Source organism: Methylovulum psychrotolerans (assembly GCF_002209385.1).
Classification (GTDB): Bacteria; Pseudomonadota; Gammaproteobacteria; order Methylococcales; family Methylomonadaceae; genus Methylovulum; species Methylovulum psychrotolerans.
The window spans coordinates 1036153-1151495 of record NZ_CP022129.1; the positions used below are offsets into that span (position 1 = coordinate 1036153).

At 50.3% G+C, this 115343-nt stretch carries 114 protein-coding genes, 1 tRNA gene and 1 other RNA gene (2 of these 116 only partly in view); 58 read left to right on the top strand and 58 right to left on the bottom strand.

Annotation, left to right across the window (positions count from 1 at the left end; genetic code table 11):
* The 9 genes from kdpA to ccmB form a co-directional block, all read left to right on the top strand.
* Positions 1-761, top strand: the 3' end of a protein-coding gene (gene kdpA / locus CEK71_RS04525) for a potassium-transporting ATPase subunit KdpA (RefSeq protein WP_088618269.1). Its footprint begins 1057 nt before the window's first position; only the last 761 of its 1818 coding nucleotides appear in the window; its start codon lies off the left edge, out of view; it ends in the stop codon at positions 759-761.
* Between the two features lie 58 nt (positions 762-819).
* Positions 820-2892: a potassium-transporting ATPase subunit KdpB gene (gene kdpB / locus CEK71_RS04530; RefSeq protein ID WP_088618270.1), complete on the top strand. Its 2073-nt coding sequence runs from the start codon at positions 820-822 to the stop codon at positions 2890-2892.
* 10 nt (positions 2893-2902) lie between these two features.
* The gene (gene kdpC / locus CEK71_RS04535) at positions 2903-3478 is read left to right on the top strand and encodes a potassium-transporting ATPase subunit KdpC (protein WP_088618271.1); all 576 of its coding nucleotides are present in this window, start codon (positions 2903-2905) and stop codon (positions 3476-3478) included.
* Positions 3479-3489: 11 nt separating this feature from the next.
* Positions 3490-3783 (top strand): hypothetical protein, encoded by a 294-nt coding sequence (locus CEK71_RS04540; protein ID WP_088618272.1) that lies wholly within the window; start codon positions 3490-3492, stop codon positions 3781-3783.
* A gap of 103 nt (positions 3784-3886) precedes the next feature.
* Positions 3887-6637, top strand: coding sequence for a sensor histidine kinase (locus tag CEK71_RS04545; protein ID WP_088621505.1), 2751 nt, complete (start codon positions 3887-3889; stop codon positions 6635-6637).
* 2 nt (positions 6638-6639) lie between these two features.
* The gene (locus CEK71_RS04550) at positions 6640-7335 is read left to right on the top strand and encodes a response regulator (protein WP_088618273.1); all 696 of its coding nucleotides are present in this window, start codon (positions 6640-6642) and stop codon (positions 7333-7335) included.
* Positions 7336-8178: 843 nt separating this feature from the next.
* Positions 8179-8922, top strand: coding sequence for a 23S rRNA (guanosine(2251)-2'-O)-methyltransferase RlmB (rlmB, locus tag CEK71_RS04555; protein WP_088618274.1), 744 nt, complete (start codon positions 8179-8181; stop codon positions 8920-8922).
* Entirely contained in the window at positions 8919-9542 is a 624-nt protein-coding gene (ccmA, locus tag CEK71_RS04560) for a cytochrome c biogenesis heme-transporting ATPase CcmA (RefSeq protein ID WP_088618275.1), read from the top strand. Before rlmB ends, ccmA begins: the two co-directional genes overlap by 4 nt.
* Positions 9542-10216: a heme exporter protein CcmB gene (gene ccmB / locus CEK71_RS04565; RefSeq protein ID WP_088618276.1), complete on the top strand. Its 675-nt coding sequence runs from the start codon at positions 9542-9544 to the stop codon at positions 10214-10216. Before ccmA ends, ccmB begins: the two co-directional genes overlap by 1 nt.
* 46 nt (positions 10217-10262) lie before the next feature.
* On the opposite strand, the gene CEK71_RS04570 is transcribed toward ccmB, so the two are convergent.
* On the bottom strand, positions 10263-11012 hold the full coding sequence (locus tag CEK71_RS04570; protein WP_088618277.1) for a hypothetical protein: 750 nt from the start codon (positions 11010-11012) through the stop codon (positions 10263-10265).
* A gap of 335 nt (positions 11013-11347) precedes the next feature.
* Here CEK71_RS04570 and CEK71_RS04575 point away from each other — a divergent pair, with 335 nt between their 5' ends.
* The 9 genes from CEK71_RS04575 to CEK71_RS04615 all read left to right on the top strand — a co-directional run bounded on the left by CEK71_RS04575 (position 11348) and on the right by CEK71_RS04615 (position 18400).
* Positions 11348-12241, top strand: coding sequence for a hypothetical protein (locus CEK71_RS04575; RefSeq protein ID WP_088618278.1), 894 nt, complete (start codon positions 11348-11350; stop codon positions 12239-12241).
* 122 nt (positions 12242-12363) lie between these two features.
* On the top strand, positions 12364-13128 hold the full coding sequence (locus CEK71_RS04580; RefSeq protein WP_088618279.1) for a heme ABC transporter permease: 765 nt from the start codon (positions 12364-12366) through the stop codon (positions 13126-13128).
* Positions 13125-13289, top strand: a complete 165-nt coding sequence (gene ccmD / locus CEK71_RS04585; protein ID WP_088618280.1) for a heme exporter protein CcmD — start codon at positions 13125-13127, stop codon at positions 13287-13289. The genes CEK71_RS04580 and ccmD overlap by 4 nt, the downstream gene beginning before the upstream one ends.
* Positions 13290-13296: 7 nt before the next feature.
* Positions 13297-13731: a cytochrome c maturation protein CcmE gene (gene ccmE, locus CEK71_RS04590; protein ID WP_088618281.1), complete on the top strand. Its 435-nt coding sequence runs from the start codon at positions 13297-13299 to the stop codon at positions 13729-13731.
* Between the two features lie 14 nt (positions 13732-13745).
* Complete coding sequence (locus CEK71_RS04595) at positions 13746-13952, top strand: DUF2283 domain-containing protein (protein ID WP_088618282.1); 207 nt, start codon at positions 13746-13748, stop codon at positions 13950-13952.
* A 120-nt stretch (positions 13953-14072) separates the two neighbouring features.
* Complete coding sequence (locus CEK71_RS04600) at positions 14073-15449, top strand: DUF3696 domain-containing protein (protein ID WP_088618283.1); 1377 nt, start codon at positions 14073-14075, stop codon at positions 15447-15449.
* 3 nt (positions 15450-15452) lie between these two features.
* Positions 15453-15926 carry a hypothetical protein gene (locus tag CEK71_RS04605; RefSeq protein ID WP_088618284.1) on the top strand — a complete coding sequence of 158 codons (474 nt, stop codon included), beginning with the start codon at positions 15453-15455 and terminating at the stop codon, positions 15924-15926.
* 96 nt (positions 15927-16022) lie between these two features.
* Positions 16023-16331 carry a hypothetical protein gene (locus CEK71_RS04610; RefSeq protein WP_088618285.1) on the top strand — a complete coding sequence of 103 codons (309 nt, stop codon included), beginning with the start codon at positions 16023-16025 and terminating at the stop codon, positions 16329-16331.
* 131 nt (positions 16332-16462) lie between these two features.
* On the top strand, positions 16463-18400 hold the full coding sequence (locus CEK71_RS04615) for a heme lyase CcmF/NrfE family subunit (RefSeq protein ID WP_088618286.1): 1938 nt from the start codon (positions 16463-16465) through the stop codon (positions 18398-18400).
* A gap of 135 nt (positions 18401-18535) precedes the next feature.
* On the opposite strand, the gene dxs is transcribed toward CEK71_RS04615, so the two are convergent.
* From dxs to CEK71_RS04650, 7 genes are all read right to left on the bottom strand, one after another.
* The gene (gene dxs, locus CEK71_RS04620) at positions 18536-20398 is read right to left on the bottom strand and encodes a 1-deoxy-D-xylulose-5-phosphate synthase (protein ID WP_088618287.1); all 1863 of its coding nucleotides are present in this window, start codon (positions 20396-20398) and stop codon (positions 18536-18538) included.
* Positions 20399-20400: 2 nt separating this feature from the next.
* Positions 20401-22047, bottom strand: coding sequence for a copper resistance D family protein (locus CEK71_RS04625; RefSeq protein ID WP_088618288.1), 1647 nt, complete (start codon positions 22045-22047; stop codon positions 20401-20403).
* 8 nt (positions 22048-22055) lie between these two features.
* Complete coding sequence (locus CEK71_RS04630) at positions 22056-22406, bottom strand: copper resistance CopC family protein (protein ID WP_088618289.1); 351 nt, start codon at positions 22404-22406, stop codon at positions 22056-22058.
* 1 nt (position 22407) lies between these two features.
* Positions 22408-23799: an aspartate aminotransferase family protein gene (locus CEK71_RS04635; RefSeq protein WP_088618290.1), complete on the bottom strand. Its 1392-nt coding sequence runs from the start codon at positions 23797-23799 to the stop codon at positions 22408-22410.
* A gap of 259 nt (positions 23800-24058) precedes the next feature.
* Entirely contained in the window at positions 24059-24787 is a 729-nt protein-coding gene (locus CEK71_RS04640; RefSeq protein ID WP_088618291.1) for a phosphorylase family protein, read from the bottom strand.
* On the bottom strand, positions 24784-26757 hold the full coding sequence (shc, locus tag CEK71_RS04645) for a squalene--hopene cyclase (protein ID WP_088618292.1): 1974 nt from the start codon (positions 26755-26757) through the stop codon (positions 24784-24786). Before shc ends, CEK71_RS04640 begins: the two co-directional genes overlap by 4 nt.
* A gap of 11 nt (positions 26758-26768) precedes the next feature.
* Positions 26769-27869, bottom strand: coding sequence for a phytoene/squalene synthase family protein (locus CEK71_RS04650; protein ID WP_088618293.1), 1101 nt, complete (start codon positions 27867-27869; stop codon positions 26769-26771).
* A gap of 480 nt (positions 27870-28349) precedes the next feature.
* Here CEK71_RS04650 and hpnH point away from each other — a divergent pair, with 480 nt between their 5' ends.
* The 3 genes from hpnH to CEK71_RS04665 all read left to right on the top strand — a co-directional run bounded on the left by hpnH (position 28350) and on the right by CEK71_RS04665 (position 31512).
* Positions 28350-29456: an adenosyl-hopene transferase HpnH gene (gene hpnH, locus CEK71_RS04655; RefSeq protein ID WP_088618294.1), complete on the top strand. Its 1107-nt coding sequence runs from the start codon at positions 28350-28352 to the stop codon at positions 29454-29456.
* Positions 29457-29865: 409 nt separating this feature from the next.
* Complete coding sequence (locus tag CEK71_RS04660; protein ID WP_408630481.1) at positions 29866-30486, top strand: ABC transporter substrate-binding protein; 621 nt, start codon at positions 29866-29868, stop codon at positions 30484-30486.
* Between the two features lie 12 nt (positions 30487-30498).
* Positions 30499-31512: an MlaA family lipoprotein gene (locus CEK71_RS04665; protein ID WP_198328464.1), complete on the top strand. Its 1014-nt coding sequence runs from the start codon at positions 30499-30501 to the stop codon at positions 31510-31512.
* A 12-nt stretch (positions 31513-31524) separates the two neighbouring features.
* On the opposite strand, the gene CEK71_RS04670 is transcribed toward CEK71_RS04665, so the two are convergent.
* The 3 genes from CEK71_RS04670 to CEK71_RS04680 form a co-directional block, all read right to left on the bottom strand.
* Positions 31525-32040 (bottom strand): adenine phosphoribosyltransferase, encoded by a 516-nt coding sequence (locus CEK71_RS04670; protein WP_088618296.1) that lies wholly within the window; start codon positions 32038-32040, stop codon positions 31525-31527.
* A 162-nt stretch (positions 32041-32202) separates the two neighbouring features.
* On the bottom strand, positions 32203-32730 hold the full coding sequence (locus CEK71_RS04675; protein ID WP_157678991.1) for a hypothetical protein: 528 nt from the start codon (positions 32728-32730) through the stop codon (positions 32203-32205).
* A gap of 270 nt (positions 32731-33000) precedes the next feature.
* On the bottom strand, positions 33001-33606 hold the full coding sequence (locus tag CEK71_RS04680; protein WP_088618298.1) for a LuxR C-terminal-related transcriptional regulator: 606 nt from the start codon (positions 33604-33606) through the stop codon (positions 33001-33003).
* A 72-nt stretch (positions 33607-33678) separates the two neighbouring features.
* Here CEK71_RS04680 and CEK71_RS04685 point away from each other — a divergent pair, with 72 nt between their 5' ends.
* Together CEK71_RS04685 and CEK71_RS04690 are read left to right on the top strand one after the other, a co-directional pair.
* Positions 33679-35577 (top strand): sensor histidine kinase, encoded by a 1899-nt coding sequence (locus CEK71_RS04685; protein ID WP_088618299.1) that lies wholly within the window; start codon positions 33679-33681, stop codon positions 35575-35577.
* Positions 35578-35701: 124 nt separating this feature from the next.
* Complete coding sequence (locus tag CEK71_RS04690; protein ID WP_088618300.1) at positions 35702-37846, top strand: multicopper oxidase domain-containing protein; 2145 nt, start codon at positions 35702-35704, stop codon at positions 37844-37846.
* Between the two features lie 53 nt (positions 37847-37899).
* Here CEK71_RS04690 and ubiH read toward each other — a convergent pair whose 3' ends face one another.
* From ubiH to CEK71_RS04705, 3 genes are read right to left on the bottom strand one after another with little or no spacing between them, the layout of a single operon-like run.
* Positions 37900-39087, bottom strand: a complete 1188-nt coding sequence (gene ubiH / locus CEK71_RS04695) for a 2-octaprenyl-6-methoxyphenyl hydroxylase (RefSeq protein ID WP_088618301.1) — start codon at positions 39085-39087, stop codon at positions 37900-37902.
* The gene (gene pepP / locus CEK71_RS04700; RefSeq protein ID WP_088618302.1) at positions 39087-40397 is read right to left on the bottom strand and encodes a Xaa-Pro aminopeptidase; all 1311 of its coding nucleotides are present in this window, start codon (positions 40395-40397) and stop codon (positions 39087-39089) included. Before pepP ends, ubiH begins: the two co-directional genes overlap by 1 nt.
* A gap of 9 nt (positions 40398-40406) precedes the next feature.
* Positions 40407-40925 carry a UPF0149 family protein gene (locus CEK71_RS04705; RefSeq protein ID WP_088618303.1) on the bottom strand — a complete coding sequence of 173 codons (519 nt, stop codon included), beginning with the start codon at positions 40923-40925 and terminating at the stop codon, positions 40407-40409.
* A gap of 117 nt (positions 40926-41042) precedes the next feature.
* On the opposite strand from CEK71_RS04705, the gene CEK71_RS04710 reads away from it, so the two are divergent.
* From CEK71_RS04710 to CEK71_RS04730, 5 genes are all read left to right on the top strand, one after another.
* Positions 41043-41273: a TIGR02449 family protein gene (locus tag CEK71_RS04710; protein WP_088618304.1), complete on the top strand. Its 231-nt coding sequence runs from the start codon at positions 41043-41045 to the stop codon at positions 41271-41273.
* On the top strand, positions 41266-41565 hold the full coding sequence (locus tag CEK71_RS04715) for a cell division protein ZapA (protein WP_088618305.1): 300 nt from the start codon (positions 41266-41268) through the stop codon (positions 41563-41565). Before CEK71_RS04710 ends, CEK71_RS04715 begins: the two co-directional genes overlap by 8 nt.
* 21 nt (positions 41566-41586) lie before the next feature.
* Positions 41587-41769, top strand: a non-coding RNA gene (gene ssrS, locus CEK71_RS04720) — 6S RNA.
* A gap of 168 nt (positions 41770-41937) precedes the next feature.
* Complete coding sequence (locus CEK71_RS04725) at positions 41938-42909, top strand: Rpn family recombination-promoting nuclease/putative transposase (RefSeq protein ID WP_088618306.1); 972 nt, start codon at positions 41938-41940, stop codon at positions 42907-42909.
* Positions 42910-43842 (top strand): hypothetical protein, encoded by a 933-nt coding sequence (locus tag CEK71_RS04730; protein WP_088618307.1) that lies wholly within the window; start codon positions 42910-42912, stop codon positions 43840-43842.
* An 80-nt stretch (positions 43843-43922) separates the two neighbouring features.
* On the opposite strand, the gene CEK71_RS04735 is transcribed toward CEK71_RS04730, so the two are convergent.
* The 3 genes from CEK71_RS04735 to CEK71_RS04745 all read right to left on the bottom strand — a co-directional run bounded on the left by CEK71_RS04735 (position 43923) and on the right by CEK71_RS04745 (position 46265).
* Complete coding sequence (locus CEK71_RS04735; protein ID WP_088618308.1) at positions 43923-44120, bottom strand: hypothetical protein; 198 nt, start codon at positions 44118-44120, stop codon at positions 43923-43925.
* Positions 44121-44392: 272 nt separating this feature from the next.
* Positions 44393-44926: a YcxB family protein gene (locus tag CEK71_RS04740; protein ID WP_088618309.1), complete on the bottom strand. Its 534-nt coding sequence runs from the start codon at positions 44924-44926 to the stop codon at positions 44393-44395.
* A gap of 31 nt (positions 44927-44957) precedes the next feature.
* Positions 44958-46265 (bottom strand): NAD(P)/FAD-dependent oxidoreductase, encoded by a 1308-nt coding sequence (locus CEK71_RS04745; RefSeq protein ID WP_088618310.1) that lies wholly within the window; start codon positions 46263-46265, stop codon positions 44958-44960.
* A 298-nt stretch (positions 46266-46563) separates the two neighbouring features.
* On the opposite strand from CEK71_RS04745, the gene CEK71_RS04750 reads away from it, so the two are divergent.
* Positions 46564-48429, top strand: a complete 1866-nt coding sequence (locus CEK71_RS04750) for a M48 family metallopeptidase (protein ID WP_088618311.1) — start codon at positions 46564-46566, stop codon at positions 48427-48429.
* A gap of 18 nt (positions 48430-48447) precedes the next feature.
* Here CEK71_RS04750 and CEK71_RS04755 read toward each other — a convergent pair whose 3' ends face one another.
* From CEK71_RS04755 to pgi, 6 genes are all read right to left on the bottom strand, one after another.
* The gene (locus CEK71_RS04755) at positions 48448-49053 is read right to left on the bottom strand and encodes a DUF3782 domain-containing protein (RefSeq protein ID WP_088618312.1); all 606 of its coding nucleotides are present in this window, start codon (positions 49051-49053) and stop codon (positions 48448-48450) included.
* A 173-nt stretch (positions 49054-49226) separates the two neighbouring features.
* A complete protein-coding gene (locus CEK71_RS23090) occupies positions 49227-49385 on the bottom strand; it encodes a hypothetical protein (protein WP_198328466.1) in 159 nt (52 codons plus the stop codon).
* A gap of 22 nt (positions 49386-49407) precedes the next feature.
* On the bottom strand, positions 49408-50364 hold the full coding sequence (gene rfaD / locus CEK71_RS04765) for an ADP-glyceromanno-heptose 6-epimerase (protein ID WP_088618314.1): 957 nt from the start codon (positions 50362-50364) through the stop codon (positions 49408-49410).
* Positions 50361-51788 (bottom strand): bifunctional D-glycero-beta-D-manno-heptose-7-phosphate kinase/D-glycero-beta-D-manno-heptose 1-phosphate adenylyltransferase HldE, encoded by a 1428-nt coding sequence (gene hldE, locus CEK71_RS04770; RefSeq protein WP_088621507.1) that lies wholly within the window; start codon positions 51786-51788, stop codon positions 50361-50363. The genes rfaD and hldE overlap by 4 nt, the downstream gene beginning before the upstream one ends.
* A 261-nt stretch (positions 51789-52049) precedes the next feature.
* Positions 52050-52616 carry a D-sedoheptulose-7-phosphate isomerase gene (locus CEK71_RS04775; protein ID WP_232463765.1) on the bottom strand — a complete coding sequence of 189 codons (567 nt, stop codon included), beginning with the start codon at positions 52614-52616 and terminating at the stop codon, positions 52050-52052.
* Between the two features lie 70 nt (positions 52617-52686).
* Entirely contained in the window at positions 52687-54321 is a 1635-nt protein-coding gene (gene pgi, locus CEK71_RS04780; RefSeq protein WP_088618315.1) for a glucose-6-phosphate isomerase, read from the bottom strand.
* A gap of 274 nt (positions 54322-54595) precedes the next feature.
* On the opposite strand from pgi, the gene CEK71_RS04785 reads away from it, so the two are divergent.
* From CEK71_RS04785 to CEK71_RS04815, 7 genes are all read left to right on the top strand, one after another.
* Complete coding sequence (locus CEK71_RS04785; protein ID WP_088618316.1) at positions 54596-55189, top strand: hypothetical protein; 594 nt, start codon at positions 54596-54598, stop codon at positions 55187-55189.
* A 96-nt stretch (positions 55190-55285) separates the two neighbouring features.
* A complete protein-coding gene (locus CEK71_RS04790; RefSeq protein WP_088618317.1) occupies positions 55286-56203 on the top strand; it encodes a cupredoxin domain-containing protein in 918 nt (305 codons plus the stop codon).
* A 223-nt stretch (positions 56204-56426) separates the two neighbouring features.
* Positions 56427-56849: a YqaA family protein gene (locus CEK71_RS04795; protein WP_088618318.1), complete on the top strand. Its 423-nt coding sequence runs from the start codon at positions 56427-56429 to the stop codon at positions 56847-56849.
* Positions 56850-56921: 72 nt separating this feature from the next.
* Positions 56922-57707 carry a hypothetical protein gene (locus CEK71_RS04800; RefSeq protein ID WP_088618319.1) on the top strand — a complete coding sequence of 262 codons (786 nt, stop codon included), beginning with the start codon at positions 56922-56924 and terminating at the stop codon, positions 57705-57707.
* Between the two features lie 40 nt (positions 57708-57747).
* Positions 57748-58179, top strand: a complete 432-nt coding sequence (locus tag CEK71_RS04805) for a desulfoferrodoxin family protein (RefSeq protein WP_088618320.1) — start codon at positions 57748-57750, stop codon at positions 58177-58179.
* 337 nt (positions 58180-58516) lie between these two features.
* Positions 58517-59269: a tetratricopeptide repeat protein gene (locus tag CEK71_RS04810; protein WP_088618321.1), complete on the top strand. Its 753-nt coding sequence runs from the start codon at positions 58517-58519 to the stop codon at positions 59267-59269.
* 104 nt (positions 59270-59373) lie between these two features.
* Positions 59374-59592, top strand: a complete 219-nt coding sequence (locus CEK71_RS04815; RefSeq protein WP_088618322.1) for a hypothetical protein — start codon at positions 59374-59376, stop codon at positions 59590-59592.
* Positions 59593-59773: 181 nt separating this feature from the next.
* Here CEK71_RS04815 and acs read toward each other — a convergent pair whose 3' ends face one another.
* The 5 genes from acs to CEK71_RS04840 all read right to left on the bottom strand — a co-directional run bounded on the left by acs (position 59774) and on the right by CEK71_RS04840 (position 64563).
* Positions 59774-61717 (bottom strand): acetate--CoA ligase, encoded by a 1944-nt coding sequence (gene acs, locus CEK71_RS04820; protein ID WP_088618323.1) that lies wholly within the window; start codon positions 61715-61717, stop codon positions 59774-59776.
* 296 nt (positions 61718-62013) lie between these two features.
* Positions 62014-63078, bottom strand: a complete 1065-nt coding sequence (locus CEK71_RS04825; RefSeq protein ID WP_157678995.1) for an SRPBCC family protein — start codon at positions 63076-63078, stop codon at positions 62014-62016.
* Positions 63079-63187: 109 nt separating this feature from the next.
* Complete coding sequence (locus CEK71_RS04830) at positions 63188-63472, bottom strand: hypothetical protein (protein WP_088618325.1); 285 nt, start codon at positions 63470-63472, stop codon at positions 63188-63190.
* A 176-nt stretch (positions 63473-63648) separates the two neighbouring features.
* Complete coding sequence (locus CEK71_RS04835; protein WP_088618326.1) at positions 63649-64005, bottom strand: glutaredoxin family protein; 357 nt, start codon at positions 64003-64005, stop codon at positions 63649-63651.
* A 120-nt stretch (positions 64006-64125) separates the two neighbouring features.
* The gene (locus CEK71_RS04840; RefSeq protein WP_088618327.1) at positions 64126-64563 is read right to left on the bottom strand and encodes a hypothetical protein; all 438 of its coding nucleotides are present in this window, start codon (positions 64561-64563) and stop codon (positions 64126-64128) included.
* Here CEK71_RS04840 and CEK71_RS23875 point away from each other — a divergent pair.
* A complete protein-coding gene (locus CEK71_RS23875) occupies positions 64551-64673 on the top strand; it encodes a hypothetical protein (protein ID WP_269766605.1) in 123 nt (40 codons plus the stop codon). The two genes, CEK71_RS04840 and CEK71_RS23875, sit on opposite strands and share 13 nt — an antisense overlap.
* Before the next feature lie 64 nt (positions 64674-64737).
* On the opposite strand, the gene CEK71_RS24275 is transcribed toward CEK71_RS23875, so the two are convergent.
* From CEK71_RS24275 to CEK71_RS04890, 10 genes are all read right to left on the bottom strand, one after another.
* Complete coding sequence (locus CEK71_RS24275; RefSeq protein ID WP_088618328.1) at positions 64738-64998, bottom strand: ParE family toxin-like protein; 261 nt, start codon at positions 64996-64998, stop codon at positions 64738-64740.
* Positions 64995-65195: a hypothetical protein gene (locus CEK71_RS04850; RefSeq protein WP_088618329.1), complete on the bottom strand. Its 201-nt coding sequence runs from the start codon at positions 65193-65195 to the stop codon at positions 64995-64997. The genes CEK71_RS24275 and CEK71_RS04850 overlap by 4 nt, the downstream gene beginning before the upstream one ends.
* 116 nt (positions 65196-65311) lie before the next feature.
* Positions 65312-66271, bottom strand: a complete 960-nt coding sequence (locus CEK71_RS04855; RefSeq protein ID WP_088618330.1) for a restriction endonuclease — start codon at positions 66269-66271, stop codon at positions 65312-65314.
* Between the two features lie 157 nt (positions 66272-66428).
* Positions 66429-67097, bottom strand: coding sequence for a hypothetical protein (locus CEK71_RS04860; protein WP_088618331.1), 669 nt, complete (start codon positions 67095-67097; stop codon positions 66429-66431).
* Between the two features lie 564 nt (positions 67098-67661).
* Positions 67662-68438, bottom strand: a complete 777-nt coding sequence (gene kdsB / locus CEK71_RS04865) for a 3-deoxy-manno-octulosonate cytidylyltransferase (RefSeq protein WP_088618332.1) — start codon at positions 68436-68438, stop codon at positions 67662-67664.
* Positions 68435-68629 carry a Trm112 family protein gene (locus CEK71_RS04870; RefSeq protein ID WP_251827595.1) on the bottom strand — a complete coding sequence of 65 codons (195 nt, stop codon included), beginning with the start codon at positions 68627-68629 and terminating at the stop codon, positions 68435-68437. Before CEK71_RS04870 ends, kdsB begins: the two co-directional genes overlap by 4 nt.
* Complete coding sequence (gene lpxK, locus CEK71_RS04875) at positions 68619-69617, bottom strand: tetraacyldisaccharide 4'-kinase (protein ID WP_088618333.1); 999 nt, start codon at positions 69615-69617, stop codon at positions 68619-68621. The genes CEK71_RS04870 and lpxK overlap by 11 nt, the downstream gene beginning before the upstream one ends.
* Positions 69614-70048, bottom strand: coding sequence for an ExbD/TolR family protein (locus CEK71_RS04880; RefSeq protein ID WP_088618334.1), 435 nt, complete (start codon positions 70046-70048; stop codon positions 69614-69616). The genes lpxK and CEK71_RS04880 overlap by 4 nt, the downstream gene beginning before the upstream one ends.
* Complete coding sequence (locus CEK71_RS04885; RefSeq protein ID WP_088618335.1) at positions 70045-70662, bottom strand: MotA/TolQ/ExbB proton channel family protein; 618 nt, start codon at positions 70660-70662, stop codon at positions 70045-70047. The genes CEK71_RS04880 and CEK71_RS04885 overlap by 4 nt, the downstream gene beginning before the upstream one ends.
* Before the next feature lie 143 nt (positions 70663-70805).
* Positions 70806-71951, bottom strand: coding sequence for an MFS transporter (locus CEK71_RS04890; protein WP_088618336.1), 1146 nt, complete (start codon positions 71949-71951; stop codon positions 70806-70808).
* Between the two features lie 296 nt (positions 71952-72247).
* Between CEK71_RS04890 and CEK71_RS04895 the strand changes: the two genes are divergently transcribed.
* The 3 genes from CEK71_RS04895 to pdxJ all read left to right on the top strand — a co-directional run bounded on the left by CEK71_RS04895 (position 72248) and on the right by pdxJ (position 76030).
* Positions 72248-73774 (top strand): LTA synthase family protein, encoded by a 1527-nt coding sequence (locus CEK71_RS04895; RefSeq protein WP_088618337.1) that lies wholly within the window; start codon positions 72248-72250, stop codon positions 73772-73774.
* 171 nt (positions 73775-73945) lie between these two features.
* A complete protein-coding gene (locus tag CEK71_RS04900) occupies positions 73946-75238 on the top strand; it encodes a TIGR03862 family flavoprotein (RefSeq protein WP_269766606.1) in 1293 nt (430 codons plus the stop codon).
* A 42-nt stretch (positions 75239-75280) separates the two neighbouring features.
* Positions 75281-76030 (top strand): pyridoxine 5'-phosphate synthase, encoded by a 750-nt coding sequence (gene pdxJ / locus CEK71_RS04905; RefSeq protein WP_088618338.1) that lies wholly within the window; start codon positions 75281-75283, stop codon positions 76028-76030.
* 152 nt (positions 76031-76182) lie between these two features.
* Here pdxJ and CEK71_RS04910 read toward each other — a convergent pair whose 3' ends face one another.
* On the bottom strand, positions 76183-77301 hold the full coding sequence (locus CEK71_RS04910; RefSeq protein ID WP_088618339.1) for a TPR end-of-group domain-containing protein: 1119 nt from the start codon (positions 77299-77301) through the stop codon (positions 76183-76185).
* Positions 77302-77399: 98 nt separating this feature from the next.
* On the opposite strand from CEK71_RS04910, the gene CEK71_RS04915 reads away from it, so the two are divergent.
* Positions 77400-77726: a DUF2288 domain-containing protein gene (locus CEK71_RS04915; RefSeq protein ID WP_088618340.1), complete on the top strand. Its 327-nt coding sequence runs from the start codon at positions 77400-77402 to the stop codon at positions 77724-77726.
* Here CEK71_RS04915 and CEK71_RS04920 read toward each other — a convergent pair.
* Positions 77715-79316, bottom strand: a complete 1602-nt coding sequence (locus tag CEK71_RS04920) for a GTPase (RefSeq protein ID WP_088618341.1) — start codon at positions 79314-79316, stop codon at positions 77715-77717. The two genes, CEK71_RS04915 and CEK71_RS04920, sit on opposite strands and share 12 nt — an antisense overlap.
* Positions 79297-81033: a GTPase domain-containing protein gene (locus CEK71_RS04925; RefSeq protein WP_088618342.1), complete on the bottom strand. Its 1737-nt coding sequence runs from the start codon at positions 81031-81033 to the stop codon at positions 79297-79299. Before CEK71_RS04925 ends, CEK71_RS04920 begins: the two co-directional genes overlap by 20 nt.
* A 300-nt stretch (positions 81034-81333) precedes the next feature.
* Here CEK71_RS04925 and CEK71_RS04930 point away from each other — a divergent pair, with 300 nt between their 5' ends.
* Positions 81334-81762, top strand: a complete 429-nt coding sequence (locus CEK71_RS04930) for a hypothetical protein (RefSeq protein WP_088618343.1) — start codon at positions 81334-81336, stop codon at positions 81760-81762.
* Between the two features lie 106 nt (positions 81763-81868).
* Here CEK71_RS04930 and CEK71_RS04935 read toward each other — a convergent pair whose 3' ends face one another.
* The gene (locus CEK71_RS04935; protein WP_088618344.1) at positions 81869-82576 is read right to left on the bottom strand and encodes a DUF2959 domain-containing protein; all 708 of its coding nucleotides are present in this window, start codon (positions 82574-82576) and stop codon (positions 81869-81871) included.
* 109 nt (positions 82577-82685) lie between these two features.
* Positions 82686-82973: a hypothetical protein gene (locus tag CEK71_RS04940; RefSeq protein ID WP_088618345.1), complete on the bottom strand. Its 288-nt coding sequence runs from the start codon at positions 82971-82973 to the stop codon at positions 82686-82688.
* Positions 82974-83059: 86 nt separating this feature from the next.
* On the opposite strand from CEK71_RS04940, the gene mutY reads away from it, so the two are divergent.
* The 11 genes from mutY (at position 83060) to CEK71_RS04995 (ending at position 92273) form a co-directional block, all read left to right on the top strand.
* Positions 83060-84145, top strand: a complete 1086-nt coding sequence (gene mutY, locus CEK71_RS04945) for an A/G-specific adenine glycosylase (protein WP_232463766.1) — start codon at positions 83060-83062, stop codon at positions 84143-84145.
* Between the two features lie 8 nt (positions 84146-84153).
* Positions 84154-84426 (top strand): oxidative damage protection protein, encoded by a 273-nt coding sequence (locus CEK71_RS04950; protein ID WP_088618346.1) that lies wholly within the window; start codon positions 84154-84156, stop codon positions 84424-84426.
* Positions 84427-84680: 254 nt separating this feature from the next.
* On the top strand, positions 84681-85202 hold the full coding sequence (locus CEK71_RS04955; RefSeq protein WP_157678997.1) for an integrase core domain-containing protein: 522 nt from the start codon (positions 84681-84683) through the stop codon (positions 85200-85202).
* 448 nt (positions 85203-85650) lie between these two features.
* Entirely contained in the window at positions 85651-85905 is a 255-nt protein-coding gene (locus CEK71_RS04960) for an AbrB/MazE/SpoVT family DNA-binding domain-containing protein (RefSeq protein ID WP_088618348.1), read from the top strand.
* Between the two features lies 1 nt (position 85906).
* Positions 85907-86362: a type II toxin-antitoxin system VapC family toxin gene (locus tag CEK71_RS04965; RefSeq protein WP_088618349.1), complete on the top strand. Its 456-nt coding sequence runs from the start codon at positions 85907-85909 to the stop codon at positions 86360-86362.
* 81 nt (positions 86363-86443) lie between these two features.
* Positions 86444-86692 (top strand): AbrB/MazE/SpoVT family DNA-binding domain-containing protein, encoded by a 249-nt coding sequence (locus CEK71_RS04970; RefSeq protein WP_088618350.1) that lies wholly within the window; start codon positions 86444-86446, stop codon positions 86690-86692.
* On the top strand, positions 86689-87111 hold the full coding sequence (locus CEK71_RS04975; protein WP_088618351.1) for a type II toxin-antitoxin system VapC family toxin: 423 nt from the start codon (positions 86689-86691) through the stop codon (positions 87109-87111). The genes CEK71_RS04970 and CEK71_RS04975 overlap by 4 nt, the downstream gene beginning before the upstream one ends.
* Positions 87112-87658: 547 nt before the next feature.
* A complete protein-coding gene (locus CEK71_RS04980) occupies positions 87659-88726 on the top strand; it encodes a DNA cytosine methyltransferase (RefSeq protein ID WP_088618352.1) in 1068 nt (355 codons plus the stop codon).
* Complete coding sequence (locus tag CEK71_RS04985; RefSeq protein ID WP_088618353.1) at positions 88726-90258, top strand: AlwI family type II restriction endonuclease; 1533 nt, start codon at positions 88726-88728, stop codon at positions 90256-90258. The genes CEK71_RS04980 and CEK71_RS04985 overlap by 1 nt, the downstream gene beginning before the upstream one ends.
* A 6-nt stretch (positions 90259-90264) precedes the next feature.
* Positions 90265-90495 carry a hypothetical protein gene (locus CEK71_RS04990; RefSeq protein ID WP_088618354.1) on the top strand — a complete coding sequence of 77 codons (231 nt, stop codon included), beginning with the start codon at positions 90265-90267 and terminating at the stop codon, positions 90493-90495.
* A gap of 470 nt (positions 90496-90965) precedes the next feature.
* Entirely contained in the window at positions 90966-92273 is a 1308-nt protein-coding gene (locus CEK71_RS04995; RefSeq protein WP_088618355.1) for a tyrosine-type recombinase/integrase, read from the top strand.
* Positions 92274-92300: 27 nt separating this feature from the next.
* Here CEK71_RS04995 and CEK71_RS05000 read toward each other — a convergent pair whose 3' ends face one another.
* The 9 genes from CEK71_RS05000 to rmuC form a co-directional block, all read right to left on the bottom strand.
* Positions 92301-92663 carry a transposase gene (locus CEK71_RS05000; protein ID WP_332455539.1) on the bottom strand — a complete coding sequence of 121 codons (363 nt, stop codon included), beginning with the start codon at positions 92661-92663 and terminating at the stop codon, positions 92301-92303.
* 35 nt (positions 92664-92698) lie between these two features.
* Positions 92699-96040, bottom strand: coding sequence for a DEAD/DEAH box helicase (locus tag CEK71_RS05005; RefSeq protein WP_088618357.1), 3342 nt, complete (start codon positions 96038-96040; stop codon positions 92699-92701).
* Positions 96037-97653 (bottom strand): EH signature domain-containing protein, encoded by a 1617-nt coding sequence (locus tag CEK71_RS05010; protein ID WP_088618358.1) that lies wholly within the window; start codon positions 97651-97653, stop codon positions 96037-96039. Before CEK71_RS05010 ends, CEK71_RS05005 begins: the two co-directional genes overlap by 4 nt.
* A gap of 8 nt (positions 97654-97661) precedes the next feature.
* Entirely contained in the window at positions 97662-98159 is a 498-nt protein-coding gene (locus CEK71_RS05015) for a type II toxin-antitoxin system VapC family toxin (protein ID WP_157678999.1), read from the bottom strand.
* Entirely contained in the window at positions 98156-98401 is a 246-nt protein-coding gene (locus tag CEK71_RS05020) for an AbrB/MazE/SpoVT family DNA-binding domain-containing protein (RefSeq protein WP_088618360.1), read from the bottom strand. The genes CEK71_RS05015 and CEK71_RS05020 overlap by 4 nt, the downstream gene beginning before the upstream one ends.
* 114 nt (positions 98402-98515) lie before the next feature.
* Positions 98516-99343: an SEL1-like repeat protein gene (locus tag CEK71_RS05025; RefSeq protein WP_088618361.1), complete on the bottom strand. Its 828-nt coding sequence runs from the start codon at positions 99341-99343 to the stop codon at positions 98516-98518.
* 9 nt (positions 99344-99352) lie between these two features.
* Positions 99353-100078, bottom strand: a complete 726-nt coding sequence (locus tag CEK71_RS05030; protein WP_088618362.1) for a flagellar motor protein MotB — start codon at positions 100076-100078, stop codon at positions 99353-99355.
* 3 nt (positions 100079-100081) lie between these two features.
* Positions 100082-102715 (bottom strand): anti-phage ZorAB system protein ZorA, encoded by a 2634-nt coding sequence (gene zorA / locus CEK71_RS05035; protein WP_157679001.1) that lies wholly within the window; start codon positions 102713-102715, stop codon positions 100082-100084.
* Between the two features lie 103 nt (positions 102716-102818).
* Positions 102819-104429 (bottom strand): DNA recombination protein RmuC, encoded by a 1611-nt coding sequence (gene rmuC, locus CEK71_RS05040; RefSeq protein WP_232463767.1) that lies wholly within the window; start codon positions 104427-104429, stop codon positions 102819-102821.
* 377 nt (positions 104430-104806) lie between these two features.
* On the opposite strand from rmuC, the gene CEK71_RS22430 reads away from it, so the two are divergent.
* The 3 genes from CEK71_RS22430 to CEK71_RS05050 all read left to right on the top strand — a co-directional run bounded on the left by CEK71_RS22430 (position 104807) and on the right by CEK71_RS05050 (position 107139).
* Positions 104807-105031, top strand: coding sequence for a hypothetical protein (locus tag CEK71_RS22430; protein ID WP_157679003.1), 225 nt, complete (start codon positions 104807-104809; stop codon positions 105029-105031).
* Positions 105032-106298: 1267 nt separating this feature from the next.
* Positions 106299-106709, top strand: coding sequence for a hypothetical protein (locus CEK71_RS05045; RefSeq protein WP_157679005.1), 411 nt, complete (start codon positions 106299-106301; stop codon positions 106707-106709).
* A gap of 130 nt (positions 106710-106839) precedes the next feature.
* Complete coding sequence (locus CEK71_RS05050; protein WP_088618366.1) at positions 106840-107139, top strand: RES family NAD+ phosphorylase; 300 nt, start codon at positions 106840-106842, stop codon at positions 107137-107139.
* A 33-nt stretch (positions 107140-107172) separates the two neighbouring features.
* On the opposite strand, the gene CEK71_RS05055 is transcribed toward CEK71_RS05050, so the two are convergent.
* Positions 107173-107766, bottom strand: coding sequence for a hypothetical protein (locus CEK71_RS05055; RefSeq protein WP_088618367.1), 594 nt, complete (start codon positions 107764-107766; stop codon positions 107173-107175).
* Positions 107767-107882: 116 nt separating this feature from the next.
* Here CEK71_RS05055 and CEK71_RS24110 point away from each other — a divergent pair, with 116 nt between their 5' ends.
* Together CEK71_RS24110 and CEK71_RS05065 are read left to right on the top strand one after the other, a co-directional pair.
* Positions 107883-108116 (top strand): helix-turn-helix transcriptional regulator, encoded by a 234-nt coding sequence (locus CEK71_RS24110; RefSeq protein WP_088618368.1) that lies wholly within the window; start codon positions 107883-107885, stop codon positions 108114-108116.
* Between the two features lie 5 nt (positions 108117-108121).
* Entirely contained in the window at positions 108122-109972 is a 1851-nt protein-coding gene (locus CEK71_RS05065) for a hypothetical protein (RefSeq protein WP_157679006.1), read from the top strand.
* Positions 109973-110283: 311 nt separating this feature from the next.
* Here CEK71_RS05065 and CEK71_RS05070 read toward each other — a convergent pair.
* The 5 genes from CEK71_RS05070 to CEK71_RS05090 form a co-directional block, all read right to left on the bottom strand.
* Positions 110284-110360: transfer RNA gene (locus tag CEK71_RS05070), tRNA-Pro, on the bottom strand.
* A 262-nt stretch (positions 110361-110622) separates the two neighbouring features.
* Complete coding sequence (dapD, locus tag CEK71_RS05075; protein ID WP_088618370.1) at positions 110623-111438, bottom strand: 2,3,4,5-tetrahydropyridine-2,6-dicarboxylate N-succinyltransferase; 816 nt, start codon at positions 111436-111438, stop codon at positions 110623-110625.
* Positions 111439-111449: 11 nt separating this feature from the next.
* Positions 111450-112652, bottom strand: a complete 1203-nt coding sequence (gene dapC, locus CEK71_RS05080; protein WP_088618371.1) for a succinyldiaminopimelate transaminase — start codon at positions 112650-112652, stop codon at positions 111450-111452.
* Between the two features lie 70 nt (positions 112653-112722).
* On the bottom strand, positions 112723-113499 hold the full coding sequence (locus CEK71_RS05085; protein WP_088618372.1) for a M48 family metallopeptidase: 777 nt from the start codon (positions 113497-113499) through the stop codon (positions 112723-112725).
* Between the two features lie 239 nt (positions 113500-113738).
* Positions 113739-115343, bottom strand: partial view of a hypothetical protein gene (locus CEK71_RS05090; protein WP_088618373.1) — the 3' portion only. 147 nt of this gene lie beyond the right edge of the window; only the last 1605 of its 1752 coding nucleotides appear in the window; its start codon lies beyond the right edge, outside the window; its stop codon occupies positions 113739-113741.

The window sequence follows — 115343 nt, forward strand, 5'->3', positions numbered from 1 at the left end:
CCGAGCAGTCCGGCGGCAATATGGAAGGTAAGGAAATCCGGTTTGGCATTACTAATTCCGCTCTGTGGGCGGTAGTCACCACAGCCGCCTCCAACGGTTCGGTGAACGCCATGCACGACTCGTTTACCCCTATCGGCGGACTGGTGCCGATGTGGTTGATGCAGTTGGGCGAAGTGGTGTTTGGTGGGGTCGGTTCGGGGCTGTACGGCATGATAATGTTTGCGATAGTCGCGGTGTTTGTCTCCGGTCTGATGATAGGGCGCACCCCCGAATATTTGGGCAAAAAAATCGAAGCTTACGAAATGAAAATGGCGGCGATCACGATTTTAATTCCGCCGCTGATGGTGTTGGGCGGCACGGCGTTAGCGGTGATGCTGGAGGTCGGCAAGTCCTCAATTTTTAACCCTGGGGCCCACGGTTTTAGCGAAGTGCTGTACGCGCTGTCCTCAGCGGGTAATAACAACGGCAGCGCGTTTGGCGGCTTGTCGGCCAACACCCCGTTTTATAACACCCTATTGGGCGTGGTGATGCTGTTTTCCCGGTATTGGTTGGCGGTGCCGGTCTTGGCTATCGCCGGGGCTTTGGCGGCGAAGAAAATTGTCCCGGTGGGCCCAGGTACATTGCCGACGCATACGCCCTTATTTATCGTTTTATTGATTGGCACGGTGCTGATGGTGGGGGCGTTGACATTTGTGCCTGCTTTGGCCTTGGGCCCAGTGGTTGAGCATTTGCAGATGCTGGGGGCTGTCGCCGCTGAATAATAGGCATTTGTCTGTTGTGCAGTCGGATTCAGTAGCCAATATCTATAAAGGAAATAACATGAATAACAAATCTGTTTTGAGGTCTTTAGGCGACCCGCAAATTCTCGGTGACGCCTTGGTCGAATCGTTCCGCAAACTGTCCCCGCAGCAGCAATGGAAAAATCCGGTGATGTTTGTCGTTTATATCGGCAGTATGCTGACCACCCTGCTGTGGGTGCTGGCTTTGAACGGCGAGGGGCAAGATCCGCCGCAGTTTATTTTAGCAATCACCCTCTGGTTATGGGGTACGGTGTTGTTCGCCAACTTTGCCGAAGCGATAGCCGAAGGGCGCAGCAAGGCGCAAGCGGCGTTTTTGCGCAGTGCCAAACGTGATATCGCCGCAAAAAAACTCGACGAACCGCGTCATGATGCCAATTACTCTAAAGTGGCCGGTTCGAGTCTGCGGCGTGGTGATGTGGTGTTGATAGAAGCGGGGGATTTTGTGCCGGGTGACGGCGAAGTCATTGAAGGTGTCGCTTCGGTGGACGAGAGCGCGATCACTGGCGAAAGTGCCCCGGTGATCCGCGAATCCGGTGGCGATTTCAGTTCGGTGACGGGCGGCACACGGGTCTTGTCCGACTGGTTGGTGGTGCGTATCACCGCCAACCCAGGCGAGGCTTTTTTGGATAGGATGATTGCCATGGTGGAAAACGCCAAACGGCAAAAAACCCCTAACGAGATTGCCCTGACTATTTTATTGGTGGCGTTGACGCTGGTGTTCCTGATGGCGACAGTAACTTTGTTACCGTTTTCCTGGTATGCCGTGGCGACTTCAGGGTCTGGGCAACCGATCACGCTTACCGTGTTGGTGGCCTTGTTGGTCTGTCTGATCCCGACCACTATCGGCGGTTTGCTGTCCGCCATTGGGGTGGCGGGCATAGGCCGGATGATGCAGAAAAACGTTATTGCCACCTCAGGCCGTGCCGTGGAAGCGGCGGGCGACATTGACGTGTTGTTGCTGGACAAAACCGGAACGATCACTTTAGGCAACCGTCAAGCCTCGGCGTTTATTGCCGTGGCCGGAGTCACCGAGCGCGAACTGGCCGATGCCGCGCAATTGGCTTCGATGGCTGATGAAACCCCCGAAGGCCGTAGTGTGGTGGTGTTGGCGAAACAAAAATACGGCTTTAGGGAGCGGGACGTGCAGTCTTTAGGGGCGACTTTTGTGCATTTCTCGGCGCAAACCCGCATGAGCGGCGTGAATATTGAAGGGCGGCAAATCCGCAAAGGGGCCGCCGATGCTATCCGTAGCCACATCGAAGAGCAGGGCGGCAAATTCCAGCCGGAGTTCCGTAAAGTGGTCGATGATGTGGCGCGGCGCGGCAGCACCCCGTTGGTGGTGTCGGAAGGCACACGGGTGCTGGGGGTGATTGAGCTTAAGGATATTGTCAAAGGCGGCATTAAGGAGCGGTTTGCGGAATTGCGCCAGATGGGCATTAAGACCATCATGATCACGGGCGATAACCGCCTCACCGCCGCCGCGATTGCCGCCGAAGCCGGGGTGGATGATTTTCTCGCCGAAGCCACCCCAGAGGCGAAACTGAAACTGATCCGCCAATACCAAGCCGAAGGCCGTTTGGTGGCGATGACCGGGGACGGCACCAACGATGCCCCCGCCTTGGCGCAAGCTGATGTTGCGGTGGCGATGAACAGCGGTACGCAAGCGGCTAAGGAAGCGGGCAATATGGTCGATTTGGATTCCAACCCCACCAAGTTGATTGAGATTGTCGAAACTGGTAAGCAAATGCTGATGACGCGCGGGGCTTTGACCACCTTCAGTATCGCCAATGATGTCGCGAAATATTTTGCGATCATCCCGGCCGCGTTCGCCACCACTTATCCGGTGCTGGATGTGTTGAACGTGATGGAGCTGGCGACCCCGGCCAGTGCGATCCTGTCGGCGGTGATTTTCAACGCCTTGATTATCGTCGCGCTGATCCCGTTGGCGTTGAAAGGCATCAAGTACAAACCTGTCGGTGCCGCGACGCTGTTGCAAAACAATTTATTGGTGTACGGGGTGGGCGGTTTAATTGTCCCATTTATTGGCATTAAAGCGATTGACCTGATCTTGGTCACGCTAGGCTTAGTTTAAGGAGTTGGTCATGGTTAAGCATTTAAGACCTGCGGTGATGTTATTTATCATCTTGAGCGTGTTAACCGGTGTGGTATATCCGGCTTTGGTGACGGGGCTGGCGCAATTGTTGTTTCCTGGTCAAGCGAATGGTAGCCTGATGACCGCCGAAAATGGCAAAGTCAAGGGTTCTAGCCTGATCGGGCAACCGTTCAGCAGCCCAGACCATTTTTGGGGACGGCCTTCCGCCACCGGGCCTTTTCTTTATAATGCGGGAGCCTCTAGCGGCTCCAATCTGGGCCCTACCAACCCGACCCTGGCCGATGCCGTAAAAGCCCGGCTTGAGGCTTTAAAGGCCGCCGATCCTGGCAATGAAACCCCCGTTCCGGTGGATCTGGTTACAGCTTCAGGCAGTGGTTTGGATCCGCATATCAGTCCGGCAGCGGCGGCTTATCAAGTCCCGCGTATTGCTAAAGCGCGTAAAATGTCTGCCGACAAACTCAGCGCTTTGGTGGCTGCCCATACCGAAGGCCGGCAATGGGGGCTATTTGGCGAGCCTAGGGTCAATGTTTTGGCTTTAAATTTGGCTTTGGATGCACTGCGCTAGGTGGGTGGGATATGAAATATAATTATGGCTGGTGTTTACTGGCGGCGGCTGTACAGATGGCTCATGCGGGCAATATCGAAACCTATAATTTGCCGGCCAGCAAGGTTTACCAAGGCTATTGCCGGCAAGAAGCGTTACGGTTGCATCCGGGGGTGATTGCCCAACAACGGCTACTGCACAGCAACGGAGAATTCTTGTTGCGTAATGGAATACAGGCGGGTGACGGTTCGGAATGGTTTGTTGTCTGCGATTTAGCCAATGGCAACATAATCCGCGAGCAAAAACTGGCTGATGGTAAGATTTAAGCGACTGTTATCAATGAGTATTTTTCTTGCCCTTGCTTTTTTCCTGCTCTTTAAGGGGTAGTTTTATAAAAATCCTGTCTATCGGGTAAAAATGGTAAACATCATGCAAATCGAACGCCCTGATCCTGACGAACTGTTGGCCCGTGTCGAACGGGATACTATCCGGGCCAGACGCGGCCATTTGAAGATTTTTTTTGGCGCGGCGGCCGGGGTCGGTAAAACTTATGCCATGTTACAGGCGGCGAGAGAAAAGCGCGGCGAACATATCGATATTGTCGTCGGTTTGGTGGAGACCCATGGGCGTAAGGAAACCAGCGCCTTATTAGAGGGTTTGGAAGTGTTGCCCCCCAAACAAATCAATTATCGGGGGACGATTTTGCAGGAGTTTGACCTGGATGCCGCGCTTAAACGCAAGCCTTCGGTCATTCTGGTCGATGAGTTGGCGCATACTAACGCCCAGGGTTGTCGGCATCCTAAGCGTTGGCAGGATATTGAAGAGTTGTTGGAAGCAGGTATCGATGTGTATACCGCGCTCAATGTCCAGCATTTGGAAAGCCTGAATGACGATATTGGCCAAATCTCCGGGATTCGGGTCTGGGAGACTGTGCCGGACACCGTTTTTGAAGAAGCCGATGAAGTCGAACTGGTGGATTTGCCGCCCGATGAACTGCTGAATAGGCTGAAGGACGGTAAGGTGTATTTGCCGCAACAGGCCCAAGAAGCGGCGAAGAATTTTTTCCGCAAAGGCAACCTAATCGCCCTGCGCGAATTGGCCCTGCGGCAAACCGCCAGCCGGGTCGATGCCCAGATGCTGGACTATCGGGAAAACCATCGTATTCGGGATATTTGGCAGGTTAACGAGCGGATTTTGGTTTGCATAGGCCCTAGTGCCTTAGCTGAGCGCTTAGTCCGTGCGGGCAAGCGTTTTGCTACCAGCTTACGCGCGGAATGGATAGTCATTTATGTCGAAACGCCTGAACTACAACGTTTGTCCGCCGAAAAACGTGACGGTGTGTTACGGATTTTGCGCCTCGCCGAGCAATTGGGCGCCGAAACGGTCACCTTAAATGCCCCCGAAATGAGTTCGGCGATCATCAAATTTTCCAATGAACGCAATGTCACCAAAATTGTCATTGGTAAGCCGACCCGCCGGGGGTTACGGCGGGTGTTGCTGGGTTCGGTGGTGGATGTGCTGATTAGCGACGCGCACAACATTAACCTGTATTTGCTGGGCAGCCCTAGGCCTGGGCAGGACGGCGGCGACAAGCCGGAGCCCTCTTTATATCGGAAAAACCCTTTGCCGGGCTTGGGTAAACGCCCGGCACAGAAATACAATACGCGTGGCTATGCGTGGGCAGTGACCGTTACCGTTGCCAGCACTGCGTTGGCTTATCTGATGTTCGGGCGGTTTGAGCTAGCCAATCTGGTCATGGTGTTTTTGTTAGGCGTGGTGTTTATCGCCACTCGCTTTGGCCGCGGCCCGTCCATTTTTGCGTCATTTCTGGGTGTGGCAATTTTTGACCTGATGTTTGTTCCGCCTTATTTCAGTTTTACGGTCGGCGATAGCCAATATCTGGTGACGCTATTGGCGATGTTGACCGTCGCCATGCTGATCAGCAGCTTAATGGCGAATGTGCGCTCGCAAGCGAAGGTGGCCGGGCATAGGGAGCGGCGGGCGACGGTACTGTATGCGATGAGCAAGGATCTGACCGCCAGCCAGAGCGAAGACGAAATCGTGCGCACGGCGGTGCATCACCTGTATGCCGAGTTTGGCAGTAAAAACGTCATCCTCTTTCCCGATGCCACAGGCCGTATCGTTTATCCCAGTGGCCCGGCACTGCCGGAATCCCTGCTCACTGCCGACTTGAGCGTGGCACAGTGGGTTATGGATCATGACGAGATTGCCGGGCAAGGTACCCATACTTTACCCGGTGCCGATGCGGTGTATTTGCCGTTAAGCGTCAAAGAAACCATGTTGGGTGTTTTGGTGTTGTTGCCCGTCAATTTACGCCGGGTGTTCTTGCCGGAACAACAAAAATTGCTGGAAACTTTCCTGAGCCAAATTGCCCAGGCGATCACCCGTGTGCGCCTGACCGAGCAGGCCCGAAAAACCCAAGTGGAAATGGAGGCCGAGCGTTTGCGCAACTCGCTGCTCAGTTCCATTTCCCACGATTTGCGCACCCCGCTGGCGACAATTGTCGGTTCCGCCAGCACCTTAGTCGAGGACGACAATGCGTTGCGGACACAAGATAAGTTGGAATTGAACCGGGCCATTTATGAAGAGGCGCAACGGATGTCGAATTTAGTCAACAATATCTTGGACATGGCCCGGCTGGACGCAGGGGCGGTGGTGCTGAACAAACAATGGTATCCGTTGGACGAAATCATTGGCGTGGTGCTGACCCGTCTGCAAAAACGCTGTATAGGCCGTCAAGTCAGCGTTAAATTGCCGCCGGGTATGCCTATGGTTTATGTCGATGCGGTGATGGTCGAACAAGTGCTGATCAATTTGCTGGAAAATGCGTTGCGTTACACCCCGACGGGTAGCCCTTTGGAGATTATGGCGGAAGGGGAGGGGGAAGCGATGGCAATCTCGGTGGCCGACCGTGGCCCGGGCTTGCCTAGGGGCAGCGAGAACAAACTGTTTGAAAAGTTTTATCGGGCGCAGAATGAAGCGGCACAAAGCGGTGTCGGTTTGGGTCTGGCGATATGCAAAGCCATTATTGAGGCGCATGGCGGTAGCATTCGGGCGCAAAACCGCCCTACTGGCGGGGCGGTGTTTTCCCTCCTGCTCCCTCAGGACAGCCCGCCGCCCTCAATGGGGCGGGAAGACAGCAACGGCACGGCTGACTAACTATGACCCAGACTAACCCTATTATTGTCATTATTGAAGATGATCCGGCTATCCGCCTATTTTTACGGACGGGTCTGGGGGCCCACGGTTTCAAAGTGTTTGAGGCTGAGCGCGGCCAACAGGGCATCATTGAAGCGGGGGTGCGTAAGCCCGATCTGGTTATTCTTGATCTGGGCTTGCCGGATATGGATGGCGTGGAGGTGATAAAAGCGATCCGCGCCTGGTCGGTTATGCCGATCATTATTTTGTCCGCCCGCAGTGCCGAGCAGCATAAAATAGACGCATTAGATGCCGGAGCCGACGATTATCTGACCAAGCCTTTTGGTTTGGGCGAATTGTTGGCGCGGATACGGGTGGCCTTGCGCCATGCCGTTGGTGGGCCCGCACAGGATGAGGGCGGGGTTTTTGTTACCGGGGCATTAAAAGTGGATTTGCTTAAGCGGCAAGTGAGCATCGATGGGCAAGACATCCACCTTACCCCTATTCAGTACCGGCTCTTAACCCTGCTGATTAAAAATGCGGGCAAGGTTTTGACGCACCAATATATCCTTAAAGAAGTCTGGGGGCCGTCCTATAAGGACAATTCGCATTATTTGCGCATTTATATGAGCCAACTCCGGCAAAAATTGGAGATTGACCCTACGCAACCCCAATATTTGCTGACCGAATCGGGCATCGGTTATCGGCTTAAGGTCTGAACCTGCCCAATAGGGGGCATAAAAGGCCGGATAGGGCGGCTAACACTGCAAAAAAAGTAGTAAGACTGCAAAATTAGTAACAGCATTTTTTGCAGACAGGCTTAGGGTAGGGCAGTTAAAGACGCTGAAAGCCGTTAAAAAAACATAAAATACTTAAAAATCAATTATTTATTTTTTTTGTAAAGTGATGGCATGAAATTCGCTTATATCAATAAGTACCCATCATTGTGTGCAGGATATTTATCCATTTATTTGCCGGAGCTCAGACCATGAAAAAAGAAATGTATCAAGCCGTAGGATTCACCGCCTTATTGGTGGCTTCATCTTTGCCCTTGTCGTTTGTGGCGATGCAGGCGCTTAATTTAGTTTTCGGCATGATTGCCGTCTAATGCTAATCTAAATTCGGGATAAAGTTTACGCCAACAGGCAGGGTTTGCCCTTGGCCAAATTTTATCCCGATGCAAATTGCAAGGCCATGAAACCATGTTTTCCTGGGCCCAAGTGTTCGGCTATCCCGCTAAAAGACTTGCAATAACTGAGTTATCGCAAGAAAATGTCCCCTCATAGAACCCGATTTTTGCAACCCCGCCACCCAAGCCAAACCGCTTGATGAAGCGTAGCAGGCTATCAATGCGTTTAGGGTCTCCTTGCCAAAAAAACAAGCCGGACAGTCAGTATTGAAGACGCTGTTTGCCGTTGGCCTACTAAACCGTCTATGATGCTAGCTTAGGATTGTATAAAGACCACTCAACTTATTCGTATAATGGCCATTTTAAGTCGGCAGACACGTTGCCGCTTGAATAACATCCTGGCACTTAGCGAAGACACTCTTTTTGAACACTCATGAAACCCACCAAACTCTACGGCCTGCATTCGGTGCAAGCGGCTCTTGATTATTCCCCCAAATCCATCAACAAAGCCTGGGTGGATACCCAACGCCAAGATAAGCGCTTGGCGCAAGCACTGGATGCCTTGCTGGATTTAGGCATCGAACCGGAAAAGGTCGAGCGTAAAAAGCTCGACAAACTCGCCGAGGGCAATAACCATCAAGGTATCGTCATTGAAGTGGACATGCCCGGCGAATTGTCCGAGCAGGAACTGAAAACGGCGGTGGAAAACCTCGACAGCACCGCCTTGTTTCTGGTGTTGGATAACGTCCAAGACCCGCACAATCTGGGCGCGTGTTTGCGTACCGCCGATGCCACGGGCGTACACGGGGTAATTATCACGAAGGATAACGCTACGGGCATTACCCCGACCGTGTGCAAAGTCGCTTGTGGGGCGGCGGAGACCGTACCCGTTTATCAAGTCACCAATCTGGCCCGCACCTTGCGCTGGCTGAAAGATCAAGGCGTGTGGGTGATGGGCGCGGCGGGCGAAGCCACCCAAACCGCCTATCAGGCCGATTTTACCGTACCGCTAGCCTTGGTGGTCGGGGCGGAAGAAAAGGGGATGCGCCGCCTGACCCGTGAGCAATGCGATGTGTTGGTCAAACTGCCGATGTTGGGGCAAGTGGACAGCCTGAATTTATCGGTGGCGACCGGGGTGCTGTTGTACGAAGTGATCCGCCAGAGATTAAAGCCATGAGTTTAGCGCGGCCTGTGTCCTTGGTAGCCGAAGGCCTCAGCTGTATCCGTGATGACCGGGTATTGTTCAGCGATTTGGCGTTTCAGGTCACTAATCGCCAAGTTTTGTTATTGGAAGGCCGTAACGGCAGCGGCAAAACCTCGTTATTGCGGATTTTATGCGGTTTCCGCGAACCGGATGCCGGGGAAGTGCGCTGGTGCGGTGAGCCGATTAGCGACGTGCAGTACCGTATTGATATGGCTTATGTCGGGCATTTGGAAGGCATTAAAAAAGAACTGACCGTGCTGGAAAATCTGCATGTCGCGTTGGCTTTGGCACAGGCAGGGGCCTGTAGTATCGGTGCGGCGTTGGCGCGGGTACAGTTGGCGGGTTTTGACGATGTTCCGGCGCAAGCGCTGTCTGCTGGGCAAAAGCGGCGGCTGTCGTTGGCGCGGTTACTGATTACCCATAATGCCTTATGGATATTGGACGAGCCGTTTACCGCCTTGGATAGGCAAGGCATTGCCTTAATTGAGCAATTGATGGCGGAACATTGTGACCAAGGCGGTATGATTGTGTTAACCTCACACCATGAATTAAACTTGCCTACTGTTGACGTACAACGTATCCGCTTAGCCTAATGTCCTTAACTGCCGCTTTTTTTGCTATTATCCGTCGGGATTTAATTTTAGCCTTGCGCCGCCGCTCGGAAATCGCCAATCCGCTGTTCTTTTTTGTCCTGGTCATCACCCTGTTTCCGTTGGGCGTAGGGGCTAGGCCGCAGCTTTTACAGGCGATTGCGCCGGGGATTATCTGGGTGTCGGCGTTATTGGCGGCCATGCTGTCACTGGACAGCCTGTTCCGCTCGGATTTTGATGACGGCTCGTTGGAGCAATTGTTGCTCAGCCCGCATCCGGTGTCGGTGTTGATTTTAGGCAAGGTGTTTGCCCATTGGCTAGTGACAGGTTTGCCTTTATTGCTGATCGCGCCGTTATTGGCGGTGTTTTTAGGGATGCCTAACCAAGCCTTAGGGGTGTTATTGCTGACGCTGTTACTGGGTACGCCGGTGTTAAGCCTGATCGGGGCGATTGGGGTCGCGCTGACCGTGGGGTTGCGGCGCGGCGGGATGATTTTGTCGCTGTTGGTGTTGCCCTTGTATGTGCCGGTGCTGATTTTTGCCAGTAATGCCGTAACGATGGCGGCGACCGGCTTGCCCGTTGTGGCGCAACTGAATATATTGGCGGCGATACTCTTGCTGGCGCTGACCTTAGCCCCGTGGCCGACGGCGGCGGCGTTAAAAATGAGTGTCAGTTAACTGCGGCGGCTCTCTGCCTAAGCAAGCCGCCGCTAGAGGCCGCTAACTACTGGGCGCAATACTGCCAAGTCGGTACCGCTGTTTCGATAGTATAAGGCGTAGAAGGCGAGAGGATAAATTCGCTCGCGCCTTGCTCAGCCGCCCCAGGGGTTTTGCTGGCGTATTTCCAATCGTAAGTATAACCTAAGCCTGTCCAAGGAACATTAGGCGAGTTACGGAAGCTGCCGTAATAGACGTTTTTGTAAAACGCCGGATAGTCCTTAATGTTTTTGACGGTCGGCACCGTGCTGGAAAAGTTCAGGTTACAGCTACTGTCGTTGGTTTCGGGGTCAACACAAGGGCGGAAGATGTCGCTAGGGTTTACCCACATTTCGACAAACACATCGTAAGACCAATCGGAATCCAAGCCTAAACGCTGTTTCAGGCGATAGTCCAAGTCGGCGGGCGTGGCATTGGGATGGTCTGTTAAGTATTGGTGGCAAAACGCTTGCATTTTCGGCGCTAAGGTCACCCAGGTCACAAAGCTTTCGCTAGATGAGGTTTGGGTATAGGGCAACAGGAAGTTTTGGTAACTGCTTTGCGATTTCCAAGTGACGACCTTAATTAAGGTCTTATCGGCATTCCAGACCAAGGTGTTATTGTCTGGGGAGATCACGTCAAGGTTAGTGACCAGTTCGCTGGCTTCGGGCAGGGCGGCATCGCGGTTAGCCACGTTGTATTTGACGGGCGGGGTTGCCAAAGCGGTTTGGGCAACCAGCGCGGCTAGCAGGGCGGACAGCAATAAGGATTTTTTCATCGGACAGTCTCCAATTATAATGGAAAATAAGGTGCATAAAATTCATAGGTAAAGAATTTCTTTGCTAGGATAATGAAAAGCCCCGGCTATTTCTATGAACTATTACCATTTTGCCGATTTTTTTAATGCTTTTTGCCATCACGCATAAAAAAACGCCCTTACCCATAGGGGCAGCAAAAGATGGGCGGGGCGACAGGTTGTCGGGCTATTTTGTCGTACCCTTGAGTGATGTTAGCCCGGCCATAATGATAAAAAACATAAATAATGCGCTTTAACCCGCGTAGATTAGCTGCGCACCCACATACCTTAATAACATTGATCTGGAGCAACGTATTATGGCATCATCGAAATACCTGTCGATTTTCTCCCCTGCGACCCCACAGCAACGCCAAGAGAACTTTGCCGATTATTGGCAATTCACCCAACACCACGGCGGCGAACTGTTCGAGGCCGAGCGGGATTTGGCGAAAAAACGCGCTAAGCTACAGGCGTTTAAAGACAACCCCGTTAGCTTGCGTACACCCTTAGCGAATCCTGATGTCTTTTACCGCAATTATATCGAGATGCAGGACGATCCTAAGTCTTTAGACCGGATGACGTTAATGCTCACCAGTATGTACAAGTTCGCCCGCCATGAATGGGTCGGCATTAAAGGTGCGTGGGATGTGGTGCCGGACATGGCGAATTCGCACAGTGTCGAAGATAAGATTAGCCGCGTCCATTTGGCGGAAGAATTTTGCCATTGGCGCTTATTTGATGAAATGCTCCGTACTTGCGGCTTAGATAAAGTCGAATGGGTGCCGTTAACCCCGTTTAAGGAATGGGTTTACGAGCAATTCCCAAAAGTGCCGGGCATTTTTATGGACCCCCCTGCCTTTGTCACCGAACTGATGGGCGTGACCTATTATTTCCACCTGCACCGTTTGTTTGATGACGTGCTGGCGGACGAGCCGGAAGTGCGCCAGCGCCTGCATGAGTTGCTGGACGAAATCACCATTGACGAAATCGCCCATGTCGGCCAACGCCGTAACTTTATCGGCCCTATCGGCATGAAAGCCTCAAAATGGATGGTGCGGCCTTTATATAAACTGTTTTTTGCCGACATCCCCGAAGTGGCGGAGCTATTTGATGTCGAGCAAATGGTTAAAGACGGTGAAGCGTTTGATTTTAATGAAGTGCCGGAGTATATGGTCGAGCAGAGCTGGATACCTTCATACTGCAAAGCCTGAATAAAGCCGCACTGACACCCGAAAGGTTCAAAGTAAACCGAGTGTTTGCTTTGAACCTTTCTTAGTTTTGTGGGTAATACGTTTTTGTGGATGACCTTTCTTTTTAAAACACCTTAATTTATATGTTTCTAATTCCTGATCCGGTCGGCAGATTCTTTCATCGTATGGCCTCCCCCCCGCATTTCTACGCATTGACTGAAAAGCTGATGCCGTGGTTGGTAGGGATATTTTTAATCTTACTGGCCTGCGGCCTGTACGGTGGCCTATATCTGGCCCCACCCGATTACCAACAAGGCGACAGCTACCGGATTATTTATATCCATGTCCCTAGTGCCTGGATGTCGCTGTTTATTTATATCGTCATGGCGGTCACGGGGGCAATCGGTTTGGTTTGGCGCATTAAGCTGGCGGAAATCGTCGCTATCAGTAGTGCCTCGGTCGGGGCGAGTTTTACTTTTATCGCCTTGGTGACCGGGTCTTTATGGGGCAAACCCATGTGGGGGACGTGGTGGGTGTGGGATGCGCGGCTAACTTCCGAATTGGTGCTGTTGTTTTTGTACTTGGGCGTGATCGGCCTGTACAATGCTATTGATGACAAACGCACCGCCTCCAAAGCCGTGGCGATTTTGGCCTTGGTCGGTGTCGTCAACATTCCGATTATCCATTATTCGGTAGAATGGTGGAGTACCCTGCATCAAGGCCCTACCGTCACGAAAATGGACAAACCGTCCATCCATGTCACGATGTTAGTGCCCTTATTGCTGATGGCGGTGGCGTTTAAATTCTATTATGTCATTGCTATGCTGCAACGGGCGCGGCTGGAGCTGCTGCAACGCGAGCGCACCGCCAACTGGGTCAAAAAACTGCTGACGGAGCCGACACCATGAATTTGCAAGAATTTTTCGCCATGGGCGGTTACGCCTTTTATGTGTGGACGGCCTACGGCATCTGCTTTGTGGTGTTGCTCGCCAACATCATCTTACCGATTATCCAGCGCAAACGCTTGTTACGGCACTTGGCGCTGAAACAAAAACGCCATAATTTATAAGCCTATTATGAAACCTGTAAGACGACAACGTTTAATCCTGATTGCCTTAATGGTCGTAGGCGCGGGTCTGGCGGCCGCCTTCGCGCTGAAATCCTTTAACGAAAATCTGATGTACTTTTTTTCCACCACCGATGTCAGCGCCGGCAAAGCCCCCCAAGACGCGCTGTTCCGCTTAGGCGGCATGGTCGTAAAAGGCTCGGTCGAACGCCCCGGCGATGGCCTGATGGTGCGCTTTAAACTGACCGATTTCAGCAAAGAAGTCACTGTAGAATACACTGGCATCTTGCCGGATCTGTTCCGCGAAGGCCAAGGCATCGTCGCCAACGGTAAGTTAGACGGGCGCGGCGTGTTTGTCGCCGAAGAAGTGCTGGCGAAGCATGATGAGAATTACATGCCGCCGGAGGTTAAGGCGAGTTTGAAAAAGCAGGTTGAGGGTAAGTAAGGGCGGGGCAATTTATGACGCATCCTAAAATGACGTATTTCCCTGACCAAGATGTGATTCATTTGGCGATTACAGACGAAGACGAAGCGGGGAGTATGGCATTAAGCCCTGATATTACCGCTGAACTGAATGCTGATGGCGATTTGATTGGCATAGAAATTTTAAAGGCCAGTGCGTTTTTAAGGGATGTTATTCTTGAACGTTACCCAAGGAATGGGTAGGAAATAATTCAGGCAAACGCTAAAGAGTACGGATATTGGAGCGCGGGCATCTTGCCCGCTCTTGCGGGCAAGATGCCCGCGCTCCAAATAAGCAATTCACTTTAACTACGATACGCCACGATGCTAACCGAATTATATGTTACAAATTTTAAGGCCTGGAAAGAGTTGGATATTCGGCTAGGGCGTGTTACTGGTTTATTTGGTACAAACAGTTCGGGTAAAACCAGCATCTTGCAATTTTTGTTGCTGTTAAAGCAAACTAAAAATGCGACAGATAGCGGGATAGTTTTAGATTTAGGTAGCCAAGGCCAGTTGGTTAATTTGGGTACGTTTAAGGATTTGATTTATGGGCATGAAGAAAGCTTGCCTTTAGCATGGAATATAAAATGGAAACTAGATGAGGCGTCAACTCTTTTTAAAAAGAGACTTTTACTAGGAATCGAAAGCGACGCTATTGATTTAGAAACAAAGGCTGCGGTTGTATTTAAAGATAAAGAAATGAAAATGCATCTTTTAAGCTATCGTTTTGACGATTTTTATTTTGAAATACAGCTAAAATATGAAGGCTATGAGTTTCATGCTTATGAAAGCAATCTCATTAGAGCGAATACGGTGTCTGGAAATCAAGATAAACAGATGTATCCTAGAAAAACCCATTTATTCCCTAGCAAGACTTATTTATATAATGATGGAGTGACGGTTGAGCATAACGTTAAATTAAGCATGATTTTATCTATTATCGAGTCTGCATACGAAGATATGATGGATCAAATCTACTACCTTGGCCCGTTACGCGAATATCCAAAAAGAGACTATCAGTGGTCAGGTTCAGGGCCTATGGATGTGGGTTATCGTGGCGAAGGGACGATTAATGCCATATTAGCCGCGACTTTTCGCGGTGAAACCCGCACCTTAAACGATACAGATGAGCCTAAGCCTTTTCAAGAAATCATCGCCTATTGGCTGAAACAATTAGGGCTGATCCATACCTTTGCCATTAAAGAACTTGCCGAAGGTTCTAGCTTATATCGGGTGATTGTCAAACGCGATCCAGAAAGCCCAGAAGCGTTTTTGACTGATGTCGGTTTCGGCGTTTCCCAAATATTACCCGCCCTAGTCTTGCTTTATTATGTGCCAGAAGGCAGCACGGTATTAATGGAACAACCGGAAATCCACTTACACCCTTCGGTGCAAAGCGGTCTTGCCGATGTGATTTTACAAGTGGCGCAACACCGCAATATTCAGGTGATTGTCGAAAGCCATAGCGAACATTTGTTAAGGCGTTTCCAGCGGCGTGTTGCCGAAGCGCACTATCCTGCCGAAGACATAAAACTGTATTTTTGCGCCAATAACGGCGGCAAAGCGACCTTAGCCGATTTAGATATTGATGAATTCGGCGATATCAGAAATTGGCCAGACAACTTTTTTGGTGATGAAATGGCGGAAATTGCCGCCACCCGTACCGCCGCATTAAAACGTAAAATGCAGGCCGTTTAGCCGATGCCGGAAAAACTCGTCATCGACACCAATGTGGCGATCAGCGCGAACGGTGTCAACACCCACGCCTCTTTGGCTTGCCAATGGGCGTGTATCAAGCTATTGCAAGATTGTAAAAACCGACAAATTGCCATTGATAAACCCGGATTAATCATGGACGAGTATCAAAGGCATTTAAGCTACGCAGGCCAGCCAGGAGTCGGCGATATGTTTTTTAAATATCTGCATGATAACCAATACAGCACCCATAATATCCTTATGGTTAACATCACCTCATCCGATGATGACCGTAAGGGCTTTACTGAATTGCCCGACAATCACCTGGATATGTCAGACCGTAAATTTTTAGCCACGGCTGTGGTGGCTAAAGCCACGCTAGTTAATGCCACTGATAGCGATTGGACGGAACAGTCCGGCTTACTGGATGACTTAGGCATTGCCATTAAACAACTGTGTCCCGAACATAGTTGTAAGTGACCGCATACCTCACAAGGCATATAAGGGATTATCGGCAAAAATGAATAATACGCTTCTGCCTAAGCCAAAATACCTCTGGGTTCCTATCGGTATGGCATGGTCAATGGTATCTATGCGTCCAGAAGCGTTCTGTCTGAGCGTGCTTTTGCTGATAACGCTGAGTTTGCCGACGTTCCGCCGCAAGGCTGGGCTGCTAGGTATTATAGGGGATTGCTCGCCTTGTTGCCTTTTTCGCCGATAGGGATTACCGCAACCGATGCGCCCGCCCCGCCTAAGCTTATCGAGTGCTGCCCTGGAATGCCGTTACGGTATAGGCAAGCGAAAGCGGCTGCACAACGCGGGGAATGTGTGTTCTGCTCCGACATTATCATGGGGTTTGCGGCAAAATACTATCTGGTTTGGTAACTTCTGACTGAGATAACAACGGCGGCACACAAAATCTCTACGATAGTTGGTATGATATAAACGGCTGCCCTTGATAGTTACCTAGCCCTCCAAATCCTAAACTCATTTAAAAACGACGACTTGCAAACGACATGATCCCAGAACTAGGCCACTTTTCCCTCATCCTCGCCCTGTGTATGGCACTGGTGCTAGGCACGTTACCCATCATCGGCGCATTCCGGGGCCAAGCGGGGTGGTTGGCGGTGGCGCGGCCCGCCGCTTTTGCGCAACTCTTATTCGTTGCCATTGCTTACGGCTGTTTGACCTATAGCTGCATTATCCACGATTTTTCCGTAGCTTATATCGCCCATAATTCCAATACCGCGTTACCGTTTTTATACCTCGTTTCCGGGGTGTGGGGGGCCCATGAAGGCTCTTTGCTGTTATGGGCGTTGGTGCTGGCGTGTTGGACAGGTTTGGTGGCGCAGTTCAGCAAAACCATCCCCGAAGCCACGGTGGCGCGGGTGTTGGGAGTGATGGGCTTGGTGTCCATCGGCTTCTTGCTGTTTTTACTGCTCACCTCCAACCCATTCGAGCGCTTGTTTCCCGCGCCCCTAGAAGGCCGCGACTTAAACCCGTTGCTGCAAGACCCCGGTTTGGCGATCCATCCGCCGATGCTGTATATGGGCTATGTCGGCTTTTCGGTGGCGTTTGCCTTTGCCATCGCCGCTCTGCTAGAAGGCCGCTTAGATGCCGCTTGGGCACGCTGGTCGCGGCCTTGGACGAATATGGCTTGGACGTTTTTGACCTTAGGCATTGCCTTGGGCAGTTGGTGGGCGTATTACGAACTGGGCTGGGGCGGCTGGTGGTTTTGGGATCCGGTCGAAAACGCCTCCTTTATGCCTTGGCTGGTCGGTACGGCGTTAATGCACTCACTGGCAGCGACCGAAAAGCGCGGCGTGTTTAAGACTTGGACGGTATTATTGGCGATTTTTGCCTTTTCTTTAAGCCTGTTAGGCACCTTCCTAGTGCGTTCCGGCGTGTTGACTTCTGTCCACGCCTTCGCCAGCGACCCGACCCGTGGCTTGTTTGTCCTGATCTTCTTGGCTATCGTCGTCGGCGGCTCCTTATTGCTGTACGCCATCCGCGCCCCATACGTCAAAAGCAGCGCGACTTTTGAGCTGGTCTCTAAAGAATCGGCGATTTTATTAAATAATGTCTTACTGGTAGTCACCGCCTCCAGCATTTTGCTGGGGACGCTGTACCCGCTGGTCATTGACGCGCTGGGCTTGGGGAAAATCTCCGTGGGCCCACCGTATTTTAACGCCGTGTTTATCCCCCTGATGGCACCTTTGTCGGTAGCGGTTGGGGTCGGCGTATTGCTGCGTTGGAAAAAAGACAGCTTGGCGGCGTTGGGTTTGCGCTTGCGTTGGATTATCGGCGGCTGTGCCGCAGGTGGCTTGGCCCTGCCCTTGCTGATGCCGTTTTATTCCTGGGGAGCGGCTTTGGGGTTAACCTTGGCCTTATGGACAGTCGCCATTGCCGTTTTGGCCTTTAGCGAGCGTTTGGGCGTTAAAGGCTTGTCTTGGCAGCGGTTGGTTGCGATTCCGGCGGGCTTTTACGGCATGACCATCGCCCATTTAGGGATAGCCGTGTTCGTGGTCGGCATTACCTTAACATCGGTGTATAGCGTCGAAAAAGACGTGCGCCTTGCGCCTGAGGAAACCCTGGATATGTCGGGGTATATTTTTAAGTTCCACGGGGTCAAAGAAACTCAAGGCGCGAATTACGTTGCCCAACAAGCCTTTATCACCGTCAGCCATAACGGCCAGCAAATTGCCCAGTTGGAACCGCAAAAACGTGTTTATCAGGTGCAGACTATGCCCATGACCGAAGCGGCGATTGATGCCGGGCTGTTCCGGGATTTATTTGTCGCCATCGGCGAACCGCTAGGCGACGGCGGCGCGTGGAGCTTGCGGATTTATTATAAATCCTTCATCCGTTGGATTTGGTTGGGGGCGATATTTATGGCCGTGGGCGGTTTGTGCGCGGCTTGTGACCGGCGTTATCGGGTGACTAAAACCGTTTAGGGAGAGCAGATCCTGGCTTAGCCACCGCTCCCTTCGGCTTCGCTCAGGGAACGAGGCTTCGCTCAAGTAACGGGATACCCCCCGCTCCCTGAGCGAAGTCGAAGGGGAGGGCGTGTCAGGCAGATATACCTCGCCCTATTGTCCGTCAAACGCCCGGATGCTGGCCAAAATCCCCGCGACATCCAAGCCGCACAAGGCCAGCAATTCCTCGCGGGTGCCCTGTTCGACGAAGCTGTCGGGCAGGCCGAGGTTGAGGACGGGCTTGAGCTGTTTGCGCGCTTGCAGGAGCAGGTTGACGGCGCTGCCCGCGCCGCCGGACAGGACGTTTTCTTCCAGGGTGACCAGCAGGTCGTGGCTGGCGGCCAGTTCCAAGATTAAGGCCTCGTCCAGCGGTTTGACGAAGCGCATGTTGGCGACGGTCGCGCCCAAGGCTTCGGCGGCGGCGAGGGCGGGCGTGACCAAACTGCCCCAGGCGAGCAGGGCGATGCGCTGGCCGTGGCGGCGGATTTCGCCCTTGCCGATGGCCAGGGTGTCCAGCCCCGGCTGCACCGCCGTGCCGGGGCCTTTGCCGCGCGGGTAGCGCACGGCGGCGGGGCCGGGGTGCAAAAACCCGGTGCTGAGCATCTGCCGGCATTCGTTCTCGTCGGCGGGGGCCATGACCACCAGGTTGGGGATGCAGGCCAGGTAGCTGTGGTCGAAGCTGCCCGCGTGGGTGGGCCCGTCGGGGCCCACCAGCCCGGCACGGTCGAGGGCGAACAGCACGTCGAGGTTTTGCAGGGCGACATCGTGGATGAGCTGGTCGTAGCCGCGTTGCAGGAAGGTCGAGTAGATGGCGACCACGGGCTTGGCGCCTTCGCAGGCCTGCCCGGCGGCGAGGGTGACGGCGTGCTGTTCGGCGATGGCGACGTCAAAGTAGCGCTCGGGGTATTGCTGGGAGAATTTGACCAGCCCGGAGCCTTCGCGCATCGCGGGGGTGATGCCGAGCAGGCGGCTGTCCTGCGCGGCCATGTCGCACAGCCAGTTGCCGAACACTTCGGTGTAGGACGGGTGCGGCGAGGGCGCGGACTTGGGCAGGCATTCCTTGCCGGGGTCGAAGGCGGGCACGCCGTGGTAGGCCAGCGGGTCTTTCTCGGCGGGCGGGTAGCCTTTGCCCTTTTTGGTGACGATGTGCAAAAACCGCGGCCCCTGGATGTGCTTGAGGTTCTCCAGCGTACCGACCAGGCTGTCCACGTCGTGGCCGTCGATGGGGCCGATGTAGTTGAAGCCCAGCTCCTCGAACAGCGTCCCCGGCACGATCATGCCCTTGACGTGCTCTTCGGTGCGCCGCGCCAATTCCCACACCGTCGGCATCTTGCTCAGCACCTTCTTGCTCTCCTCGCGCACCGACGAATACAAACGGCTGGTCAGCACCTTGGACAGGTAGTTGTTCATCGCCCCGACGTTCGGGGAGATGGACATGTCGTTGTCGTTAAGGATGACCAACAAATTCGCGTCGATGGACCCGGCATGGTTCATGGCCTCGAAGGCCATGCCCCCGGTGATGCTGCCGTCGCCGATGATGGCGACCATCTGGCGGTCCTCGCCCTTCAGGCGGGCGGCGATCGCCATGCCCAACGCCGCGCTGATCGAAGTGCTCGAATGCCCCACCCCGAACGCGTCGTACTCGCTCTCGCTGCGGTTCGGGAACGCGCAGATGCCGTCGCGGCTGCGGATCGTCGTCATCCGCCCCTTGCGCCCGGTCAGGATCTTATGCGGGTAGGCCTGGTGGCCGACATCCCAGACCAGCTTGTCCGACGGGGTGTCGAACACATAATGCAGCGCCACGGTCAGCTCCACCGTCCCCAGCCCCGCCGAGAAATGCCCCCCCGACACGCTCACCGATTGGGTCAGGAATTCGCGCAGCTCCTTGGCGAGCGGCTTGAGCAGGTCTTTCGGCAGGCGGCGCACATCGGCGGGGCTGGCGATGTCGTCGAGCAGGGGGAATTGTAGTGCGTTCATAATTAGTAAAGGGGTTCGCGGTAAAACATCAGGATAAAGCCAATTTGAAACAGGGCGGCGACTGAAACAAAGCCGGCCAGTTCTTTGCCCGGCGAGTCGAGCTTGAGTTCCAGCCAGCGGCCACAGGCCAAAATCAGGGCAAAAATTCCCATTGTAGTGTGGCCCACCTGGATCAGAAACGCACTTTTGGCTTGGAAACCAATATGGGAATGGGTCAGCAGCATCAGGCCACCGAACGCCGCCAAGACAGGAAACACTAGCGGCAAGGCACTATCGGCATTTTTGGCACGTCGTGCCATCAGCTCAAATATTCCGAGCACCAGCACCAGTAAGGTGGCAATCCGATGTTGTAAGACTTCGCCATTATTGAAAGTGCTTTCCCAAAAGCCGATGGGGCCTAAAGGCCAGGTTTCGGCATCACTACGGAAAAACAGAAAAATCCCTAAGCCGACAAAACCGATGGGCCAATAGCGGCTCAGCGCCAATAGCGGGTGGCTGTGGGCCCATCGGCTGTAGGAAAACATCGCCAACAGACCCATCGCGGTAATGAAAATACCCGAAATATTATGGTTGTAGTTTGACCATTCGGTCGCCGCCAAGGACGGAGTTTGGCCGACAATCGCCACTCGCCCCGCTTCCCCCGCCAGTAAGGCACTATGGGTGGGTGAGGTGGTTTGCGGCCATTGCGGCGTAAATGTCCCTAAGACTTCTTGCCAAGCCGCAGTCAGGTTGGGGATATCAATCGCGGGCGGTTGCGAAGCCAAGCTGGCGGCGGTAAACAATAAGGTCACTAAGATTAAGGCTTCGGCTTCAATATAATAAGGCACCCGTCGGCGTAGCGCGTGCTGGTTGCCGGACAGCAGGAAGTCTGCGACAGCAGTGCGGTTCAGCCAAGCAAACGTTAAGGCCAGCCCTAACAGGATAATCTTGACCATCAATAAGTTGCCGTAGCCTGTACCGACCAAGCCGTTCCACGAGTCGATGTATTGCCAAGCAATCGGTACGCCGGACAGCAAGATGCCGCCCACGGCCAGCCCGCCAAATAAGGAGAAGCGCTTAAGCAACAGCGGCCATAATTCGGCGGCGACAGCTTGGCGGCGTTGCAACTGCCATAGGTTCAAGAGCATAAATACCCCGCCTATCCAAGCGGCGGCGGCCAGTTGATGCAGTACGGTCAAACCCATCAGCAGCAGGCGGTCGTCAAAGCGTCCGGCGGCATGGACGAGCCACGCCCCCGACACCACCATAGGTACAGCCAATAGCCCAGTGTTTTGCCAATGGTCTTCGGAGTCGGGATGGCGGCTTAAATAATAATAGGCATAAGCCGCCACCAATAGGGTCAGGGCGGCACGGATCAGGCCACCGATAAATTGGCTGGTGTCGGCAAATTCAGGGAACGGTGATTTTTCCAGTATCGCCGCCATCAGCCAAATTTTTAAAATAATCTTAAAGCCTTGCGCTGCTGCAAGCCAAAACCCGCCTTGATAAATTAAGCGGATAGTGGTGGCCGCTAAAATAGCCGGGGTGTTGGCCTGTTGCCAAGGGCGCAGCACAAATAGCCCCCATAATAGCCCGCCAATCATCAGCGCGAAGCATATCAGGTCAAACCCGCCAATCAATGAGTCGAGAAAATCTGCAATACCTGCCATAACATAGCCTATGGGGTAACAGAAAAGTGGATGACATCTTCGGTCAAATGCCCGTCGGCGGCAAATACTTTTAGGCGTAGCGCGTAATCGCCCGTTACCAAAGCGGGTATATCAATAATGATCTGACCGCGTTGTGGGCTTTTATGGGTAGCCAACAGCTGATGTTTGTCGCCTTTGCTGACCAGAAAAATTTGCGACAAGGCCAGTTCAATTTTGGAATTGAAGCTTAACTGCACTTGCGCGGGTTGTTGGGCATGGATAGGGGTATGCGCTAGCGAGTCTTGGGTGACCACCGCATGAGCATAAGCCCCTGCGCTGCCCAAGTAAAGTAAACAACAAATAAGCCAATATTTCGTCATATTAGCCGCCTTTTTTACCTTTCAGGGCGTGTCCGGCCAAATTTTTGCCCAAGTCCCAGATCGAACCGGGGACTTGGTGGGTGTCGGCAATGGTCTTGGCGAACGCGCTGATGATATGGTCGCGGTCTTTTTGGGTCAGGGTTAGCGGCGGCAACAGTTTGACCACATTCATACCATGCCCCGCCACTTGGGTCAGGATATGGTGTTCCTTAAACAGCGGGATGGTGATCATCTGGCAGAACAGGCCTTTGTTGGCGGCTTCCAACATCGCCCACGCCGCTTTTAAGGTCAGGCTTTTCGGGGCTTGGAATTCAATGGCGATCATCATGCCCTTGCCCCGCGCTTCTTTTAAAAATTCGTATTGGCCGCTCATGGCATTTAAGCTGTCAATAATGTCCGTACCCACTTTAGCGCAGTTTTCGACCAGTTTTTCTTCTTCCAAGACATGCAAGGTCGCTAAGCCCGCCGCCATCGCCATATTGTTTTTCGAGAAAGTCGAGCCATGCACGACTGCCCTGTCCATGCGGTTATAGACCGTGTCCATGATTTTTTGGGTGATGGCGACCGCGCCGACCGGGACAAAACCGCCGGACAGGGCTTTGGCCATGCAAATCATATCGGGTTGGACTTGCCAATGGTCTACCGCCCAGAATTTACCAGTCCGGCCTAAGCCGGTTTGCACTTCATCGGCGACAAACAGCGTGCCGTATTTTTTGCAGAGGCGCTCCACTTCCGGCAGGTAGTTGTCGTCAGGCAAGTTTACGCCTTTGCCTTGGATAGGCTCGACGATGAAGGCGGCGACATTTTTTTGGCTCAAAGCCGCTTCCAGTGCCGCCAAATCGTTGAACGGGATGGCGCTGCATCCGGGCAATAACGGCCCGAAGCCTTCGCGGAAGATGTTTTCGCCGTTTAGGGACAAAGCACCCATGGTCAGACCATGGTAGCCATGCTCACAAAAGACGATTTTTTCGCGTTTGGTGGTGTAGCGGGCAAATTTGATCGCCGCTTCTACGGCCTCAGTACCCGAATTGCAGAAAAATATCTTGTTGAGGTTTTCTGGCGTAGTTTTTAAGATTTCTTTGCCTAACAGGCCGCTCAGCACCGACACGTCCAATTGCACCAGATTCGGCAATTCTAGGGTGAGAGTTTCTTGCAAGGCTTTTATGACGGTAGGGTGGTTCCGGCCTACCGCAAACACGCCGAAGCCGCTGAGTAAATCCAGATATTCGGTGCCGGTTTGGTCATACAAGTATTGGCCGACCGCGCGTTGGTAATGGCGGTCATAGCCTATGGTCTTTAAGACCCTGACCATTTGATTGTTTAAATATTGCTCATGTAAATCAAACTTATCTGTGCTGTGTTGCGCAAACAGTTCGGCGATGCTGAATGTCATGGGTTGCCTCGAAAGGGTTACGGGGAGCTGTTTGAAAAGCCGTCAACCTAATTAGAGGCTTTTTGACAGGTATGGTTCCCGTGTGTAACCGTGATTAAAAATGCAGGGCCGGCCTAGCCGACCCTATTGCAAGAAATTATAGCTTGTAACCTGCCCGGAAGAAGAGGGCTAGTGGTGTTAATAATGGGTGTTACACAGTCGTTTTCTGGCGATTAAAAAAACCAATTATGAAAAAGCTGGCCCTTTCATTCCTGGCCTATTAACGCGCCACGCTGCGGCTGTGAAAAAATTCGCTGATGGCGACAAGTTGCCGGGCAGCGATTTTAAGCGTTTTTTTGGCGGCGCTAAAGTGCAGACCTAGCTTAATGAGTCCGGGCAATTCTAAAGGGTGCAAAACCAGAAACAGCAAGAGGCGGCTGAGGACAATATCCCCCTCGGTATTGGCGGCATATTGGATGGCGCGGGGCAAATCCATGCTGACGGGATCGACAATGGCACGGATCGCCAAAAACGGCAAGGCGTTACGTCCGGCGATTTTGGCGATAGCAACACTTTCCATATCCAAAACCTGAGCCTTGGTAATGAGTTGTAAATACTGTTTCTCTTTGCTGGTCGAGACGATAGTCTGGCTTTCCGCCAAGCGTCCGGTGTGTACCTGTTGGGCTTGCGCCAGCAGCTTTTTGCTATGGCTGTGCCAAGCCGGGTGGACGGTGATTTCTTGGTCATCGCTGCCGACTAAGGTATCCGCCAACGTCAGGTCGCCGGACTTTAAGCCCGGCTGTAAGGCGGCGGCGCAGCCCCAACTGATGAGCTGAGTCGCGCCTTTGGCCACCAACAGTTCGGCGGCGGCTTGGGCATTTTTGCTGCCCGTACCGGAATACGCCACCAACAAGGTATTGGCAATAAAGACGCAATGGCCTTTGTCTATCCGTTTAGAGGTCAGCGTCGCCAATTCTTCGGGAAGCGCGACCACGATGCCGGAGATCATTTTTTAGCCAGCTCGTTGCGGTATCTTGCCAACGCCCACAAGGGGAAAAACTTATCGTAGCCATGATACTTCAGATAAAACACTTTCGGAAAGCCGGGTGCGGTAAAGCACTTGTCGTTCCACAAGCCATCAGTTTGTTGGTGGTGCAAGATAAAGTCGATGCCCGCCTTGACTTCGGGGCTACGCGCTTCGCCCGCCGCCATCAGCGCCAAGACTGCCCAAGCGGTTTGGAACGCGGTGCTGAAACGGTATTGGCCGCTGTAGCTCAAGTCATGGTAGCTGAAATTGTCCTCGCCCCAGCCGCCGTCGGCACGTTGGACGCTCTTTAACCATTGTGCGGCCTTAGTGTACAGCGGGTCGGTTTTCGGCAGGGCGGTTTGCTCTAAGCCCAACAGCACCGACCAAGTGCCGTAAATGTAGTTGGTCCCCCAGCGGCCAAACCAAGAGCCGTCGGCTTCCTGTTCGCTACGCAGATACGCTAAGGCGCGTTCTAAGGCCGGCAGGTATTCGTCATGGTCTTGGGCAACCCGCGCCATCAGCATCGCACATCGCGCACTGACATCGGCAGTGGGCGGGTCGAGTAAAGCGCCATGGTCGGCAAAGGGGATTTCGTTCAGATAATAGTAAGTATTATCGACATCGAACGCCCCATAACCGCCATTTGCCGACTGCATCCCGACTATCCAGCGGGTCGCACGGTGGATGGATTCGTCCAGTTCGGGCAATTGCGAGTCGGCCATAGCAAAACCGACAATCGCCGTGTCATCGACATCGGGATAATGCGGGTTGGCAAATTGGAATGCCCAGCCGCCGCCCGCCAAGTCCGGTTTGGTAATGCGCCAGTCGCCCGGCTCATCGCTCAGTTGCGTCGATTTCAGCCACGCGTAGGCGCGGGTCAAAGCGGGGGAGGCAAGCCGCTGTTCAGGGGCTTTGGCCTTGTCGGCTTCTTGCAAAGCCAAGGCCGCTAAGGCCGTGTCCCAAACCGGTGACAAACAAGGCTGGCAATAGGCATCATACTCGTTGACCACCAACAGTTTGTCGATGGCTTTGCGTGCGGTGACCACCCGCTCATGTTCGGGTGCGTAGCCGAGCAGTAACAAGGCTTCGTAAGCGTTGACCATGGCCGGAAAAATCGCCCCCAAGCCGTCTTCGCCGTTCAGGCGTTCGACAAACCAATCGTGCGCTTTGGTGATGGCGCGTTGGTGCATCGCCTTAGGGATTAACGGGCGGGTGAGCCTGCCCAATTGGTCCAAACCTAAGAATATTTTGTTCAGTACTGTCCGCTCAGGGAAATAATGCCGCTCCTGGTCAGGATGGGTGACAAACAGTTCCAAAATACCCACTTGCAACGGATTTTTTGCCTCCGCCTTTAAGGTGCAGAGGATGAACAGCGGCACCATCACCGCACGCGACCAATACGACACCTTATCCAAATGGAAAGGGAACCATTTTGGGAACAGCATGATTTCTACCGGAATATACGGTACGCCGCGCCAAGGCAATTGTTTGAACATGGCGAGGGCGATACGGGTAAAGACATTGGCCTTAGCCGCGCCGCCCTGGCTGAGGATGTAATTGCGCAGGCGCGTCATGTGCGCCGCTTCCGGCGCGTCACCCGCCAGCTTTAAGGCGTAATACACTTTAACGCTACAGCTAAGGTCACCGATACCGCCGGTAAACAGTGGGTAGCTGCCGTCTTCGGATTGGCGTGAGCGCAAATAGTTGGCGATTTTAGCCTGTAAGACTTCATCAATCTCGCCGATATAGTGCATCATCATAATGTACTCGGACGGGATGGTGCAGTCGGCTTCCAGCTCAAACACCCAATAGCCGTTTTTATCCTGGAGTTTCAGCAAGGTGTCTTGGGCTTGGCTGATGGCTTTGTTCAGGTCGAAGGCATTGGAGTGGATCGCATTGGATGCACTCGGTGCATGGCTATGGTCAAGGTAATGGGTAGAATCAGTAAACATAAATAATGTCCTTAAAAATCGGGATTAGCTTTTGAGGAGGATATCGGGTACGACCAGCCGGGTGTGGCAAGTCCTCGGCTAGTCCAATTGAACAATACGTTGAGCAACAGATTACTGCGGCCCATCAGTTTGGTGGCGATAATCGTCGTTTTGACGCTATTGCGGGTGATTTTGACTTGCTCGGATGCAGTAAAGTTAAGGTTTTGCTTGATCTTGCATAAGGTCAGCACCGCCATACCGATTGCCCACAAACAAAAATTCCGCAAGCCCGTCTCGTGGGCGGGGAGCAGCAGCGTATAGTCCAAGGCCTTGCGCAAATGCGCATGGGCAATCCCTATCAAGTGCTCCAGCCCTGTGGTGAAGGCAGGGCAAGCGTTGGCGGTGCGGATGTCTTTAAGGTCAAAGCCGGTTTCGGTAAAAATATCTTGCGGCAACCAACATACGCCCCTTCCGGCATCGTCCCAAATGTCTTTGAGGATGTTGGTCATTTGCAGGCCTTGGCCAAACGCGACCGACAACTCCAGCAGCTCGGTGCGGTGGCGGGCGATGTCCGGCGAATAATGGCAAAACAGCCGGGTAAGCATTTCGCCGACACAGCCGGCAACGTAATAGCAATAGCGGTCCATATCAGCCAGCGTCGCCAAGCCGTTATGCAAATTTTGTGCCTGAAAAATCGGCATGCCCGCCGCCATAGTTTTGACGCAATCGCTTAAAGCCGCGACCTGTTCGCCCTCGAAGCTGTGGGTGATTTGGATAACCCGTGGCAGCAGATGGATTAAGGTATGTTCGGCGGCAATGGTTTGCTCGGACAGCAACGGCGCGAGTTCGACCGCGAACGGCTCGGAATTGTCGCCCGTCCTGACCACTTCAATAAATTCGTTACAAAAATAGGCTTTTTGTTGGGCGCTCAGTGACACTTCGTCTTCTATGGTGTCAACAATCCGGCACAACAGGTAAGCGTTCGCCACGGCCCGGTATAACGGCACCGGCAATTGCGGAATGGTCAGCGCGAACGTTCTTGACACGCCTTCGAGCAAAGCGGCCTGAAAGTCGTCATCCGAGAGCTGGCTCAGTAATTTTGGGTTGTCCAGGGAAATTCGAGATGTGCCCATAATAGTACGGTTAAATCATCTGGCTTAAGGTTAAGTTGCTTGCTTGCAATAATAGACTGTTTGTTGGTATTTTGCAAAGTAATGTTGTTTTATTGCCAATATCCTGATTTGATAGGCTTTACAAGGCAATTATTGGGAACAAAAACAGTTATTTAAAGGTCTTTGTTGTATTTATGTGAAAATGGCTATAAAGCCACGGTTTGCCGCTGTTTGCGGATTATTTATAGTAAAGACTGGAGTCGATTGTTAAAAGATAGTATTCTAGTCAGCAATAGCTAAGCGTTTGTATTATATAAAGCCCACGCGCTGGCTTTGGGCTTGTGGCAGGCCGCGTCAGGAGAGGGTTGCATTTATGCTACGGCTGTTTTCTTGTTGCTTTATTGCCACAGGCTTATTATTTTCCCCTAGCTTCACAGAGGCTAAGCGGCAGGGCGAGTCACATCGGCTGCCGCCAACTTAATCATTTTGGAGGATTTACAAATGGGTGTTCCTTTACGCCAACAATTAACCGTCGGCACTTACCTGATCAAGCAGAAATTAAAAGGTGTCAAAAAATATCCGCTGGTGCTGATGCTGGAGCCTTTGTTCCGTTGTAACCTTGCCTGTGCCGGTTGTGGTAAAATTGATTATCCCGATGAGATCCTCGACAAACGCCTGTCGTTTGAGGAATGTATGCAGGCGGTTGACGAATGCAACGCGCCGATGGTGTCGATTCCTGGTGGTGAGCCACTGATCCACAAGGAAATGCCGCAAATCGTTGCCGGCATTATTGCACGGAAAAAGTACGTTTATCTGTGTACCAACGCACTGTTGCTGAAAAAACGTATTGACGATTACACGCCGTCGCCGTATTTGACCTTCTCTATCCATTTAGACGGTATGCAAGAACGCCATGATGCCTCGGTTTGCCAAGATGGCGTGTTTGAACGTGCCGTCGAAGCCATTAAGTTGGCCTTGGCTAAAGGTTTCCGGGTCACGGTCAATTGTACCCTGTTCCAGGGCGAAAATGCCCAAGAGGTTGCCGAATTCTTAGATTATGTCATGGAACTGGGTGTTGAGGGCGTGACCATCGCTCCCGGTTTCAGCTACGAACGCGCCCCGCAACAAAATGTCTTTATCAAAGGCCGCGATGTTAAAGAGCTGTTTAGGGGGATTTTCAAAATCGGCAAAAACCGCAAGTGGAAGCTCAACCATTCGTCCTTATACCTGGATTTTTTGGCGGGCAACCAAAGCTACGAATGTACGCCTTGGGGCAACCCTACCCGCAACGTCTTTGGCTGGCAAAAACCGTGTTATTTGCTGGCTGACGAAGGCAATGCCGCCAGCTTTCAAGAATTGCTGGACACTACGCCTTGGGAAAAATACGGTAACAGCACCAACCCTAAATGCGCTAGCTGCATGGCACATTGCGGCTATGAGGCGACGGCGGTTGAGGATATGCTGAGAAATCCCTTAAAAGGTTTGCTGACCGCGCTGAGAGGGCCAAAAACCGACGGTGATATGGTGCCTGAGCCTATGCCCGAATTGGTGGTGGCCAAAACCCCGACTTTGGCGGGCATTCCCATTCGTGTGGAAATGGCCGACTAAGCGGCCCGCTTTGGGAGTGCCGGGCTGCTGCCCGGCTCCCCTGTTCATGCCAACCGATAAACTTTATCGTTAATAGGGTTTAGGATAGGCATACTGATATGGCCGTACCAATGCAGCGTAAACGGGCCATTCTGTCTTTTTTCTTGTTGGTGCGTGTGGGTTAAGCCAAGTGCATTGGGGTGTCTCCCTGCCCGCCTGAAAACCGTAGCCCCTATTGAAAAGGCGTTTCGCCAGCCCGCACCACGATGTGTATAAAGCCATTAATCGGCAAAGGTTTTGTGTGCCTTGCGGTTAATACGGTAGGTGGGGCTTCGCGGCCTATTTGCCGGCCCAGCGTCCGGTTTTGGCAAAACCCAAAAACACAAATCGACTGATGACGTAAAGCAAACTATGACCTAGGAGGTTCGCGGTGATTGTTTTTAAAGATGTATTAAAGAAAATAACAGGGGCGGTGGTTCTTTCGGCACTGCTGTTGGGATCGGCAGTTGCCGAAGAGGTGGCCACTGCCCGGCAAATTGTCGATAATTTTCAGGCGCAATTAGTGGCGGTGATGAAAGAAGGCAAACAGCTCGGTTATGCCGGACGCTATGCTAAATTATTTGATGCCGTCGCCAATAGCCACGACTTAACTAAAATTGCCCGTATTGTCGTCGGCAAAGAGTGGGAAAAATTATCCGAGGCACAGCAGCAGCAATTGATCGATGTGTTCAGTAAATTGAGTGTCGCCTCTTATGCCCATAATTTTAAAGAGTTTAGCGGCGAAACGTTTGTTTTTGATTCTGAGGAAGAAACTACCCGGGGCGGCGTGGTTATCCATGCCCACCTGACCATCCCGGACGACAAAGATGTCAAGTTTGATTATATGCTGAAAGAAAAAGGCAGCAGTTGGCGCATCATTAACATCATCGCCAACGGTGTCAGTGATCTGGCGTTAAAACGTTCGGAATATACCAGTATTTTACAACGTGATGGCTTTGATGCTTTAATAGCGAAGATTAACGAGAAAATCGACAACTATTCAAAATTATAGGTTTTACCCGCAATGAACGGATATCGTACTATTAGGCGCAGTGCCGCCGCCCTTTTGCCGCTATCTTATGCATTAGTTGGCATTATGGCGTTAAGCGGTTGCGCAGCGACGGCTACTAAGGACGGCCAAGCTGCCGCAGTCAGTCCTGATGACCCTTACGAGCCGTTCAATCGGGCCATGTATGGCTTTAACGATACGGTTGACAATTATATTGCCGAACCCATTTCTAAAGCTTATCGGTATATAACGCCCCAGTTTTTTCAGGACGGGGTTTTTAATTTCTTTAATAACGTCAGAAACGTTGACGTTATCACCAATGATTTATTGCAAGGTAAGCTTCAGCAAAGCGGCGAAGACAGCCGCCGTTTGCTGATGAACTCGACGTTGGGTTTGGGTGGTCTGTTTGATGTCGCCAAGTCAGTAGGCCTTGAGCAACATGATGAGGATTTTGAGCAAACCTTCGCGGTTTGGGGTATGCCGCGCGGCCCGTATTGGGTCATCCCTTTAGTGGGGCCTAGCACCACGCGCGGTATTCCGGCGATGATTCTTGACGCGGCTTTGACCCCGACCTCTTATACCGCCTACCCGGTGCAAGTGGCTGTGGCGTCGCTGATTAACACCCGTTCCAATGCCGAAGGGGCGTTAAAGTTTATTGACGAAGCCGCCTTAGACCCTTATGTGTTCACCCGCGAATCATACTTGCAATGGCGCGAAAGTTTGGCGAGCGACGGCAAAAACACCCAGGGCACCGATCTGGATGCCGAGTTAGACGCGAATGATGCCGAGGCCAGTTCCAGTCCGAAAAAACCGCCCGAAAAAATGCCAGCCGCCAAGGCCGCTAGCCCAGCGGTCAGCTCTAGCCCAAGGACTGTTGCGCCTGTTGCCGAACCTAAGCCTACCGCTGCGTCGGCCCCACCGTCATTTGCGGGGACGGCGCAATCTTTTGATGCGACGGCACAAGCCTTTCAAGGCATTAATGCGAAACTGGACAGGCTAAGTAAGCTAAAAAACGGGTCTGCCCATTAGTTTCGGGCTAATCTAAAAGTGCAGCAGGGAATGGGTTTCGTAACCGTCTAGCCTGTCCCTGCCTTGCAGAAAATCCAACTCCACGACAAACGCGCAGGCTTCCACCGTTGCGCCCAGCTTTTCAATCAACTCGCAACTGGCTTTTGCCGTGCCGCCAGTTGCCAGCAAATCATCAATGAGCAACACCCTGTCGGTGTCTGCCAGCGCGTCGCTGTGTATTTCCAGCATCGCCGAACCGTATTCCAAATCATAAGACACGTTCTGCACATCATAAGGCAATTTGCCGGGTTTGCGCAGCGGCACAAACGGTAGGCCCAGTTCCCACGCGACCAACGAACCAAAAATAAAGCCCCGCGCCTCCATCCCTGCCACTGCCGTAATAGGGCGGCCTAAAAATGGTTGCAACAACAAATGCACTGCCAAGCGTAATGCCGCCGGGTCTTTGACTAAGGGGGTGATGTCCTTAAAAATAATTCCGGGTATCGGAAAGTCAGGGATGTCGCGTATTTTACTGCGGAGTCGGTGCATAATGGCCTCGTAGTGGTTTGGGATAGGGGTACTCATGAAGCAGAGCAAGTGTATCTAAGCAAAGGCTTTATAGCGGTTTTTGGGTCTCTTTAGCCAAGGGTATCTGTTAAACCATTGCAAGCTAGCGGCCCTAAAACGCCCTATAGATCCTCTGCGCCACGATTAATAGGGCACGGTTTTAGTACCCTCAATAAAACCGTAAATACCCAAGGCGGCGGCGCCAGCAACGGGTAAAACCGTGCGGCACTCTTGTATCAGGATGCCTGTGGCCACAGCCCCCGCTATGGCGGCCTCCCGAAACGGCAAGGGAGCGGCTTGGCAATAGGCAAGAAAAAACGGCGCTAAGCGTTCGTAGGACTCTTGGAAACTCAGTTGCGAAAACTTGGCATCCAAATATTTCGTATCGACGGTAGTTTCGGTGATGGGTTGTCCCAGTTGTTGTAAGGTCACCAGCATCATATCCATAAGCTTGGGGCCGTGCTGGTTGGCCTGCTCGGATAACACCGTTGTGCCGGGAGCCAGTTTGTCATCAAGGCCAAAGCTTTTGTACATCAGGCTACCCGATAGCCGCGCCACCGACATAATCAGCGTTTCCGCGTGTAAGCCGCGTTCGGTCGTCAGCCGTTTTTTTGCGGTCTCGTTAAAGAAACTGGCGGCGGCAAGCAGCACTTTCTGTTGGTCATTGTCCATAGTCATCTTGATTTGAGTAGAGTGAAAAGTGTCTCATGCGGCACGGAACCGTTCAAAACCATTGGCTGACAACGGCGGTGCTAAAATAGCAAAATGCGGCACTAAGCTACAATGCGGGGATTTTTTTGTCAATGTGGTGGCGGCAATTAGCACGGCGGCGTAGCGGTTTGCGCCGCTTATTTATGTTGCCGTCAGGCAATCCCCATTTGCCTTGTCGGTATCTGTCCGCTTCACCCTGCCGACCTTGAAAAAGAACGGGCCTACGGTCAATCAAAGCTCAAACAACTTGAGCTGATGAGTTTTATTAATCAGTTCGACCAGATTATTAACCTGTAGTTTGCGCATGATATTTTCCCTATGTTTATCAACGGTCTTAGGTGACAAAGCGAGTTTTTCGGCGATTTCCCGCGTCACCAGACCGGAAAAAATCAGTTTTAAAATCTGCAATTCGCGTGTGCTTAAAGGCAGTTCAATATCAGCTATGGTGTTACCCACCGCTTCGGACACATAATGTCCGCCCCGCATCACCTGCTGGATAGCCAGCAACAATTCCGCTGCCGCACTGTCTTTTAACAACACGCCATCGGCTTTGGCCGCGACTAATTGTTTTAAAATAGGGCCTGAGTGGCTACCGGTCAGGGCAATGACTTTTAAATCAGGATAGCGAGCCTTGCAATAAGCCAGTAAGGCCACCGCATCGCCGCCGGGGATATGGTAGTCTAAGATCAGCAAATCTGCCTGTTGGCTATACAATAGCGTTTTAAGGTGTTCTAAATCAGCAATTTCTGCAACCACGCAAAAATCGGGGCGGCTGTGTAACAACAGCTTTAAGCCTTCGCGAAAAATCGCATGATCGTCTGCCAAAATAATGCGCATGGGATTGGATATAGGTCAGGATAATACGGTAAAGTGCCGAATGTAGCACAGATATGTCTATTAGGGGGACGATTGGCCTTAGCAATTAAACTATTTATCCTTAGCGTGTTGTTAACCATTAATAATATAGCAACGGCAGAGGCTAAGGCGGTCTGCCAATTACAAACCCAAGCAGAATTGGCCTTAACTGCTTGTATGCAGACGCTGGATCCGGCTACGGTTCCTTGGGTCGGTTTGGCGGGCAAGCCCCTAATGGCAGACAATCTTAATTCTGGCGCGGCACACTGGCTAAGGCTTGACATCGATAACGCCAATGCTTCCGACATACGGCGGTTATTGGCGGTCGGCCTACCCGATGCGTTTTTTCTGGCGGTTTTTCAAGCCCAAAATGGCCGTTTGGCAACCGTGTACAGCATAGACCAAACCACGACCTTTACCCAACGTCCGGTCATTAACCGCTTTTTGTATGTCCCGCTGACCTTGGCGGCAAACGCCCCTACCACGCTTTATCTTGCCTACCGCACCCACGGCAAAACCCCCTTGCAAGCGCGTCTGTTGACTGCCGAAACCCTCGCGCAACAGGACACGAAAAATGATGTCCTCAACGGTGTTTTGTTGGGGGTGTTACTGGTGTTGGCCGCTCTCTTGTTTTTCAACCACAAAGGCGTAGGCCATGCCGAAAGCCGCAATTATGCAGGCTTGATTGTATTTAGCCTATTGTTTTTAGGCCAAGTCCAAGGCTATAACTTCCAGTTTTTGTGGCCTGAACAGGCCGCTTGGAACAGGTTCGCCCCCGGTTTGATAGGCATCGGTTCCGTCATTACCCATGCTTGGTTTAGCTTGCGGTTTTTACAAGTGCAGCAACGGTTCCGGCGCTTATATTTTAGCTTTGTCGCGCTTATCGGCCTAGCCTTTTGCAGTGTGCCGCTATATGGCAACGCCTATTTCACCGAATGGGTGTCCCTGCTCGTGGTCTTATACGCCACGGTGGCGGTGGTGGCGGGTGTTTTGGCGGTGCGCCGGCACGTCCCGGCGGCGCGGTTTTATTTGTTAGGGGCGCTTTCCTTGATTGTTTTTAATGTCGTTTTGATGTTGTTGAGTATTTTTGGCCTAAACCCGTTCCCGATGCTGTCCATTTTCACTTATCCCAAAATCGCCTATATTCTGGAGCCGGTGTTTTTTATCATCGCGGTGCTGAACCAGTTGCGGCGTTTTGATGAACAAAAAGCCGAGTTGCGGGTGAAGCGGCAAGCCGAAACCGAGTTGTTGGTCAAAGCCGAGCAAGAGCGTTTGGCCGCCCTGCAAGAAGCCAAAAACCAGCAGCTTTTATTGGCTTGCGCAAGCCATGATTTATCGCAACCGTTAGCCTCGATACGGTTTGCCATTGACGCATTACGCGTTAGGGAAGAGGCCGACCCTGTCGCCCAGCACATCAATAAAACCTTGGATTATGCCCAAGGCCTGATCCAGGGCTTAATACACCAGGCCCGCCAGGAGATAGGCGATGACCAGGCTGACCGTGTCTTGCTATTTGAATTGTTTGACCGCTTGCACAGTGAATTTGCCACCGCCGCCGCCAAAAAAGGTTTGCGGCTTGACACCGTGGGCAGCACTATTGAAATCAAGGGCTCGGCCTTGCTGTTACACCGCATCCTCAGTAATTTAATCGGCAACGCCATCCGTTACAGCCACAAGGGCCGTGTGTTGGTGGGCGTGCGCCGCCGGGCGGATGCTATTGAAATTCAGGTGCTGGATAGCGGGGTGGGCTTATTTGCCGCCGATTGTTTAGCCTTGATGTCGCCGTTCCGGCAAGGGCAGCACCGTGATGAGGCTGGTTACGGTTTAGGGTTATTTATTGTCAAAACCCTGTGCCAACAATGCCATTATGAATTAAAAGTCACCTCGAAATTGGGCAAGGGCAGTGTGTTTGCCATCAAAATCCCCTTAGCGGACTGTATTACTGAACGATAAGCCCCGGCAGTTACGCGCCCGTCACTAAATTACGGACATCACCTTATTGTTGCCAAACCTATCTGCCTTTATAGTGAAATCCCGTAAAAATTTTGTTGGGTTTTCAATAAACGAGGATAAAACAATGCGAAAAATTAACGCAATAACAGGCGGTTACCCACGACTCTGCCGCGCCTTTACCGTGGCTTGCCTGTCGGTTTGGGCAGTCGGCAATATCCAGGCGAGCAGTCTTGTCCCCCAGACCCATTTGGACGGTAGCTGCATACCGAAATTTTCAGTTTCACTGCCTGTATTCGGGCCGGCGGGTTCTATTCCGCGTGTCGATGCCTACACGCACCGCAAGCTGACGGTCACGATGAAGGAAATTGACCAGACGGTTTTGCCTAAGGGGCTTACCGACACTTGCGGCAAAGGGGTGACGTTTGGCAAAACCCGCGTCTGGGCTTACGAGACTGCCGACTCTGCCACCAACCAAGTCTTAGGCCCTGCCAATTGGCCTGCGGTGACGCTTGAAACCCGGAGCAAAGTGGCCACACAAATGACGTTTGTCAATCAGTTGCCGAGCTTCAATGCCGCCAGCCCTTACGGGCCGGGGTTGGTGCAGGGGCTGATAGCGGTGGACCAAACCCTGCATTGGGCCGATCCGCTACAGAAAATGTGCGGCATGACCACCAGGGATTGCTCATTGTCGGAAAATACCAGCAACGCTTGTTGCCTGCCTTATACGGGGCCCGTCCCCACCACGGTGCATTTGCACGGGGCAGTCATCCCGGCGCGGTTTGATGGCGGGCCGGATTCTTGGTTCACACCTGACGGCAAAACCGGCTCAAGCTATAATTCGCTGGGCAAGCCCAGCACTGGCGAAGCCATTTACCAATATGTTAACGACCAGGAAGCGGGAACCCTTTGGTTCCATGACCATGCCTTGGGCGTGACCCGCACTAACGTACTCGCCGGGTTGGCGGGCTTTTATTTCATCAGGAACCCGAACCTGGAGCCGAAAAAACTCCCCAATGGTGCCTATGAGTTGGAGATGGCTATCCAAGACCGCCAGTTTGACACCAACAGTCAGTTGTACTTTCCGACCGAAACCACGGTTAAGACCCATCCGTACTGGTCGGTGATGTTTGAAGGCGATGTGGCGATGGTCAACGGGGCGCCTTGGCCTTATTTGAATGTGGAGCCGCGCCGTTACCGCTTGCGTATCCTGAACGGCTCAAACCACAGGAGCTATGACCTGACCTTTGGCCGCGCCGCCGCTTACCAAATCGGCGCGGATGAGGGCTATCTCGGCAAACCCGTAAAAATCAGCAACGTGCATTTAAGCCCTGGCGAACGTGCCGATCTGATTGTGGATTTTAGTAAATTGGCAGGCCAGACCGTCACCTTGGCAAACGATGAACCGGGCGAGATGTACCAACTGCCCGACATTATGCAATTTCGTGTCAATACCGCGCTAAAGTCTGGCGACACCAGTTGCAACCCTGCCAAACTCCCTGGGACACCCGGATACTGCACATGGCCAGTGCCAGCGGCACGGCTGACCGATGGCCAAGGGCATGTGTTGCCTAGCGTTAAAATTGACAAAGTCCGGCAATTCGTGATCAACGAAAACTTTGATTATCCGAACAATATTGAAGAATTTGTCAACAACACCAAATGGGATGGGCTACTCTCGCCCAGCATCGCCGCCGAATTCCCTCAAGACGGTGTTAGCGAGACCCCGCGCGTCGGCGCGGTCGAGTTGTGGGAAATCATTAATATCTACTCGCCCGGCGTGGCCGCCCAAACCCATCCGATACACACGCATCTGGCGCAATTCCAAGTCCTTAACCGCCAAGCCATCAACTTGAAAGGGTATCTTGCCGCTTGGAACCGTGCATTTGGCACTGGGCCGGCACCGCTGCCAAGCTCATGTGCTCCCGGCAAATACTGCCCAGGTTACGGGCCGCCGTTGGCTTACAACACCCCTAATGCCGATGGGGCGGTCGGCGGCAATCCTGCGCTGGGGCCTTTCCTTTTGGGTAGCCTAATCCCGCCTGATGTGGGCGAAACCGGGTGGAAGGACACGGCGACCGCCCACGCCAAACAAGTGCTCAGAGTTTTGGTGCGCTGGACTCCAACCGACACCCCGGTAGTGCAAGGCAAATCCTATATCGGCAGCAACCTGTTCCCATTTGATCCGACCCTAGGCGATTATGTCTGGCATTGCCACATCATCGACCACGAAGACAATGAGATGATGCGGCCCTATAGGGTGTCAAATTGATGCGGGTTGGCGATCAGGGTGAACAGTACCCGCCAGACACGACAACAAAAAACTTATCCTTCCGCCAAACCCATTGCTTGTTTCGCCAGCACCGCTTTGGCGGCGGGGATATGGTCCAGCAAGGTGAGGCCGACATTTCGCGCGGCGGCTAGAGCCAACCAGTCATTAGAGAAGATTTTCACCAAGCTGTCGGTAAAACCGATGACGCGGGCGTGATCTTTGCGGCGGGCTTGGCTGTAGCGGGACAAGACCTCACGGCTACCGAGGTCTTGCTGGCTGTGGGCGGCGGCGCTTAAGGCCTCGGCGAGTTGCATGACATCGCGCAGACCCAGATTAAAGCCTTGTCCGGCGACCGGGTGCAGTTGGTGGACGGCGTTGCCGATAATTACGGCGCGGTCGGCCTGCATGGTGTCGGCGCGGATCAGTGACAAAGGAAAGGCGCGGCGGGGTGCGGTTAAGGTTAAGCCGCCTAAGCGATAACCGAAGCAGTCCTGCAACTCACTGAGAAAATCGGCTTCACTGCCCAGCATCAGCGCTTCAGCTTCATCGGTGGTGCGTGTCCAGACCACCGAGCAATGGTATTTGCCTAGCGGTAATAAGGCTAGGGGCCCCGACGCGGTGAAGCGTTCGTAAGCGGTATTGCGGTGGGGCAGGGTGGTTTTGACGGTGGTGACCAAGGCGGTTTGCCGATAATCGGTGCTGTGTTGGGGGATGTCCAACAAGGTGCGCACCGAGGAAAGGCCACCGTCAGCCCCGACCACTAATTTTGCGCTGATATTCAGGGAATCGCCGTCTTGTTTCAGGCTGACATTCATGGCTTCGCTGCCGGACATTAAGCCCACCACCCGCGCCGGGGTGATCCGGGTGATAGGGCTTTGTGCGACCAAATCGGCGACATGGCCTTCCAGGTCACGGGCGGTGATGACATAGCCCAGGGCGGGGACGTGGGCTTTAGCGGCGGACAAACGGGTCTTGCCAAAATGCCCACGGTCAGAAATGTGGATATGGCCGATGGCGGTAGCTTTCGCGCCGATGTCTTGCCAAATCCCCAAGGCTTCTAAGGCGTTGACCGTACCTGCGGCTAAGGCTAGGGCGCGGTCGCCCGCTGCCGAAGCCTGTAATTGGGCGCGGCTATTGGCTTCGGCAATAGCGATGCGCAAGCCAAAGCCTTGCAATGCCAAAGCCAGACAATTACCCGCCAAGCCGCCGCCGACAATCAGCAAATCGTAATCGTGTGCCATTAGGCCCCCTGCATGATAGCTTCAATTTCGGCAATGGTTTTCGGGGCGCTGTGCGTTAGCACCTCGTGGCCGTCTTCGGTGACCAACACATCATCTTCGATACGGATGCCGATACCGCGCCATTGCGGGTCGACTTTTTTACAGTCGGCAGGGATATACAAACCCGGTTCGACCGTCAGCACCATGCCCGGCTCTAAGGTACGCCAAGTGTCATCGATTTTATAATCGCCGACATCATGGACATCCATACCCAGCCAGTGGCCGGTGCGGTGCATATAAAAAGCCTTGTACTTTTCGTCTTTAACCAACTTTTTCACACTGCCTTTTAACAAACCGAGTTTGACCAAGCCACGGGTCAGGACTTCGACCGCCGCTTCATGCGGCTGTATCCAGGTCGCCCCCGGTTTCACTTCGGCAATGGCGGCATATTGGGCATCCAGCACTAATTGGTAAAGCTGACGCTGCGCGTCGCTAAACCGCCCCGACACCGGAAAGGTGCGGGTAATGTCGGCGGCATAATGGTCGCATTCCGCTCCTGCGTCTATCAGCAATAAATCGCCGTCTTGCAGTTCGCAATCATTGGTCGTGTAATGCAGGGTACAGGCGTTTTTGCCGCCCGCGACGATCGACGGATAGGCCACGGCGCGTAAGCCAGCCTGCATAAAATGGTAGACCAGTTCCGCCTCCACCTGATACTCATAACGCCCGGCCTTGCAGGTCTGCATGGCCTTAATGTGGCCTTGTGCCGACACTTCGGCGGCATGGCGCATCAGTTTCAGTTCGGCAGCACTTTTAAACAAGCGCATTTCGTGCAGGATCTGCTCCAGCGCACTCAGTTCATGCGGGGCGGACACGCCGGAACGGGCTTTTTGGCGCAGTTCTTTAAGCCATTCCAAAACACTGGCATCTAAATCGGCATCATGGCCCAGCGGATAAAAGACTTTACGCTTACCCGCCAACAGTTCAGGCAGGCGTTCCGGCACGTCTTCGATAGGAAAGGCCTGATCGGCGGCATAATGCTTGGTCGCGCCCTCCAGGCCGGCATGGGCACCTTCCCAAAGGGCTTTGGTCGGGTCAAATTCGCGGCAAAACAGGATGTATTCGCCTTCTTCGCGGCCAGGTACAAACACCGCTAAGGCATCAGCTTCATTAAAGCCTGTCAGGTAGAAAAAGTCGCTGTCTTGGCGGAACGGGTAATCGACATCGCGGTTACGCGTGCGCGGCATGGCACTGCCGATCAGGGCGATATTGCCGACTCCGATATCCTGCATTAAGCGTTGGCGGCGTTTGTTAAATTCATTGGCTTGCATATCACACTCCTAGTGAAGGGCCCTGCCGCTGTCATCGCCCAGTTCTTCGCGCAATAACAGGACAGAAGATTTGAGGTATTCGGTGATTTCCACAAACGCAGACTCATCTTCTTCGCCTTCGGCGGCGGTGTCCAGTTTGGTAAACTCGGCAACGTCCCTTAGGATGCTTTGGGTATCGTGGCTTAAGGCGGTGTTAGGCTGACCGCAGCCTGTGCCGAACAAAAAGCCGTGGCACCAGTCTTTTAAAGCCAAGAGCCGCTCCGGCAAGGGCTGCTCGTCGTCGGGCAGCAACAGCGCAAATTCAAAGCTGTCGCTGGCGAGCAGGCGGCGCGTTTCTTCAAAGAGCCGGACCAGCAAGGGCTCGGCATCGGACGGCGACGTGGTCGGCTCCAACAGCGCGTCCAGCCAATAGGCCGGGGTGGTCTGGCGGTTGACGCACAACATGCCGGTGGCAATACCGTGCGCCTCGGCGGCGCTTAGGTCGGGGTGGGTTTGCTTTAATAAGCTATTGACGGTTGTGTAAGGCATAATTTCCGCATAATAAATTGCACTATCGCTAAAATAAAAATACTGCTTATGCTACCATTGATTGTTAACTTGGATAATAGTTTGTTCATCCCAAACCGCAACGCTTGAGCCGCCATCATGACCGCATCACATACTGACCAACCTTTAGCATTACAAGAACTTGAAGAAAAACTCGACCGCCTTATCGAACAATACCAGGCCGTTAAGAACGATAATCGCCTGTTACGGTTGCGCGAGCAGGAATTATTGGAAGAAAAGACCCAGCTTTTGGAAAAATCCGCCTTGGCAAGAAGCCGTGTGGAGGCTATGATTACGCGTCTTAAAGCTTTGGAGCAAGCCCATGACTAACCGACCCCATGCCGTTGCCTTAATGATTATGGGCAAAGAATACCGGATTGCCTGCGATCCTGAAGAACAGGACGATTTGCTCCAATCTGCGCAGCAGCTCGATATGCAAATGCGCAAAATGCGCGACTCCGGCAAAGTTAACGGTGCTGACCGCATCGCCGTGATCGCCGCGCTGAATTTGGCGCATGAACTACAAATCGCTAAAAATCAAAACCTAATGCTCAAGCAGCAGCTCAGCGACAGCTTGGCCAATATCGGCAATAAAATAGAAAACGTTTTGGAAAACTCTTAAACGCGTTAAACTATTGGCCTGTATCTCCTGCGGTGTTCGACAGTGTGCTGGGTGTTTCCTGAACCTGTATTAACCCCGGGGGCTTGTTGCTTAGCTCATGGTGTGCATGCTTGTTTTAGACAAGAAGCCTGAATGGCTAGCCGTGTCTCCACTTGAACTGTCGGTTCAAGGACGAAAGTGCGTATCGGCACAGGCGGGAGATACATACCCTCAAAGACCTTTCCGGCCTGATTGCCTAGGCTGGCGGGTTAGGCTTTTCCGTTGCCCAAAAATCCCCGTGCCGCAGGATTTGCCTGTCTTATACCCACCTGACAGCCGCCCTGTGCCTGTGCTACACTCTGCCCAACTCTCCCCACTCGCCGCACCGCTGCCATGCAAGACGTTTTTGTTAACCCGTTCACCGATTTCGGCTTTAAAAAACTGTTTGGCGAAGAGCCGAATAAAGATTTGTTGATCAGTTTTTTAAATACGCTGTTGCCGGACAAGCACCAGATTGCCAGCTTGCAGTACAGCAAAAACGAACACCAAGGCGCAACAGCCCTAGACCGGAAGGCTATCTTCGACCTGAGCTGCAAAAGTGCCACAGGCGAACGTTTTATCGTCGAACTGCAAAAAGCCAAACAGAATTTCTTTAAAGACCGTAGCGTCTACTACGCCACGTTTCCTATCCAAGAACAAGCGCAGCGGGGCGAGTGGGATTTCCAACTGGCAGCCGTCTATACTATCGGCATCTTAGATTTTGTCTTCGACGAAGATGCCAAAACAGGCGATCAGGAGGTCATCCACGCTATCCAACTGAAAAACCAGCACGGGCGGGTGTTTTATGACAAGCTGACCTTCATCTACCTGACCTTGCCGCATTTTCGTAAAACCTTAGCGCAACTGGACAATCTGCAAGACAAATGGCTGTATGTGTTTAGGCATCTGCACGAATTCGACGATATCCCGCCGGAGTTGAAAGAAGACGTGTTTGCCAAAGTCTTCGCCGTGGCGAAAATCGCCAAATTCAGCCGCTCGGAGCAAACGGCCTACCGTGACAGCTTGAAATATTATTGGGATTTAAAGAATGTCACCGACACCGCTTGGGAGGAGGGGCATGAGCGGGGGCGTAAGCAAGGACTAGAAGAAGGTCGTGAACAAGGCCGTGAGCAAGGCCGTGAGCAAGGTATCAAACAAGGATTGGAAACAGGCGTGGAAATCGGGCTTGAAAAAGGCATTGCTAAAACCCGCCTATTGGCGGTGCAAAATGCCCATAACATGGGGCTTTCCGCTGAGACTATCGCGGGAGTTTTACAATTGGAACTTGCCGAAGTGGAACGGCTGTTAGCGCAGGTAAACAATTAAATGAGCAATAAAAATTCGGGCTTTGCCACCATCAACGGCACCGCCGCCGCTTTGCCGCAAAAAACTATCCTGGTGCTGGGTATCGGGCGTGGCGGCACCTCTATGGTGGCCGGGGTCTTATCTAAGCTGGGCATTTATATGGGTGACGGGCTATCGTCGCGTTATCAGGACAGCACCTTGCTGGATTGCCTGAAACGTAACGACAAAAAACAGGCTAAAAAAATCATTAAAGAGCGCGACGCCAGTTATCCGGTCTGGGGCGTGAAAAAACTGCGCTTGTGGCGTTGGGAACGGCTGTTCCGGGAACGGGTCTATGTCGTGGTTGTCCGCGATATTTTCGCTACCGCCAACCGCCGGACAACTATCTACAATATTTCTTTATTGGCGGAAATGTTTAAAGTGTTGGGGCTTAATTTTGCCCTATTGCTGTTTTTATGGACAACCAAACGGCCTATCTTTATCGCTTCTTACGAAAAAGCCTTGCTGTTCCCTGATGATTTTATCGCGGGTCTGGCTGACTTTCTCGGTTTGGCAGACAACCCCGAACAGCGCACGGAAGCTGCGCAATTTATCAACCCGTCACCGCCGACCTATACCAACACCTTGGTCAATTTTAAGGCCATTAACGCGAACAAAGCCTATTTGGGCTATATCGACCTGCTGGAAGCACAAAAGATCACGGGTTGGGCTTTATCCACCCTCCATAACGACCCGCTCATGCTGGAATTGTTTATTAACGGCACTTATCGGCAAAGCGTCAGCACTCAGCTATCGCGGCGGGATGTCATCCGCCAAAACCCGCACTATTACGAACACTGCGGCTTTGTGTTCCACTTGGCTGAAGGTGAGGGCTTAACACCCGGCGACCATGTTGATGTGCGGATTGCCGGCCAAGACCAAGCGTTGAACAATTCGCCGCAAGCGTTTATTTAACCCGCGCCTCCCAATTTGTCAGGCCAGCTTGTCTCTGTGCCGCTTAATGAGTGGCGGCCTTTAAATAGGGATTAGGATGCTTAACTCAAGAGCCAAGACCTGACCTTGGCCGACTCTTTTGCGGTAACGGGGATACAGGCGCACTCGGACGAGGTCATGGACAGGTGCAATACCGCACCCTTTTTAAAATCATTATCCACCGCCGCTAATTTGACGACATAGTCTTTATTGATAAGCAATTTATTGCCTTCTTCCGTTTCGATTTCAAAAAATTGCATAGGGGTTTCCTGATAGTGTTGGTAAGGGAGATTGTTGGCTATCACCGTATATAACGGCCCGTCTAGCCTAAGCTTTCTGACAAGCTAAGTTTTCTATAATTCACAAACGCTTTCCTTAATCCGACTTTGAATAAGGAATGTGCATAAAATACGGCCTCTTCTTCGGAGCGCGGGCACAAGCCGTACTATAAGCTTTATCGCCACTACAAAAATAGCCATAAAAAACGGGCGGATCGCCGTCAGCCATCCGCCCGCCATTTTAACGCATCAACTTACTCGCCAAACCGCTCAATCATTTTTTCCACTTGCTCGGAAAACTCTTCCAAATTGCCTTTGGTTACGGTTTCGACCGGAATCACCAGCGCGGTGGTCAGGTTGAGGTAAAAATACACATAGCCTTTGCCATATTCCACCCGCAACAACTCATCCCAGCCCATCTTATTTTTGCCGCTGGGCGATTTTTCCAGCAAATATTTCGGGTTGGCGGGGTCTATGGTCAGGCTGTACTTGCCGAACATGTCATTTTTTTCTTTCGGCGTATAGCTTTTCAAAATCTGCCGATGCAAATCCAACATCATGATCTTCGGTGACAGCAACGCCCATAACAACGCGATGACCATCACATAAGCGGTAGTTTGCACGTCGTTATAATAAAAATAATAGAATGCGCCAATTAAAAAAATCACCCCGGGTACCATCAGGCGGTTCTTTTTGATATTGTGCTGGATTTCATCATTTTTAGAGAACTGCAACTCATTAAAATGGATCAGGTCTTGTTCGCGGAACTCATATTCAATTTCAAACATATTGTTATTTTTGTTGTTGTTAAAAAAGGGCTTAGTGCATTTTTATTTTGATATAAACGCTGCGTCTAAAGGCGTTGGAAAGCGTCAGCATGGCGGTGCGGAAATAGCCGTGGATAGCAATTTGGTGCATTTTATACAGCGACAAATACACAATTTTGGCGATAAACCCACCGATACTGACCGTACCCATCAAATTGCCCATCAGATTGCCGACCGTGGTGTACTTGCCTAACGACACCAAAGAGCCGTAATCATAATAAACAAACTCGACCGGACTGCCGCCTTTTAGGCGGTTGATGATGGACTTGCCCACCGCCGTGGCTTGTTGGTGCGCGGCTTGGGCGCGGGGCGGCACATTGCCGGTACGGCCTGTCCAGGCACACGCCGCACAATCGCCCATCGCAAAAATATTGTCGTCACTGGTTTTTAAGGTGCGGTCGACCACCAATTGGTTAACATGGTTAGTTTCCAGGCCATCCAGGTTTTTCATCCAATCCGGCGCCTTAATGCCCGCCGCCCAGACTTTAATATTAGCCTCGATAAATTCATCATCATGGGTGGTGATGCCTGCGGAAGTGACTTCAATCACCCGCCGCCCCAGCTTTAAGTCCACGCCCAGTTTCACCAATTGCTGTTGGGTCGCCAACGCCAGCTTATCCGGCAGGGCAGGCAATAAGCGCGTGGCTGCTTCGATAATGGTCAGTTTAACATTGCTGGTCTCGTTCAGGCCGTAAATCGCCAGCACGTCGGTCACTTCATGCAGTTGTGCGGCCAGTTCCACCCCGGTCGCCCCCGCCCCGACAATAGCAATGGATAAGGGCTTAACTGTCGCGCTATCTTTGCCGATATAATTTTTAATATACGACTCAAACAATTGCTTTTGGAACTTAAACGCTTGCGAGGTGGTGTCCAAAAACAGGCAATGCTCGGCAACCCCTTTAATGTTAAAGGTATTGCTGACACTGCCGACTGACATGACCAAGGTATCATAAGCAAAGGTGCGGCGCGGGATCAGCTCTTCGCCCGCCTCGTTAAAAGTCGGGCTGACATAAATTTCCTTAGCGGTACGGTTCAGGCCTTCCATCTTGCCTAGGCGGAAGCGGAAATGGCTGCGGTGCGCCTGTGCCATATATTCCACTTGCTCCGATTCGTCCAACGTCCCCGCCGCCACTTCATGCAGCAACGGCTTCCAGATATGCGTGGTGGTGGCATCAATCAGCGTAATTTCCGCCAACTTTTTCTTGCCCAGCTTATACCCTAAAGTCGTCGCCAGCTCAAGACCCGCCGCACCGCCGCCAACGATGACTATTTTATGTATCGCATTGCTTTCATCTGCCATAGTGTTTGCACCCTTGTCTGTGATTATCGATGGTGACATTATAACGAATCCGTGACCCGCTGACTGGTTTTGCGCAGAGATTATTTGCTTTAGGGAACGGTAAGGGTTTGGCAGGGTGTTTTTGTAACCGCAGGCTGGGCAGGCTCCGCAAATAAAATGCCTTGCCGCTCTGGCTGTACGCGAAAAAACTGCTATCATGCCTCGTTTTTTAGTAATATAAAAACAACTCTAGCGCGTGTCCCATACCCGCCGGGCCAGCTTGACCCGGCGGCCCGGTAACTCTTGGCAGGATCTACCCATGCAATCGACCACCCAACGCAGAGAGCGGTTTGAGCAGTTAATCGCCGCCGCCGAACGCGATATTCAGCACAATCCCCGACGTTACACGATTAAGGTCGCTTTGTTGGCATTGCTAGGCTATGCCGTCATTTTTGGCATGTTACTGGTGTTAATCGGCTTGGTCGGCGGCCTCGGCTGGGCGGCTTTAGCCAGTACCGCTTTCATCCTGTTTTTGTTCAAGACTAAGCTGATTTTTGCCTTGCTCATCATGATTTATGTTTTGTTGCGGGCGTTATGGGTACGTTTTCAGGCACCGGTCGGCTATCGCGTAAAAGCCAAACAGTATCCGGCAATTTTTACCGAACTGAAAAGCCTTAGCCGCAAGCTCAAAGCCCCGAAAGTCCATCAGGTTATCCTTACCCCCGAATATAACGCCGCCATTGTCCAAACCCCGCGTTTGGGCGTGTTCGGCTGGTATAAAAACACCCTGATTTTAGGTGTGGAATTGTTGCTCAGCCAATCGCCTGCACAAGTGCGCTCGGTCATCGCCCATGAATTAGGCCATTTATCCGGCAAGCACAGCCGTTTTTCCGGCTGGATTTACCGCGTCCGGCTGAGTTGGGACAGGATTGTCAACGGCTTAAGCCAGCAGAATAATTTTGGCACTAACCTGCTGCGCCGCTTCTTCAACTGGTACGCCCCCACCTTTGCCGCCTATTCTTTCGCCTTAGCCCGCGCCAATGAATATAACGCCGATGCGGTCGCCGCCCAACTGACTTCACCCGAAGACATTGCCCATGCCTTAATCAACACCCATGTCGTGCAGGGTTGGGTCAACGAACACTACTGGCAACCGTTTATCCGCCAAGCAGACAGTATTCCGCAGCCACCGGGTTCACCGTATAGCCAGCTTTTGGATTTTTTACAAGCGGCAACCTTTGACAGTCATGCCTTACAAAGCAAAATCGATAAGGCAATGGCGGTCAAAACCGGCTATTACGATACCCATCCCGCCTTAAAAGACCGCTTGGCAGCCTTAAAATGCCCTGCCAGCCCGCCAGAGCGGGTCAGTTATTCCGCCGCCCAGGCTTGGTTTGCCGGGCAGTTACCCGATATTATGGCGCATTTTGACCAACAATGGCGGCAACAAAATGAAAGCCGTTGGGAAGAACGCTACCATTATATGCAGGAAGGCCGCGCCAAGCTGGCAGCTTTACAGGCCACGCCATTGGCCGGGATGGCCTCGGAACAACTGTGGCAGTTGGCGGTGCTGACGGAAGAATTCGCCCCCGACCAAGATTGCCTGGCTTTGTTTGAGCGGTACAAAACCCAAGAGCCGGAGCAGGCCAAAGCTGATTTTGCCATCGGCAGGCTATTGCTGGCGAAACAAGATGCCGCCGGGTTGGATTTTATAAAACAGGCAATGGACAAGCAGGAGGATTTGCGCCTAAACGGCTGTGATTGGCTGATTTATTATTATCGGGAGCTAAATGACACGGCGGCGGTCGCGTACTGGCAAGAACAGGCCGAGCGGCAATACGACATCAACCAAGCTGCACAACAAGAACGGGCTTTTGTCGCCAATACCGACCTTCTGGTCAGTCCCGGCAACCACGCGGAGATATGCCAACAAATCCGCGAGCAAATCCATACCCTGCCCGGTGTAAAACACGCTTGGTTGGCGGAAAAGCCTATGCGGCATTACCCAGAAGCCAAAACCTATGTCTTGGCCTTTGAAAAGACCCTCTCTAGCAGCGAAGGGGCGTTAGTCAAAAGGCTGGTCGCCGAATTGGAGATAGAAGGCCTGTGTTTTGTGGTGATGAAAGGCGGCAAGAGTAAGGTGGTCGCCAAGCAGGCCATCAAAGAGGGTGTGCAGCTATTTTAAGGGCCGCTTTTGCGGGGCTTAGTGCGCAGTAAAACAAAACGGCTTAAAATCCTTGGGCACACATAAAGAAAACTGCTCGTCATGGATTTTGGCGAAGTATAAACCTTGCGCCAAGACTTTTTGCTGTAATTGTTGGCTGGCATCTACCGCCGCAAGAATGCCATAGAGCTTTTTATCGGCTAATTCGGGAAATAATACACGAAAATTACGGCATTGTTTCAATAATTGCTCAATGCTTTCTTCGCGCAGATGGCTTTTTACCTCGACGATAATCGCCGTGTTGATATCGCCGTTTGTGTAAGCCAACACATCAATTTCCTGCTCGTTACCGCTTTTATCCCTCACCCGTACGCTGGGGTTAATAGTAGTCATACCAAATTGTTCGGAGAGGATTTTGGTCATGGAGGGCAAGGCCAAACCTTCGGTAAAGCTGCCGAATTTATTGGCAATACCGCCGATTTGCTTGCTCAGCTCTTTAATGGCTTTATCGGTTTCTTTTAATGCCCGGTCTACTTCTTGTCGGGAAATGGCCGCTTCTTGTCGGGAAAGAGCCGCTTCTTCAGACATTTTTTGCTGGTTGATGGCTAGGCTGGCAACAAGGTCTTTTAATTCTTGGTCGGTCATGGTTGTGGTAGGGTTAAAAATATGCCAAGGTCAGACATCATTATACGCCAAACTTTGTGACAAGTATTTTTACCATTGTGTTACGGATTCAACGCAAAAGTACCAGCGAAATGGGCCGAATGGGCAAATCACAGTAAAAACCCTCGGAAACTTTCAAACGGCCTTGTGGGTAGTTAGGCGGCTTTCGGTGTCAATAAGGGTTTTCGTGGCGGCAAAGGCACCACTTTCTTCCCTGCCTGAGCCTGACGTTTGAGAATATCCTCAAAGAGGGCATCAGGATCATGATTAAACTTAGCGGCGTATTCTTCACGGAGCGCACGGGTTTCATTCACTATCGGGTCTTGCCACATGGTTTTAGCTTTCCCCTCCCCCATTCAACCAAGCTAAATATCGCCCAACCCCTTCCTTAACGCTCAAAAACGCCTTGCCATATCCCGCCGCGCGTAGTCCGCTAATATCCGCCTGGGTATAGCTTTGGTAAGCCCCTTTTAAATGCTCAGGGAAGGGGATGTATTCGATATGGCCCTGCCCGTGCCAAGCGATGACGGCTTCGGCGACGGCTTTGAAAGGTTCGGCTTGGCCGGTACCGACGTTGAAGATGCCGGATTGGTTGGGGTGGTCTAAAAACCACAGGTTAACGTCGACGACATCGCCGACATAGACAAAATCGCGTTGCTGTTCGCCGTCGGCGTAGCCGTCGCAGCCCGCGAACAGGCGGGCGGTTTGGCTGGCGATGATTTGCTGGTTGAAGTGGAAGGCGGTGCTGCTCATCGCGCCTTTGTGCTGCTCGCGCGGGCCGTAGACGTTAAAATACCTGAACCCGGCAATCTGGCAGGTGGCGGTGGGCAGGATGCGCCGGACGTATTGGTCAAATTGGAATTTTGAGTAGGCGTACATATTGATCGGTTGCTCACAGGCGCGGTCGACGCTAAAACCTTTCGCGCCGTTACCGTACACCGAAGCAGAAGAGGCATAGATAAACGGGATGCCTTGCGCCAGACAAATATGTAGGAGTTGTTTGGAATACTCGTAATTGTTCTGCATCACATACTGGCCGTCCCATTCGGTGGTGGCCGAGCAAGCGCCTTGATGGAAAATAGCGCGGACGCGTTGCAAAAAATGGCGGTCGGCAAGCTTGGCCTGCAAATCGTGCTTGTCGCAATAGTCGGCAATGTCCAGATCAGCGATGTTGAGCATTTTGCGCCCGTTCACCAAGTTATCGACCAGTAAAATATCGCGCTCGCCGCGGTCATTTAAGGCGCGGATGAGGTTGCTGCCGATAAAACCCGCCCCGCCTGTCACTATAATCATTCGCTACCCCGTGCTTTGTTAATCATTGATGTGGTGGAATGCCCCTCCACAAAGTGTAAGATTTTTACTGCCCCGCCCGCTTTAATCACGCAGTCGCCGCCCGCCACTTGATCGGGGCTGTAATCGCCGCCTTTGACGATGACATCGGGCAATAGGCGGCAATACAGGCGTTCGGGGGTGTCTTCCTCAAACGCCACCACCCAATCGATACAGGCCAAGGCCGCTAAGACGGTCATGCGTTGTTGCAGGCCGTTAATCGGGCGGGTTTCGCCTTTGAGCCGTTGCACCGACGCGTCGGCATTGACGGCAACAATCAGGCGTTCGCCTAAGGCTTTGGCTTGTTGCAGGTAGCTGACGTGGCCGGCATGTAAGAGGTCAAAACAGCCGTTGGTCATGATGACCCGTTCGCCGCCCGCTTTGGCATGTTCGATCAGGCAGGCCAGCTCGTCTTCGGAGACGATGCCATATTGCGCGTCGTTAGGGTCGCCGTGCAGGGCGCGGGTCAGCTCTTCTTTAGACACCGTGGAAGTGCCGAGCTTGCCGACGACAATGCCGCCCGCCAAGTTTGCCAAGTACATGGATTCGGGTAGGGGCAAATTCAGCGCCATGCCTAAGGACATGACGGCGATGACAGTATCGCCCGCCCCGGTCACGTCAAACACGTCTTTGGCTTGGGCGGGCAGGGATTCGTGGCGGTCGGGTTGGATTAAGGTCATACCCGCTTCGCCACGCGTCAGCAATAAGGTGGCGATTTGCTGGTCGGCAAGGAGTTTGCGGCCTCTTGCCAACAGTGCCGATTCGTCGGCGCAACTGCCGACCACGGCCAGTAATTCCCCTAGATTAGGGGTAATGACATCGGCATGGGCATAGCGTTGGAAATCGGTGCCTTTAGGGTCGACCAGCACTTGCAACCCGGCTTGTTTGGCTAATGGGATCAGGCTGGCGACATCGGTTAGGGTGCCTTTGCCGTAGTCGGAAAACACCAGCACATCGTGTTCGGGCAAGAGCTGTTGTAAGTGCGCTTGCAGCAGGCTACGGTCAAACTGTAGCGGCAGGTCTTCAAAATCGACGCGGATCAGTTGTTGGTGCTGGGCCATAATGCGCAGTTTGCAAATGGTGCGCAGACCGGGCTGGACAACAAACAGGCATTCCACGCCTTGCGCTTGGAGCAGGCGTTTTAATTCTTCACCTTCGGCATCATCACCGACCACGCCCAGTAAGGTCACTTGCCCACCCAGATGGGCGATGTTCAGGGCGACGTTGGCCGCGCCGCCGACCCGATCTTCGCTGTTATGGACCCGCACTACCGGCACGGGGGCTTCGGGGGAAATCCGCGCCGCTTGCCCAGACCAATAACGGTCGAGCATGACATCGCCGATAACAATAATTTTCGCCTGACTGAACTCAGGTAAAGTGGCTAGCATGAAACGTTCCTTTAATTTTAAAAAATCGGCGCGGCTGAGCGGTAAGTTGGCGTGCATCTATTTCTGACCCCTGTAAATATTTAGGGTTATACACGGCCCATTGTTAACAAAACATAACAATAAGCAAAACCTTTTCTGGCAATCCTGATGGCGGATTAGCGCGATGTTTGCTTAACTGGCTGGTTGAAATATAGGACGCTAGTCCTGCAAAAAGTTCAGGTTAAAAAGCGTTTGTGCATCGGCTTAACACAGAATGGCAGACTATTGGCCAGCAAAGTGGCTTTCAATGGCTCCGCACCACCAATGTCCAATTAAGATATGCGCCTCTTGGATACGCGCGGTCACATCAGATGGCACCACCACGGCAGCACTGGCTAAAGCGAGCAGTTGCCCGCCGTTGCCGCCAGTCAGGGCAATCACCGCCATGCCTTTATGTTGCGCCACTTCGGCGGCTTTAAGGATGTTCGGGCTTTTGCCGGAGGTGGAAATGGCGATAAGACAGTCTTGCGGGTTTGCCAAGGCCTCGACTTGACGGGAAAACACACTCTCAAAGCCGACATCGTTACTGTGGGCGGTAAGGATAGACGAATCGGTAGTCAAGGCTAAGGCGGCTAGGGCGGCGCGGTCTTTTTCATAGCGCACCACCAGTTCAGCGGCGATATGCTGGCAGTCGGCAGCACTGCCGCCGTTGCCGCACAGCAGGATTTTACCGCCGTGTTGCAAGGTCTTGATTAAGACATCACCCGCCGCCGTAATGTCTTCATGACAAGCGGCCAATCGGGTCATCATGGCTTGATGTTGCTCAAGCTCAGCTATAAAAGTGCGCAAAAAAACTCCTGAGATAAACAGTGGGGTTTCGGTAGGGGGCAAGCCCCCCGCCTGGCTTTGTTATGGCCTATCAGTCTTTCAAACGTTTGTAAGCGTTGATCAAACCATTGGTGGAGCTGTCGTGGCTGGTGATGACCGCGTCGTTTTGCAATTCCGGCAAAATGGCTTTAGCCAAGATTTTGCCCAATTCGACCCCCATTTGGTCAAAGGAGTTGATGTTCCAGATTACGCCTTGGACAAAAATTTTGTGTTCGTACAGCGCCAAGAAGGAGCCTAAGGTTTTGGGGGTCATTTTTTTGCATAAAAACGAGTTGGACGGCTTGTTGCCCTCAAACACTTTCGAGGCGACCAAAACGTGGTCTTCGCCTTCGGCGGGGGTCAATTCCCGTTTCACTTCGTCTAGGGTTTTGCCGCGCATCAAGGCTTCCGGTTGCGCCAAAAAGTTAGACACTAAAATGTCATGGTGGCCGGGCAACTTATAATGGCTGTTGGCGGCGACCAGAAAATCGCAAGGTATCAGTTTGGTACCTTGGTGGATAAGCTGGAAAAACGCATGTTGGCCGTTGGTGCCCGGTTGTCCCCAAATAATCGGCCCGGTGCTGTAGTCGACTTTGTCGCCGTCCATTGTGATGCTTTTGCCGTTGCTTTCCATATCGCCTTGTTGGAAATAATCGGCGAAGTAGCGCATGGATTGGTCATAAGGCAGTAAGGCGTGGGAATCGGCATCAAAGAAATTATTATACCAAATCCCCAATAAGGCCATGATGACCGGGATATTTTGCGCAAATGGAGCGGTGCGGAAATGCTCGTCCACTTCGTACGCCCCTTCCAGCAAGGCCTCAAAATTATCCATGCCGATGTACAAGGCAATCGACAGGCCAACAGCTGACCATAGCGAAAAACGCCCGCCGACCCAATCCCAAAATTCAAACATGTTTTCGGTGTCGATGCCAAACGCGGCGACATTTTCGGCGTGGGTGGAAATGGCGACGAAATGCTTAGCAACGGCGGCAGGGTCTTGGGCGGTGGCCAAAAACCAATTTTTCGCCGACGTGGCGTTCATCATCGTTTCTTGGGTGGAAAATATTTTTGACGCGACAATAAACAGCGTGGTTTCGGGGTTAAGCGGCTTAAGTTTTTCAACAATATCCGTCTGATCGATATTAGACACATAATGGACTTTTAAGGCGCTGGTGCTGTACGGGGTCAGTGTCATTGAGACCATTTTCGGGCCTAGGCCGGAGCCGCCTATGCCGATATTCACCACATCAGTGATGGTCTTGCCGGTATAGCCTTTCCACGCGCCGGAGCGCACCGCTTCGCAAAAACCGCGCATTTTTGCCAAGACGCGGTTGACATCGGGCATCACGTCTTTGCCGTCGACATAGATGGGCCGGTTGCTGCGGTTGCGCAAAGCGGTATGCAGAACGGCGCGGTGTTCGGTGGTGTTGATGGCCGCGCCGGAAAACATCGCGGCGATCTTTTCTGCCAACCCTTGCTGCTCCGCCAAAGCAATCAGCAGAGGCAGGGTTTCGTCGTTAATGCGGTTTTTTGAATAGTCAAAAAGAATGTCATTGAACGTCAAGGAAAATTTGGCATGGCGCTGGGGGTCTTGGGCAAAAGCCTCGCGTAAGACAAAATTTTGGATGTGATGGTAATGGTCTTGTAAGGCAGACCAAGCTTTTGATGTAGTCAATGATGACATGTGCTGGGGGCTCCGGTTAAATGATGATGGCTTAAGTCTACGAAAAGGCGGAAAGTATAGCAATACCAGCGCAATAGCACGACGATTTGCTTCTGCTATTATTAATGGTAAGCTTGCTGTTATCGAAGCCTTTATTTGCTGGGCTTGATATGCTAGAGTTGATAGTTGCTATCCGATAATAATACAGCAAATAAGGTTATTTACGGTTAGCTCTACGTTAAAGGGCACAGAATATTTATATAATAATTACTATTTATCGAGACGGGAAAGTATTATGAAAACCGCACACATTGTAAAAAAAGGTTGTTTGGCACTATTAGGCTTGGTTTTTTCCGCTTCAGTATGGGCGCACGGTGGTGCGGCAGGTACGGATACCGACCAATGTAAATTTGAATTGGAACCGACCCATTGGATACATTATACGGCTTATCAGCCAGTTGCCTATTCTGCTGAAGAGTTTTGCGGTAAATTGCCGGGCATTGACACTAAAACCCAATTGGTGTTCGACTATCAAGACATGCGTTACAGAAACATGACGGTTGAGTTTGAAGTGACCAAAGAACCTGAAGGTACCCGTGTGTTCTTCCTGCCTGCGGCAAAGCATAAAGCCGGTACGGTCAACCTGGAACTGCCTAACGGCGTACCCGAAGCGGGCCAGTATTTGATTCATATCACCTTAATCCCTGACCAAGGCGAGCGTTTGGATGCGCACATGAGCTTTAAGGCCGGCAGCGGCGGGGCGGTAGGTAAAGGCAGTCTGTTATTATACGCCTTCTTTGCCTTCGCTGGCTTGTATGTGTTGTATCTGTCTCATGCCGGATTTAAAGGCGCTATTGACGGTCTGTTAGGTAAAGCGAAAAAATTCTAAGGCTTATAATACGGCGGGTTTGGGGGTGCCAGATGTTGGGCAATACGCTATAATACCCTGCATCTGGCTGATTTCTAATCAAAAAGGAGACAAATAATGGTGAAGTTTTTAGCGGTTGGTGGCCTTGCTATCCTGTTTTCCGCTTCGGTTGCGGCAGTAGATTACCAAGAGCATGACGGTATGCTCATGAACCATGGTGACGGCCATCTGATGGACATGGCGGGTGGCATGGTCATGGGGCAAAACGCCGACACTTTGCCCGGCGGTTGCGACAGTATCTCCGAAACTAAAGAGATTACCGTCCATGCCGGCCATAAATACGCCGAAAAATTCCCTGGCCGGATGTTTGCTTTTGATACCCAAGAATACCAATTCAAACCCTGTACTAAGCTGACGGTGCATTTTGTTAATGAGGACAAAATCCGCCACCAATGGATGATGCACGGCTTGCCGAAGTATTTGTACCCTAAAGGCATGTTCCATTTGGAAGTGTCAGGACCTGCGAAAATTTCCGGCACCTTGATTTTGCCGCCCGGCGACAAAACCTATCTGGTGCATTGTGATATTGCCCAGCACATGGAAAAGGGCATGAAAGCCCAGCTTAAGGTCGGTAAAGGCGACGGCGATTTGCCGAGCATTCCCGGCGTGACGGCTAATGTCATCGCCGATGATTATAAAGTTGGTCTGCCCGAACTGATTGCCACAGCCGCCGAAGCCGATAAACAGGCCGCCGCCGCGCCGCCTGTGCCTGATGTCATCAGCCCCGCTGCGGCCAGCACAGCGGTGCCTGCGCAACCGGAAGGCTTTTTTTCTGGCGTAATGGTCATCGGATTGGCCGCCGGCTTGTTGTTAGGGCCGTATTTGGCGCGTAAATTCCACGGCATGAGCGCGTCGGAAATTATCGCCACGATTTTTGAAGGCGTTGCCCTGCTGGTTGAGCGCGGCGTTAAGCTGTTATCGGCTTTGTTAAAATTAGTCTCAGGTAACAAAAGCAACGTGTTGCCTAAAGTTTAAGGCTGAGCATCAGAAAAACCCCTGTGCCTCTAACCGCACAGGGGTTTTTTTTGGCGGTGGCTTTTTTGCCAAATTTGGCTAAGCGTTTAATCGTTATTGTTTTGTGGGCAGATTTATTAGCCTTATTGTTCTTAGTCTGACGCTTAAAACGGGCAAGTTTTCGCGCTCTTCTGAGGCAGTAAAAATTGAACCAACCGTTTAGAATATAAAAGGAAAACCCATCATGGACAGTTTAAGTGGTTTGACAGGACTGTTTGCCAGTGCCTTTATTTCCGCGACAATCGCCCCCGGCGGCTCGGAAGTGGTGCTGGCCTATCTGGTTAGCCAAGGCCAGCATCCGCTCGGACAGTTGCTGCTGGTGGCGACCTTAGGCAACTCCTTGGGGGCAATGACCACTTGGGGCTTGGGGGTGTTGGCGGCGAAAAAATTTCCGGTCGCCGACTTACTGCCGAAAAACCGCCAAAAAGCCTTAAACCTAGTCAGGCAATACGGTTTGTGGACACTGCTGTTTTCTTGGTTGCCCGTGCTGGGTGATGCCTTGTGCTTTGCTGGCGGCTGGTTAAGGCTTGCGTTTTGGCCCGCGTGTCTGCTGATTATGCTGGGCAAATTGGCCCGCTATGCGGCAGTGGCTTGGTTTTTCACTTAGCCAGCCCTATTCTTAAACAACAGCCGCTTACACTTTTGGTAAGCGGCGCTACACTATCAGACAGAGGTACTTGTGCTGCGGCATTTTCCCCAACCCCATTTGCTCTACCCCCATAAAAAAAGAGATTATTTCATCGCCGCCTTCACCTTTTTTTGCGTGGCGGTGTGCCTTATCAGCGATGCCAACGCTGATATGGCGAAGCAAAATGCCTTAGGCGTGTGCGGCTGGGTATTTCTGACCGGACTATTGCTGGGTGAAGCCAAAGATGTCCGGGTGCAAGTCTTAATTGCCGTGCTGTTCGCCACTATCGGCGAACATTTTGCCTCACCCTATATGGGCGGGTACACTTACCGTTTCAGCAACGTCCCCGCTTATGTACCGCCGGGGCATGGCATGGTCTATCTGACCGCTGTGGCACTGGCGCGGTCAGGCTTCTTTCTGACCCATGCCAGACAAATCGCCGCCTTTGTGGTCGCCGTCTGTGGTCTATGGTCGTTATGGGGCATCAGCGGCATCCCCGACCAAGGCGATTATGTCGGGGCTTTACTGTTTGTGGTGTTTTTAGCCTATCTGTTTAAAGGCCGCTCGCCGATGGTCTATTTGGCGGCGTTTTTCATCACCACTTGGCTGGAGCTGATCGGCACCGCCGTCGGCACTTGGAAATGGGCGGCCATCGACCCCGTCCTGCACTTGCCGCAAGGCAACCCGCCCAGCGGTGTTGCCGCGTGGTACTGTTTAGTGGATGCGGTGGCTATCGGTGGCGCACCGTTAGTCATGGCTTGGGCAGGCCGAGCGCGTGACTATTGCAAATTACAAAAAGCCCGAAAAAATGCTTATCAGGGTGCGGGTAACGAATAGCCCGGCACTGTCTTTCCCCCATCAATAGCGAGAAAATGATATGAAACGTCGTGATTTTATGCACTTAAGCGCCGCCGGACTGGCGACAGGCCTACTGGTCCCCGCCCTTAGCCAAGCCGAAACGGCACCCGCCGTAGCTGCCGAAACGGCTGATTTATACTATACCAAAGACTCCGCCGGACGTTGGAGCGGCAAAGTCGCCACGCATTTGCCGACTATTGAGATCAGTAAAGCCGACGGCAAAGTCACGGTAAAAGTTGTCACCGCCCACGAAATGAAAGGTTACGAACACTACATCGTCAAGCATGTTTTGTTAGACAAAAACCATAAATTCTTGGCCGAAAAGCTATTCAACCCGATGGAAGACAAAGCCCCCATCTCGACGTTTACCTTAGACGGCTACAGCGGCACCTTATACGCGCTCAGCCTGTGCAACAAGCATGATTTATGGGTCAATTCCACCGAAGTGTAAGCCTATCGGGCAGGCCGGGCAAGCAGTCTTGCGCGGCCTGCGCCACTAGCGCCAATTGCCAAACCGCCGCTTTAAGGCATACTGCTTAAGTAGGTGCGCATATACCTTTTAACATTCGTGAATTAAACCCCACCCCAGCCCTCCCCTTCGCAGGGGAGGGAGCATCTTCCCCGTCGAACAGGCGAAAATCAGGGGGAACAAGCCCCTCCCCCTGGCAAGGGGGAGGCTGGGAGGGGGTTACAGAGATGCTAATGTCAAGCGTTAAAAGATATATGCACATCCGCTTAATAGGCGGCGCAACGTTGGCCACTCAAGCATTCTATATTCTGGAGAAGTTATGTCGATTTTAGGGATTGGTATTCATGTCATCATCGCGATATTTTTTGCCATCCACGCCCTGCGTAGCGGCCAGCAACTGTTTTGGCTGTTTATCTTATTTTCATTCCCGTTGTTGGGCAGCCTCGTCTACTTTATCGTCATTTACCTGCCCGACTCGCGCATAGAAAGCGGGGCGAAAAAAGCCGTCGCCGTCGCCGCGAAAGTCCTAGACCCCACCCGCGAATTGCGCGAAGCCCGCGCCGAATTTGAATACTCCGGCACGGTCAAAAACCGGACACGCTTTGCCGCCGCCCTATTAGAAGCAGGCCGCGCCGAAGAAGCCGCCGAACATTACGAAGCTTGCCTAAAAGGCCCCTTCGCTACCGATCCGGTCATCCGTTTTGGCGCGGCGCGGTGTTTTGTCGAATGCGGGCAATACGCTCCAGCCATAGTGCACCTGACCGCCATCCGTGCCGACGACCCCGCTTTCCGCGCCGAACAGCTCGCCATTTTACTGGGCCGCGCCTACGCCGGACTCGATGACAACACAGCCGCGCAAACCGAATTCGCTCTAGCCGCCGAACAGTTCGGCAGTTTTGAGTCGCTAGTCCAATACGCCATCTGGGCGTTACGCAGCGGCGATTTAGACACCGCCACCCGCCTGAAAGTCGCCATCGACGAGTCGATGGTACGCTGGAACCGCCATACCCGCGAGTTGAACAAACCGTTGTTAAAACAGCTTTATGATGCTTATGCGGCGGCGAAAAAGTAACGTTGCCGTAAGCCATTAACGATAGCAACGGAAAACCAACCCTAAGGTCTATCCTAGCAAAGGTTATGATGTCGCATCTAACCTTCGCTTACAGGAACAACGCCATGTCTAAAACCACCTCTGACCTTGCTTTAATCGCCCGCTCTGGCGGCGGTATAACTATTTCATCGGCAAAAACCACCGCCGACCTCAGTGCCATTGCTAAAGCAGGTATCGGGTCGGGGGCGTTTTTAATTATTCGGGAGGCGGGGAAAAAGACCACGGCGGATTTGTGCGCTATTGCCGCCGCTAATCCGGGGCATGTGCTGTTTGAGTTTGATTAAGGAATGGGTAGGAAATAATTTAGGCAACTGCTAAAGGTTACGGGGCTTGGAGCGCGGGCATCTTGCCCGCCACCTTTGCGGGCAAGATGCCCGCGCTCCTCTCCTACAAAATCCCTCATCCTAAAGCCCTATAGGACTGCTTACGCTAAAGCCGTAGGCTGAACGGTAACTCCCAACCCCATCACCCGCGATTAATCCGGTTAGCAATAATCTCCTCAACCACCGACGGGTCTGCCAAGGTCGATATGTCGCCGAGGTTATCCAACTCATTCCCGGCGATTTTCCGCAAAATGCGGCGCATGATTTTGCCGGAGCGGGTTTTCGGTAGCGCGGGGGCCCATTGGATGGCTTCGGGGCTGGCGATAGCACCAATTTCGTTTCTGACTAAGGCGACAAGTTCTTTTTTAATCTGCTCGGAAGGTGTAGCGCCCATTTGCAGGGTGACAAAGGCATAGATAGCTTGGCCTTTGATGTCATGCGGGAAGCCGACCACAGCGGATTCGGCGACGAATTCATGCAGGTTTAAGGCACTTTCAATTTCTGCCGTACCCAAGCGGTGGCCGGAGACGTTCAGCACGTCGTCAACCCGTCCGGTAATCCAGTAGTAGCCGTCGGCATCGCGCCGCGCCCCGTCGCCAGTGAAATAATAGCCCGGATAGGTTTTAAAATAAGTGTCGATAAAGCGCTGGTGGTCGCCGTAGACCGTACGCGCTTGGCCGGGCCAGGGGTGGTTGAGCGCCAGCACGCCTTCGGCCACGCCCTCCAGCACTTGCCCGCTGGTCGGGTCGAGGATGACGGGCTGTACGCCAAAGAACGGCAAGGTCGCCGAGCCGGGTTTTAAGGCGGTCGCGCCGGGCAAGGGTGTGATTAAAATGCCGCCAGTTTCGGTTTGCCACCAAGTATCGACAATGGGGCAGCGTTTTTCGCCGACAACATGGTAGTACCACTCCCAGGCTTCCGAGTTGATCGGCTCGCCGACACTGCCCAAAATCCTCAGGCTGCTCCGGTCGGTGCGGGTGACGAAGGCGTCGCCTTGCGCCATCAGGGCGCGGATGGCGGTGGGGGCGGTATAGAAAATATTGACGTGGTGCTTGTCGATCACTTGCCAAAAACGGTCGGCTTCGGGGTAAGTCGGTATGCCCTCAAACATCAGCGTGGTCGCACCATTGCATAAAGGCCCGTAGAGCACATAAGAATGTCCGGTAATCCAGCCGACATCGGCGGTACACCAGTAGACATCGCCGTCGTGGTAGTCAAAAATGTATTTGTGGGTCATGGCCGCATACAGCAAATAGCCGCCCGTGCTGTGCTGTACGCCTTTGGGCTTACCTGTGGAGCCGGAGGTGTATAAGATGAACAGCGGATCTTCCGCATCCAGCCATTCCGGCTCGCAGTCTTCTGCCGCCAAGGCCATCGCTTCGTGGTACCAGACATCACGGCCTTCTTGCCACGCTACCGTTTGCCCGGTGTTTTGGATGACAATGATTTTTTCTATACTAGGGCAATTCGCCGCCGCCTTATCGACGGTGGCTTTAATGGGGATGACCTTACCACCGCGATAGCCTTCATCGGCGCAGACCAAGTAACGGCATTGCCCGTCTTGGATACGGTCTTTTAAGGCTTCGGCGGAAAAGCCGCCAAACACCACCGAATGCACCGCGCCGATACGGGTACAGGCCAGCATGACCACCGCAGCTTCGACAATCATCGGCAAATATACGCAGACATGGTCGCCTTTGCTTACGCCTTGGGCTTTGAGGACATTGGCGAATTTGCAGACTTGCCGGTGCAGTTGCGTGTAGGTGATTTTTTGGGCTTGATCGGGTTGATCGCCTTCCCAGATAATCGCCACTTGTTCACCGCGCGTCGCCAAATGCCTATCCAGACAGTTATAACTGACATTGAGCTTACCGCCTTCAAACCAACGGATATAAGCAGTGGGGTAGTCATAGTCCATGACCTTATCCCAGCGTTTTTGCCAGGTCAAAAACTGCCCCGCCTGTTCATCCCAAAACGCTTCAGGCTGGTCTATGGACTGCTGATAAAGGCGTTGGTAAGTCGCGGTGGTGATATGGGCGTGGTCGGCAATATGCGGTTTGACGTGGTAAAGATGCGGGTCGGACATGGGGCGGTTCCTGAGCGGGTTAACGGGCTGGGTAGTGGCGGTATTATAAACCTTTGCGACGGCTTGAACCTATCGCCTTATGGAGGGCAGGCACCGCCACCCATTAAGCGGCACAGAGACAGGCCAACCTGATAGGCTGGATTAGGCGCGAGGTTAAAGCCCTCGGCAAAGGCATTCCACTGGAATGGCCGTAACGAACGGAGTGCAATGGTCTTCAGCCATTGCACGATATAACCGTGTGTAACAAGGTTTAGCTTAACGTCGGCTCCTATTTCTGTGGCAAGTGGTGAGGTTATTCATACCCTGCTACTTAATGCCCTAGGGCTGGGCGACTCGGCACGGGTTTTATAGAACTGCAAAAGAGTCTTCGCCGTATCCGTTATCAGAAACCGCGCCCAAAAATCCGCGTAATGGTTAAAATTTGTGCTGACACTGGTGTTGACTTGAATGGTCAGGCGTGTGCCGTTGGCTTCCGGTTGTAAGACGTAGGCGGTGGATTCCACATTGAAATAATGCCCGCCGATGACGATATGCTCGTCAAGCGAACCGGGCGGGAACGAGTCGGCGGTAAATTTATAATCCCAAGCGATATAATGGTTTGGCTCCCATGCGGTGATAATCTCGGCAAATTTCACCCCGCGCTCCCACTGTAAAGCCCGCAAGCCGCCAACCCTACCTTCGAGAGTCCGCGCCTCTATAGGATAGGGGGCGCCGATTTGATAAATTAAGCCATCTTTAAACTCCGCTTTTTGGATATTTAAGGGATAATTGATGTGTTGCCAAATGGTCGCGGGCGGTGCGGCGATAAAAATGCTTTGGGTAACGGTTTGGTGTAAAGTGGTGGCAGGTAGCCTTTGCTCTAACGGTGCCAGCATAAACGGCATGAATAAACCCACCGACAACAGCTTAGGGCTATTGGATAAACCTAATAAAGAGCCTAATGCCGCAAAAATAACCCCCAATATCGCCAAGACAATAAATATCGGTAACGCCATCACAATACAAAGGATACCTTCCCGCAATAACGCCCCGGCAGCAAACACCAGTAAGGCAACAGAAAGCACCGATAACACACTGGAACCCGCCCAACCCGCCAATTTTCGCCGCTTGACGAAATAAGCAATTAACAAGCCCATAGAAAAGGGGATGCCCACCAAAAATGACACTAACATTAAGCCGCTAACGCCTTTTGCGGGCGCAGAAAAGAGCAGAGCAAAGATTTTGTAAGCGCTTACCCCATACAAGGCACCGAGCGCCATAATGCCTGTTCCGGCAATCATCTTTAAGCTCCACAGGGTAAGATTAACGCCACCCAAGGTATAAGGATAAGGCGATGGGGGCTTAGGTTCTAAATTTGGCATAGTGTCACCATAATCAGTAAAGTGATGAAGGGCAGCATCCACGTTAAGGCGGGATTTGTAGCCATTAACTAGCGTCTTAAATGTGGCAAGGCAAAACCATAGCACTGGCTTACACCATAAACAGCACTACTTTGCCGTTAAGAGCAATGCCAAGTAGGTAAAGGTTTTCGCCTTGTGGGCTTGCAACAAAGGTTATGAAAACAGATGCTAGGGTAGTGCTAAAAAGCCGGATCAGCTTCCTATTTGATAAAACAGGAACAATAATTTCTGCTTTTAGGGGCTTTTTTGCTTTTCGCCGGACAATAAAAAAACCCGCAAAGCCTTGGGCTTGCGGGTTTTTGAATCTTGTTGCGGGCGATCCGCTTAAATAATAGTAGCTGGGAAGAATCGCCATTATTCTCTTGTAAGGGTCAGTCCGTTATTTTCTTACAAAAGCGTCTTTGCTAAGTAGCTTGATGAGCAAGCCAAGACGCTTTTCTGACCGATATAGCCTGACTGCCAATGCCCGCGTAGGCGCGGACAAACTAGCCGCTAATAAAATGCGCTCTTTACCGCTGGAAAATTAAGATGTTAAGCACCGCCCCTATTAGCCAAAGCCTTGCCCATCTCACCAGGGTCGTAGCCATAAATGGGTACTCCGTTAATCACCACGATAGGTATGCCGTGGCCGTGCAACTGATTATAGCCGCTACGGCCTTGCTCGGAATGCTCAATATCCAAGTCGGTGTACTTTATATGGTGTTCGGCAAAATATTTGCGGGTTTTAGCGCAGTACCCACACCATGTTGTGGAGTATAGGATGACTTCGTTTTTTCCGGTTTGACGGGTAATGGCAGGTGGCGGGCCTAGCCAAGCACTGATTTTGTCGTGGTTTTGGATAAGCCCGCCAGTAATGGCAGCCAATGCAAGAAAAGTGCTGGTTTTCATGTTGTCGCCGATAGCTGCCGAGGGTTTGCGCAAATGATCGTCATTTTAACCGCTTTAAGGCAATTGCTATTAACGTTCATTGCTGGCGACCGAAGCTACGCCATCTTATTTGAATCGTGGTCAGACAGTTGCAGCACCTGCGCGAACACTCTTGCGCCGAAGATAAGCGCCCAATGCGTAACAAATAGGCGTGATAGCGACCAGCGCGAAATGCAGCGGCACAGAATCAGAGGCTTTCCCGAAAATCAAAGAATATACGCCGATTCCTACACAAAGCCATGAGGCTAGCACACCGTTGAGAATCTCATCGTGCTTAGCAAGCCATGCCGCAATATAGCCGCCAAAGATTGAGCAACTAAGGCCAATAAATAATTGCACACTATAGAGTCCGACATTGCTATGAATAGCTTCCACCGCAGCCATGCCGAGCTGATCTTTTGGTAAACCCAACAGGCCTCGACTGCTTATGACGTATATACTGAGCGGAATTCCTAGAATACCTGACAACACGACATCAGTGATGCCGCCGATAGCGATGCCTTTGAATGAAACCTTCATCTTTTTCCAATCCCCAACGTTACGGTAAGGTGCGTGCCGCTAAAGAAAGCCGCCGCCGAATTTTGATAAAAATTGAATTTCAAACCCGCCAACAGGCGGCGCGTCTTTGACTGGCTTGTTGGGTTTGATAATAACCGACAGAGCCAAGTGATTTGGTGAGGCTAAGCAAACGGCTCAACGGCCACCGAGTAATCGGTCATACTCGCTGTGGTGACCAATCCAAAACCATACAATATCCTGCCCATCTTCGATGGCAACAGCCCGATAGTGAATACCAATCCGAGCCGACAAAAACCTTCCGACTTTCTTAAAATGCAGTGAAGGGTGGCAGGGATCGCGTTTGAGTATTTTATAATTTTCATTGGCAAGCCGTTGAATATTCTCAGGTAGTACCGCGTAAAACCGCCAAAATTTTGGATTTGCGCGATGTCTCACAGGTCAGTGCATCGGCCTTCACGAAGATCACGCAAAGCTTCCTCAGCAAGCGCATCAAGACGGCCTGCCGCAACGTCATCTTCAAGCTGTTTATCCCAAGCTTTAGCGTCGAATTCTTGAAACCAGTCACGAAAGGCGGAAAGGTCTTCACGGGAAAGCGTGGCTACAGCCTCTTCAATCTCAGAAATCACAGTCATTACCAGTTACCTTTTAGTATTGATTAGGTTTTGTATATTAGCTCATTTAATAGTGCCAATAATACAGCGAAGCTGCTTAACCGCCAACGGTCGGCACGTCCCTGACTTTGACTGACTTAGCCTTCATATCCCATCCCACCGAGATATGATGGAATCATCATCAAAGACCGAACCCTTTCATTTTCTTTTTCCGTCAAGTGCCGACATACAAAAGGATAAACATTAAGTAAGAATTCTTTTAAATCTTTAAATGCGTCGTCGGAGTATACGGTTCCACCTCTTTGTTCATTTAATACAGACATAATCCATTTAATGAAGACAGTAGGCATCATTACATCGCCAATATCTTCCCATCCATCTATTAAATCAGTTCTTTTTGAGCGTATATGTTGAGATAGAGATTTATCACAATGACCTCTACAAGTCCAGAAAATATATTCGAAGTACTCAGGCTCATTTTCGTAGTCCGTACGCTTTCGCTGCCAAAGCGTTATTATTCCTTTATCTTTGCCATCAAAGAGCTCCTTACCACATGTTTTACATTTCAAACTGGGGGAATCTGCGAATATTTTTGCTGGTTCTGGGTTTTCTGTTTTCCACGCAGCTAAGGAAATAGGGAAAAAACGTTCGGCCAATTCAAGACCCCGCGCTGAATGCACCAATTCTTTTTCAATCTTCTCTCTATCAAATATCTGATATTCGATACGCTGTTTCATTCCTTCAAGATTACCCGATAGTCCGCTACTAGATAACGTTGAATAGAATCCAATAAATCCTTGGCAGCTATTAGCCAAAACTCGATCACTAATATTTCCATCATCATCAGGGGACACTGATCTACCGCTATGAGCTTTATGTTTACAACTTACAAGCCACCGAATAATTGTTTCGCCACCAACGCCAGTTCTTTTTTCTTCAATAATAAGATCAACACCACCATCCGCACCTCTGTCTGGATCTGTAATGATTTTGTATCCCATAAATGACAAAAAATCACGAGCAAATAACTCGAACGTGTCTTGTAAACCTGTAGCGACATGTGCTTCAGGTATTTCTTTAAAGTTGAGTATTGGCATTTAGTTACGATTATTTTTGATGACTAACATTACAGTAAATACCACACAGCTAACGAAAGCTAAGCTACTTACCCTTGATAAAAAAGGAATTTTAAACCCGCTAACACGCAGAGCTCACCTTTTACCGACTTATTGGGCTAAAAATAAACCAATAAATTTATATTATTATTTTATTTTGTTTTAATATTAGCAAAGAAAATGCAATAGCTATTAAATTAATGGCCGATGGCTCAGGTATTGAGTTAGAGGCATTTGATACTGTTACAAAGGTGAATTGTGGATAACCAGCAAAATCTGCACCTAATCCTGCACTGGAGAAGCAACCATCGCAAACACCGTAAGCCCAATTACTATTAGGATCAGGAGCTGCAATGTAATTATGACCATGAATGTCTTTCCCAAAATTAGCAACTGCTGCCTGAAAAGTGCCAACATTAAATAGGCCATATGGCATCCATAGCCCAGCACCTTCCCCTGCGACAATATCAATCCCATTAATTAAGCCGGAAGTTCCAAATGTTTCTGCTGGTGCTGAATTTAATAGATGAGCAATTCCCCTTAGGATTGAGACGGCTTCTGAGGAAGAAGTGACATCAAAGTTATTACTGGGCCATATATTATTTGCCGCCCCATCAATAAACCTAACGTTATAATCATTAGAGCCAACTATAAGATTGTTAATGCCGAATAGTTTATCTGGTGTGTCGTAAACAAAGGTATATCCGAATGAGGCAGGTGCAAACCCCATCCCTAAAACAAATAAGAATGTACTTAAGGAAAATTGAATTGTGTTCATGAAGGATAGCTTATCTTCATATTTCTTCATTATAGTGCCTATGAGGTTGCCCAACGTAATGTAGATAGCTTAATTAACGCAAGATATTACGTCATCCGTTTGCCTGTAGTTATTTAAGTTCTTTTTTATAAATTTGATAGAATTTAGCACATCCTATAGCTTATGCAATACCTGTTAGCTAATTCACCTATCCAGAGACCTAAACGGTTAGGCCAAGTCAGGTAAAAATTAGCTTTAAGCAATTACAGTATCCAGCACAGAACAGGCTTACACTGATTGGATTAGGCAGTTTATCCCGCATTTTGGAAGCGGTATCCGCGTGAGAGGAGGCTGAGGTCGAACAATTTTTTTCCGCATTTGGTAGTGGTGGACAAGGTGTCAGTCTAGAACCAAGTGCGTCCGGCGTTGTTGTTTTTGTGCAAAGCGGATTTAGAATATAGCGTCCGATGCAAAGCAAGCGACGGGCTAATAGTAGGTCTTGAAGCCAGTTGCCTTTATGGCTCACGGTGGCTTATCGTTGGTAGATACAGCTATAGGTATCGTGCAAAGGCTAAAGACCTTTGCACTCCGGGGAGCAAGAGCTGCTTACCCAACCTACCCCCCAGCCCGTGCCCGCAAAATCGCCGCCACCCTCAGCAAATCTTCCGGCGTATCCACCCCCGCTGGCGGAGTCTCCGCAACCACTTGCACCCGCACGGCTTCGCCTTGCCATAATATCCGCAGTTGCTCCAAAGACTCGACGCTTTCCAAGACCGAGGCGGGCCAGTGGCAGTAGCGGCGCAAAAAGCTGACCCGATAGGCGTACATGCCGATGTGGCGCAGATAAGGCATAGCCCCTGAGGGTGTGCCGCCGTCGTGGCTGAAGGCGGCGCGTTCCCAAGGGATGGGGGCACGGCTGAAATACAGGGCGTAGCCTTGCTTGCTCAGCACCACTTTAACGGCATTGGGGTTGAAAATTTCTTCGGGGTCTTGTATCTCGGCGGCTAAGGTGGCGATACCCGCGTGTTGTTGTCCGGCCAAAGCGGCGGCGACATCGCGGATATAGGCCGCCGGAATCAGCGGCTCATCACCTTGCAGGTTAACAATGATAGTGTCCTGCGCCCAGCCAAAGCTTTCGGCGACTTCGGCAATGCGCTCGGTGCCGCTTTGGTGGTCAGGGCGGGTCATCACGGCGGTAAAGCCTAAATCTTGCACGGTCTGCAAAATGCGCACATCGTCGGTGGCGATCACCACTTGCTCCGCCCCCGCCTCGCTGGCACGGGCGCAGACATGGGCGATCATCGGTTGTCCGGCAATGTCCAATAGGGGTTTGCCCGGCAAACGGGTGGAGGCGTAACGGGCGGGGATAACGACTTTAAAGGGTTGGTTCATTGGTATAAGGCTTCGGTTTCTTCAAAGCTTAAGGTGCGGGCTTCGTCTTCCAGCATGACCGGAATATCGTCGCGGATAGGGAAGGCCAAGCGGTCGGCGCGGCAAATCAATTCTTGCTGGTCTTTTTGGTAGCGTAAGGTGCTTTTGCAGATCGGGCAAGCAAGAATATCGAGTAATTTTTTATCTATCATGGCGTTGGCTCTGGAGTAGGGATAAAAGTTGCAAGGCAAACTCCGCCTCAGGCTCGGCCTGGACGGGAACAAACCAATGCTGTGAAGTGGCAATTGCGGTACATTTTACCGCGTCTTTTTCGGTCATTAACACCGGATAGGCATCGGCGTAGCGAATATCGTCGGATTGGTAGGCATAATGGTCGGGGAAGCGGTGGTTTTTGCACACTAATCCGGCACTTGCCAATTGCTTAAAAAACCGTTCGGGGTTGCCGATAGCCGCTAAGGCGTGGCAGGGGCTGCCGGAAAACGCGCTTAAGGGCCGCTGTTCCCCCGTGACCAGATTAACGGCGCTGTCGCCCTTAAGCTGCATGGCGAATTCGTTGGGTTCGGCTTTGTCGCCGTTAACGACGATAAAATCGACACTTTGTAAGCGGTTGATCGGCTCGCGCAAGGGGCCGGCGGGCAGGCAATAACCATTGCCGAAACGCCGCTCGCCATCGACCACGGCAATCTCAATAGTGCGCCCTAGGGCGTAATGTTGCAAGCCGTCATCAGAGATAATGACATTACAATCGCTGTGCGCCAGCAGGTACTGGGCGGCGGCGACCCGTTGCGGCGACACCACCACCGGACAGGCCGCGCGTTGCGCCATCAGCACTGCTTCGTCGCCGACTTCGGCGACCGGGCTATCAGGCCGGACGAATTGCGGGGCTTGGGCTTGGCCGCGATAGCCCCGGCTGATGATGCCGGGGCGGAAGCCCGCCGCACGGAGCTGCCCGGCCAAATAAATCGCCAGTGGCGTTTTGCCCGTGCCGCCGACGGTGATATTGCCGACAATAATCACTGGAACGGGTAAGGTGTGGACTTTCTTGAGGCCGCTACGGTACAGCCAAGTGCGCAAACGCACGATGTCGCTGAACAAGAACCCTAAGGGCATCAACCAAGTGCCGATAATCAGGTCTTTGTACCAGATATTTTCAATGGCGCGGATCAGGGCTTTTTTCATTCGGCAGGCTTGGCTTCGGTGGCAAAACTGATCTGGTTAAAGCCCACGGCATTGGCGGCTTCTAAGGCGGTAATCACGGCCTGATGCGGAGTTTTGCCGTCGGCGTTAATGACAAACGGCACGGCAGCCCCTGGCGTATGGCGTTTGCGCAAGGCTTGCACCAAGGTCTCGACTTTTTGGTTCAGCAGTTCATGGCTAATCCCGTCGCCATCTTCCAAATAATACACGCCATTGGCATCAATAGTCAGGCGGATGGTCTCCAATTCTGCCTCGGTCTTTTCGCCGTCGGCTTCGGGCAGTTTGACTTTGACTTGGGTTTGTTTGTTAAACGTGGTGCTGACCATAAAAAAGAACAGCAACAGCAAGACCACATCGACCATTGAGGTCATGGAAATTTCTGGCGTAACCCGCCGTTTACGGTGGAATTTCATTCTATCGCCTCACGGTCGCCATGCAAAATATCAATCAGCTTTAAGGCCTCGGCTTCCATATACACCACATATTCATCCACCAAGCGTTCAAAATAACGGTGGAAAATCAGGCTAGGGATTGCTACCGTCAGACCGGCGGCAGTGGTGATTAAAGCGACGGAGATGCCGCCCGCCAATACAGCCGGGTCGCCGACACCTTGGTCGACAATGGCATTAAAAGCTTGGATCATCCCTACTACTGTACCCAACAACCCCAACAGCGGGGTTATCGAGGCGATAGTACCAAGGGCGTTTAAAAAGCGTTCCAGCTCATGCACCACTTGCCGCCCCGCTTCTTCGATGGATTCTTTCATCACATCGCGGCCATACTGGCTATTGGCTAAGCCAGCCGAGAGGATAAAGCCTAAGGAAGAGCTGTTTTTTAAACGCCGCAGGATGGTGTCGTCGAGTTTTTTATCGCGTGCCAACCGCCACACTTGGGTCACCAAATCTTGCGGCAACACTTTGCTTTTTTGTAATGTCCAAAAGCGTTCGACAATAATCGCCGTGGCGATAATGGAACATAATATGAGCGGCAGCATCAACCAGCCACCGCTTTTAATGATATCAAACACAGGAGGTCCTAAATGAGGTGGGAGTTAAAGTCCCGCCCGGATAATTATCTGGGCAAGCCATTAAATATTATAGCCTAATAAGACAGCTTTGCATGGTGCCGATCGCTTAAGCTTAAGGGTTTTTCGCGCAGGTCCAGTTGCGCTTAATTGCCGCTTTCACGGCCTATCCAACTATAGGTCAGCAGCAAGGCCAGTGCACAACACAAGGCCGAAGCGGTATAAATGCCCGTCGCGCCGATAAGGTCAAAATAATAGCCGCTGGCATAGCTGCCGACCATGCCGCCCAAGCCGGCACTAAAACTATTATACAAGGCTTGGCCTTTGCCTTGGTGTTGGCTACCAAAATAGCGGTGCACCAGATGTATCGAGGCGATATGCGCCCCGCCGAAGGTCATGGCGTGGAGCAATTGCGCGGCCACCAGCCAGGCGGTGGAGTCGGCCAGATAGGCGATTAACAGCCAACGCACTACGCCCGCGCAAATGCTGGTGAGCAACAAAGCGCGTAAAGACACCCGCGCCAATAGGCGGCGCATAAAAATAAACAAAACGATTTCGGCAACAACCCCCAAGGCCCATAGCCCGCCGATGAGCGTCACCGAATAATGGTGTTGTTTCAGGACTATCGAATAAAACACATAATACGGCGAATGGGCGATTTGCAATAAGGTACAGACCGCAAAAAATGCCATGACTTCCGGCCTTTTGACAATATGCCAAAGCTTATGGGGTTGATGGTCTTGGCCACTGGCCCGCGCTTCGGGTACGCTTAAAGCCGCCAAGCCGATACCCAGCAACAGGGCGATAATAATGCCCGGCAATACGGTTAAAGGCTGCCAATCGAGCAGTCTGCCAACGCCTAACACCGCAACAATAAAGCCCACCGACCCCCATAAACGGATTTGGCTATAGCGTAACGCTTCGGCCTTTAAATGCGCCAGCGTCGCCGCCTCAAACTGCGGCAGGGCGGCACTCCAGAAAAAACTGAACACCAGCGTCACCCATACATACTCGTTATAGCTGTGTGCATATAAAAATCCGCAAAACCCTAGCGTGGCGAGAAACGACGCGAGGCGGATAATCGGCAGGCTTTTGCCGGTATGGTCGGCAATCCAGCCCAAGCTATTAGGGGCGATAATTTTGCAGCCTACCAGCAACGCCGAAAGCTGGCCGATTTGGACGGTATCAAAACCGGCATTTTTAAGGTACAAGCCCCAGTAAGGGATAAACGCACCGAGCGCGGCGAAATAAAACCAGTAAAAACTGGACAGCCGCCAATAAGGGATAGGCATAAGGTATTGTTAAGTAAAATCAGCGATTGTAGTGTAAAACGTCAGGCTAATGGCAATTTTATCCCGCCTCCGTTGTTTATGCCTACAGGCTTACCCATCAAAAAGTGCTGTTCATTCGCCCCCAAAGTCAAGCTATCCGCCTACTGTCCGCTTTTTTCATAACCTCACTTTCCCCGTTTGAGTCCGGCATTCATAACAATTACCCAGCAAACTGGCTATTTTTACGGCTCCACCGTTAAAATAGCTGACAATAACCTCCCCCTTGCGCTTTTTTCGCCATTCAGGTCAAGCAACTCATGATAATCTCCCTTGTTTTGTCGCCGTTACTGGTAGGATTGGCTGTATCTTTTCTGCTGGAACAAACCCTAACCCCAAAGCCGCGCCCGGTTTGGCAACGCCCTTTCGTCAGCACGCTTATTCATAGCGGTTTATGGGGCTTAGGGTTTGCGGTGCTGCTATTGATCTTGCAACGGCCTTGGTTTGCCGTTGTTAATTTGTTGGCGTTCCAATTGCTGTTAGTTTTGGTTAACCACGCCAAATTCGCCAGCCTGCGCGAGCCGTTTATCTGCCAAGATTTTGAATACTTCACCGATGCCATCAAGCATCCCCGCCTCTATCTGCCGTTTTTTGGTATCGCCCGCACCGTGGCGGCAACCTTAGGTTTTGGCGGGGCTTTCGCCATCGGCCTGGTGCTGGAGCCATCTTTGCTGGACGCATTGCCTCTGTGGGGCTTTCTTGGTTTGGTGGCGGTGCTGGGCTTAGCCAGTCTGCAACTGTTGCGCTGGGTTGGTCCGCGTTTGCCAGCCTTAAGTTACCAACCCGCCGAGGATTTGACCGCCTTAGGGCAATGGGCGTTTTTTTACGGCTATGGGCGCATGGAACACCTAAACCGCGAGCTAGATTGCCAAGCCAGCCCGTTCCGACAGCCACCGCCTATCGCGCCTGAGCGTTTGGCGCATATCGTCACCGTGCAAAGCGAATCGTTTTTTGACCCGCGCGGCTTGTCGGCGACCATTAAACGCTCGGTACTGGCGCATTTTGATGCCAGCCAAGCCAGTGCTTGCCAATACGGGCGTTTACAAGTACCCGCTTGGGGAGCCAATACCGTACGCACCGAAAGCGGTTTTTTTACCGGACTGACCCCGGCGCAATGGGGCATACACCAGTTTAACCCCTACCGTCTGTTGGTGGACTACAGCCTCCCCAACGTCGTCGCTTACCTTAAACAAGCCGGGTATCGGACGCTGTGCATACACCCCTACCATGCCAGCTTTTACCAGCGCGACCAAGTGTTCCCGCGTTTGGGCTTTGATGAGTTCATCGACTTGAGCCGCTTTAGCGAAGCGCAAAAATGCGGCCAATTTACGGGTGACCTGGCCGTTGCCGACACCATCCAAACCCTGTTAAGCACTGCCGAACAGCCGCTGTTTATTTTTGTCATCACTATGGAAAACCACGGCCCGCTGCACCTTGAACAACCGCCCGCTGATGCCGCCGCGTATTATGACACCGCACCGGAAACGGGCTGTAATGACCTGAGCGTATACCTGTATCATTTACACAATGCCGATCTGATGATAAAACAGCTTAAAGACAGTCTGGCGGCCAGCCCCCGCCCCGGCCTATTATGCTGGTACGGCGACCATGTGCCTATCATGGCCAGCGTCTACCAACGCTTCGGCGAACCCGATGGCCGGACGGACTATTTTCTCTGGCACACGGAAAATACCGCCGCGCCGCGCCAACAAGACTTGCCGATAGACAAGCTGGCGGAAGCCATGCTGGATTATGCAGGTTTGCGGGTTGCGGGGGAGGCGGTTTAAACCGTGCTTTAGGGGCTGTTTTAGATAATAATACACAAGACCATAATCTGCTTGGACTAAAGCGTTTGGCGTTTATGGTTTTTAGCCATTTTACAACGCCTTAGCAAAGGCTAAAGACCTTTGCATTCTAGTTGAATAATCCCCCCGCTGCCCAATAGCCATAAGACAATCGTGACCTCCCTTCCAGTACCTCCAATTACCCCATCCTCTACGCTACCCCGCATCGCCATTATCGGCGGTGGCCCGGCTGGCTTAATGGCGGCGGAATTTTTGAGCCGTTATCCTGTCCGAGTAGACGTGTACGACAGTATGCCTTCGGTGGGGCGGAAATTTTTAATGGCGGGGAAAGGCGGGATGAACATCACCCATGCCGAACCCTTTCCGGCCTTTGTGTCCCGTTATGGCGAACATCAGGCCGAGGTCGCGCCGTTACTGGAGGCGTTTCCGCCGACGGCGTTGCGGGCTTGGTTAAGCGAGTTGGGCATAGAGACCTTTGTCGGCTCGTCCGGGCGGGTGTTTCCCACCGATATGAAAGCCGCACCTTTGTTGCGCTCATGGTTACGGCGCTTACGCGAGGCGGGGGTGGTGTTCCATACCCGCTGGTTATGGACGGGGTGGCAAACGCCCGGCCAAAGCTTGGTGTTTCAATCCCCGCAAGGTGGGCAAGTTATCCATGCCGAGGCGGTGATTTTTGCCTTGGGCGGCGGCAGTTGGCCACAGTTGGGTTCTACCGGACAATGGCAAGAGCCGTTCCGGGCTCAAGGTATCGCCGTGCAGTTGTTGCAACCCGCCAATTGCGGCTTTACCGCCGCTTGGAGCGACCATTTTAAAAGCCGTTATGCCGGGCAACCCTTAAAGACCCTCACCCTGCGCCTGACCGATAGCCACGCGCAGACGCTTAAGCAACAGGGGGAATGCGTGATTACCGAGACGGGTATTGAGGGCGGGCTGATTTATAGCCTGTCCGCCGCAATTCGCAACTGCATTAGCCAAACTGGGCAAGCGGTGGTGTATGTGGATTTACTGCCCGATAAGGACGTGGCATGGCTGCACCAACGCTTAGCCCAGCCGCGCGGCAAAACCTCGTTGGCGAATGTATTGCGTAAACTGGGGCTGGATGGGGTCAAAGCGGGATTGGTGCGCGAATTAGTGCCAGCCGCTGATATTCATGATGCCCAACGCTTAGCCCAAGCCATTAAAGCCCTGCCCTTAACATTATTGGCGGCGCGGCCTTTGGCGGAAGCCATTAGCAGTGCAGGTGGCGTGGACTTTGCGGGGCTTAACGAAGACCTAATGCTAAAATCCCTGCCCGGAGTGTTTTGTGCCGGGGAAATGCTCGACTGGGAAGCCCCGACCGGGGGCTATTTACTGAGCGCCTGTTTTGCCACAGGCCGCCAAGCGGGCTTAGGAGCGTGGGCGTGGTTGGCGGATCAAACCGCAACTGTTGAGCCGCCGCCTGTTTAAGCGATAGAATCGCTATCATCCTTTATTTTTTATTATCTGCCCATGAACACACCAGCCATTTTATTAGGCGTTAACATCGACCACGTCGCCACCTTACGGCAAGCGCGGGGTACCCGTTACCCCGACCCTGTCCAAGCCGCTTTGGTGGCCGAGCAAGCGGGGGCGGACGGCATTACCGCGCATTTGCGCGAAGACCGCCGCCATATCCAAGACAGGGATATTTTTCTGTTGCAAGAGCGGCTGCATAGCCGCCTGAATTTAGAAATGGCGGTGACGGCGCAGATGCTCGCCATCGCCCTGCAAGTAAAGCCCTATGCCTGTTGCCTCGTGCCGGAAAAACGCACCGAACTGACCACCGAAGGCGGTTTGGATGTAGCGGGCAATTTGGCGGCTATGCAGCGGGCGTGTGGCGATTTGGCGGCGGCGGGCATTGAGGTATCGCTGTTTATCGACCCCGATTTTGCCCAGATTGATGCCGCTGTGGCGGCAGGCGCACCTGTGATTGAGCTGCACACAGGCCGCTATGCCGATGCCGCCACCGCGCCATTACAAGCCAGTGAGTTAGCGCGTATCCAAGCGGCGGCGCAGTATGCGCATAGTGCGGGGCTACAGGTGAATGCCGGCCATGGCCTGCATTTTCATAATGTCGAAGCGATTTGTGCAATACCGCAAATTGTCGAGTTGAATATCGGTCATTCGATTATTGCCCAGGCGGTATTTTCGGGATTGGCGCAAACGGTGCGGGATTTGAAACAAGTGATGCGCCAAGCCAGGGCGGCAGTCCGGCCTTAGGAATTAGCTAGGGTCTTGGAGCGCGGGCATCTTGCCCGCGCTCCAAATAGGCAGCTGCCTTACGGTGTTTTTATGGATGTTCCTAAGGGCTACGGACGGGGTTTATCGCCCCGTCCGTTATTGTGCCTAAGCGTAGGCCGATAAGAGAGGGCTTACTTCTTTTTACGGTTTTTATGCGCCTGATAGCTTACGCCAGGTTCGGCAACGATGGTTTCCTCTGCATCGGCTGCCCCGTCGGTTTCAGCAACGATGATAACATCGGCTTCCGCAATCGGCTCCCCAACTTCAGCAAACTCCTCTTCCGCTGGCTCTTCAACTTCGGCGGCAGCTTCTTCAACCGCTGCGGGCTCTTCCACTTCGGCGGCGACTTCTTCAACCGCCGCTGGTTCTTCCACTTCGGCAGCAACTTCTTCAACTGCTGCGGGTTCTTCCGCTTCGGCAGCAACTTCTGCAACCGCCGCTGGCTCTTCCACTTTGGCGGCGACTTCTTCAACCGCTGCGGGTTCTTCCACTTCGGCGGCGACTTCTTCAACGGCTGCGGGTTCTTCCGCTTCGGCAACAGCCTCTTCAACGGCTGCGGGTTCTTCTGCTACGGCAGCAACCTCTTCAACGGCTGCGGGTTCTTCCGCTACGGCAACAGCCTCTTCAACGACAACAGGTTCTTCCTTCGGTAACAAAGGTTCGATAAAAGCCAGAAACCAATCCGCTTCCTTAACGGTCGCCAAATCAGGGTCTTGCATTATGTCGCTGGCATCGGGCAGACTACCGCGCTCTTTCGAAAGCTCAAAGGCTTGCAGACAAGCTTGCGAATCGCCGCGCAAGGCGTAGATACAGGCCAGATTATACGAGGCGGTGCCGGTCTGGATTTTATTGGCGGCTTCAAAGTGCTTTTGTGCCAAGGTGTATAACACATCATCCGGTGCCGCCCCTTTCAAGCGGGCCAAATCCATATACGCCACGCCGCCGTTAATTGCCGCGCCCAAATAATTCGGGTTAATCAGCAAACAAAAAGCGAATTTGTTAATGGCATCCTGATAAATGGCCTCGGCTTGTGCGCCTTCCTTGGTTTTGGCTTGGTGCAATAAGGCAAAGCCCCAATTATATAAGGCATCGGCACGGATAGGGTCATCCAGCAAGACCTCGGCATAACCGGCATAAGCACTTTTAAACAATTGGTCGGCGGCGTTGCCTTCGCTTTTCCGTGCCTGCTGGGTTTGTTTAATAGTGGCAGAGAGTTTGGATTTTTTCGTAAACGACGATAATAACGACATACTGGCTCCTCTTAACAATAGGGTTTATGGACTAGCTGCTGATAACAGATAAAATAACCGCCTATCCATTAACAACAAGTGCCCATTGTAACTCGACTATGCAAGAAATTATCGACACGACGTTAAAAGAAAAAATCCACCTGGAAACTTCCCAAATCGCCTGGAGCGAATTGCAACGCTTTTTTGCCCAAGGCTTGGCGGTTAACGTGGGTCGTGAGTTGGATTTGATCGACGTTGCCTATCAATTTGCCGCCGACAACAAAACCCAAGTGCAAGCGTGGCTCAGCGCCAAGCAAATCGGTTTGGTGTCGGATCCGCAAGCCCTGCAATGGCTGGAGGCGAATGCCTTGGTTTGGGTGGTGGTGGTTAAACCTTGGCTGTTGGTGCAAGATAATAGGGTGGCCTCTTGCCCCTCAACCGATTAACATCCGCGCTAAAGGGCTGTCATTATCGACCACTAAGCGGGTTTCCACATCGGGGCATTCGCATTGCCCGATCAGCGCCGCCAATTGCTCAAGTTGTCCGGCGTGGGTTTGGCTAAAGTCGGCGATAGTTTCTTGTATCGCGTCATCCAATAAGCCAAACGCTTGCTTAACGCCCGTGTTTAAGCCTTTTAGGGCACTTTTGCGTAAGGATGGCTGGGCTTTTTTCAGGATGAAGAACGGCACCAGCCAAGTGATGGCGATCAGTAAGCTGCTATGGATGGCAAAGTCTACGCCTAGGTAGTGACTACTGGTCTGGTTGCTTTGGTAAAAGCCCAGAAAGACCTGATAGCCGACCCAAGACATCGCCGCCAACGGCAGGGTTATTTCCAGTAAGCGGATAACTTTTAACAAACTCCGGTGCAAATGGCTACCTGGGCGGGCTAAGGCTTGCCGCACCGCCAGTTCGGTTTGCCCTTGTAGTATTTTCGCGGCTTTGCCGCGCAGTTCCGCCAGGGCGGTTTTTAACGGCAACACGGGCAAGCCCTGTTGGGCGGCATCTAAGACGAATAAATCTAACGCATCGTCAAAACGGGTTTGCGCCCATTCATCCCACAACGCGACGCGTCCATTCGACGGGTTGCCGAGCAAATCGGCGGCATGTTCGCCATAATAGGTGGCGGCGTTTTTGATCGGCCAGACAAAACCTTGTCCCAAGACGGTGACGGCCTGTTGCCAATGGTATTGCCATAAGCTGGGGAGTTTGCTGACCGGGGCTTGGCCGACCAAGCTGGCGCGGATGTCCTGCAATTGCTGTTGCAGGGCGCGTTTACGCAGGGCTTGCCCGCGCTGTTGGAGTTGTTGCACGGTATGGCCTTGCGCCAAAGCCATGATAGTGGCTTCCAGTTGCGCGAATTCATCGGTTTGCCAGTCGTCGGCACAGATGGTCTTAAAAATAATCGGCTCAAAAAAACCCGCTTTGTGCAGTTGTTGCTTAAAATCCTCGTATTGTTCGGGCTGGCCCCTATCCCATTGGTTGAGCACAAACAGCCACGCATGTTTGGCCCCTTCGGTCAGTAACAGCCGCCACGCTTTTTCGTCGCGGTAACGTTCGGGGCTGACCACATAGACCAATACGTCGATATGCGGCAACCATTGCAGCACCAGTTGCTTGTTGCCTTGTTCGGTGCTGTCAAAATCCGGCATGTCGATCCAGATAATCTGCTTTTTCGCCTCTTCATCGTGCTGGGCGATTTTAATATGGGTAATCGGCAGCTGTTCGGGCAGGTTTTGGATGGCGACGCTGTGATGGTGGAAAAGGGTGACTTCCCGCGAAGTCGGGCGTTCAACCCCGACCCGCGCAATCGGCTTGCCCGCCAAGCGGTTCAGCAAGGTGCTTTTGCCGACCCCGCTGCCGCCCATAAAGGCGACGATCAAGGGCCGGGCTTCTTGGGGGCTGAATAGGCTGTCGGGGGATTTGGTTTCCAACTCTTTCAACTGAGCGGCAGCCTCGGCGCTAATCCAGCCGGCCCCAAGTGCCTGTTCGGCCCACTGTTGGGCGTTTGCTACTACTTCAGAGTAATCGTAAGCCATGGCGTTTCTCTGTCAATTGCTGTTCCATTGCCCCTAACTGTTCGGGCGAGATATTAAAGTGACTGTTGCCGGCCAGTTGTGCGGGCAAGGCTTTCAGGGTATTGCCTAACGCACCGCTAAACAAGTTCAAATCGACGGCGTTCAATTGCTGTTGCTTAAGGTGCGCTTCGACTTTGTGCATATAGCCGCCGATGGCGCTTTCCGCCAGCAAGGAGGTGACGGAAAGCATGGCGGGGGCGATCACCAGATCATGCACACCAATGCCGCCCGTGTGTAAGGTCAGCGCGATCATCGCCGCGTCGGCGGTGACGCGGGTGGCGCGGAGGCTATTTAACACCATCGGCTGCTCTTGGAGTTTATGATATAAACGCTGGGCGCTGGCTTCCACGTCTTGCTGGAATTCCAAATGATAATTTTTGACCGCCACCGCAAAATGCTGCAAAATTTCTGGACGCTGGCGGCGTAGCGACGAGCTTAAGCCCTGCCACCAGTCTTGTTGCTGGTGTTGCTCCTGCTTATCCAGCAAACGGTCGGCCAATTGGATGAGGGCGTGTTCGGCCAATTGGTTTAACAGTTTGACTTCTTGGCTGCTGTCGGTGATATGCAGGCGCTTGCCGCCGAGCTTGAGCATTTGCCGCATCGGCCAGGTCAGGATTTTCCGCGCCCCGGTCATAATCCCCGCCAAGCCGGGCATTTCCAATAAGGTCAGCAACTCCGCCATCGCTTGTTGGAAAGTTTCGTAATGGTGTGGATGGTTCAGATAATCGCGCTGATAGTGGTTTAAGGCTTGTTTTAGCACCTCATCCAGTAACGCTTGCCAATCGCCGACTAGTTGGTGCTCGGCACGCACCGGCTCCAGCCAGGATTGCCAGTGCTGTTGTAAAAAGGCTTGCTCAAACCGCGCATGTTGAGCGGGGTTGGTTTTTTTCGCCAACTGCTTAATGCGCCCGGCTTGGCTGTCAGGCCACTGCGGGCCACCCAGGGCTTTTTGATAATACAGGGGGATGATGTCGGGGCAAGGGTCGCGGCGGGCTTGCTGCCACTTGTCTTTTAAGGACGGGATTAACAACGCTTCCGAGCCTTCGGCCAATTTGTTCAGGCAAATCAACGTCGGCTGGTTCAGTGCCGCCAATTCGGCCATCATCTCCCAAACCGATTGGTCGGCGTATTTTTCTTTACTGACCACCAACACCAGCACGTCCGCTAAGGCAATGCTTCGGATGACCCCTTCGCGGTAAGTTTGGGAATCTATTGAATCAAAGTCCGGCGTATCCCATACTATACAAGGCGGTAAATACGCCGAACGGCTATTGGTGTCACTGACCGAATAGCAATCGTAGCGGTGCTTACTGAGCTGTTCGGGCGACAGGCATTGGAAGCGCCCGAAATAACGCTGCAAACCTTGGCAGTCGCTCTGTTTTACGGCGTGGCAAAAGCCCTGCGGATGCACAGTATAACCGGCCAGCGGACTCACCCCCGCCGCCGGACTGCCCAGCAAAGCGTTGACCAGTGAGCTTTTGCCCGCTTGTGTAGGGCCGATGACCGCCACCTGTAAGACCTGCGGCTCTTTCGCCGCCAACCATAAGCCTTTGCGGACAAAGGCTTCCGCCAACGTCAGTTGGTCAATGCGCTGCTGATAATCCAAGGTGGCGGCTTTGCCCGTTTGCGCGACTATGGCTTGATAACGCTGTTTTAATAATTGGATAAATTCCAGCATAGTTGTTTAGCTCAGGGTTATAATAACTGACCATTTTACTTTGTTTAGGCGATACCGAAGCATCAATAGCATTGAATTATATTAATTTTTTGCCGTCTGCCCAGCCCGTTACTGCCCGTTTAGGCAGGGGGCGAATGCCGTCAGGATGAAGCCTTGGCGGCAAGCACGAAAAAATCGCGCGGCTAATCTTGCCTTCGGCATTGCTTTCTGTAATCTGGCGTATATAACAACGACTCTGACTATAAAATCCCATCCGCTAAAAATAACAACAAAGCCGTTATAAACATTGAGGACTTCTTTATGAAAAAACTTCCCATTTTGCTTATCTTATTAAGCTGCACCGCCCTTATCGCCTGTGGCAAAAGCCAAGAAATCAACGGGCAGAACATGAAAACCGCTTACCGTTCAGTCAGATCCCTAAAAGAGCGCTTGCCCCAGGAAAACCGTATCGAATTTGAAGTGTCGTTTTGGACTATCCGTGATGCCAATAAAGACGACAAACAATTCTTGGATATTGTCGGCGGCAAAAGCCCCCAAGAAATTATAGAAATCGGCAAACAAGTTTATCAAGAGCGGAAAAATGCCAACTATAAAGGCTACGACCAGTATTCTAGCTGGGGCGAAATGATCACTAAATTCGGCCGCGAAAGAATCGATCAGGATAACCGCAAATCCCCCAAAAAAGAAGATGCCAAAGACAAGGCCAATGATGTGCTGTACAAGCTTTAAAAAAACTTGATGTTAATGCAGCAGGGGGTGGGGCAAACCCGTTTGCGCCACCCTTTTGAGGGTAGCCCGCCGCGTTGGGCTTTTACTCCCCCAATGCCCAACCCACCTAAAGCCGTTGCCTAGGCAAGGCTTTTTGCCCCGGAGCATTTTGCAAGGACAGCACACTGACAAATTCGTTGGCTTCGGCGATGATCTGCTCCATTGCCAACAGCAATTGGGCGATGTCCATGCCGATGTCGAGAAATTCATGCTGTAAGGCGGCAATCGCCCGCGCATTGAGGTTATGCTTAAGATACAGCACCTGATCCTTAAACGCCGCCAATACTGGCTGAATTTTACCTTCCGCCTTGTGCATAGCCTTAATCAGCCGCGCATACTGCTGTCTGGCTTGCTTTAATTGCTGTTTGCTATGGTTGCGCAAGGCTCTGTTGCTATACTCGCCCAACTCACGGTCCCATTCCGTAAACAAGGCCTCAGTTACTTCTTCAATGCTTCGGATACGTTGGCTGACCGCCTCGGCTTTGGCGCGGCATAACTGATATTGCCGATTCAGCAACTGGTATTTATGTTCTAATGCCGTATCTTGCACCGCCACCAAGCTGTTAAAACGCTCCAGCGCATCGGCAAAGGCATCCCGGGTGTCTTGCAAACTGCCACAAGCCTGTTCCACTTGCGCAACCACAATCGCCCGCTTAGGCTCGCCTATCGACTCACGCGCGTGAAAATACATGGCTTGGAGCGGCTTGCTAAGCAGTTTCTTTAAGGTGCGTAAGGATAAGGCGAGTAAACCGTGGGAATTGGAATAATCAGGCATCGGGTAACAAGATAGGTGGGCGGTACGGCAAAAGGGGACAAGGCCGGATATTACGTTAAAAAAGAGCCAAAAAAGTTATTTTTTGGCTCTTGCCGACAAACTCGGCGAATCACTCCGATTTTGCCGCCACATCCGCGAGCAATTTCTTTCTGATAAAATACGCCGCCGCCATGCCGCACAAAGCAGGGATTTGCGTGACCAGGAAAATCATGGTCGGGCTTTTGGTAAACAACGCCGCCAACGGTGCCAGTGCGGTCAATTTGAACGCCCACCAAGCCACCCAGTAACCGATCACGCCAATTATCGCCCATTGGAAAGCGGGCTGGCCTTTTTCCTTTGCGGTCAGATAAAACCAGACTAATATGGCAATCCCTGCCGCTTTAGCTAAAATCAACATTTTTTTCACCTCTTATAATATACCAAGTTCCCCGCCATGATATTCGATAAACTGGCCTTAATGAATACTTTTTTAGCAACCCGCGCATGAACGGCTTGTCTGACCCAACCATGCCTCGCCCGCGCCTTGATCCGGCTAGCTTCCAAGAGCGCCTGTTGGCGTGGTTTGACCAGCATGGCCGGAAAAACCTGCCTTGGCAACAAGCCATTAGCCCTTATCGGGTTTGGCTGTCGGAAACCATGCTGCAACAAACCCAAGTCGCCACCGTCATCCCGTATTTTCAGGCTTTTACCGAGAGCTTCCCGACCGTCGAAGCCTTGGCGGCGGCCCCTATAGATGAAGTATTGCGGCATTGGGCGGGTTTAGGCTATTACGCGCGGGCGCGTAACCTGCATAAAGCCGCCCAACGCATTGCTGAATTGGGCGGCTTTCCTGACACCCTAGAAGGGCTAATGGCCTTACCCGGCATCGGCCAATCCACCGCTGGGGCGATTTTAAGCATCGCCTTTAACAATAGCCACCCGATCCTGGACGGCAACGTCAAGCGGGTGCTGACCCGCCTGAACGCCATTGGCGGTTGGCCCGGCCAAAGCCAAGTCAGCAAAGCCCTATGGGCGCTCAGCGCCGAACTGACCCCTAGCGTCAGGGCGGCCGAGTACACCCAAGCGATAATGGATTTAGGGGCGACACTGTGCACCCGCAGCAAACCCTTATGCTTAGCCTGTCCGGTCAGCGCCGATTGCCAAGCTTATCGCCAAGGTAACGTATCCGCTTACCCCAGCCGGAAACCGCCGAAAACCTTGCCGATTAAAGCCTGTTTTTTGCTGCTGCTCTATACCCCCGACCAGCGTATCTATTTAGAAAAAAGGCCGCCCACCGGCATCTGGGGCGGCTTATGGAGCCTGCCGGAATTTGCCGCCCTTAATGCCGCCGAAGACTGGTGCTTAAGCCGAAACTTGCTTATCAAGCAACGCCATAGCTTAGCCAGCAAACGCCACACCTTCTCCCATTACCATCTGGATTACACGCCGTTGCTGGTGCAGATCGAAAACCCTACAAATAATGTGATGGAAGCGGAACAAGCGCTCTGGTATAACAGCGCACAAATCAGCGGCTTGGGTCTGCCCGCCCCGATCAAAACTTTACTGCAACAATTTAATACAGACTACTAGGAATCACTATGACGAGATTAATACACTGCGTAAAACTGGGTGAAGAAGCCGAAGGCTTAGATTCGCCACCTTTTCCCGGCGAAAAAGGCCAAGAAATCTATGAAAAAATCTCCAAATCCGCCTGGCAAGCGTGGTTAAGCAGACAAACCATGCTGATTAACGAGAACAAACTGGCTAGTTTCGACCCGAAAGCCCGCGCTTATCTGGCCGAAGAACGCGCGAAATTCTTGTTTGAAGGCCATAATGACATGCCCGCCGGGTATGTGCCGCCTAAGGCGTAGGGGCTTCCTTAGATCTTATTACTCGATCATCAAGTTTTTAATATTAGAATAAGCAACTTAGCCATTAGATATTGGATTAGTATTTTAATTAAGTAAAAACAACAAGCTGCAATGGAATCCGTCCCCCTCCCCTGATGGGGAGGGATGGGGTGGGGAGAATCTAAATAAGGCTTTTTTCATTAAACGAAATAAAAACAGTCTGATTAAAATCTCTTAGCCATTAGCATAAGTCCGGTTTGCCGTGGCGCATGACGATGGACAACGGGCCTCCTTGGGGTGACGACCGCGACAACCCCTATACGCCGTTGACGGTCTGGCTGTTGCGCTTGGGCATCAAAGTCAGCCATTCGCGCCCCTACCACCCGCAAACCCAGGGCAAGGACGAACGCTTCCACCGCACCCTCAAGGGCGAGCTTTTGGCGCATGAGACTTTCGCAAACTTGGCCATTGCCCAAAAGCGTTTCGATGCTTGGCGGGACATGTACAATCTCGAACGCCCGCACCAGGCACTGGGTTTGCAGCCGCCCGTCAGCCGTTACCAAGCCAGCCCGAGGCCGTTCCCGGAGTCCTTGCCGCCCATCGAGTACGCCCCTGACGACCAAGTCCGTATGGTGCAGGCCAAGGGCGAATTTAGCTATTTAGGCCGTACCTGGAAAGTGGGCAAGGCTTTCAGGGGCTATCCTGTGGCTTTAAGGGCTACGCCTCAAGAGGGCGGCCTTGATGTCTATTTTTGCCAATATAGGATTGCCTTTATTGACCTAAAGGCCCCACAATAACCCGAAAAAACCGTCACCCATGTCCCCGAACATGTGTTACCTATGTCCCACGTCCATACACCCATCAGGGGAGGGGGACGGATTCCATTGCAACTTTTTGTTTTTACTTAACTAAAATACTAATCCAATATCTAATGGCTAAGTTGCTTATTCTAATATTAAAAACTTGATGATCGAGTTATAGCATCTAGCGTTAAGCAAACGACAGGCTAAAGCTAGCACACTCGGTCAGGTTATCGTGCAATGGCTAAAGACTATTGCACTCCGTTCGGTGCAGCCCTTTAAAATCATGCCGTTATTAAGCAAAAAGCGGGGGAGCGCAATGCGCTATCGTTTTGCAGATTACCAATGATGACGATGCCCCAGAGATACGGGGTATTGTCGATAATGAATTTAAAAAGATCGGGTGCGAATAGCCACCTGAAACAACACTTTTAGGGGAAAAAACATGAAAACCACGCATTTATCTAGCCGCAGGCATGTAACCATTCCAAAAACAATATGCGATGCTTATCATTTGGCCATCGGGCAAGAATTAGAAATTGAATCTACCCCGCAAGGCATTTTATTGAAGCCCAAAAAAATAATGCAACATACTTCTATCGACGCTATTGCGGGCTGTTTGGCTTATCAAGGCGCAGCAAAGTCCATAGAAGAAATGGACGAGGCCATTCAACAAGGCATTGCCGCTGAATGGGGATAACATGATCGCAGTTGACACCAATGTGATAGTGCGATTTTTAACCAGAGACGATGAAGCCCAATATCTCAAGGCATACCGTATTTTTGCTGAATCCGCACTGCTTTTTATCCCCACTACCGTTATTTTGGAAACAGAATGGGTATTACGGTTCAGCTACCGTTTCCCATCTGACCGTATTGGCTATGCCTTGTCGGGTTTACTGGGATTAACTAACGTCATGACTGAAAATAAGGCCGCTGTGTTTAACGCCTTAGCATGGCATCAGCAAGGAATGGATTTTGCCGATGCTTTACATCTGGCGTGTAGTTCATCTGCCAATGAATTTGTCAGCTTTGATAAGAAGCTCATTAATAAAGCGATTGGTTTAAATGTCGATATAAAGTTAATTGATCCTAGCACTTTACCGCGCCGATGGATAAACAACAGTTCCAAGTCGTCTATCCCGTATTGCCTATGAATTTATTGGCCATTTATATTTTATTGCCGTAAGAAAAACGGATACCCAACCGAAATCCCATTTAATACTTCAGGAGCCATTATGCAAACTGTCACCGTTTCTGAACAAGGCCAAGTTATTATCCCTCTCGACATCCGCAAACAATTGGGCATTACGCCAGGATGCCAGCTTAGCTTTATCATAGAAGGCCCTAACTTAAGGGTTGAAGTCAATCGGCGCATTCAGCCGACAAAACCTGAAGAGGGTTACGGCTTGCTCGTTTGCAAATTGCCGGGCGAACGGAATCTAGCGGATTTTGATGTTGCACAGGCTATGCGGGACGCTAAATGATAGGGCTAGACACCAATATTTTAGCCCGTTTTTATGTCGATGACCCCAACGATTTGCAGGCAGTTAAACAACGCCCAATAGCCCGGCGCATCATGACTGAATCACCCCAACTGTTTGTTCCATTAACCGTTATTTTAGAATTGGAATGGGTGTTACGCGCTTTTTATGGTTTTGGACAGAGTGATTTTCGCCACGTTATTGAGCATCTGCTAGGGCTAGCCAATGTTACCGTTGAAGAATGGCCCCGCGTCTCCCAAGCCTTGGCTTTACAAGCAGAAGGTTTGGATTTTGCCGATGCTTTGCATCTGACCGCTTGCCGTCATTGTGAGAGTTTTTACAGCTTTGATGACCGTCGTTTTGCGCGTCGTGCCGCTCGCTTAGCAGTAACACCCAGCGTCTTTGTACCTACAGAACAATAATGATGCGCAAACCGTTACCATAGATTGTCCACCAGAAATTTTGTTGAGCCTACATGCCAATACCGAAGAATTTTTTCCCTTCGCACGGCGAATCACAAAGTTTTGGAACGCAGACGCAACATAAGTGAATTTCACCATCCCTTTTTATTGTGTGTCTAGTGCATGGACGCTATGATTAGTAAATTCGCTAAACGCGCCACTAGATGAAGGCGCGGTAATCATTGCTCAATATGAGTCAAAATTTGACCGCCACAGCATTTTGGGAGCCATTATTAAAGGAAACCTAGACAGAAATTAAATATGGATGCACAATGGATATATGAAAAATGTCCAATAACGATATGTGATGAAAGAACCAGGGCTGCGAATAAGGGTCGAAAATCAATTAAGAGAAGACTTTCTGTGTGCATGCAAAAAGAGTGATTTAACTGCTACGCAAGTCCTGAGAGATTTCATGCGTCCATATAGAGCAGCAAAGTCGTGGCAAGCAAACCGACATTTTTCAAGGAATGATCGATACAAGCTATAAAATAAACAAGGTTAGTAAATGAAAAGCTCGGCAGCATTAGTGATGAAGCGACGTAATGATTATCTGGAAGAACTTGATTCGCTTGTCATACCAAAGCAAGGCAATGGTTTAGGATACGTTTCAGTATTCTGCGGCGGCGGCGGGTTAGATTTGGGATTCTCGGCAGCGGGGTTTAAACCGCTTTTCTCGTCTGATGTTATGCCTTCTTTCTGCGAAACTATCCACAGGAATTTAGGAAAACATATTGTCGAAAGTCACGACATAACCATCTTGCCTGGAAAGGAAGTTTTAGAAAAAATTGGCGTTCCAGTCGATGTAGTTATCGGGGGGCCTCCTTGTCAATCGTTCAGCATATTAGGTGACAGAAAATCTATCGGCGACCCTAGAGGTAAACTCGTTTATGAATATGCCCGATTCATTCGAGAGATTAAACCAAAGGCATTCTTATTTGAAAACGTGCCTGGAATTTTAACTGTTAATAAAGGTGAGGACTGGGGGAAATTACTTGCTTTCTTTGAAAACGAAACTGGTTACCACATTCAATGGACGAAGCTCAATGCCGCTTGGTTTGGCGTGCCTCAGATTAGGCAGAGAGTTGTTGCTGTAGGTTTTTGCGACGAAGATAGTTTTTCACGATTCATGTGGCCACGTCGCACACATACAGATTCGTATTTGAAAAATGAATTGGGATTACAGATGCCTCGTGAGGCTAGCCTAGCTTTTGAAGACGTGCACTGTCTTCCAAACCATATTTTAAGAGCGCACGGTGAGAGGGTAACTACTCGCTATAGTCAAGTCCCACCAGGAGGCAGGGATAAAAAAGATCATACTGACCGGGTGCATCCTGATCATCCATCGGGTACGGTTTTGGTTGGATCTGGAGCAGGCGGAGGCAGGCCTTTCATTCATCCATTTGAGCATAGGCACATTACCGTTAGAGAAGCAGCTCGTCTTCAATCATTTCCAGACTGGTGGGTTTTTGCTGGCGGGTCAACCGCTGCTTATCGCCAAGTTGGTAATGCGGTTCCGCCTTTAATGGCAAAGGCGGTTGCAAATGCAATAGCTAAAGCGTTGGATGGCAAGTAATGACGAGGCAACTTCCCTATCCTGGCCATAGTTGGTCGTTTACACAGCATGCAGTGGGGCTAGAACCAAAAACGCTTTATGATCTTTTGAAATGCGCAGCACCATTTGAAGGTAATATCGATGGTTACGGACAAAAAATCACTGAATTGATGATTGCTTCAGGTGTTTTAACCGCCAACGAGCGAAACGGAACTCCTGATGCTTGGAGAGACTATCAACAGTTGTTGGCTGAACTCGGCTTAATTTATTCAACAAAAATTTGTCGGGCACTAACGCTAACTGAGCTGGGGCACATGCTTCTTGCTGGGGAAATAGGTTTTTCAGAATTAGTCGGGGTTCAGGCTCTTCGATTTCAGTATCCGAACGGGCAAAAATCGACTATTCAAAGTAGGTTACGAGAAGAACTAGCGTCTTCTTCCATATCTTGCCCAAAGTCGCTGACTGAACTTCAGGCCGACAGGCAAATTTTATTGAAACCAGGTGCATTGATATTAAGAATTCTTATAGAACTATATAATAAAGGTTTAGAGCCATCTCTTTCCGTGTCTGAATGCCAAGCTTTTTTAATTCCATGTCGCACTAATTCTGAATGGACAATGGCATTGTCAGAGATTGTGGTTTACCGTAAATCTATGTCGAATATAGATAATATAAATAGGCACAGTAGGCGTAATATTCAGGATTGGTTTAAATTTCTTCAAAAATCTGATTTTTTCGAGAGTGGCTCCCAACGCCAGATTTTTCTTAGCTCTTATGCTAAAACGAATATCGATCTTGTAAATGATTACTGCGCTTCGCAGGAAGAAGCCGCTTCGTTTTGGATTCCAGTTGGATTCAATAAAGAACATAGATTAAATTGGTTTGATTGGTATGGTCATATTCCTTTTGAAGCTCAGAAGGCTTTGCGTTTTGATGTAGCTAATAATGCTGAATATTTAGAACACAACTATATAGCAGGGGTTGAGGAAGACATCGAGGAGGAGAACGATATTGTATCTTCAGATATTACTAATGTTAACCTAAAGCCTTTAGACTTAGAACATCTTGGGCGGGATACTCAGCATGAGTTTTCCGAAGATTTGGAGGCGTTAGTTGAAAGTCTTCGAAATGGCGCTCAAAAGCGCCATGCAAAAACACTTCTTCACGACCGGATTATAAAAGACCTTGCTAAGTCATTTATTGCTCAAGGAGCAACTGTTGAATCAGACCCAGGCTCCATAGACCTATTTGCAACATGGCCAACCGGTGATTCAGCAATATTTGAGGTAAAAACTGTTACTCGCAGAAGTTTTCAAAACCGGATAAGAACTGCAATTGGGCAAGTTGAAGAGTATGCTTACCGACGGAAATATGCTGATGGATCTATTTCTGACCGAGTGATTGTTGTAAACACTGACCTCGATAGTAAGGCATGGCAAACAGCTTTCTTAACTGATCATTTAGGTATTGGATTGATATGTAAACCAACTTCCTCCTATAGTGCCTATGCCCCAATTGACGCACGAACAAAGGATTATTGGCTTACCCTATGAGTCCTAATGTTCAACCTATATCCTGCCCTAGACGACTTATGCGGCCATGAGGATTTGAACCCCGAAAAACCAACAAAATTGTTAAATAATTATGGCTTTACCAACCGATTGCCCAAAGATGAAAAAATCATCAATGCGCTAAATTTCAAGCTCAATATATTGCAGAGAAAACCAATCCTCGAACGGGTTAAGGGCAAGATAACGGCTTATATTGAAGGCTTAGGCGGAACGGTTTAACGGTATAGCCTTAATCACAGGGATGAAGATCCTGTTAGGGCTTAGAAGCTGGAAATTTTGAGGCGCAGAAAGGGGAGAAAGGGGAGAAAGGGGAGAAAGGCTTGACTATGTCAAAGTGACTGGCATTAGCTTTTGGCTTTAGAGGAGCGATGAGCCGCTCACCATAACTAGCTACCCATTGAATTGGTATCACGAAATGGCATATCTGAGGTAACTTACAAAATAAGTATCTTATACGTAATTGATTTTATTGGTCGGGACGACAGGATTTGAACCTGCTACCACTTGTCCCCCAGTCAGGTAAATAATAGTTTTTTACAGTCTTATAAAATCCAAAATATTTTTATATCTTATTTTATTCATATAGTTAGTGATATTCATCGTCCAATACTGTACAGTACCGTTTAACTAAATCCGTCAAAAATGTTATACCGGATGTTATACCGGAAATCTGTAAAAAAGGGTGAATAATGGCATTAAACAAAATCTCTGACGCGGCTTTTAGAAATTTTAAGCCCAGTGACAATGTACAAATTATTTCAGATGGGGGTGGCTTAATTATCCGCGTCCGCCCAAAAAATGAGGGTGGCTCCGTATCCTTTATGCTGTCGTATCGAATTGAGGGCAAACAACGCCAGATAACTCTAAAAGCAAAATCGCTAAAGGAAGCACGAAAAGAGAGGGACATATACAAAGAACAAGTCAAGCAAGGTAAAGACCCAATTTTAGAAAGAAAATTGGAAACCGAGCGTACCCGACAGCAGCAGCTAGAAGAACAAGAAAATCTTGCTAAACTTAATGCGCGGATCACGGTTAATGATTTGTTTATCCGCTGGACTGAGATCGATTTAATAAATCGAAAAGATCGTCAAGAAATAATCAGGATGTTTAATAAGGATGTGTTACCTGTTCTGGGTGATTTGTTTGTCGAAGATGTACGCAAAGGCCACATTACTCAAGTAACCGATGCTTTATTAGTGCGCGGTGTTAACCGCATGGCAAAGGTGCTGCTTGGCCTAATGCGCCAGATGTTCCGTTTTGCTGTTGATCGTGACATTATCGAATTTGACCCCACCGCGAGCATACGGAAAGCAAAGGTAGGCGGAAAAGATGTAGAACGGGATAGAACATTAAACCAAGATGAAATAAAACAACTAGCCCAGCAATTACCAAGTTCTGGGCTAATGCAGTCTACTGAATGCGCTATCTGGATCGCCCTATCAACATTATGCAGAATTGGAGAATTATCCAAAGCTAAACATTCAGATATCGATATTGTTGCAAAAACGTGGAAAATCCCCGAAACTAACAGCAAAAACGGCAAAGCGCACGTCATTTACCTATCAAACTTCTCACTGGCACAATTTAACAGGTTAAAAAGCCTGTCAGGAAGTGAAACATGGTTATTCCCTAACCGTGATAATTCAGATCATGTTTGCGATAAATCCATAACAAAGCAGATTGACGGACGGCAGACAAAAATTATCTATAGCCACCGCTCGAAACATAGCCAAGCCCTAGTTTTGCCTAATGGCAAATGGACACCTCATGATTTACGCCGTTCGGGAGCCACATTAATGGGCAAATTGGGCATCCAAGGTGATGTAATTGAAAAATGCTTGAATCACACGGAAGAAAATAAAGTTAAGCGAATTTATCAACGACAAGGTTTAGAAGAGGAGCAGGCCGCAGCTTGGCAGACTCTAGGCGAACGACTTAATTTATTGCTGGGTTGCTTATGCTTGCCGAATGATTCACTACCGTACACTTTTTCATAAAACAAATATTATTTAATTATCAATGCGTTATGTTTTTATGATTGAAAACAGGCAAAACGGCGGCAGCGGTATGCCGTTGGTCAGGAAGCGTTTCAGCAGGCGTTTGCCCAACTCAAACAGGCTCAGGTCGCAACGGTCTGTCCGGTGGACAATTTTGTCCCATCCGGTCTTGATGGCGTAAACCCCCAGGAAGACATGCCACAAATAGGCCAGGGAAACGGCGATCAGCAGGCGCGAAACCCGTTCGGGTGCGCGTAGGCCGCTCTTTTGCAACTGGAAGCCCCGGCCTTTAAAATCGGAAAACATCGTCTCGATGCGGAAACGCTTCCGGTAATACAGGCGTGCCTCTTGGGGCAGCGTAAAGTTACTGACCAGATAAATGGGCTCCAGGTAACCTTATATTTTTGCAACTAAAGTCTTTTAGTTCAGTAGCGTTTGTTTTTTTCGGCAAAAACCGCGCCACCCTCAGGAGCCCCAAGATCATCGAAGTCAGAAGATGATAGATCGCCGCAGCCGTTCAACATGTCATCGGAGAGACATCTTTTCCAGCTTAACAATTTGTCGAGCTTCATATCGAAGGTAACGAATTCAGCAGTAATCACTGGGTAATAGATGTAAACATCTTTTGTTTGACCAATGCGATAAGCCCTATCAGTTGCTTGGTCTTCCTTAGCAGGATTCCAGGTTCGGGTGTAGTGAATGACATGATTTGCAGCTTGGATGTTGACGCCAAATCCAACAGCTAATGGGGAGAGGATAATTATACCAAAACCAGGTTTTTCTTGAAAAGCTTTTATTCGTTTTTGCCTGCTATTGGCTACCGAAGCTGCCGCCGAAGTAGAACCATTAATAATGTCGGGTAACACCTTAAAACGTTCGGCTATATAGCGTTGAAGTTGTCGTTGCAGGTCAAGAAACTCGACAAACACTATAACTTTGTCGTTTCGTTGCCTAATATCAACCAATAATTCTAAAAGCCATTTTAACTTCGGCGATTTCATTTCTCTTTCTGAGAGCGGCTCATCAAGTGAGGCTTTAGAGCCAATCGGATAAGGACTTGTGCAAAGTTGTCGTAAGTATTGAATCAGGCCTAAGTGATTTTTTATAGCACTGTCGCTTTGTTTTTCTTGATAACCTTGAATAACCTGTCGATATAGATCTCGCTGATAAGTTGACAGCGGTAACAAGCGACAACTTTCAACTTCGATTTTACTGGGGAGGTCTTTAGCCACTTGTGCTTTAGTTCGCCTAAGCGTTTGAGGCTCAATCAAAGACCTTAATTCATTGACACGGGCTTTCTCCTCTTCAGTTTTAGCTTCAATAGGTCGTCGGTAGCGTGATCCGAAATCATTTAAAGCACCCAATAGTCCAGGCTGAATAAAGTCAAACAGACACCATAAATCAGCCAGTGAATTTTCTACCGGGGTTCCTGTACATGCAATTTTCAGACGAACATTTTGCTTTTTAGCTGAGCGGGTTACCAGCGCATTAGGATTTTTAATTTTCTGGGCTTCATCACAAACCATAATCGACCAACGCTGAGATGCTAAAGAAAGCTCTAAATCTCGCAAGGTTTCATAAGTCGTCAATACCACTTTGGTATTTCCCAGCCAATTAGGCACTAAGAATTTGACTAAGCCCTCGCGCACTAATTGGGGATCGATTTCTGACCGGTCAAGCTTTTGATCACTTAACTGTTTACCATACAACATCAAGACTGACATAGCATCTGGCGTGAAAAACTTGTCGATTTCCTCTAGCCAATTTTCCAGTAATGACACAGGAGCTACAATCAGGATAGGGTCAATATGGGGTTCATCCTCCATGCAACGAGCGATAAACGTAAGAATTTGAAGGGTTTTCCCCAAACCCATGTCGTCAGCTAATAATGCGCCTCGACAATGCTGCGGGGACTGGTGCCAAAGATGTTGGAGCCATGCGACCCCTTGCAGTTGATGTTGTTTGAGGCTAACGGATTCACGTAACACGCTGGGCAATTTTACCTGACTATCGCTAGGTAGCTCTAAAGCTTGCTTTCTATTTTCTTGGTAATCGACCGTGTAAATATTGCTTTTTAGCAATAATGATTTAGCTGAGGATTTTTGTTGTTTAGCGGTAAATTCGCCTTTTCGTATCTGTTCTTCAGTGGTTTGAATAACTTCCAGAATTTGTTTGGCTTCAGCAACCGACACAGGTTTATCAACACCTGGAATAGAAACCATATCTAATTGCTTTTGTTCTGCTTGATCAATCGCCTCTTGAATAGATTCTCTGCCACTGTTACTTAATTGAAAATTTACAGGCGTTGCCGAATTGTCTGGCGTAAAAGCAAGGCCAAACTCTACATTTGATGGCACCCAACCTTCTTCGTCAGATTTTCTGGCAATAAACGGCGAAACATAATTTTTTTCAACACCAATGCCTTCTATGCGGCCGGAATAACGACCCAGATCAAAAATATCAGCATAGGCAATACTAATATGATGTGCGGGCAACCATTCCGACAGAAGTAGTTTCAGGTTTACCAATTGATATTCGGCATCGCCCAAAATTTCAAGTTCATAGCCTTCCCAAGCCAAGCATTGAAAACCCATTTGAATTTGTTTATCGAAGCGTTTGATAAAATTTTCCAGCTCCTTGGTATCTGCAAATGAATAGCGATTGGTTTGTTGATTTGTAGAGGACGTAGATTCGATTAGTAAACCTACACCAATAACCTTACCGTTTTCGTCATAGTCAACATCGATAAAAAACTGTTCAAACTCAATGCCAGCGGCCTCCCTGGCTTCTTCGAATTGAGCTTCATCAATTACCGCAACAGCAGCATCTCCCAACGCGGCATAGGGATTTCGAATGAAGGCTTCTGCACGTTGCCCTGCCACATAACGTCCCGGCCAGCGCCGTAATTCCTGAAGCACCGAGCGTACTTGAGGCGAAACCAACACTTGAATAATCCCTTGGCCGTCTGGAATGTCATAACGTTCAGGCACTATTGCAAATTTATCAAATGTATCCAGCCATTGCTGCGGCGCCCCATCAAAATTGGGTTCTACTTGGACGGTTTTATTGCCCGAACTGGCTGATTTATGTAAATGCAGGAGTAACTTTTCTGGAGACAACACTACAGTTCGCTGTAAAAAATCCACCATTGGCACCTGTGCAGAACTAGCATGGCGGCGTATTAAGCTCCAAGATTGCCGATTAGTTTGGGGCGTCCTGCTGTCTTTAGGTAGGCGATAAAAAGTACGCACTTCACCAACCAAACGCCAAACGGCTTCTGTTAAAAGGAATTGCTCATCTTGGTACTGGATAACCGCGCCAGTAACCTCTGGAGCTATTGCAAGCTTGTTTCCTTGCTGATTTACCCAATCACTTAATGTGATGCGAAAATCCAAATCTTCCAAAGAACCTGTGCTGGCAAGACTGGGGCGAAAATCAGTAAATTCAGGCAATTTCAGTAGATTGAGCAATTCATTCGAACTGCCCACTTCATCCGCCAAAAGCTTATACAGCGAATCCCAGCTTAAAAATAACTGGTTTTCGATTAGCGCTATACGCCCCAATTCCTCAACCTGATTAAGTAGGCTAATGCTGGTTGAATCTTGACCAAAACACTGCCATTGGTTCATCCAATCAGTTAATTCCGGTATAACGCCATAATAAATACCATCGTCTGTAAATTGGGTATTCAGATAGTGGGAAGCCTTTGATGTAACGGCGACTTTGTGGCTGGCTTTAAATGGCCATAATTTTTTAAACTCCATCATTCCCGCCACCAACCCCGGCCTTCTTTATATCGGAAACCGGCACTTTTTAACATGGATGCCGATCCATGGGTTTGAGGCACATGTACCCAAATTGCCCCGCCTTTGTCTCTATGATCATCAAAATGCAAGTTTTGTGAAATGCAGAAAGCCTCAATACTCTTGCTGTCCAAAGATTGTAACGATTGATTGGTTGATGAGGATAAGGCTTCATATTTGCTTTTATTCAAGCTCGCATTAGCAAAAGAGCGTAAAAAATCAGCAAATTCTTGCTGCCAACCATCGAAATGGGATAGCTTTCTTTGCCATCCGGAATGTTTGGTATTTTTCAATCCATTTCCTGTTCCTGATACAGTAGTTTGACCTATCGTAAAAGGAAGATTATCAGCGCTAAATATATGGCAAGCGTTATTTTGCTTACCAAACTCAATGAAAACAAAATTACCAATCTTCATTAAAAACGCATTGTCATTGTTTTGATTACTGTCTATTAATCGCATACAGTGACCTTCCATTTGTGTACGAATTCTTTTGAAATCAGCCTGCTGGTTATAAAAACTATTGTTTCCTAGTGCTAACCAAAAATCATCAATGGCTTCGGCATATTGCAACCAAAACTCCATTCGCTGGGTATCTGCCTGGCCACCTGCTTGCAATAGCACGAAGAAGTCCTTTATATGTTGCTTGGTTAGCCATAGTTTTACCATTTGAGTGGCTGCATCGCCAATCTGGGCATACCAGAGTGGTTTGTTGGATTCTAACCAGGGACTTTTCCATTCCCGTAACGCCATGTCACGAAGTGCGTGGTGTTCGGCATGTTCTTTACATTGTTCATACCGCCTAAGTAATAAGGCCAAACCTTGAGTGATCATCCCAGTATGCTGCTCCAGAAGCTGTATCAAAAGTGTTAATTGCGATACAAATTCCCCATCTTTCAAGGTGATAGCCGCTTGAACATGAGCCAATACCAACTCCTTCATTACCCAAGTATCATCATCAATACCCAGTCGACTTTTGAGTTCCTCCACAACCGACATATCACCTGCTAACATGGCTTTACCATAAGGTTTGCAAGGATTATCCGCCAGCAAGTTCCGGTGTTCGTAAAGGGCTTGCGCCCATTCCATTACCGGCTTTTGTTTATTCAAAGCTTTGCAGAATTGTGCTAGAAATTCCCGTAACGCCAACCAGTTTTTATGGCCGATGACCTGTTCGGTTTGCTGACCCGGATAACGCAAATAACCTTTCAGTAAACCCTGATAACAGCGCCGAAACTTTCTCGGTTCTGGTTGTAGCAGTTCGACTTCTTTGAGTAGCTTAGAAAACAAAGTTTCATGTTCAATAACTCGAGTTAAAGGCGTACCGTAAGGAGATGACACGCCAAAGCACACATATTTAACGTCTCGGTACGTCGATAGATGGTGGTTTTTCAAATAATCAATCACCGCTGCCGCTATGCCTAGCTGGTCTTCTGCACCTCGTGAAATATCACCATATTCTGTGCGTAAACTTTGCGTGGTTCGCGCCATCTCTTCGGACAAATCCGGGATAGGGGTTAGCAGTGCTTCGGCATTGATTTGCAGCAAACGGTTACGGAAAGTAGCAATTGAATTCATGCAAATGTCTAAACCTTAGCTTTCGCTTTGCTTGTGGTGATTGACAGGTTCGCCCATAAAACCGTCAAATCATCGCTGATTGTTAAATCAGCAAGATTACGCAGAAATTTCACAAACAGGAAACAGATTATGACGTTGTGGGCGCGACGTGCGAACTTACGGTCATCGAAGGTCAAAAATGCACTGCAAGCCGCAGATGCAGCCAAATGCAGGGCATCTGGAAACTCAAGACCAGCACGACACCCTGTTATGGCTGTTCGAAGCGAAAGCTCATCTTCGATAACAACATTCGGCAAGCCTTGCAAATGTTCGAAAACGGTCATGACTTGTTCTGGCGAAAAGCGAAATTTCTCGGCCTGGGTCAGCACCCAGAAAAACTCAAGCAATACCGTTTTTGTCACAAACAATTCGGGTTCATCCCTAAACAGGCGCAAGGCAATCGGCGATTGCTGAGCGTCATCTTGTGCATAGTAGCGCACCAAGATATTAGTATCGACCGACTTCACAACGATTGCACCGCGCCTTTGGCAATGGCAGCGTCCATTTCTTCCAGCGTAACTGTGCTCCCGGTATAACCTAAAATTTTGGAGCCTTCTTCAACCTGCGAGGTTTTATTTTTTCTAACCGGGCGCATAACAATAGCGTCACCTTGGCGTTCAAAAGCCAGTTTAGCACCAGGTTTTAAGCCAAGAGCATGAATGAGATTGTCAGGAATGTGGACATCGCCATGAATGGATAAAGTGGGCATGTAGGTTATTCTCCCAAATGAATTTATGGTACACAGAAAACATTATCCGATTTATGAGGCCGAATGGGTATGGAAAATATAGCAAGTTAATGGTTAAATCGTAGATAAGTTAGATTATTCGATAAACTGATTTGCCAGTAACCAATCTATTGCTCTCCGCCAATAAATACCTTGTTCTGCTAAATCCTTATTTTGCTCTGCAACGATACCAAATAGTTTGGCTATTTTTTTAGTATGCACCAGTTCGACTGAGCGGACGGCAGCATGGCGTGCATATTCAATCAAGACACACTTAATGTCTTCGGTGGATTGTTCTTTAAAACATCGCCGCCACATATCGCTTGCTTGCTCTTTCATTTCGGCTTCCAAAAAGCAATCTGCTGCAACGGAATATCCAAATATTCCGCCACTTTCAATCTCCCGCATTGCCCATTTTAGCGATTCATTTAAATCCTTTTTTACACCATCACCATCTTTATAGGCTAAAGCTAATGCATAATATGCAGGGCTGTAGCCAAGTCCCGCAGATTGCATGAATAATTTGAATGAAATTTTTAAATCAGGAATAATTTTGCTGCTGCCGAATTGATACTCTTCTGCCAAATCAAAAAGCCGTTTGCCCTCAGCGTATTCCTCATCATCAGTGTCTTTTACAAGCTGATTATTAATTACGGCTTCATCTCTGATCTTGATAAATGCCCGAATCACCTCATACGGCAGAGCTGAAAAAGCTTTATCCACTTTGACGATGATTCCATCTGCCTTGAGTCGCTGAATGAACTGCTTCATGATGACTTTGGTATCGTTAAAACCCTCATAGCACAATAAATGACTAGGTAAAGGCAGTTCATCGAGCCAATCTTCAGGCTCCTCTTCCGTTGCGGTCAAAATCATGTTGTAAGGCGGGTCTTCCAGCATGGCGATACAAATATATCCGGTCATGTTTTTCTCCTAAAGGGCACAAGTGCCAAAGCTATCCTCGATAGTCGTGGGCGGAGTACGAGAGGGTTCTTTAATACCTCTAAATTCCAGCCTTAATTCAATTCTTCGGCTTTCTTCCAGGGTGTCTTTTTGCGAATTGGAGGAATAGCCACCAACCAGAAATAGCTGGCGAATGTCTTCTTGCTGTTGTGACGACAGTTCAGCTTCCCCCAAATCGTGTTTGGCTAGCAGTACGCATAGCACCCGTTGGCTGCGCTGCATACTCAAATTAAGGTTGAGCAAGTAACTACCGCGTTTATCGGCAAAGCCTTCCACAACGATACGCTTCAGCCAATCCTTGCCCAGCTCACTGTTGGCAATTTCCAATACATGAGGAATAAAAGTACGCAGTAAACGCGCTTGATCTTTATTGAGTTGGTGACTGGCCGTATCAAAGCGGGCGCGGTCACCAAAATCAACCGTCTGACGATCACGGTTGACATGGATACCTGAAAATTGAGGGTCTTTTTGTGTGGCTTGTTCTACTTTGTCCAATAACTTTTCGATGGCTTCTTTACGCGCATCGGCGGCGCGTTGTTCTTCGGACACAGTTTTGGTGACCGCCAGCAGAGCCACACTCATAACCAGCAAGAACATTACCATCAAAGCGGTCATTAAATCGGCAAAGGAAATCCAAAACGGTTTTTCGGCTTCATCCTTAAGCTTTTTGCCAATAGTGATACGGGTGCCAAGCATGGTCTATCTCCGATCCGCAATATTATCTGCCACTTCACCCAGTTCTTCGATGGCGGTTTTCAAGTAGTCGACCGCATCCTTGAGTTCTTTCTGATAAGCGGTATTACTTGATTTCAGCCCCTTCACGACGTTGCTGGCAAAAACTTCGTGTGCATTTCCCAATTCTTCACAGACTGCTTTAAAAATGCCATCAACCGATGATTGCGCCTGTTGTAGCTGTTCGGCAGATTGTTTGATCTGATTGACCAAGGCTTGCGAGACGGCCGCGTCCTTTTTCGCGGCTTCAACGGTGGCTTTCAATGCTTCGACCATTCCTGACATTACTTTACCCGCCGTGTTGTAATCATTGAGCGCGGTTTGTACGGTGACGGCGGCGGTGTTGAGGGCAATGGAGGTGGTCGCCATTTTGTCGGTTACGGTTTTGGTTTGCTGGATAACACCGGCGACACTATTACCGGATTTGGCAAAGTTATCAGCAGCCATTGAGAGCGTTCCGGCACTGTTTTCCATGCGCTGGATATTGTCTTTGGTGACATCTCGCATAGCCGCCACAGCCGTTTGCATAGACTTTGCAGCCTCATTGGTTTGCGCTGTCATGGCTTGCAGTTGCAGGCTCAACTGTTCAACCAATCGGTTGGCTTGTTCCGCTAGTTGTTGCTGTGTGGAGTGGTGCAACAGCGTCGATTGCTGTGCCTGTTGGGTCATTAAATCTACAAAATCAGTGACCGTTTTATTGAGGCTATTGACGGTATGTTCGACTTTTTCATTGATTGAAACTAATGTGGCCTGCATGTTTTCAAAAAACCGGCGTTGCTGTCCGTTTTGCGCTGATGCGGCTTGTAGCGCATTTTCCTTAAGGGCTTCAACCATGACTTGGAGTTGCTGCTGCACAACAGTTTGGGCGGCGGTAGCTTGTTCATCAATGCTTGCCATACTACTTTGCATTCTTCCTGTCAGCGCTTCAACAGTATGTTGCGTATGCTGTGAAAGTGTTTTGTGTTGCTCGGCATTAAGAGTGGCGGTTTGGGCGGATTGTTCTTTCATTACATCAATCATTCCGGCAAGTTGCTGTTCCATTGCCGACAGACTGGTTTGCACTTGGGTTGCCAGTTCCTGATTTAAAGCCGAAGCATTCTGTTGCAGTTTATCCTGCTGATTTTGATAAGTATCGGCAGCGGCTTGGGCTTGGGCTTGAAGCTGTTCAGTCATCGCCGCCACTTGGCCACCCAGTAAAGCAAAGGTTTGCTGAAGTTGACTATTGGTTTCTGATTGTGAAGATTGCACCATCTCGCGCAACTGGCTGACAAATTCTGTCATGGTCGTATTTAAGGCAAGTTGTCTGGCTTCCATTGACTCAAGCGCGGCACTCAAGCGCTCACTCATCACCTCCGCTGCATTTTTTCCCGCATCACCCAAGCTATTGGCAAGCTGATCAAAGCGAGCAACGGTAGATTGCATAGCCGTGGTGGTTTGCTGTAACAACTGATTGATGTCGCCCATTTGCCCACCAAACATGTCTTTCATTTGCTCCGAAAAAGCTACCAATGCCTCATTGAGCGCACGGGTGACCACTTCGCCATTCGTATCCGTCGTGGTATTGACGGCAGCCGCAATTTTTTGCAGTGGCTCACTTAAACTATCTGAAATGGCTTGGGCGATACGGTTGCCGCTATTCTCGGAACTGATTGCGAAACTCGCGGCAATGGCTTCAGTTTGCTGGAGAGTCATTTTTTCCAGCATTTCCTTCAAGTCTAAAACCAAAGCATCTTTGAGCTGCATGGTTTGTGTCGCGCTGCTTTCACCCGCTTTGACCAACCTTGATAAATATTCTTCTCCAGCACCGCTTACGAATAACCCATCCAGTAATTGACAGAGCTCTTCAACCTGTTTAATACGGCGCGTGACAATAAGCTTTTCCAGAAATGTTGTAATCATGGCTAAGGTGATGGCGCTTGCTGACACAGCAAACGCTTCGACCACACCATGAATTAACGCGTCCAAACTAAGGCGAACAGTTTCAGGATTGCTACTGACGGAAAACGTTGATAGCCCCCGCAACAATCCGGCGAAAGTACCAATAATTCCTATACCAGTCAGAATGCCTGGTTGATGTTTGAAATATTCAGTTTTTAGTTCTACAGCAACCAGCGTTTCGACATTAAAATACACTTCTGCCGGAACGGTAGAACGCCAGCAAACTACGCGTTCTTGTCCCATTTCGTCAGGAGCCGTTTGTGGATGCAGGGTTTCGGCAAATTCGATCCAGCAATGATTCAGCTTAGGAAGCGTCATGATCTCATTACCAATAAAAACAATGTCTATTGCTTTGCTTTTGCAAGTTATATTTTGGAGTTTCTTTATCGCTTGAGCTAAATGTTGTTCCAACCGTTGCGAAGGAATAAAAAACTTGAAAAAAAAGTATCCGATTAAAGTTAAGATGATCGAACCCAAAATCCATAAATGCCAATAGGCTTTCAGGTTATCTACATTGATAAAATCCATTACAAGTCCTGTTATAGTGTCAATATTGCTCTTCGTAGCCACAGAATCTAAACTCAATGCAGCCGTGATATTTATTTCAATATTTAAGGTTAAAACCACCGGCTTTAGCCGGTTAGCTTTAGCATTAATGTTCAAAAAAACAACTCGACAGCGCGGGACACAATGTGGGTGGACTTTAGTCCTCTGTGTCCCGCGCTAACCAACCTACTTTCAGCAGGTTTCTATTAAGTTATTGAAATTAATCAAGATTATCAATAGGTAGTAAAGGTGTTTCGCTGTCTACTTCCAGCGCCTCCACGCCGCGAAGCTTGCGTTCCATCACTTTTGTACGTGTCGTTTGTAAGTTTTCAAGTGAGGTCGATGCAGAATTAATATGTTTGTGGACAGTAGCCAATTGCTCGGAATATTTGACGAATTCGGTTTTTACTTCGGCAAGTACCTTCCACACTTCGCTGCTGCGTTTTTGTACGGCTAAGGTTCTGAACCCCATATTTAGACTGCTCAACAACGCAGACAATGTCGTAGGCCCGGTAACGGTGATACGGTAGGTACGCTGCAATCGCTCAAATAGCGCGGGGTGACGTAACACTTCCGCATACAGGCTTTCAATCGGCAGAAACATGATCGCAAAATCGGTGGTATGCGGTGGGTCGATATATTTACCGCTAATGTCTTTGGCAAAGCTTTCTATGGCTTTTAAGAGTAGTTTTTGTGCGGCATCAATTGTGACAATATTGCCTTCTTCCAATGCAAGCAGTAAGGTTTGATAACTTTCCAATGGGAATTTAGAATCAATCGGCAACCAGACGGTTTTTTCGTCAGATTTCCCCGGCAATTTGATGGCAAATTCGACGTTTTCCCGGCTGCCTTGTTTGGTAGCGACGTTGACGGCGTATTGGTCAGGGGACATGATTTGTTCAAGGATATTACCCAGTTGATACTCGCCCAATATCCCGCGTGTTTTGACATTAGATAGCACTTTTTTAAGATCACCAACGCCAATAGCCAAGGTTTGCATTTCACCCAAGCCTTTATGGACTTGCTCCAAACGGTCGCTGACTTGTTTAAATGATTCGCCCAGACGTTTTTCCAAGGTTTCATGAAGTTTATCATCGACCGTTTTACGCATTTCGTTAAGCTGTTGAGTATTGTCTTCGCGTATGGCCTTTAATTGATTTTCTATGGTTTGACGGATGTCAAGAATGCTGTTTTTAGCCTGCTCATTAGCTTCAGACTGTTGTTTGTTTAAATCTGAAAAGCGGGTGCGTAATTGCTCGTTAAATTCCTTAATCCCTTCTGAAAATTTGCCTTCAAATGATTTCAGGCTGGCGGTTAATTCATTGCGATTTTCCTTGGCATCATTTTTTATAACGCCTTCAAAAGCATTGAGTCTTTCTAGAGTTTTATCCCGAAACTCGTCCTGCTTTTTGTTAAGTGCCTCGCTGGTTATGTGAAATGATTGCGAAACACTCTGCTTAAACTCGTTGGAATTGTTGATTAGTTTTTCGGAAAGCTCGTTCAACGCGGCTTTGAATGAGTTGAGTTGCTGAATTTGTATCGCGCCGTTTTCAGATATTCGCTTAAGCAGTGTGTCTTGCAGGTTTTTAAAAACATCTTGAATTTCACGGCGATTTTCGGCACTGACCTCCCGAAGTTCTTTCCTTGATTCAGATAAGCCATTGTTTAAGCCGTCTTGAATATTAAGCAGTAATCGCGTCAATTCGGGGTCGGTGGCAGTATTTTCATTTAAACGTTTATTGATTTTCAAAAATACAATTGTAATAAAGATCAATAAGACGATTAGAATTAATCCGCCAATCATTAGGTATATAAATAGAGGTTCTGTCATGGCAGATATAGTACTAAATGGCTTTTAACCGTTAATTGTTGAAAAAAATTCTTTTTCGCGAAAAGCTTTGTTTAACGCGGGCAGTGATTTTCTCTCAACGTCACGTCTAATAAGGCTTCCATAATAAACGGTGACATTGCCTAATAAATTGAACTCAATCATCCCGACTGAGTTGTATTTGTCGCAATTCTACATTATTTGCTTATTTGTAGCAGTTTTTCATAATGCAAACCACTGGCAGAAACGGTAAAAAGGCATTAAATCTTATGCTAACAAAGTCATTTTTGTAGGTAAATGTTTTTATTCGTCAGTTTTAGGAATAAGACCAGTCATTCAATAAACGAATGGCTATATGACGGAATGACAGCATAGCAGCTATGTCCGAGAAGATATTCCGCAAAAGAGAGGTTTCCGAACGGCTTTTGCCATGTGGATGCGGCGGAGTAGCAATGCAGCCGGGTGGAAAAGCAGTCAAAGTGCAGCGGACATTGCAGTGTAAATCCAAAGCTGTTGCAGTAGCAATTCCGTGGTGGTTTTCACCAATTACAGGTGCTATCTACTATAATCACCGAAATGATAAGGGCGAAAAACATCAATATTAGAAGTTACGCATTGACAGAAAGGACTTTTTGAAAACCATGCCAATATGAAGTGATGTAAAAATTTTTACTTTTTAAAATCAAAATATTGAAAATTTAAATTTATAGATTCCCTTTAAATTATGACTGGGCTGTATTTTTCACAAAGAATATTTAAGTGCATGATTTTTATATAGTCTCCGCTGTCAATGCGTAACTTCTAAATATTATGGCAGGATTCGGTCTACATAACGGACGGTCAACAATGCCCAGAACGGCTTTTTTGGGGCTTAACTGACCGACAATAATGGTATAAAATGTGTGGCATGTGTATCCTAAATTCCTTGCCAGGAATTTGAGGAAGACAGCGAGAATTTTGTGGTTTCCATTAGGAACCCGAAAGATGTGCCAGTTCAGCACGAAAAATAACGAATAAACATTGCGGATATTTCGCGAATATAGAAACAAAGTGGCCTTTAGGCCATGAATTAAAAACAAAACGGCTCGGCTGTGATTTAAAAACAACGCGGATATTTCCGCAATATTATAGATCAATAGCTTATTAACGCGTAATCAACTGCGTATATAAGCATAACTTTACTCACATCGACAGCATCCCTGATGCTGGCATCGACTATTTCATTTTACCGTTTGTTCCACTAGGAACGTCGGCTTCACTTCGTTTTGCCACCTGCACTCGCCAGGCCAAGGTAAAACTATCCTCCTTCGATGCAATCAGAAAACACCGTTTTTGCGGCTTTTTTCCTGCGTCCACCACATCCCGCGCCGATCCAAAACACCCACGTCCAGTGGCTCAGTTTTGCCCCCCTCGTGCGCCCCAAAACCGTTTATGTCGGACATAAACGGTTTTTACAACACCCCTCAACCCTACGTCCTACGCGGACAACAGCTTTTTCAAGCTTGGAGGTTATCGGGGGTTTTTCTTTGATTGGAAGCTTGAATAGAGCGTTGTTTCTGTCGTTTTGTGACAGAAATTTGGGCTGACCACCACTCTTTTCCTATCAGGACAACCACATATTCTCGCTTCGCGCAGCGAGTCAGAAATTGCGCGTCTCAGGTCAATTTTTGCACACCCTCCGCCGGCTAGGTAAGCCGTGCTCTTCATTAACCTTTATTATTTTTTTGGTTTTGTGTGCAATATTGGCCTTCATTCCGACCAAAGGGCGATACATCAGCTGTCTTGGCAATAAAGGGAGACACCCCTTGGTGGATAAAACTGATTTGAATGGGCTTATCGCCCAGTTATTAAATGATTGATAGGAATCTCACTATGAGCAAGACAGAAAAACCTACAACACCATCCGCAGTGGACGCGGGCAATCACCATTCTGTGCCGACTGATATGGCCGCAGCCGAGCAATTGGTCAAAAACGGAGTTTTGTTTCTGGCATTATTGAATTGTTGGCCATTTTTGGGCGGTCACACCCTGTCGGGTGACAAACTTGAGAAACGGTGGCAGATCATACGGTCGTTTTTTTGCAGTTTGATTGCCGAAATGAATAAGGTATTCAGAGAAACTGACGGAGGGTCGAAGGCGGCAGAACAGCCTGCTTTAGCGTTCATCAGCCAATGGCATCCGAATGCGGGTATCGAGCTTGTTGAATTAAATAACACGGAGGCTGAGCTGTATGGCGGCGACCAAAACATTGGTATCTGTTTCCGGCGCATGATATTTGGGTAAAAGGATATTTTTATCAAAACTGGATCATTAGCCGCCAACGCTTTGGCGGCTAATGATGGCGGCAAAACTGCCACTACTGCCCTGCTCCCACTATCATGGGAGCAGGGTCACAACCGGATTAGGGTGAAATATGTCTACACTGTCTGAACAGGTTATAAGCCTGTCCTACCGTTATGTCAGTAAGGGCAGCAAGGAAATTTCAAAGCCAGTGACGAAAGACGGCAGCGAACATATTGAATATGTGCCATCGCAAGTTGTTTCAGAGTATTTCGCCTTAGTATTTCAGCCCGCTAAAGGCAAAAATCTGGATGGAATTCTTTATCCCAGCTCGGTTCACTCTGGCGGGCGTAATTTGGTTTTGTTTCCTAGCGAAAGGACATTTGAACCCATATTCGATCAGGTCGGATTTTTATCTGGGTGGATGCTTTAGAAAAGCGACTTACGATGAAAACGAGTCTGTTTCTCAAGATTTAAGCGTAAGTTCCTTGTCATCTTGGGTGTTGGCGGCATTCTTAAAAAATTCTTTAACCAATTTTAATAGTTCATCAGAGCTTTCTAGGGCTTTTTCAAAGTCATCAAGGTTTATATTAGGGTCTAACAATTTCAGAATTTTCAGTCGCGGATATAAACCAAATCTCGCCTTAGCCTTCCTCACCATGGAAAGGGAGGTTCTTTTAAGGCCAATTAAATTAGCCAGTTCCTCGTCCGTATCACTTTTAATCAATTTTTTTACTAACGCGAGAAGCTGTGCGTCTGCTTCTGGGGATTCGCCGTCTTTTATATCTGCCAACGCAATGATAGCTGCATGATCCTGAATTTTTTCAGCAATCACTTCCGCAAGATATTTTGGCGCAAGACTTTGTATGAAACTAACGGCTGATAAATACCCAAGTTTGTCGAGTATTTTGAGCCGTTGCAAGTTACCTAATTTCACTTCATTTGCGCGTATTTTATAGATCGCGTGCCTTGTAAGCTTTAAATAATCAGCCAGTTGGACATCGGTTTTATAGCCAAGATAACCTTTAAGCGCATCCAATAATTCAATATCACTGTTCATAATAAATGGTGATTACATTGACATACCATTTTATATTCCTTAAAATTGCTTCCGAGTAAGTCTTATTTAGTGCATAAACATATTTTTCAGTATATCAATCCAACAAGGTGATGTCGATGACATACGATAATAGTAACAATTTAACCGCGCCCGCTGTATCAACTAATGTACAACCTGAACTCTGGCGTTTACCCAAAGTTTGTAAGTTTGTTGGCTTATCAAAATCAACCATTTATCAAATGATTCAAAATAAAAAATTCCCCGCCCCTTTAAAAATAGGTGCGAGGGCTGTCGCGTGGAGAGCCGATATTATCACGAAATGGATACAAGATCGTCCGCTTTCGATGTAATTCTTATGACAAAAAATGACATTCTATTAAATGGTTCTGCTAGCGTTGACAAAGCAAAATCTAAAATGATTGAAAATCAACTTATTGTTGACGTTGAAAATAATCCAGACGGAGAAAAACGCCAAAATGAAGTTGCCCAAATTGCCAACGTTGCCACTATTGAAGAAGCCATTAAGATAGTCGAAGATGTTTTGCCAATTTGCGGCAACAATCCTGAGGAATTGTTTTCCGCCCAATTTTTAGATGCGCTTAGACTAATCAAATCTAACCCTCAGTTATGGGCAACTTATCGCACCAAACTGAAAACCGCCAAACCTAGTGCGGTATTGATGGCGGATATTGATCAAGCATCGGCACAACCTCATGACAATATTAATAAAGCCGGCGATTCCGTCGCCTCAGAATTAATTGAACTGGTAAAAAACCGCTGTGAATTGTTTTTTGATACCCAGGCCAATAAGAGTTTTGTATCACTCGATAGTGATGGAGTGACGCATACGCTAGCGATTGGTAGCCGATATTTTATTGAATGGTTAAGTTATGCTTATTACAAAGCCACAAGCGGTGAAGGTTCTTCAGGTCGATCAGCCAGTGAAGCGGCAATTCGTCAAGCCAGTTTTGTCTTAGCAGGCATTGCCAAACATGAAGGGCACCAGCAAACCGTACATTTGCGCGTATCGGAAAATAATGGCTGTCGTTATATCTTCCTAGCGGACGATAGATTGCGTGTTATCGAAATTTCGCCTACAGGTTGGAAGTTGCGGGACAAAACGCCTATAAAATTTTGGAAGCCAGCATCAATGCAACCTTTACCGATACCACAAATAGGTGGGGATTTTTCGTTATTATGGCAATTTATCAACATACCAGAAAACAGCAGGCTTTTAGTTCTGGCATGGATTTTAGAAACTTTCCGTGCAGAAACACCCAAGCCTATTTTAGCCCTGTGTGGCACTCAGGGGAGTGCTAAATCATCAACCCAAAGCAAACTTAGACAATTGATTGATAATAACACGGTCAATTTACGGGCTGCACCAAAATCTGTAGAGGATGTTTTTGTAAGTGCCGGCTGTAATTGGTTAGTGAGTTTTGAAAATCTCTCTAAACTGACACCACAAATCCAAGATGCGCTTTGTACATTGGCCACAGGGGGCGGTTTTGCTACCCGGACGCTTTACACCAATGCGGACGAAACCATCATTGAAGTGAAACGCCCTGTCATTATTAACTCCATACCCAATGTCATCACTGCCCAAGACTTAAGCGACCGAGCTATCAGCATAGAATTGCCATCAATTATCTATAGGGAAGAAACTGAAATAAATTTCCAATGGAATGCGGCCAAGTCATCCATTTTGGGGGGCTTGCTGGATTTATTTGTTTCAACAATGGCACAACTTCCCTACGTTAAGCTAATTAATCCGCCCCGCATGGCTGATTTCACCAAACTGGGTGAAGCAATGGCGCAAATACAAGGTTATTCACCAGGAACGTTTGAGGCTATATACAAAGCTAATCGGGCAGAGAGTATTGGCCGCACTCTGGAATCGTCACCAGTAGCCGTTGCCATCTGCGAAATGGCCGAAAAATGCGCCGCAAATTCATCAACCATTTTCTATGGCACCGTAAAATCATTGCTTGAAGAATTAGCCTTGCATAGACATGATACGGAAAATTGGCCGAAATCGCCAAAAGGCTTAAGTGATGTGTTAAAACGCCAATCACCTGCATTGGCAGCACTTGGCATTGAAATTATCTCCGGCAATCGGATCGAGCGGGTTGGTGGCAGCCGAGGGTTAACAGTAACTATCAAGAAACATGGCGGCAACTTTGGCAACTTTGGCAACATGAATTGATTAGTTTTACCCCACAAAAATATACAAGTACCGCTTGACCTTGCATAGTGGTCAGCTTCAAAAAACTTGAAATTCAGAAAGAATCAGGAATAAAGAGGTGAAGAAACTTGATGCTTGTAAAAGCTTCGCCAAGTTAGATGGTGAAAATAAAAATGATATGGAACGATTGGGCAATAACAGCGATGTATAACATTATGGATATTTTTTGCCTAACTGCGGCCAGCACTAAAAATTGTTATACCGTATGTTATACCGAAACCTAAAAACAGACTGGATACAAAAAATGCTATTTTATAACCTTTTGATTTTATTGGTCGGGACGACAGGATTTGAACCTGCGACCACTTGTCCCCCAGACAAGTGCGCTACCAAGCTGCGCTACGCCCCGATATAGTTTCCCGAAGAGTTTATGTCTAGTCGAAAAAGACGATCATTATACTATTTATATTCGCTCAAAACCATAAATTTAATCTTTTCCCCAGCAAAAAACTAGCCCTTGCCGTTAAGCTTTGTGGTCTTTTCAATATTGGGCAAGATATAAACCCACCGTTTAAAGCCTTTCGGGTCTTACCGACCCGAAAGGCCTAGACGACAATGCCGCGTCCGTCCGCTAGTTGCCCGACGGCGCGGCCTTCCGCAAGCAGCGGGGCTTAGTCTCTCAACAGCTCGTTAATGCCGGTTTTGCTGCGGGTCCTCTCGTCCACTTGTTTGATGATAACGGCGCAATACAGGCTGTAAGTGCCGTCTGCCGAAGGCAGGTTGCCGGAGACGACCACGGAACCGGCGGGGATGCGTCCGTAGCTGACTTCGCCCGTCATGCGGTTGAAAATTTTGGTGCTTTGGCCGATATACACGCCCATGGAAATGACGCAACCGTCTTCAACGATCACGCCTTCGACGATTTCGGAACGCGCCCCGATAAAGCAGTTGTCGCCGATGATGGTGGGGTTGGCTTGCAGCGGCTCTAACACGCCGCCAATGCCGACACCGCCGGACAGGTGGACGTTTTTGCCGATTTGCGCACAAGAGCCGACCGTCACCCAAGTATCGACCATCGTGCCGCTGTCAACGTAGGCGCCAATATTGACGTAAGAAGGCATCAGGATAGCGCCAGGGGCGATATACGAGCCATGGCGGGCGACGGCATTGGGAACGACGCGAACGCCCGCTTCGGCGAAATCCGCTTCGCTGTAGTTGGCGAATTTACATTCCACTTTGTCGTAGTAACGGGTGTTGCCGCCGTCCATCAGGCGGTTTTCGTTGATACGGAACGACAATAACACGGCTTTTTTCAACCATTGGTGGGTCACCCAGTCGCCGTCGATTTTTTCGGCGACGCGCAGTTTGCCGCTGTCCAGCAATTTCAGGGTTTCGGTGACGGCCTCACGCACTTCGGGGCTGGCTGTGCTGGGGGTGATGTCGGCACGGTTTTCAAAAGCGGTGTTAATGGTGTTTTCTAAGGTCATGGCTGTTCTTTTTATAAGATGTTAAGGAAGTTTTTAATACGGTGGGCGGATTTTATACAGGCATCCAAGGGTGCGACCAAGGCAATCCTGACGTGATTTGCGCCGGGGTTAATGCCGTTAAATTCGCGCGAGAGAAAGCTGCCGGGCAATACGGTCAGGTTCTCGTGGGCGAACAGTTGCCGGGCAAATTCGGTGTCGCTGAACGGCGTTTTCAGCCAGACATAGAAGCTGGCGGGCGGTTGGTTAACCGGACAGGCTTCGCTGAGGATGCTGATAAAGGCGGTGAATTTTTCGCGGTATAAGCGGCGGTTGTCTATAACGTGCCGCTCGTCCTGCCAGGCTTTGATGCTGGCGTGTTGGGTAGGCAGGGGCATGGCGCAGCCTTGGTAGGTGCGGTATTGGAAATACTGCCGCAAGATGTCGGCATCGCCCGCGACAAAGCCGGAGCGCAAGCCGGGGGCGTTGGAACGCTTGGATAGGCTATGGAAGACCACGCAACGCTTAAAAGCGGTGTTGCCCATTGCATAGGCGGTCTGTAACAGGCCGACGGGCGGTTGGGCTTCGTCGTCGTACAATTCGCTGTAACATTCGTCGGAGGCGATGATAAAGTCGTGTTGTTCGGCCAAGTTCAGCAAGGTTTGTTGCTGCTGTTGCGACATGACCGCGCCGCTGGGATTGCCGGGCGAGCAGATATAGAGCAGTTGGCAGCGTTGCCAAACACTGTCGGGGACGCTGGCAAAATCCGGCAAGTACCCGGTCGCTTCGGTGGTGTTGACGAAATAAGTGTCCGCCCCCGCCAGCAAGGCCGCGCCTTCGTAGATTTGGTAAAACGGGTTGGGCATGACCACTAAAGGCTTGACGGCAACGCTGGCATCAACAACGCATTGGGCGAAGGAAAACAACGCCTCGCGCGTACCGCTGACGGGCAGGACGTGGCTATCGGGGTCGAGAGCCGCGACCGGGATCGCGTAACGTTGCGCCAACCATTCGGCAATGGCCAACCGCAGTTCGATAATGCCCTTGGTGGTGGGATAAATCCCCAAACCTTGGCTATGCGCTAATAAGGCTTCTTGGATGAAGTGCGGCGTGGGGTGGCTGGGTTCGCCAATGGACAGGACAATCGGGGCTTTGTCATGCGGCGGGGTAATGCCCTGCTTCAGTTGCGCCAGTTTTTCAAACGGGTAAGGATGCAGGCTTGCTAGGTTTGGGTTCATGGCTTCAGTCTAACGCATAAAAGGTCTTAGGGTGTCCGGTAGTGGCGGACTCCTGTCAATATCGGCTTGTTTAACGGCAATGTGGGCGTTTACCTGCGGCTTGGGCTTGCTCATAGTAAGCCAGCGCTTGGGGCATATGTTGTTGTAAATTGCCGATACGGGTGGCATCGGAAGGATGGGTGGACATAATTTCGGCAGGTTGCTGGCCTTGTGACGCTTGGGCCATTTTTTCCCATAAGGTGATGCTTTGTCTGGGGTCAAAGCCGGATTTTGCCATCAGTTCCTGGCCGATCACATCCGCTTCGCTTTCATGGGTACGGCTAAAGGGCAACAGTATGCCGTATTGCGCACCGAGGCCGAGCAAACCTAAAACTTGGGGGCTTTGCCCCCACGAGGTTTGTTGGGCTAACGCCATGCCCTGCTTGGCGAGCATCTGTTCGGAGGCGCGTTCATTACTGTGCTTGGCTAAGACATGCCCTACTTCATGGCCGATAACTGCCGCCAATTGGTCTTGGTTGCCGTTTACCAGTTTGATTAAGCCAGTATACACGCCGATTTTATTGCCGGGTAAGGCAAATGCATTAACGGCGGCATCGTCAAACACTACCACTTCCCACTTGCCGCCCATCTGCTGGGTAATGGCGCTAGCCACACAATGGGCCAGTTTATTAAACTGGGGATTGCGGCTAATGGCTTTTTCGGTTTTCATGGCGCTAAAGGTCTGTAGGCCCATTTGGTCAATTTGCGCATCAGGCATAACCATTAACTGGCTGCGGCCAGTAGGGCTAGTTGTACAAGCGGCCAATACCGTAGCTGCAAACAAAGCAAGAAGGTTTTTCTTCAACATGCGTCAATCCGATAGCGTAAAAAAATCGCCATTTTAACGTAACTTGTTAGGCTAGGGTGAAAAAATATCGGCCATCGCGCAGTCGATAGCGTGCCATTGCCAAGTAGCCCTACCCCCTTACTAAGCTCCGTTACTTTACTTGACTGATAGCCTTGGGAACGCGGGCATCCTGTCCACTTTTACGGGTCAAGAAGCCCGCGTCCTCAAACTAAATCAGCAATGGAAGCCCTCAGACTCCGTTAAGACGACTGCTGCCCCAAGGTGGTGATTTTTTTATACCAACCCTTAAGCTGTTCAGGCAACTGCTTTGTCAAACCGCCGTCAGCGGCGGGTTCGGCAGCAATCTCAAGTGCTGGCTCCGGCTCCGGCGGCAAGGATGGGGCTTTTTTAAAGACATTAAACCACGGTTTGCTGACCGCTTCGGTAGGCTCGGGGATTATTTCGGCGATAGGCTCAGGTTCAGGCGGCGTGGTCTGGGCGGCTTTTTTCAAAAAACCTAACCAGGCAGGTTTATTGCTGGCTGCTTCCGCTATTTCTGGCTCTGTCTCGACAATCGGTTCTGGTTCTGATGGTGCGGTCGGCGGCGCTTTTTTCAAAAAGCTAAACCATTCGGGCTTATTGGGTATGGCGGCAGGCTCCGGCTCAACGGCGACAGCTTGCTCAGGTTCCGGTTCAGGCTCGATAACGGCCTGCTCAGGTTCGGATGCTAGCGGTCGGGACTGGCTGGCCTTTTTAAAGAAATTAAACCACTCCGGCTTATGGGGTGCGGCGGGTGGCTCGGCTTCGGCGATGACAAGCGGCTCTTCTTCCTGAACGGCGGCAACGGTTGCTTCAGGGGCTGGCTCGCTTGGCAGGGACGGCTTTTTGCCTAAATGCAAATCGTTTTTAACGCTGTTAAGCAATTTGGCAAACAAAGGCTGGGCAGGCGGACTAGCCTCAACAAGCTCTGCCTGAGCCGCCTCAGCAATAACCGGTTCCGCAACCGCTTCTTCTGCTTGGACAACGGGCGGCTCAAACACAGGCTCGGCAACTACAACCAGTTCAACTTGCGCAAGCTCCGGTGCGGCGGTAAGCTCAGGAGTCAGCACTAGCGGTTCGGAGGCTGGATTAGCCTCGATCGGCGTGGCGGCCTGCCCTTCCTCTACCAACTCAGTTAACGTGTCAGCTATTTGATGCGAAGGGCGTACCGCCATGCCTAGTGCATCGGATACTTTTAAATAATCGACCTCAAGTTTGGCGATATACGCTTGATAATCGGCGATTTGGGTCTGCAATTCCAGCACTTCGGCACTGCTGGCGGCAACCTTGGCCGCTAATAAGGCTTCGGTTTGGCGCAGCTTATGTCTGCTGGCATTTAAATCGTCAAACACTGTCAGGCGGCTTAAGCGCAAATTTTCAAGGGCCGTTTTATAGGCCTGATTTTGCCGTACCAGCTTCTCGTCGGGCTTGGCGGCTTTGGCTTGCCGCTCTAAGGCCGCGTTTAATTGGCGGACATGTTGCGCCGATTGGTTTAAATCGTCAAACACCCGCAGACGCGCCATTTCTAAGCCAGCTATATACGCTTTTTGCTGACTGATTTTCCCTTGCAGTTTTGCCAAAACGCTGGCGGCAAGCTCTTGCTGCTCAACCAAGGCTTGGGCGGATTGTTCCAAAGACCCATCCTGCTCTACCAAACGGCTAATGGCCTTAGCGACCGCCCCGTTTTGCTGTTGCCAAACGCTAGCCTCTTCCCCGGCTTCCGGCTCGATGGCTAAGGCCGTATTCAAACTGGCCAACACCTCAACCGTCTGTTGTTTAGCCTGCGTCATCGCTCCATCAAGCTCACTATAAGCGGCCTGCACTTG

Bases quoted from the DNA above. Each gene is read 5' to 3' on its own strand.
- kdpB (WP_088618270.1), top strand. From the start codon at position 820: ATGAATAACAAATCTGTTTTGAGGTCTTTAGGCGACCCGCAAATTCTC.
- kdpC (WP_088618271.1), top strand. From the start codon at position 2,903: ATGGTTAAGCATTTAAGACCTGCGGTGATGTTATTTATCATCTTGAGC.
- CEK71_RS04540 (WP_088618272.1), top strand. From the start codon at position 3,490: ATGAAATATAATTATGGCTGGTGTTTACTGGCGGCGGCTGTACAGATG.
- CEK71_RS04545 (WP_088621505.1), top strand. From the start codon at position 3,887: ATGCAAATCGAACGCCCTGATCCTGACGAACTGTTGGCCCGTGTCGAA.
- CEK71_RS04550 (WP_088618273.1), top strand. From the start codon at position 6,640: ATGACCCAGACTAACCCTATTATTGTCATTATTGAAGATGATCCGGCT.
- rlmB (WP_088618274.1), top strand. From the start codon at position 8,179: ATGAAACCCACCAAACTCTACGGCCTGCATTCGGTGCAAGCGGCTCTT.
- ccmA (WP_088618275.1), top strand. From the start codon at position 8,919: ATGAGTTTAGCGCGGCCTGTGTCCTTGGTAGCCGAAGGCCTCAGCTGT.
- ccmB (WP_088618276.1), top strand. From the start codon at position 9,542: ATGTCCTTAACTGCCGCTTTTTTTGCTATTATCCGTCGGGATTTAATT.
- CEK71_RS04570 (WP_088618277.1), bottom strand. From the start codon at position 11,012: ATGAAAAAATCCTTATTGCTGTCCGCCCTGCTAGCCGCGCTGGTTGCC.
- CEK71_RS04575 (WP_088618278.1), top strand. From the start codon at position 11,348: ATGGCATCATCGAAATACCTGTCGATTTTCTCCCCTGCGACCCCACAG.
- CEK71_RS04580 (WP_088618279.1), top strand. From the start codon at position 12,364: ATGTTTCTAATTCCTGATCCGGTCGGCAGATTCTTTCATCGTATGGCC.
- ccmD (WP_088618280.1), top strand. From the start codon at position 13,125: ATGAATTTGCAAGAATTTTTCGCCATGGGCGGTTACGCCTTTTATGTG.
- ccmE (WP_088618281.1), top strand. From the start codon at position 13,297: ATGAAACCTGTAAGACGACAACGTTTAATCCTGATTGCCTTAATGGTC.
- CEK71_RS04595 (WP_088618282.1), top strand. From the start codon at position 13,746: ATGACGCATCCTAAAATGACGTATTTCCCTGACCAAGATGTGATTCAT.
- CEK71_RS04600 (WP_088618283.1), top strand. From the start codon at position 14,073: ATGCTAACCGAATTATATGTTACAAATTTTAAGGCCTGGAAAGAGTTG.
- CEK71_RS04605 (WP_088618284.1), top strand. From the start codon at position 15,453: ATGCCGGAAAAACTCGTCATCGACACCAATGTGGCGATCAGCGCGAAC.
- CEK71_RS04610 (WP_088618285.1), top strand. From the start codon at position 16,023: ATGGTCAATGGTATCTATGCGTCCAGAAGCGTTCTGTCTGAGCGTGCT.
- CEK71_RS04615 (WP_088618286.1), top strand. From the start codon at position 16,463: ATGATCCCAGAACTAGGCCACTTTTCCCTCATCCTCGCCCTGTGTATG.
- dxs (WP_088618287.1), bottom strand. From the start codon at position 20,398: ATGAACGCACTACAATTCCCCCTGCTCGACGACATCGCCAGCCCCGCC.
- CEK71_RS04625 (WP_088618288.1), bottom strand. From the start codon at position 22,047: ATGGCAGGTATTGCAGATTTTCTCGACTCATTGATTGGCGGGTTTGAC.
- CEK71_RS04630 (WP_088618289.1), bottom strand. From the start codon at position 22,406: ATGACGAAATATTGGCTTATTTGTTGTTTACTTTACTTGGGCAGCGCA.
- CEK71_RS04635 (WP_088618290.1), bottom strand. From the start codon at position 23,799: ATGACATTCAGCATCGCCGAACTGTTTGCGCAACACAGCACAGATAAG.
- CEK71_RS04640 (WP_088618291.1), bottom strand. From the start codon at position 24,787: ATGATCTCCGGCATCGTGGTCGCGCTTCCCGAAGAATTGGCGACGCTG.
- shc (WP_088618292.1), bottom strand. From the start codon at position 26,757: ATGTTTACTGATTCTACCCATTACCTTGACCATAGCCATGCACCGAGT.
- CEK71_RS04650 (WP_088618293.1), bottom strand. From the start codon at position 27,869: ATGGGCACATCTCGAATTTCCCTGGACAACCCAAAATTACTGAGCCAG.
- hpnH (WP_088618294.1), top strand. From the start codon at position 28,350: ATGGGTGTTCCTTTACGCCAACAATTAACCGTCGGCACTTACCTGATC.
- CEK71_RS04665 (WP_198328464.1), top strand. From the start codon at position 30,499: ATGAACGGATATCGTACTATTAGGCGCAGTGCCGCCGCCCTTTTGCCG.
- CEK71_RS04670 (WP_088618296.1), bottom strand. From the start codon at position 32,040: ATGCACCGACTCCGCAGTAAAATACGCGACATCCCTGACTTTCCGATA.
- CEK71_RS04675 (WP_157678991.1), bottom strand. From the start codon at position 32,730: ATGGACAATGACCAACAGAAAGTGCTGCTTGCCGCCGCCAGTTTCTTT.
- CEK71_RS04680 (WP_088618298.1), bottom strand. From the start codon at position 33,606: ATGCGCATTATTTTGGCAGACGATCATGCGATTTTTCGCGAAGGCTTA.
- CEK71_RS04690 (WP_088618300.1), top strand. From the start codon at position 35,702: ATGCGAAAAATTAACGCAATAACAGGCGGTTACCCACGACTCTGCCGC.
- ubiH (WP_088618301.1), bottom strand. From the start codon at position 39,087: ATGGCACACGATTACGATTTGCTGATTGTCGGCGGCGGCTTGGCGGGT.
- pepP (WP_088618302.1), bottom strand. From the start codon at position 40,397: ATGCAAGCCAATGAATTTAACAAACGCCGCCAACGCTTAATGCAGGAT.
- CEK71_RS04705 (WP_088618303.1), bottom strand. From the start codon at position 40,925: ATGCCTTACACAACCGTCAATAGCTTATTAAAGCAAACCCACCCCGAC.
- CEK71_RS04710 (WP_088618304.1), top strand. From the start codon at position 41,043: ATGACCGCATCACATACTGACCAACCTTTAGCATTACAAGAACTTGAA.
- CEK71_RS04715 (WP_088618305.1), top strand. From the start codon at position 41,266: ATGACTAACCGACCCCATGCCGTTGCCTTAATGATTATGGGCAAAGAA.
- CEK71_RS04725 (WP_088618306.1), top strand. From the start codon at position 41,938: ATGCAAGACGTTTTTGTTAACCCGTTCACCGATTTCGGCTTTAAAAAA.
- CEK71_RS04730 (WP_088618307.1), top strand. From the start codon at position 42,910: ATGAGCAATAAAAATTCGGGCTTTGCCACCATCAACGGCACCGCCGCC.
- CEK71_RS04735 (WP_088618308.1), bottom strand. From the start codon at position 44,120: ATGCAATTTTTTGAAATCGAAACGGAAGAAGGCAATAAATTGCTTATC.
- CEK71_RS04740 (WP_088618309.1), bottom strand. From the start codon at position 44,926: ATGTTTGAAATTGAATATGAGTTCCGCGAACAAGACCTGATCCATTTT.
- CEK71_RS04745 (WP_088618310.1), bottom strand. From the start codon at position 46,265: ATGGCAGATGAAAGCAATGCGATACATAAAATAGTCATCGTTGGCGGC.
- CEK71_RS04750 (WP_088618311.1), top strand. From the start codon at position 46,564: ATGCAATCGACCACCCAACGCAGAGAGCGGTTTGAGCAGTTAATCGCC.
- CEK71_RS04755 (WP_088618312.1), bottom strand. From the start codon at position 49,053: ATGACCGACCAAGAATTAAAAGACCTTGTTGCCAGCCTAGCCATCAAC.
- rfaD (WP_088618314.1), bottom strand. From the start codon at position 50,364: ATGATTATAGTGACAGGCGGGGCGGGTTTTATCGGCAGCAACCTCATC.
- hldE (WP_088621507.1), bottom strand. From the start codon at position 51,788: ATGCTAGCCACTTTACCTGAGTTCAGTCAGGCGAAAATTATTGTTATC.
- pgi (WP_088618315.1), bottom strand. From the start codon at position 54,321: ATGTCATCATTGACTACATCAAAAGCTTGGTCTGCCTTACAAGACCAT.
- CEK71_RS04785 (WP_088618316.1), top strand. From the start codon at position 54,596: ATGAAAACCGCACACATTGTAAAAAAAGGTTGTTTGGCACTATTAGGC.
- CEK71_RS04790 (WP_088618317.1), top strand. From the start codon at position 55,286: ATGGTGAAGTTTTTAGCGGTTGGTGGCCTTGCTATCCTGTTTTCCGCT.
- CEK71_RS04795 (WP_088618318.1), top strand. From the start codon at position 56,427: ATGGACAGTTTAAGTGGTTTGACAGGACTGTTTGCCAGTGCCTTTATT.
- CEK71_RS04805 (WP_088618320.1), top strand. From the start codon at position 57,748: ATGAAACGTCGTGATTTTATGCACTTAAGCGCCGCCGGACTGGCGACA.
- CEK71_RS04810 (WP_088618321.1), top strand. From the start codon at position 58,517: ATGTCGATTTTAGGGATTGGTATTCATGTCATCATCGCGATATTTTTT.
- CEK71_RS04815 (WP_088618322.1), top strand. From the start codon at position 59,374: ATGTCTAAAACCACCTCTGACCTTGCTTTAATCGCCCGCTCTGGCGGC.
- acs (WP_088618323.1), bottom strand. From the start codon at position 61,717: ATGTCCGACCCGCATCTTTACCACGTCAAACCGCATATTGCCGACCAC.
- CEK71_RS04825 (WP_157678995.1), bottom strand. From the start codon at position 63,078: ATGCCAAATTTAGAACCTAAGCCCCCATCGCCTTATCCTTATACCTTG.
- CEK71_RS04830 (WP_088618325.1), bottom strand. From the start codon at position 63,472: ATGGCGATTCTTCCCAGCTACTATTATTTAAGCGGATCGCCCGCAACA.
- CEK71_RS04835 (WP_088618326.1), bottom strand. From the start codon at position 64,005: ATGAAAACCAGCACTTTTCTTGCATTGGCTGCCATTACTGGCGGGCTT.
- CEK71_RS23875 (WP_269766605.1), top strand. From the start codon at position 64,551: ATGAAACCTTCATCTTTTTCCAATCCCCAACGTTACGGTAAGGTGCGT.
- CEK71_RS04840 (WP_088618327.1), bottom strand. From the start codon at position 64,563: ATGAAGGTTTCATTCAAAGGCATCGCTATCGGCGGCATCACTGATGTC.
- CEK71_RS04850 (WP_088618329.1), bottom strand. From the start codon at position 65,195: ATGACTGTGATTTCTGAGATTGAAGAGGCTGTAGCCACGCTTTCCCGT.
- CEK71_RS04855 (WP_088618330.1), bottom strand. From the start codon at position 66,271: ATGCCAATACTCAACTTTAAAGAAATACCTGAAGCACATGTCGCTACA.
- CEK71_RS04860 (WP_088618331.1), bottom strand. From the start codon at position 67,097: ATGAAGAAATATGAAGATAAGCTATCCTTCATGAACACAATTCAATTT.
- kdsB (WP_088618332.1), bottom strand. From the start codon at position 68,438: ATGAACCAACCCTTTAAAGTCGTTATCCCCGCCCGTTACGCCTCCACC.
- CEK71_RS04870 (WP_251827595.1), bottom strand. From the start codon at position 68,629: ATGATAGATAAAAAATTACTCGATATTCTTGCTTGCCCGATCTGCAAA.
- lpxK (WP_088618333.1), bottom strand. From the start codon at position 69,617: ATGAAAAAAGCCCTGATCCGCGCCATTGAAAATATCTGGTACAAAGAC.
- CEK71_RS04880 (WP_088618334.1), bottom strand. From the start codon at position 70,048: ATGAAATTCCACCGTAAACGGCGGGTTACGCCAGAAATTTCCATGACC.
- CEK71_RS04890 (WP_088618336.1), bottom strand. From the start codon at position 71,951: ATGCCTATCCCTTATTGGCGGCTGTCCAGTTTTTACTGGTTTTATTTC.
- CEK71_RS04895 (WP_088618337.1), top strand. From the start codon at position 72,248: ATGATAATCTCCCTTGTTTTGTCGCCGTTACTGGTAGGATTGGCTGTA.
- pdxJ (WP_088618338.1), top strand. From the start codon at position 75,281: ATGAACACACCAGCCATTTTATTAGGCGTTAACATCGACCACGTCGCC.
- CEK71_RS04910 (WP_088618339.1), bottom strand. From the start codon at position 77,301: ATGTCGTTATTATCGTCGTTTACGAAAAAATCCAAACTCTCTGCCACT.
- CEK71_RS04915 (WP_088618340.1), top strand. From the start codon at position 77,400: ATGCAAGAAATTATCGACACGACGTTAAAAGAAAAAATCCACCTGGAA.
- CEK71_RS04920 (WP_088618341.1), bottom strand. From the start codon at position 79,316: ATGGCTTACGATTACTCTGAAGTAGTAGCAAACGCCCAACAGTGGGCC.
- CEK71_RS04925 (WP_088618342.1), bottom strand. From the start codon at position 81,033: ATGCTGGAATTTATCCAATTATTAAAACAGCGTTATCAAGCCATAGTC.
- CEK71_RS04930 (WP_088618343.1), top strand. From the start codon at position 81,334: ATGAAAAAACTTCCCATTTTGCTTATCTTATTAAGCTGCACCGCCCTT.
- CEK71_RS04935 (WP_088618344.1), bottom strand. From the start codon at position 82,576: ATGCCTGATTATTCCAATTCCCACGGTTTACTCGCCTTATCCTTACGC.
- CEK71_RS04940 (WP_088618345.1), bottom strand. From the start codon at position 82,973: ATGTTGATTTTAGCTAAAGCGGCAGGGATTGCCATATTAGTCTGGTTT.
- mutY (WP_232463766.1), top strand. From the start codon at position 83,060: ATGAACGGCTTGTCTGACCCAACCATGCCTCGCCCGCGCCTTGATCCG.
- CEK71_RS04950 (WP_088618346.1), top strand. From the start codon at position 84,154: ATGACGAGATTAATACACTGCGTAAAACTGGGTGAAGAAGCCGAAGGC.
- CEK71_RS04955 (WP_157678997.1), top strand. From the start codon at position 84,681: ATGGACAACGGGCCTCCTTGGGGTGACGACCGCGACAACCCCTATACG.
- CEK71_RS04960 (WP_088618348.1), top strand. From the start codon at position 85,651: ATGAAAACCACGCATTTATCTAGCCGCAGGCATGTAACCATTCCAAAA.
- CEK71_RS04965 (WP_088618349.1), top strand. From the start codon at position 85,907: ATGATCGCAGTTGACACCAATGTGATAGTGCGATTTTTAACCAGAGAC.
- CEK71_RS04970 (WP_088618350.1), top strand. From the start codon at position 86,444: ATGCAAACTGTCACCGTTTCTGAACAAGGCCAAGTTATTATCCCTCTC.
- CEK71_RS04975 (WP_088618351.1), top strand. From the start codon at position 86,689: ATGATAGGGCTAGACACCAATATTTTAGCCCGTTTTTATGTCGATGAC.
- CEK71_RS04980 (WP_088618352.1), top strand. From the start codon at position 87,659: ATGAAAAGCTCGGCAGCATTAGTGATGAAGCGACGTAATGATTATCTG.
- CEK71_RS04985 (WP_088618353.1), top strand. From the start codon at position 88,726: ATGACGAGGCAACTTCCCTATCCTGGCCATAGTTGGTCGTTTACACAG.
- CEK71_RS04990 (WP_088618354.1), top strand. From the start codon at position 90,265: ATGTTCAACCTATATCCTGCCCTAGACGACTTATGCGGCCATGAGGAT.
- CEK71_RS04995 (WP_088618355.1), top strand. From the start codon at position 90,966: ATGGCATTAAACAAAATCTCTGACGCGGCTTTTAGAAATTTTAAGCCC.
- CEK71_RS05005 (WP_088618357.1), bottom strand. From the start codon at position 96,040: ATGATGGAGTTTAAAAAATTATGGCCATTTAAAGCCAGCCACAAAGTC.
- CEK71_RS05010 (WP_088618358.1), bottom strand. From the start codon at position 97,653: ATGAATTCAATTGCTACTTTCCGTAACCGTTTGCTGCAAATCAATGCC.
- CEK71_RS05020 (WP_088618360.1), bottom strand. From the start codon at position 98,401: ATGCCCACTTTATCCATTCATGGCGATGTCCACATTCCTGACAATCTC.
- CEK71_RS05025 (WP_088618361.1), bottom strand. From the start codon at position 99,343: ATGACCGGATATATTTGTATCGCCATGCTGGAAGACCCGCCTTACAAC.
- CEK71_RS05030 (WP_088618362.1), bottom strand. From the start codon at position 100,078: ATGCTTGGCACCCGTATCACTATTGGCAAAAAGCTTAAGGATGAAGCC.
- rmuC (WP_232463767.1), bottom strand. From the start codon at position 104,429: ATGACAGAACCTCTATTTATATACCTAATGATTGGCGGATTAATTCTA.
- CEK71_RS22430 (WP_157679003.1), top strand. From the start codon at position 104,807: ATGTCCGAGAAGATATTCCGCAAAAGAGAGGTTTCCGAACGGCTTTTG.
- CEK71_RS05045 (WP_157679005.1), top strand. From the start codon at position 106,299: ATGAGCAAGACAGAAAAACCTACAACACCATCCGCAGTGGACGCGGGC.
- CEK71_RS05050 (WP_088618366.1), top strand. From the start codon at position 106,840: ATGTCTACACTGTCTGAACAGGTTATAAGCCTGTCCTACCGTTATGTC.
- CEK71_RS05055 (WP_088618367.1), bottom strand. From the start codon at position 107,766: ATGAACAGTGATATTGAATTATTGGATGCGCTTAAAGGTTATCTTGGC.
- CEK71_RS24110 (WP_088618368.1), top strand. From the start codon at position 107,883: ATGACATACGATAATAGTAACAATTTAACCGCGCCCGCTGTATCAACT.
- CEK71_RS05065 (WP_157679006.1), top strand. From the start codon at position 108,122: ATGACAAAAAATGACATTCTATTAAATGGTTCTGCTAGCGTTGACAAA.
- dapD (WP_088618370.1), bottom strand. From the start codon at position 111,438: ATGACCTTAGAAAACACCATTAACACCGCTTTTGAAAACCGTGCCGAC.
- dapC (WP_088618371.1), bottom strand. From the start codon at position 112,652: ATGAACCCAAACCTAGCAAGCCTGCATCCTTACCCGTTTGAAAAACTG.
- CEK71_RS05085 (WP_088618372.1), bottom strand. From the start codon at position 113,499: ATGTTGAAGAAAAACCTTCTTGCTTTGTTTGCAGCTACGGTATTGGCC.